94 protein-coding genes, 2 tRNA genes and 2 rRNA genes (1 of these 98 cut by a window edge) are annotated in these 92,544 nt (G+C 69.3%); 53 read left to right on the top strand and 45 right to left on the bottom strand.

Translation table 11 applies throughout. From position 1 onward, the window contains the following. From BM360_RS15735 to BM360_RS15720, 4 genes are all read right to left on the bottom strand, one after another. Positions 1–579: ribosomal RNA gene (locus tag BM360_RS15735) — 23S ribosomal RNA — on the bottom strand; the annotation flags it as partial. Between the two features lie 271 nt (positions 580–850). Beyond that, a tRNA-Ala gene (locus BM360_RS15730) sits at positions 851–926 on the bottom strand. 9 nt (positions 927–935) lie between these two features. Beyond that, positions 936–1,012 (bottom strand) — tRNA-Ile (locus BM360_RS15725). Positions 1,013–1,190: 178 nt separating this feature from the next. Continuing rightward, positions 1,191–2,677: ribosomal RNA gene (locus BM360_RS15720) — 16S ribosomal RNA — on the bottom strand. Between the two features lie 420 nt (positions 2,678–3,097). Here BM360_RS15720 and BM360_RS15715 point away from each other — a divergent pair. Next, positions 3,098–4,621 (top strand): lipopolysaccharide biosynthesis protein, encoded by a 1,524-nt coding sequence (locus BM360_RS15715; protein WP_341350606.1) that lies wholly within the window; start codon positions 3,098–3,100, stop codon positions 4,619–4,621. A gap of 10 nt (positions 4,622–4,631) precedes the next feature. Here the strand turns inward: BM360_RS15715 and BM360_RS15710 are convergent, their stop codons facing one another. Further along, positions 4,632–5,060, bottom strand: coding sequence for a CBS domain-containing protein (locus tag BM360_RS15710; protein ID WP_093315956.1), 429 nt, complete (start codon positions 5,058–5,060; stop codon positions 4,632–4,634). A gap of 69 nt (positions 5,061–5,129) precedes the next feature. Between BM360_RS15710 and BM360_RS15705 the strand changes: the two genes are divergently transcribed. Both BM360_RS15705 and BM360_RS15700 read left to right on the top strand, forming a co-directional pair. Continuing rightward, the gene (locus tag BM360_RS15705; protein ID WP_341350605.1) at positions 5,130–5,408 is read left to right on the top strand and encodes a hypothetical protein; all 279 of its coding nucleotides are present in this window, start codon (positions 5,130–5,132) and stop codon (positions 5,406–5,408) included. After that, on the top strand, positions 5,405–5,788 hold the full coding sequence (locus tag BM360_RS15700) for an acyl-CoA thioesterase (protein WP_093315954.1): 384 nt from the start codon (positions 5,405–5,407) through the stop codon (positions 5,786–5,788). Before BM360_RS15705 ends, BM360_RS15700 begins: the two co-directional genes overlap by 4 nt. A gap of 71 nt (positions 5,789–5,859) precedes the next feature. Here BM360_RS15700 and BM360_RS15695 read toward each other — a convergent pair whose 3' ends face one another. The 5 genes from BM360_RS15695 to hisS form a co-directional block, all read right to left on the bottom strand. Next, positions 5,860–6,846: a DUF4167 domain-containing protein gene (locus BM360_RS15695; protein WP_093315953.1), complete on the bottom strand. Its 987-nt coding sequence runs from the start codon at positions 6,844–6,846 to the stop codon at positions 5,860–5,862. A gap of 301 nt (positions 6,847–7,147) precedes the next feature. Continuing rightward, the gene (gene prmC, locus BM360_RS15690) at positions 7,148–7,990 is read right to left on the bottom strand and encodes a peptide chain release factor N(5)-glutamine methyltransferase (protein ID WP_165611316.1); all 843 of its coding nucleotides are present in this window, start codon (positions 7,988–7,990) and stop codon (positions 7,148–7,150) included. Then, positions 7,987–8,319 carry a hypothetical protein gene (locus BM360_RS15685; RefSeq protein ID WP_093315952.1) on the bottom strand — a complete coding sequence of 111 codons (333 nt, stop codon included), beginning with the start codon at positions 8,317–8,319 and terminating at the stop codon, positions 7,987–7,989. Before BM360_RS15685 ends, prmC begins: the two co-directional genes overlap by 4 nt. Further along, a complete protein-coding gene (gene prfA, locus BM360_RS15680) occupies positions 8,316–9,389 on the bottom strand; it encodes a peptide chain release factor 1 (RefSeq protein ID WP_093315951.1) in 1,074 nt (357 codons plus the stop codon). The genes BM360_RS15685 and prfA overlap by 4 nt, the downstream gene beginning before the upstream one ends. Beyond that, positions 9,386–10,729: a histidine--tRNA ligase gene (hisS, locus tag BM360_RS15675; protein ID WP_242653522.1), complete on the bottom strand. Its 1,344-nt coding sequence runs from the start codon at positions 10,727–10,729 to the stop codon at positions 9,386–9,388. Before hisS ends, prfA begins: the two co-directional genes overlap by 4 nt. Before the next feature lie 90 nt (positions 10,730–10,819). On the opposite strand from hisS, the gene ppa reads away from it, so the two are divergent. Together ppa and BM360_RS15665 are read left to right on the top strand one after the other, a co-directional pair. Continuing rightward, entirely contained in the window at positions 10,820–11,389 is a 570-nt protein-coding gene (gene ppa / locus BM360_RS15670) for an inorganic diphosphatase (RefSeq protein WP_093315950.1), read from the top strand. Between the two features lie 236 nt (positions 11,390–11,625). After that, positions 11,626–13,551, top strand: a complete 1,926-nt coding sequence (locus BM360_RS15665) for a M61 family metallopeptidase (RefSeq protein ID WP_207544610.1) — start codon at positions 11,626–11,628, stop codon at positions 13,549–13,551. Positions 13,552–13,591: 40 nt separating this feature from the next. Here the strand turns inward: BM360_RS15665 and BM360_RS15660 are convergent, their stop codons facing one another. The 6 genes from BM360_RS15660 to ispG all read right to left on the bottom strand — a co-directional run bounded on the left by BM360_RS15660 (position 13,592) and on the right by ispG (position 17,464). Continuing rightward, positions 13,592–13,906 carry a DMT family transporter gene (locus BM360_RS15660; protein WP_093316091.1) on the bottom strand — a complete coding sequence of 105 codons (315 nt, stop codon included), beginning with the start codon at positions 13,904–13,906 and terminating at the stop codon, positions 13,592–13,594. Then, on the bottom strand, positions 13,906–14,295 hold the full coding sequence (locus BM360_RS15655; RefSeq protein ID WP_093315949.1) for a VOC family protein: 390 nt from the start codon (positions 14,293–14,295) through the stop codon (positions 13,906–13,908). The genes BM360_RS15660 and BM360_RS15655 overlap by 1 nt, the downstream gene beginning before the upstream one ends. Before the next feature lie 12 nt (positions 14,296–14,307). Further along, positions 14,308–14,778: a GNAT family N-acetyltransferase gene (locus BM360_RS15650; protein WP_093315948.1), complete on the bottom strand. Its 471-nt coding sequence runs from the start codon at positions 14,776–14,778 to the stop codon at positions 14,308–14,310. Beyond that, positions 14,775–15,746, bottom strand: coding sequence for a DMT family transporter (locus tag BM360_RS15645; protein ID WP_093315947.1), 972 nt, complete (start codon positions 15,744–15,746; stop codon positions 14,775–14,777). The genes BM360_RS15650 and BM360_RS15645 overlap by 4 nt, the downstream gene beginning before the upstream one ends. An 80-nt stretch (positions 15,747–15,826) precedes the next feature. Next, entirely contained in the window at positions 15,827–16,294 is a 468-nt protein-coding gene (locus tag BM360_RS15640; RefSeq protein ID WP_093315946.1) for a retropepsin-like aspartic protease family protein, read from the bottom strand. 36 nt (positions 16,295–16,330) lie between these two features. Further along, entirely contained in the window at positions 16,331–17,464 is a 1,134-nt protein-coding gene (gene ispG / locus BM360_RS15635) for a flavodoxin-dependent (E)-4-hydroxy-3-methylbut-2-enyl-diphosphate synthase (RefSeq protein WP_093315945.1), read from the bottom strand. A gap of 124 nt (positions 17,465–17,588) precedes the next feature. Between ispG and BM360_RS15630 the strand changes: the two genes are divergently transcribed. Together BM360_RS15630 and BM360_RS15625 are read left to right on the top strand one after the other, a co-directional pair. Beyond that, positions 17,589–18,509: an isoaspartyl peptidase/L-asparaginase family protein gene (locus BM360_RS15630; protein ID WP_093315944.1), complete on the top strand. Its 921-nt coding sequence runs from the start codon at positions 17,589–17,591 to the stop codon at positions 18,507–18,509. Positions 18,510–18,553: 44 nt separating this feature from the next. After that, positions 18,554–19,417: a S1/P1 nuclease gene (locus BM360_RS15625; RefSeq protein ID WP_093315943.1), complete on the top strand. Its 864-nt coding sequence runs from the start codon at positions 18,554–18,556 to the stop codon at positions 19,415–19,417. Positions 19,418–19,430: 13 nt separating this feature from the next. Here BM360_RS15625 and BM360_RS15620 read toward each other — a convergent pair whose 3' ends face one another. The 4 genes from BM360_RS15620 to thrS form a co-directional block, all read right to left on the bottom strand. Continuing rightward, positions 19,431–19,622 carry a hypothetical protein gene (locus BM360_RS15620; RefSeq protein ID WP_093315942.1) on the bottom strand — a complete coding sequence of 64 codons (192 nt, stop codon included), beginning with the start codon at positions 19,620–19,622 and terminating at the stop codon, positions 19,431–19,433. A 105-nt stretch (positions 19,623–19,727) separates the two neighbouring features. Continuing rightward, on the bottom strand, positions 19,728–21,041 hold the full coding sequence (locus BM360_RS15615; protein WP_093315941.1) for a dicarboxylate/amino acid:cation symporter: 1,314 nt from the start codon (positions 21,039–21,041) through the stop codon (positions 19,728–19,730). A gap of 118 nt (positions 21,042–21,159) precedes the next feature. Continuing rightward, positions 21,160–21,630 (bottom strand): Cys-tRNA(Pro) deacylase, encoded by a 471-nt coding sequence (ybaK, locus tag BM360_RS15610; protein ID WP_093315940.1) that lies wholly within the window; start codon positions 21,628–21,630, stop codon positions 21,160–21,162. A 104-nt stretch (positions 21,631–21,734) separates the two neighbouring features. Further along, on the bottom strand, positions 21,735–23,738 hold the full coding sequence (gene thrS, locus BM360_RS15605) for a threonine--tRNA ligase (protein ID WP_093315939.1): 2,004 nt from the start codon (positions 23,736–23,738) through the stop codon (positions 21,735–21,737). A 150-nt stretch (positions 23,739–23,888) separates the two neighbouring features. On the opposite strand from thrS, the gene BM360_RS15600 reads away from it, so the two are divergent. The 5 genes from BM360_RS15600 (at position 23,889) to BM360_RS15580 (ending at position 28,617) form a co-directional block, all read left to right on the top strand. Beyond that, entirely contained in the window at positions 23,889–24,956 is a 1,068-nt protein-coding gene (locus BM360_RS15600; protein ID WP_093315938.1) for a GGDEF domain-containing protein, read from the top strand. A gap of 77 nt (positions 24,957–25,033) precedes the next feature. Then, positions 25,034–26,425, top strand: coding sequence for a glycosyl transferase family protein (locus BM360_RS15595; protein ID WP_093315937.1), 1,392 nt, complete (start codon positions 25,034–25,036; stop codon positions 26,423–26,425). 4 nt (positions 26,426–26,429) lie between these two features. Then, positions 26,430–27,440, top strand: a complete 1,011-nt coding sequence (locus BM360_RS15590) for a hypothetical protein (protein WP_093315936.1) — start codon at positions 26,430–26,432, stop codon at positions 27,438–27,440. 42 nt (positions 27,441–27,482) lie between these two features. After that, positions 27,483–28,235, top strand: a complete 753-nt coding sequence (locus tag BM360_RS15585) for a sterol desaturase family protein (protein ID WP_093315935.1) — start codon at positions 27,483–27,485, stop codon at positions 28,233–28,235. Next, on the top strand, positions 28,195–28,617 hold the full coding sequence (locus BM360_RS15580; protein WP_093315934.1) for a DUF2141 domain-containing protein: 423 nt from the start codon (positions 28,195–28,197) through the stop codon (positions 28,615–28,617). Before BM360_RS15585 ends, BM360_RS15580 begins: the two co-directional genes overlap by 41 nt. Position 28,618: 1 nt before the next feature. Here the strand turns inward: BM360_RS15580 and BM360_RS15575 are convergent, their stop codons facing one another. Beyond that, positions 28,619–29,185: an HNH endonuclease gene (locus BM360_RS15575; protein ID WP_093315933.1), complete on the bottom strand. Its 567-nt coding sequence runs from the start codon at positions 29,183–29,185 to the stop codon at positions 28,619–28,621. A 188-nt stretch (positions 29,186–29,373) separates the two neighbouring features. Here BM360_RS15575 and gluQRS point away from each other — a divergent pair, with 188 nt between their 5' ends. From gluQRS to BM360_RS15545, 6 genes are all read left to right on the top strand, one after another. Continuing rightward, positions 29,374–30,225 carry a tRNA glutamyl-Q(34) synthetase GluQRS gene (gene gluQRS / locus BM360_RS15570; protein ID WP_093315932.1) on the top strand — a complete coding sequence of 284 codons (852 nt, stop codon included), beginning with the start codon at positions 29,374–29,376 and terminating at the stop codon, positions 30,223–30,225. 6 nt (positions 30,226–30,231) lie between these two features. After that, positions 30,232–30,459, top strand: coding sequence for an HIG1 domain-containing protein (locus BM360_RS15565; RefSeq protein ID WP_093315931.1), 228 nt, complete (start codon positions 30,232–30,234; stop codon positions 30,457–30,459). A 4-nt stretch (positions 30,460–30,463) separates the two neighbouring features. Continuing rightward, positions 30,464–31,033, top strand: a complete 570-nt coding sequence (locus BM360_RS15560) for a cob(I)yrinic acid a,c-diamide adenosyltransferase (RefSeq protein ID WP_093315930.1) — start codon at positions 30,464–30,466, stop codon at positions 31,031–31,033. 63 nt (positions 31,034–31,096) lie between these two features. Then, positions 31,097–32,359, top strand: coding sequence for an ergothioneine biosynthesis protein EgtB (gene egtB / locus BM360_RS15555; RefSeq protein ID WP_093315929.1), 1,263 nt, complete (start codon positions 31,097–31,099; stop codon positions 32,357–32,359). Between the two features lie 22 nt (positions 32,360–32,381). Continuing rightward, positions 32,382–33,323, top strand: a complete 942-nt coding sequence (gene egtD, locus BM360_RS15550) for an L-histidine N(alpha)-methyltransferase (RefSeq protein ID WP_093315928.1) — start codon at positions 32,382–32,384, stop codon at positions 33,321–33,323. Between the two features lie 87 nt (positions 33,324–33,410). After that, a complete protein-coding gene (locus BM360_RS15545; RefSeq protein ID WP_131819278.1) occupies positions 33,411–34,571 on the top strand; it encodes an acyltransferase family protein in 1,161 nt (386 codons plus the stop codon). Here BM360_RS15545 and BM360_RS15540 read toward each other — a convergent pair. Then, the gene (locus BM360_RS15540; protein WP_093315926.1) at positions 34,534–35,790 is read right to left on the bottom strand and encodes a NupC/NupG family nucleoside CNT transporter; all 1,257 of its coding nucleotides are present in this window, start codon (positions 35,788–35,790) and stop codon (positions 34,534–34,536) included. The genes BM360_RS15545 and BM360_RS15540 overlap by 38 nt on opposite strands. Positions 35,791–35,895: 105 nt before the next feature. Between BM360_RS15540 and BM360_RS15535 the strand changes: the two genes are divergently transcribed. From BM360_RS15535 to BM360_RS15505, 8 genes are all read left to right on the top strand, one after another. Further along, entirely contained in the window at positions 35,896–36,537 is a 642-nt protein-coding gene (locus BM360_RS15535) for a queuosine precursor transporter (RefSeq protein WP_093315925.1), read from the top strand. Between the two features lie 41 nt (positions 36,538–36,578). Further along, the gene (gene argB / locus BM360_RS15530) at positions 36,579–37,451 is read left to right on the top strand and encodes an acetylglutamate kinase (protein WP_093315924.1); all 873 of its coding nucleotides are present in this window, start codon (positions 36,579–36,581) and stop codon (positions 37,449–37,451) included. An 83-nt stretch (positions 37,452–37,534) separates the two neighbouring features. Beyond that, complete coding sequence (locus BM360_RS15525) at positions 37,535–37,834, top strand: YggT family protein (RefSeq protein ID WP_423228918.1); 300 nt, start codon at positions 37,535–37,537, stop codon at positions 37,832–37,834. Continuing rightward, positions 37,831–38,703: a bifunctional methylenetetrahydrofolate dehydrogenase/methenyltetrahydrofolate cyclohydrolase FolD gene (folD, locus tag BM360_RS15520; protein WP_093315923.1), complete on the top strand. Its 873-nt coding sequence runs from the start codon at positions 37,831–37,833 to the stop codon at positions 38,701–38,703. The genes BM360_RS15525 and folD overlap by 4 nt, the downstream gene beginning before the upstream one ends. Then, entirely contained in the window at positions 38,703–39,086 is a 384-nt protein-coding gene (locus BM360_RS19215) for a hypothetical protein (protein ID WP_106407395.1), read from the top strand. The genes folD and BM360_RS19215 overlap by 1 nt, the downstream gene beginning before the upstream one ends. Positions 39,087–39,133: 47 nt before the next feature. Further along, complete coding sequence (locus tag BM360_RS19210) at positions 39,134–39,313, top strand: hypothetical protein (protein ID WP_106407394.1); 180 nt, start codon at positions 39,134–39,136, stop codon at positions 39,311–39,313. Next, entirely contained in the window at positions 39,310–39,951 is a 642-nt protein-coding gene (locus BM360_RS15510) for a MarC family protein (protein WP_093315922.1), read from the top strand. Before BM360_RS19210 ends, BM360_RS15510 begins: the two co-directional genes overlap by 4 nt. Positions 39,952–40,000: 49 nt before the next feature. Then, positions 40,001–40,327 carry an Mpo1-like protein gene (locus tag BM360_RS15505; RefSeq protein WP_093315921.1) on the top strand — a complete coding sequence of 109 codons (327 nt, stop codon included), beginning with the start codon at positions 40,001–40,003 and terminating at the stop codon, positions 40,325–40,327. 7 nt (positions 40,328–40,334) lie between these two features. On the opposite strand, the gene BM360_RS15500 is transcribed toward BM360_RS15505, so the two are convergent. After that, positions 40,335–40,961, bottom strand: coding sequence for a YbhB/YbcL family Raf kinase inhibitor-like protein (locus tag BM360_RS15500; protein ID WP_093316089.1), 627 nt, complete (start codon positions 40,959–40,961; stop codon positions 40,335–40,337). A gap of 103 nt (positions 40,962–41,064) precedes the next feature. Between BM360_RS15500 and BM360_RS15495 the strand changes: the two genes are divergently transcribed. Continuing rightward, positions 41,065–41,496: a pyridoxamine 5'-phosphate oxidase family protein gene (locus tag BM360_RS15495; protein WP_093315920.1), complete on the top strand. Its 432-nt coding sequence runs from the start codon at positions 41,065–41,067 to the stop codon at positions 41,494–41,496. 46 nt (positions 41,497–41,542) lie between these two features. On the opposite strand, the gene BM360_RS15490 is transcribed toward BM360_RS15495, so the two are convergent. The 8 genes from BM360_RS15490 to BM360_RS15455 form a co-directional block, all read right to left on the bottom strand. Continuing rightward, positions 41,543–42,394, bottom strand: a complete 852-nt coding sequence (locus tag BM360_RS15490; protein ID WP_093315919.1) for a TorF family putative porin — start codon at positions 42,392–42,394, stop codon at positions 41,543–41,545. Between the two features lie 286 nt (positions 42,395–42,680). Continuing rightward, complete coding sequence (locus BM360_RS15485; protein WP_093315918.1) at positions 42,681–44,231, bottom strand: SulP family inorganic anion transporter; 1,551 nt, start codon at positions 44,229–44,231, stop codon at positions 42,681–42,683. Further along, positions 44,228–44,920, bottom strand: coding sequence for a carbonic anhydrase (locus BM360_RS15480; RefSeq protein WP_093315917.1), 693 nt, complete (start codon positions 44,918–44,920; stop codon positions 44,228–44,230). The genes BM360_RS15485 and BM360_RS15480 overlap by 4 nt, the downstream gene beginning before the upstream one ends. Before the next feature lie 105 nt (positions 44,921–45,025). Further along, positions 45,026–46,357, bottom strand: a complete 1,332-nt coding sequence (locus BM360_RS15475) for an ATP-binding protein (protein ID WP_242653501.1) — start codon at positions 46,355–46,357, stop codon at positions 45,026–45,028. 13 nt (positions 46,358–46,370) lie between these two features. Then, positions 46,371–47,081 carry a response regulator transcription factor gene (locus tag BM360_RS15470; RefSeq protein ID WP_093315916.1) on the bottom strand — a complete coding sequence of 237 codons (711 nt, stop codon included), beginning with the start codon at positions 47,079–47,081 and terminating at the stop codon, positions 46,371–46,373. 114 nt (positions 47,082–47,195) lie between these two features. Next, the gene (locus BM360_RS15465) at positions 47,196–47,516 is read right to left on the bottom strand and encodes a hypothetical protein (RefSeq protein WP_093315915.1); all 321 of its coding nucleotides are present in this window, start codon (positions 47,514–47,516) and stop codon (positions 47,196–47,198) included. Positions 47,517–47,587: 71 nt separating this feature from the next. Further along, a complete protein-coding gene (locus BM360_RS15460; protein WP_093316087.1) occupies positions 47,588–48,925 on the bottom strand; it encodes a cystathionine gamma-synthase family protein in 1,338 nt (445 codons plus the stop codon). 132 nt (positions 48,926–49,057) lie between these two features. Next, positions 49,058–49,768, bottom strand: coding sequence for a hypothetical protein (locus tag BM360_RS15455; RefSeq protein WP_093315914.1), 711 nt, complete (start codon positions 49,766–49,768; stop codon positions 49,058–49,060). Between the two features lie 80 nt (positions 49,769–49,848). On the opposite strand from BM360_RS15455, the gene recF reads away from it, so the two are divergent. The 3 genes from recF to BM360_RS15440 all read left to right on the top strand — a co-directional run bounded on the left by recF (position 49,849) and on the right by BM360_RS15440 (position 52,471). Next, complete coding sequence (gene recF, locus BM360_RS15450; protein ID WP_093315913.1) at positions 49,849–50,943, top strand: DNA replication/repair protein RecF; 1,095 nt, start codon at positions 49,849–49,851, stop codon at positions 50,941–50,943. Next, positions 50,940–51,695: a ZIP family metal transporter gene (locus tag BM360_RS15445; protein WP_093315912.1), complete on the top strand. Its 756-nt coding sequence runs from the start codon at positions 50,940–50,942 to the stop codon at positions 51,693–51,695. Before recF ends, BM360_RS15445 begins: the two co-directional genes overlap by 4 nt. 89 nt (positions 51,696–51,784) lie before the next feature. After that, positions 51,785–52,471: an HPP family protein gene (locus BM360_RS15440; protein WP_093315911.1), complete on the top strand. Its 687-nt coding sequence runs from the start codon at positions 51,785–51,787 to the stop codon at positions 52,469–52,471. 12 nt (positions 52,472–52,483) lie between these two features. Here BM360_RS15440 and BM360_RS15435 read toward each other — a convergent pair whose 3' ends face one another. After that, positions 52,484–52,990 carry a GNAT family N-acetyltransferase gene (locus tag BM360_RS15435; RefSeq protein WP_093315910.1) on the bottom strand — a complete coding sequence of 169 codons (507 nt, stop codon included), beginning with the start codon at positions 52,988–52,990 and terminating at the stop codon, positions 52,484–52,486. A 43-nt stretch (positions 52,991–53,033) separates the two neighbouring features. Beyond that, positions 53,034–55,424 (bottom strand): DNA translocase FtsK, encoded by a 2,391-nt coding sequence (locus BM360_RS15430; RefSeq protein ID WP_093315909.1) that lies wholly within the window; start codon positions 55,422–55,424, stop codon positions 53,034–53,036. Between the two features lie 128 nt (positions 55,425–55,552). On the opposite strand from BM360_RS15430, the gene BM360_RS15425 reads away from it, so the two are divergent. Then, positions 55,553–56,782: a UbiH/UbiF/VisC/COQ6 family ubiquinone biosynthesis hydroxylase gene (locus BM360_RS15425; protein ID WP_093315908.1), complete on the top strand. Its 1,230-nt coding sequence runs from the start codon at positions 55,553–55,555 to the stop codon at positions 56,780–56,782. A gap of 9 nt (positions 56,783–56,791) precedes the next feature. On the opposite strand, the gene BM360_RS15420 is transcribed toward BM360_RS15425, so the two are convergent. Together BM360_RS15420 and BM360_RS15415 are read right to left on the bottom strand one after the other, a co-directional pair. After that, positions 56,792–57,157 (bottom strand): ribose-phosphate pyrophosphokinase, encoded by a 366-nt coding sequence (locus BM360_RS15420; protein WP_093315907.1) that lies wholly within the window; start codon positions 57,155–57,157, stop codon positions 56,792–56,794. 13 nt (positions 57,158–57,170) lie between these two features. Next, positions 57,171–57,395, bottom strand: coding sequence for a hypothetical protein (locus BM360_RS15415; RefSeq protein WP_093315906.1), 225 nt, complete (start codon positions 57,393–57,395; stop codon positions 57,171–57,173). 107 nt (positions 57,396–57,502) lie between these two features. On the opposite strand from BM360_RS15415, the gene BM360_RS15410 reads away from it, so the two are divergent. Both BM360_RS15410 and BM360_RS15405 read left to right on the top strand, forming a co-directional pair. Further along, positions 57,503–59,317 carry an ABCB family ABC transporter ATP-binding protein/permease gene (locus tag BM360_RS15410; RefSeq protein WP_093315905.1) on the top strand — a complete coding sequence of 605 codons (1,815 nt, stop codon included), beginning with the start codon at positions 57,503–57,505 and terminating at the stop codon, positions 59,315–59,317. A 17-nt stretch (positions 59,318–59,334) separates the two neighbouring features. Further along, entirely contained in the window at positions 59,335–60,453 is a 1,119-nt protein-coding gene (locus BM360_RS15405; protein ID WP_093315904.1) for an NADH:flavin oxidoreductase/NADH oxidase, read from the top strand. A gap of 46 nt (positions 60,454–60,499) precedes the next feature. On the opposite strand, the gene BM360_RS15400 is transcribed toward BM360_RS15405, so the two are convergent. The 4 genes from BM360_RS15400 to BM360_RS15385 form a co-directional block, all read right to left on the bottom strand. Next, positions 60,500–62,815, bottom strand: a complete 2,316-nt coding sequence (locus BM360_RS15400) for a TonB-dependent receptor (RefSeq protein WP_242653500.1) — start codon at positions 62,813–62,815, stop codon at positions 60,500–60,502. Between the two features lie 193 nt (positions 62,816–63,008). Further along, positions 63,009–64,763: an AMP-dependent synthetase/ligase gene (locus BM360_RS15395; protein WP_093315902.1), complete on the bottom strand. Its 1,755-nt coding sequence runs from the start codon at positions 64,761–64,763 to the stop codon at positions 63,009–63,011. Positions 64,764–64,874: 111 nt separating this feature from the next. Continuing rightward, positions 64,875–66,602 (bottom strand): gamma-glutamyltransferase, encoded by a 1,728-nt coding sequence (gene ggt, locus BM360_RS15390; protein WP_093315901.1) that lies wholly within the window; start codon positions 66,600–66,602, stop codon positions 64,875–64,877. A gap of 46 nt (positions 66,603–66,648) precedes the next feature. Next, complete coding sequence (locus BM360_RS15385) at positions 66,649–67,668, bottom strand: quinone-dependent dihydroorotate dehydrogenase (RefSeq protein ID WP_093315900.1); 1,020 nt, start codon at positions 67,666–67,668, stop codon at positions 66,649–66,651. Positions 67,669–67,750: 82 nt separating this feature from the next. Here BM360_RS15385 and BM360_RS15380 point away from each other — a divergent pair, with 82 nt between their 5' ends. Genes BM360_RS15380 through BM360_RS15350 form a run of 7 tightly spaced genes read left to right on the top strand, consistent with a single transcriptional unit; the run spans position 67,751 to position 73,593 of the window. Then, positions 67,751–68,206: an SUF system Fe-S cluster assembly regulator gene (locus BM360_RS15380; RefSeq protein WP_093315899.1), complete on the top strand. Its 456-nt coding sequence runs from the start codon at positions 67,751–67,753 to the stop codon at positions 68,204–68,206. Next, positions 68,203–69,696 (top strand): Fe-S cluster assembly protein SufB, encoded by a 1,494-nt coding sequence (gene sufB / locus BM360_RS15375; RefSeq protein ID WP_093315898.1) that lies wholly within the window; start codon positions 68,203–68,205, stop codon positions 69,694–69,696. The genes BM360_RS15380 and sufB overlap by 4 nt, the downstream gene beginning before the upstream one ends. Positions 69,697–69,751: 55 nt before the next feature. Beyond that, a complete protein-coding gene (gene sufC, locus BM360_RS15370; RefSeq protein WP_093316086.1) occupies positions 69,752–70,495 on the top strand; it encodes a Fe-S cluster assembly ATPase SufC in 744 nt (247 codons plus the stop codon). Continuing rightward, positions 70,492–71,574 (top strand): SufB/SufD family protein, encoded by a 1,083-nt coding sequence (locus tag BM360_RS15365; protein WP_093315897.1) that lies wholly within the window; start codon positions 70,492–70,494, stop codon positions 71,572–71,574. The genes sufC and BM360_RS15365 overlap by 4 nt, the downstream gene beginning before the upstream one ends. Further along, positions 71,571–72,785 (top strand): cysteine desulfurase, encoded by a 1,215-nt coding sequence (locus BM360_RS15360; protein ID WP_093315896.1) that lies wholly within the window; start codon positions 71,571–71,573, stop codon positions 72,783–72,785. The genes BM360_RS15365 and BM360_RS15360 overlap by 4 nt, the downstream gene beginning before the upstream one ends. After that, positions 72,782–73,240: an SUF system Fe-S cluster assembly protein gene (locus tag BM360_RS15355; RefSeq protein ID WP_093315895.1), complete on the top strand. Its 459-nt coding sequence runs from the start codon at positions 72,782–72,784 to the stop codon at positions 73,238–73,240. The genes BM360_RS15360 and BM360_RS15355 overlap by 4 nt, the downstream gene beginning before the upstream one ends. Beyond that, positions 73,240–73,593: a HesB/IscA family protein gene (locus tag BM360_RS15350; RefSeq protein WP_093315894.1), complete on the top strand. Its 354-nt coding sequence runs from the start codon at positions 73,240–73,242 to the stop codon at positions 73,591–73,593. Before BM360_RS15355 ends, BM360_RS15350 begins: the two co-directional genes overlap by 1 nt. A 141-nt stretch (positions 73,594–73,734) precedes the next feature. On the opposite strand, the gene BM360_RS15345 is transcribed toward BM360_RS15350, so the two are convergent. Continuing rightward, positions 73,735–75,891: an AsmA family protein gene (locus BM360_RS15345; RefSeq protein ID WP_093315893.1), complete on the bottom strand. Its 2,157-nt coding sequence runs from the start codon at positions 75,889–75,891 to the stop codon at positions 73,735–73,737. Positions 75,892–76,094: 203 nt separating this feature from the next. Between BM360_RS15345 and BM360_RS15340 the strand changes: the two genes are divergently transcribed. After that, positions 76,095–77,123, top strand: coding sequence for an adenylate/guanylate cyclase domain-containing protein (locus BM360_RS15340; protein ID WP_093315892.1), 1,029 nt, complete (start codon positions 76,095–76,097; stop codon positions 77,121–77,123). Positions 77,124–77,136: 13 nt separating this feature from the next. On the opposite strand, the gene BM360_RS15335 is transcribed toward BM360_RS15340, so the two are convergent. Beyond that, positions 77,137–77,874: a PP2C family protein-serine/threonine phosphatase gene (locus BM360_RS15335; protein WP_165611315.1), complete on the bottom strand. Its 738-nt coding sequence runs from the start codon at positions 77,872–77,874 to the stop codon at positions 77,137–77,139. 203 nt (positions 77,875–78,077) lie between these two features. On the opposite strand from BM360_RS15335, the gene rpmI reads away from it, so the two are divergent. From rpmI to pheT, 4 genes are all read left to right on the top strand, one after another. After that, positions 78,078–78,281: a 50S ribosomal protein L35 gene (gene rpmI, locus BM360_RS15330; protein ID WP_093315890.1), complete on the top strand. Its 204-nt coding sequence runs from the start codon at positions 78,078–78,080 to the stop codon at positions 78,279–78,281. A gap of 12 nt (positions 78,282–78,293) precedes the next feature. Next, positions 78,294–78,671 (top strand): 50S ribosomal protein L20, encoded by a 378-nt coding sequence (gene rplT, locus BM360_RS15325; RefSeq protein WP_093315889.1) that lies wholly within the window; start codon positions 78,294–78,296, stop codon positions 78,669–78,671. Between the two features lie 203 nt (positions 78,672–78,874). Further along, the gene (gene pheS, locus BM360_RS15320) at positions 78,875–79,963 is read left to right on the top strand and encodes a phenylalanine--tRNA ligase subunit alpha (RefSeq protein ID WP_093315888.1); all 1,089 of its coding nucleotides are present in this window, start codon (positions 78,875–78,877) and stop codon (positions 79,961–79,963) included. Next, positions 79,960–82,329: a phenylalanine--tRNA ligase subunit beta gene (gene pheT, locus BM360_RS15315; protein ID WP_093315887.1), complete on the top strand. Its 2,370-nt coding sequence runs from the start codon at positions 79,960–79,962 to the stop codon at positions 82,327–82,329. Before pheS ends, pheT begins: the two co-directional genes overlap by 4 nt. A 24-nt stretch (positions 82,330–82,353) precedes the next feature. Here the strand turns inward: pheT and hisN are convergent, their stop codons facing one another. After that, positions 82,354–83,118, bottom strand: a complete 765-nt coding sequence (gene hisN, locus BM360_RS15310; protein WP_093315886.1) for a histidinol-phosphatase — start codon at positions 83,116–83,118, stop codon at positions 82,354–82,356. A gap of 4 nt (positions 83,119–83,122) precedes the next feature. Beyond that, on the bottom strand, positions 83,123–84,058 hold the full coding sequence (locus BM360_RS15305) for a ribose-phosphate pyrophosphokinase (protein WP_093315885.1): 936 nt from the start codon (positions 84,056–84,058) through the stop codon (positions 83,123–83,125). Between the two features lie 153 nt (positions 84,059–84,211). Between BM360_RS15305 and gltX the strand changes: the two genes are divergently transcribed. The 7 genes from gltX to ribH all read left to right on the top strand — a co-directional run bounded on the left by gltX (position 84,212) and on the right by ribH (position 89,773). Next, positions 84,212–85,540, top strand: coding sequence for a glutamate--tRNA ligase (gene gltX / locus BM360_RS15300; protein ID WP_093315884.1), 1,329 nt, complete (start codon positions 84,212–84,214; stop codon positions 85,538–85,540). 79 nt (positions 85,541–85,619) lie between these two features. After that, on the top strand, positions 85,620–86,276 hold the full coding sequence (locus tag BM360_RS15295; RefSeq protein WP_093315883.1) for an energy transducer TonB: 657 nt from the start codon (positions 85,620–85,622) through the stop codon (positions 86,274–86,276). Between the two features lie 41 nt (positions 86,277–86,317). Further along, positions 86,318–86,638 (top strand): hypothetical protein, encoded by a 321-nt coding sequence (locus tag BM360_RS15290; RefSeq protein WP_093315882.1) that lies wholly within the window; start codon positions 86,318–86,320, stop codon positions 86,636–86,638. Positions 86,639–86,648: 10 nt separating this feature from the next. Continuing rightward, positions 86,649–87,584 (top strand): bifunctional diaminohydroxyphosphoribosylaminopyrimidine deaminase/5-amino-6-(5-phosphoribosylamino)uracil reductase RibD, encoded by a 936-nt coding sequence (ribD, locus tag BM360_RS15285; protein ID WP_093315881.1) that lies wholly within the window; start codon positions 86,649–86,651, stop codon positions 87,582–87,584. Beyond that, entirely contained in the window at positions 87,584–88,189 is a 606-nt protein-coding gene (locus BM360_RS15280; protein ID WP_093315880.1) for a riboflavin synthase, read from the top strand. The genes ribD and BM360_RS15280 overlap by 1 nt, the downstream gene beginning before the upstream one ends. Further along, positions 88,179–89,348, top strand: a complete 1,170-nt coding sequence (ribB, locus tag BM360_RS15275) for a 3,4-dihydroxy-2-butanone-4-phosphate synthase (protein WP_093315879.1) — start codon at positions 88,179–88,181, stop codon at positions 89,346–89,348. The genes BM360_RS15280 and ribB overlap by 11 nt, the downstream gene beginning before the upstream one ends. Continuing rightward, complete coding sequence (ribH, locus tag BM360_RS15270; protein ID WP_093315878.1) at positions 89,348–89,773, top strand: 6,7-dimethyl-8-ribityllumazine synthase; 426 nt, start codon at positions 89,348–89,350, stop codon at positions 89,771–89,773. Before ribB ends, ribH begins: the two co-directional genes overlap by 1 nt. A gap of 45 nt (positions 89,774–89,818) precedes the next feature. On the opposite strand, the gene BM360_RS15265 is transcribed toward ribH, so the two are convergent. Then, the gene (locus BM360_RS15265; RefSeq protein ID WP_093315877.1) at positions 89,819–90,907 is read right to left on the bottom strand and encodes an alkene reductase; all 1,089 of its coding nucleotides are present in this window, start codon (positions 90,905–90,907) and stop codon (positions 89,819–89,821) included. Between the two features lie 127 nt (positions 90,908–91,034). Here BM360_RS15265 and BM360_RS15260 point away from each other — a divergent pair, with 127 nt between their 5' ends. Continuing rightward, positions 91,035–91,907, top strand: a complete 873-nt coding sequence (locus BM360_RS15260; RefSeq protein ID WP_242653499.1) for a DMT family transporter — start codon at positions 91,035–91,037, stop codon at positions 91,905–91,907. A 10-nt stretch (positions 91,908–91,917) separates the two neighbouring features. Here the strand turns inward: BM360_RS15260 and BM360_RS15255 are convergent, their stop codons facing one another. Beyond that, positions 91,918–92,544, bottom strand: the 3' portion of a protein-coding gene (locus BM360_RS15255) for an esterase-like activity of phytase family protein (protein WP_093315875.1). It continues 405 nt past the right edge of the window; only the last 627 of its 1,032 coding nucleotides appear in the window; its start codon lies off the right edge, out of view; it ends in the stop codon at positions 91,918–91,920.

Below are 92,544 nucleotides of genomic sequence, written 5' to 3'. Positions count from 1 at the left end.
CCTAAAGATCCTCTGACTGCTTGTAGGCATTCGGTTTCAGGTACTGTTTCACTCCCCTCATCGGGGTGCTTTTCACCTTTCCCTCACGGTACTTGTTCGCTATCGGTCGCATACGAGTATTTAGGCTTAGAGGGTGGTCCCCCTATGTTCAGACAGGATTACACGTGTCCCGCCCTACTCAAGTCCTGACACATCAGTTTCGCATACGGGACTGTCACCCGCTATGGTCGGCCTTTCCAAACCGTTCTGCTACTTGAATGTCAGGCACTGGCCTGGTCCGCTTTCGCTCGCCACTACTTACGGAATCTCGGTTGATGTCTTTTCCTCCAGCTACTGAGATGTTTCAGTTCGCCGGGTTCGCTTCACCAAAGCCTATGTATTCAGCTTAGTGATAACCTCGCCCAATTACCGACACCCAGATCTCTCTGGATGGTGATAATTGGTGAAGCTGGGTTTCCCCATTCGGAAATCCCGGGGTCAAAGGTTGCTCACACCTAACCCGGGCTTATCGCAGCGTGCCACGTCCTTCATCGCCTGTATGCGCCAAGGCATCCACCAAATGCCCTTACCTCACGCTTGAGAGTCCACACCACCAACGACAAGGCTAACCCCGTCATCGGCCGCATGGCTTACTTCGCTCAGCATCGTTGTTCATGAAACGGCATCATCAGCCCCTCGCCACCACCAGCGTTGCCGCCAGTGCGCACGAAGAAGCCAATGCCGTCCACGGCATCGATTTCTAGAACCCATTCACAATGTCAAAGAGCAAGGCACCTAAGTCAGGTACCTCTACCGGCATAAGCCGGATCTGATGATCTTCATCTCTGGATCTGATGCAGCACACACAAAGTGGTGGAGCTTGTCGGGATCGAACCGACGACCTGATGCTTGCAAAGCAACCGCTCTCCCAGCTGAGCTAAAGCCCCGTCACTGAATGGTGGGCCGAGTAGGAGTTGAACCTACGACCTCACGCTTATCAGGCGTGCGCTCTAACCACCTGAGCTACCGGCCCCCACCGCATCCCGGCTGGCCCACAAGGGCCGCCGCGACGGCGCAAGCCAGCTCAGGCATACCGCTCCCAAAAGAGCGGATCCAGAAGATGAAGGGACATGAGGACGGCGGCTAATGTTCTTTAGAAAGCGGCGACGCACCTCCGGGGCATGCCCGGCGCAGTACGCTGCGATCCTTAGAAAGGAGGTGATCCAGCCGCAGGTTCCCCTACGGCTACCTTGTTACGACTTCACCCCAGTCGCTAAACCCACCGTGGTCGCCTGCCTCCCTTGCGGGTTAGCGCAGCGCCTTCGGGTGAATCCAACTCCCATGGTGTGACGGGCGGTGTGTACAAGGCCTGGGAACGTATTCACCGCGGCATGCTGATCCGCGATTACTAGCGATTCCGCCTTCATGCACTCGAGTTGCAGAGTGCAATCCGAACTGAGACGGCTTTTGGAGATTAGCTCACCCTCGCGAGTTTGCTGCCCACTGTCACCGCCATTGTAGCACGTGTGTAGCCCAACGCGTAAGGGCCATGAGGACTTGACGTCATCCCCACCTTCCTCCGGCTTATCACCGGCGGTTCCTTTAGAGTGCCCAACTTAATGATGGCAACTAAAGGCGAGGGTTGCGCTCGTTGCGGGACTTAACCCAACATCTCACGACACGAGCTGACGACAGCCATGCAGCACCTGTGTCCCAGTCCCCGAAGGGAAGAAATCCATCTCTGGAAGTCGTCCGGGCATGTCAAACGTTGGTAAGGTTCTGCGCGTTGCTTCGAATTAAACCACATGCTCCACCGCTTGTGCAGGCCCCCGTCAATTTCTTTGAGTTTTAACCTTGCGGCCGTACTCCCCAGGCGGAGAACTTAATGCGTTAGCTGCGCCACCCAAGCACCAAGTGCCCGGACAGCTAGTTCTCATCGTTTACGGCGTGGACTACCAGGGTATCTAATCCTGTTTGCTCCCCACGCTTTCGCACCTCAGCGTCAATACATGTCCAGTCAGCCGCCTTCGCCACTGGTGTTCTTCCGAATATCTACGAATTTCACCTCTACACTCGGAATTCCACTGACCTCTCCATGATTCAAGCGATGCAGTCTCAAAGGCAGTTCTGGAGTTGAGCTCCAGGCTTTCACCCCTGACTTACAAAGCCGCCTACGTGCGCTTTACGCCCAGTAATTCCGAACAACGCTAGCCCCCTCCGTATTACCGCGGCTGCTGGCACGGAGTTAGCCGGGGCTTATTCTCCCGGTACAGTCATTATCTTCCCGGGTAAAAGAGCTTTACAACCCTAAGGCCTTCATCACTCACGCGGCATTGCTGGATCAGGCTTTCGCCCATTGTCCAATATTCCCCACTGCTGCCTCCCGTAGGAGTCTGGGCCGTGTCTCAGTCCCAGTGTGGCTGATCATCCTCTCAGACCAGCTAAGGATCGTCGCCTTGGTAGGCCTTTACCCCACCAACTAGCTAATCCTACGCGGGCTCATCCAAAGGCGATAAATCTTTGGTCTTGCGACATCATACGGTATTAGCACCCCTTTCGAGGAGTTATTCCGTACCTTTGGGCAGATTCCCACGCGTTACGCACCCGTGCGCCACTAAGGCCGAAGCCTTCGTTCGACTTGCATGTGTTAGGCATGCCGCCAGCGTTCGTTCTGAGCCAGAATCAAACTCTCAAGTTTATGACCGACATGCACGGGGGAATACCCACGCACGCCAGCATCTCCAGGAGCCGCTCCTGCACAAATACATGGTGTGTATAAGGACATAAGGAACGGCTTGAATTTAACCGACCTTCAGACACCCAGAGGTTGCCCAAGACCGGAGCCGCCGCCCACATGTCCCTTCATCAATCCAACAATGAGAAAGAACCGACGCCCCTCCATCCCCGCTTCTCTCGATGCGAGGAGATCGTCTAGCGATCCGGAAGAGCGCAGCAGAAACTCGGTCGAAACCGCGTCACCGCCGCCGGTGAAAACGCATTTAGGTGAGGCTCACGCACCCGTCAACACCATTTTGCATTTTTGTGGCAGTCGCCGCGAAATGCCGCGGAAAACCGCCTTTTTACCGCTTCTGCACCCCATAACCGCTAGGGGCGACTCATGAAGCCCGAGACGATTTCTCCCGCCGATCCGTCAGATCGTGATTCGACGCCGCCGCCGCAAGCCGACGAGGCCGCCGGCGAGGGCATGGCTGCGCGCGTCCGCTCGGCCGTCCTGTGGCGCTCGGGCAGTCAGATCGTGGCCCAGCTCGTCATGTGGTCGTCCACCTTCATCGTCATCCGCCTGCTCGCCCCGTCCGATTACGGCCTGTTCGCGATGACGCAGCTGGTGCTCAGCCTCATGAGCCTGCTCAACGGCTACAGCTTCACCGCCAGCCTCGTGCAGGGCGCCGAGATGGACCGCACCCGCGTCGCGCAGGTGTTCGGCATGATGATCCTGCTCAATTTCGGCCTGGCCGCGATCCAGGTCGCACTCGCGCCCGCGGCGGCCAGCTATTTTCGCGAGCCGATGGTGGCGCAGCTGCTCCGCGTGCAGGCGCTGCTGCACCTGACGACGCCCTTCATCATGGTGCCGCAGGCGCTGCTCAGCCGGCAGATCGACTTCCGCACGCAGGCACGCGTCAACATCGCCGCCGCCGCGCTCGCCGCCATCGTCGCGCCGACCTGCGCCTATGCGGGTCTCGGCGTCTGGACGCTGGTGGCGGCGCCGTTCACCCTGTTCAGCGCGCGGGCAGTGGGGATGCTGATCGTCGGGCGCTGGTGGATCTGGCCGAGCTTCCGCTGGCGCGGCGCCGGTGCGACGATCGGCTTCGGCTCGGCGATGCTGGTGTCTGACCTGCTGTGGTTCGTGCAGACGCAGGCGGACGTGTTCATCGCCGGCCGGCGGCTGGAGCCGCACGCACTCGGCCTCTACACGACGGGGCTGTTCCTCAGCCAGATCCTCGTCAACAAGTTCGTGCCCGCGATCAACGAGGTCGCCTTCCCCACCTATGCGCGGCTCCAGCACGATCCGCAGGCGATCGCGCGCGGCTTCCTGCGGGCGGTGCGGCTGGTGATGCTGGCGGCAATCCCCTTCTATCTCGGGCTTGCCGCGACGGCGGAGCCGCTGGTGCTGACGGTGCTCGGGGATCACTGGGCGGGCGCGGTGCCGGTGGTCCGGCTGCTGGCGCTGGCCATGCCCTGCGTCACGCTGCAGATCCTCTATGCGCCGGCGACCAACGCGCTCGGCCGGCCGGGCATCGCCGCGCGCGTCTCGGGCGCGGGCGCGATCATCATGCCGATCGCCTTCCTGATCGGTGTCGGTCATGGCCCGGTCGGCATGGCTGCCGCGTGGTTGGGCGGCTTCCCGCTGCTGCTGATCGCGGCGACCGCCTTGTCGCTTCCCGTCATCGGCCTTCGCGCGCGCGATCTGCTCACCGCCGTGACGCCGCCATTGGCGGCAGGGCTGGGCATGGCCGCGGGGGTGCTCGCGCTCGACTTCGCTTTGCCGCCCCTCCCCGTCATCGCGCGGCTGGCGGCGCTCGTCGCGATGGGGGCGATCCTCTATCCGGCCCTGCTGCTCGTCGTCGCCCGGGGCACGCTGACAGAGGCGATCGCGCTGGCACGGGGGCGCACGCCCGCCTGATCGCGCAGGCTCAGGCCGTCTGGATATAATCCCTCAGCGCCCGGGCCTCCGCCTCCGCCCGGTCGATCCGCGCCTTGACCAGATCGCCGATCGACACGAACCCGACCAGCCGCTCGCCATCCAGTACGGGCAGGTGGCGGATGCGGCGCCGCGTCATCAGCCCGAGGGCGGCCAGGATCGGCGTCTCCCGCGTGGTGCCGATCGCCGGCGCGGTCATCACGTCGCGCACCGCATGCTGGAGCAGGGCCGGACCATGTTCGGCCAGCCCGTAGAGGATGTCGCGCTCCGACAGGATGCCGGCGACACGCTCCGCCTCCACCACCGGCAGCGCGCCGATCCGCCGCTCGGCCAGCAGCCGCACCGCCTCCGCCACCGGCGCGTCAGGTGCCACCGTCACCACATCATCGCCCTTGGCCGCCAGGATCGTCGCGATCGTCATGTCGCCGCTCCTCTCTCATCGCCCACCGCGCGGCTTGATGATCCCATGGTTCCGGCCCAAGGGGAAGCCGTGGCGGAAGAGCGCAACCGATTGTCCGATCCGGATTATGCCGCCTTCGCATGGGGCCGCTTTCGCCGGCTGATGCGATGGATGGCGCTGGTGGCGGCGCTCGCGGCGGTGCTGGCGCTCGCCTATCTGTGGAATGCGGGCAGTCCGTTCACGGTGGCGCTGGTGATCGCGACGATCGCGGGCGTCGCGGGCAGCGTGCTGCTCGGCACCGCGCTCATGGGGCTCGTCTTCCTGAGTTCGGGGACGGGCCATGATTCGGATGTGGGGACAGGCGAATGAGCGACGAACTGCCGATGGGCGAGCCGATCCTGCGGGTGGTGCCGGGCCCCGGTGACATCAACGCGAACGGCAACATCTTCGGCGGCTGGGTGCTCAGCCAGATGGACATTGCCGGCGGCATCGTCGCCAACCAGGCGGCGGAAGGCCCCGTCGCCACCGTCGCGATCGAGTCCATGGCGTTCATCGCGCCGGTCAATCTGCACGATGTCGTCTCGGTCTATGCCAAGGTCGAGCGGCGCGGCCGCACCTCGCTCGGCATCCGGATCGAGGTGTTCGCCAGCCGCCGGCGCGGTCAGCAGCGCGTGCGGGTGACCGAAGGCCTGTTCACCTTCGTCGCGATCGACGAGGACGGCCGGACGCGCCCGCTGCCGCCCGCCTGACCCGTCCAGCATGAAAAAGGCTTCCGCACCATGCAGCGCGGGAGCCTTCCGGTTTTCAGCAGTCGGACCGATCAGGCGGCGACGTCGCCGCTCGCATCATTCTCGCCCGTGGTCGCCACGCGTGGACGGCGGGTGCGACGCGGCCGCGCCGGTGCGGCTTCCGCTTCGCCCTCGGCAGCCGGTGCAGGCGCGATGGAGGGCGGCAGCACCGCCATGTCGAACTGCGGCTCGGCCTCGACGGCGGCGGCACGCGGCGGCCGGCCACGGCGGGGGCGCGGGGCAGGCACGGCATCGGCGGCGACGGCAGGCTCGGCCGCCGGCATCGGCGCCTCGGCCGGCGCATCGAGCGTCACCGGCTCGGCACGCGGCGCACGGTCGATCCGCTCGGGCCGTTCCGCCCGCTCTGGACGCTCGGCGCGGTCCGGCCGCTCGCGGCGCTCCTGCCGGTCGAACCGGCGCTCGCCCTCGGCACGGGGTTCGTCGCGGCGGCTGTCCTGGCGGCGGGGCTCATCGCGGCGGCCATCCTCGCGCCGGTTCTCGTCCTGGCGATACTCCTCGCGGCGGCCATCCTCCCGACGGCCCTCGCCCCGGCCACCTTCCTCCCGGCGGCCTTCATCCCGGCGACCGTCGTCACGCCGGCCTTCATCGCGCCGGCCTTCATCGCGACGGCCATCGTCCCGGCGCCCGTCCTCGCGGCGCGGCGTCTGGCGCGGCTCGTCGAAGCCGTCCGCCTCGCCCTCGTCGCCGTCGAAATCGTCCTGATAGCCGTCGCGCCCCTCATTCTGGCGCTGCGGGCGGCTGTCCTCGAACCGGGCGCGGCTCTCGCTCAGCACCCGGAAATAATGGTCCGCGAACTGGAGATAATATTCGGTCAGCACGCGATCGCCCGCCATCTGCGCATCGCGGGCCAGCGTCTTGTATTTCTCGTGCAGCTGATTGGCGTTGCCACGAGCCCGATTGTCGATGCGATTGCCCTGTTCGGGGCGCGGCGCGCCGCCCTGCGGGCGCGCACCATTCCGGCCACGGCCACGGCGGCCGTTCTGGCGATTGTTGATCAACGCATTGTCCTCATTCGTCCAGGATCATGGTCGTGGGAATCTCTCACCACTCCGCTCGTCGCAGGCCCTTCGCCCGCGGCTTCGCCTCAGTTCGGGAATCGTCCCGGTCACTCGGTGCGGGTTCCCCCGGCCAGCGGTGCCAGGCACCGGGCCGCGGCCATGATCCATAAACCACCGATCGTCCGGCGGCGCTGGCCCGGGATCCGCATGAGGGGTTCCGCTGCGCGGCGTCCCTGCCGGCGGCGTCGTCCCCCTCTTCCTGATGTCGATTTAAGCAAGCCTGACGCGAAAACCAAGTGCCCTATGTGAAATCAGCACTTTTTCGCTTGTGTGTGACGACGAGGCAACGATCGCGCCCGCCGAGATCGCGCCGAACGACAACGTCGAAGCCCTCCGCCTCGAACAGCGCGCCCGCAGTCATGGCCTGTGTGCACCCGATCTCGATGCACGCCACCCCGCCCGGCGCCAGCTGCGGCGCAAGCACCGGCGCGATGGCGCGATAATCGTCCAGCCCGTCCGCACCGGCGAACAGCGCGCTGGCCGGCTCCCACGCCGCCACGTCGCGCGGCAGCGTCTCGCCCGTGCCGATATAAGGCGGGTTGCACAGGATCAGGTCGAACCGCTCGCCCGTACCGGTCCAGCCGCCGTCGCATATCTCCGCGCGGGCCGCCATGCCCAGCGCCTCGGCGTTGCGCGCCGCCCAGGATCGCGCCGCGGGCGAGGCGTCGATCCCGATCCCGCTCGCGCCCGGCCACTCGTCGAGGGCGGCGAGCAGCAGCGCACCCGAGCCCGTGCCGAGATCGAGGATCCGCGTCGGCCCCGGCCCACCCGCAAAATGCGCTGCCGCCGCCTCGATCAGCGTCTCCGAATCCGGTCGCGGCACCAGCGCGCCCGGGCCGACCGCCAGTTCGATCGTCCAGAATCCGCGCGTGCCGGTGATGTAGGCGATCGGCTCATGCGCCAGCCGACGCTCGACCAGCGCACCGAAATCCTCAGGCGCCGGCGCCGCGAGGCCGCCGAGCAGCAGCGCCTCGCGGGTCACGCCCAGCGCGTGCGCCATCAGCAGTTCGGCATCCAGCCGCGGTGTCGCGCTGAGCCCTGCCAGGCGCTCCGTCGCGGCGGCGAGCGCCTGCCCCCGCGTCACTCGCGCCGGCCGGTCAGCCGGCTGCGCGTGCGGGCGTCGATCCGCTCATCCTCGTCGCGCGGCTGCGGCGTGGGCGCCGTCTGCCCGTCGCCGACCGTCACGGTGATCGCCGGCCCGTTGGTCACGACGCGCGGCTTCTCCAGCTTCTGCAGCCGCCGGCCCGATCCTTCCGCATAGCCGCGATCGCGCGAGCAGACGGCCACCGTGCCGTCGGTCGCCACCGGGCAGTTGCGGATCGCATCCACGATCGACTTCTTCAGCGCCGCCTTGCCCTCCGCCAGCGGATCGCCCGCCGCCGCCTGCAGCAGCAAGGCGAGGATCAGGCTCACCCCTCCAGCGCTCCCAGCCGCGCCGCCTCGTCCTCCGCCACCAGCGCGCCGATCAGCTCGTCCAGCTGGCCTTCCATGATCTCGGGCAGGCGGTGCAGCGTCAGGTTGATGCGGTGGTCGGTCACGCGGCCCTGCGGGTAATTGTAGGTGCGGATACGTTCGCTCCGGTCACCTGAACCGACCATTGACTTGCGCGCGCCCGCGCGCGCGCTGTCCAGCTTGTCGCGCTCCAGCTCGTAGAGGCGCGTGCGCAGCACCTTCAGCGCCTTGGCCTTGTTCTTGTGCTGCGATTTCTCGTCCTGCTGGATGACGACGAGGCCGCTCGGCAGATGGGTGATGCGCACAGCGGAATCGGTCGTGTTGACCGACTGGCCGCCCGGCCCTGACGAGCGATAGACGTCGATCCGCAGATCCTTGTCCTCGATCTGCACGTCCACCTCCTCCGCCTCGGGCAGCACCGCGACGGTGGCGGCGGAGGTGTGGATGCGCCCACCGCTCTCCGTCGCGGGCACGCGCTGGACGCGGTGGACGCCGCTCTCGAACTTCAGCTTGGCAAACACGCCCTGCCCCGTGACGGACGCGACGACCTCCTTGTAGCCACCCAGCTCGGCCGCCGAGGCGGAGATCAGCTCGACGCGCCAGCCCTGCGTCTCGGCCCAGCGCTGATACATGCGGAACAGGTCGCCCGCGAACAGGGCCGCCTCGTCGCCGCCCGTGCCTGCGCGGATCTCCAGCATGGCCGCACGCTCGTCCGCCGCATCGCGCGGCAACAGCTTGAGCGCCAGCGCACGTTCCGCCGCGGGCAGCGCCGCCTCGATCTCGGTCAGCTCCTCCGCCGCCATCTCGCGCAGCTCGGGATCGCCGCCGCGCGTCATCTCGATCAGATTGGCATGTTCCGCCCGCAGCCGCCGCACCTCGCCCGCGGCCTGCGCCACCGGCTCGATCTCGGCATAATCCTTGGACAGGCGGACGAACTCCGCCGCGGGCAGATCGCCCCGTGCCATCTGGCCGGACAATTCGTCACGCCGCGCCTCGATCTGTCGGATGCGGTCGGCAGGGATGGAGATCATGCCTTACCGGGAATCAGAGTTACTTGGCCTCCACGCGCAACCAACTCCTCGAAGGTCTGACGTGAAACCGAAAATTGATTCTCCATCAGGCCGCCTAATGATCTAACTATCGAGCCTCTAGTGTTATATCGATCATGTATTTGCCTTTTGATGCGAAGGGCACCCACAGCGTCGAACTCGGATGACCCTTGAAGGCTAAGAATGTAGTCCGGAGACCATTTTTGAGCCTTCTCGAACCGCTTTCGGACTGGGCCTGTGTCCACGATCTGAGTCGGCATGCCCGTCTTGCGAAGACTGTTCAACATGAGCTTGCCAATGCTCAGTAGCGCGACTTCATTGCTTTCCACAACAATCGCGGCGGTCCGAAGCGGCGGCTTGAAGCCGGGCATAAGCATCGCCAACCGCTCGATCCCCGCGGCCCAGCCGACCGCGGGCGTATGCGAGCCGCCCAAACTCTCGATTAACCCGTCATAGCGGCCGCCACCTAGCACAGTCCCCTGCGCGCCCAGCCGGTCGGTGACGAACTCGAACGCGGTATGGCGGTAATAATCCAGCCCGCGCACCAGCCGCGCATTGCGCGTCCACTTGACGCCCGCCGCGTCGAGCCCCTTCGTCACCGCCTCGAAGAAGGCGCCAGCCTCCGCGCTCATGAACGAATCGATGTCGGGCGCGGCATCCGCCACCGGCCGGTCGCGCGGATCCTTGCTGTCGAGGATACGCAGCGGGTTCTTCGCCAGCCGTGCAACCGAGTCCTCGCTAAGTGCATCGCGCGCACCTTCGAAGTGCGCGACTAGCGCCCGGCGCCACGCATCGCGCGTCGCCGAGTCGCCAAGCGTGTTGAGCTGCAGCGTGACGCCATCCGACACACCTAGCTCGCGCAAGAGCCTGTCCGCGAAGACAAGCAGTTCGACATCCATTTCGGGCTCGGCCGCGCCGATCACCTCGGCGTCGAGCTGGTGGAACTGGCGGAAGCGCCCCTTCTGCGGCCGTTCGTAGCGGAACAGCGGCCCGTGCGTCGCCAGCTTCAGCGTGCCGTGCTGCTGCCAGCCGTTGGTCAGATAAGCGCGCGCGATCCCCGCGGTGAATTCGGGCCGGAGCGTCAGCGAATCGCCGCCGCGATCCTCGAACGAATACATCTCCTTCGACACGACATCGGTCGTCTCGCCGAGCGAGCGGGCGAACACCGCCGTCGCCTCGAACACCGGCACCTCGATCCGGCCGAAGCCGTAGAGCCGGCGCACCCGGTCGAACGTCGCCACCACATGGTGGAAGCGCTCGGCCTGCTCGAAGATCATGTCCTGGGTGCCGCGGATCGCCTGCGGGGTCGTCGGTTTCGCCATTTGGCGGGCCAATAATGCCCCACGCGCGCGCAGGGAAGTAAGCATCATCGCGGCTTGACCCGTAACATACGCACTCTATTGCGCCGCACCATGAACATCGACCTCATCCCCGCCGGCGCCAACCCGCCGCACGAGCTCAACGTCATCATCGAGGTGCCCGTCGGCGGCGAGCCGGTGAAGTATGAGTTCGACAAGAAGTCGGGCGCGCTGTTCGTCGATCGCATCCTGCACACGCCGATGCGCTATCCCGCCAATTACGGCTTCGTGCCGCACACGCTGTCGCCCGACGGCGATCCGCTCGACGCGCTGGTCATCGCGCGCTCGCCCTTCGTGCCGGGCTGCGTCGTCCGCGCCCGCCCGCTGGCGGTGCTGAACCTCGAGGACGAGGCCGGCGGCGACGAGAAGCTGGTCTGCGTGCCGGTCGACGCGACCTTCCCTTACTACAGCAAGATGACCGAGAAGGACGATCTGCCCGAGATCGTCATGCAGCAGATCGAGCACTTCTTCACCCACTACAAGGATCTGGAAAAGAAGAAGTGGGTGCGCGTCGGCACCTGGGGCGATGCCGAGGAAGCGCGCCGCGTGATCCTCGACGCACTGGCCCTCGCCGAGAAGAAGCGCATCGAGGAAGGCACCGACGCGGGCGCGAAGAAGCTCTGAGCGGCGGTCGGAGGGCGCCGCACCGCCCTTCCTTCCTCGTCATGCTGAACTCGTTTCAGCATCCACGGTGACGCGCATCCTGCGGCCTCTGGCTTGAGTCTCCCGGTGGACCCTGAAACAAGTTCAGGGTGACGGGGTGTGGGACTGGCCTGCGAAGCCCCGCCCCTTTACCCCGCCGCGCCTTCCGGGCATCCGTCGAGCCATAGCAACGGCTTGCCCGAAGGATGCCCGCCGCAATGATCACCCGTTTCGCGGCCGTCGCCGCGCTCCTGCTCGCCACCGCCGCGCCCGCCACCCCGCCGCCGGGCAACAGCCTGCCGCAGCCGGTACTGCCGACCGACACCATCCCCGCGCCGAAGGACGTGCCCTATCCCGGCGGCACGATGCGACTCGATGTGGACGCCACCGACACCGCGCGCGGCATCTTCCGCGTGAAGCAGTCGATCCCCGTCGCCGCCGATGCGGGCCACATGGTCCTGCTCTATCCCGAATGGCTCCAGGGCAATCACGCGCCGCGCGGCGCGATCTCGCAGCTGGCGGGCGTGAAGTTCAGCGCGGGTGGCCGTCCGCTCACCTGGTCGCGCGATCCGGTCGACGTCTACGCCTTCCACCTCGACGTGCCCGCGGGCGCCAAGGCGATCGAGGCGGAGTTCCAGTTCCTCTCGCCGACCAGGTCGGATCAGGGCCGCGTGGTCATGACGCCCGCCATGCTCAACCTCCAGTGGAATGCGGTGGCGCTCTATCCGGCCGGCTGGTTCACCCGCCGCATCGACGTGCAGGCGGACGTCACCTACCCGAAGGGCTGGGTCGCGGCGACGGCGCTGAAAGGCAGCAAGTCCGGCGACACGGTCCGCTACGAGACGGTCGATTTCGACACCCTGCTCGACAGCCCCGTCTTCGCCGGCCGCAACTATCGCGGCGAACAGCTCGCCCCCGGCGTCCGCCTCAACATCTTCGCCGATCGTCCCGGCCAGCTCGCCGCCACGCAGCCGCAGATCGACAAGCACAAGGCGCTCGTCACCCAGGCGGTCAAGCTGTTCGGCGCGCAGCATTACGACCGCTACGAATTCCTCTTCGCGCTGTCGGACATGCAGTCGGGCATCGGCCTCGAACATCACCGCTCGTCCGAAAACGGCGTCGGCCCCGATTATTTCACCGATTGGGATGGCGCGGCGGGGGACCGCGATCTGCTGCCGCACGAATATACCCATAGCTGGAACGGCAAGTTCCGCCGCGGCGCGGACCTGTGGACCCCCGATTACCGCACGCCGATGCGCAACTCGCTGCTCTGGGTCTATGAGGGCCAGACGCAATTCTGGGGCACGATCCTGGCCGCGCGCTCGGGCCTCCTCAGCCGCGACGAGGCGCTGGGCAGCCTCGCCTACGATGCCGCCGTCTACGATACGCGCGCGGGCCGCACATGGCGGCCGGTGGTCGACACCACCAACGATCCGATCATGTCCGCGCGCCGGCCGAAGGGCTGGACCAGCTGGCAGCGCAGCGAGGATTATTACGTCGAGGGCATGCTCGTCTGGATCGAGGCGGATTCGATCATCCGTCAGCGCTCGGGCGGCAGGCGCAGCCTCGACGATTTCGCCCGCGCCTTCTTCGGCCTGCGCGACCGGGATTGGGGCGAGGTGACCTACACCGTCGAGGATGTCGCTGCCGAGCTGAACAAGGTCCAGCCCTATGACTGGGGCACCTTCCTCAAGACGCGCATCTACGACGTACGGCCGACGGGCGTGCTCCAGGGCTTCACCAACGGCGGCTACAAGCTGGTCTATACCGACACGCCGACCGGCTATCTGAAGGCGATCGAAAAGGCATCGAAAGGCACCAACCTGTCCTTCTCCGGCGGGCTGACGCTGAACGGCGAGGGCACGATCACCGGCGTGATGTGGGATTCGCCCGCTTTCGCCGCCGGCCTCTCCGTCGGCCAGAAGATCGTCGGCATCGACGGCATGACCTGGTCGGCCGAAACGCTGAAGGACGCGATCCGCGCGGCCGCCACCAGCAAGGCGCCGATCCCGCTCACCGTCCAGTCGGGCGACCGGCTGCGCACCGTCCAGCTCAACTATACGGGCGGCCTCCGCTATCCGCGGCTGGAGCGGAGCACGTCGGGCGCCAGCACGCTGGATGCGCTGCTGACCCCGCTGAAATAAGCCTGCCGATGCCGTGCCCGGTTTTCCGCCGGGCACGGCATCACCCCAGCGCCTTCAGCCCCAGCACGCAGCCGACCAGCCCGGCGATCAGCGCCAGACGCGCCGCGCTCAGCGGCTCGCCGAACGCGGCGATGCCGACGATCACCGTGCCCAGCGCGCCGATCCCGCCCCACACCGCATAGGCGGTGCCCATCGGGATCGTCCGCGCCGCCAACTCCAGCAGCCCCATCGATGCGGTGACGGACGCGAGGAAGCCCGCCGTCCAGCCGACATTCCGGAATCCATCGACGAAGCGCAGGCAGGTGGTGAAGCCCACCTCGCACAGCCCGCCCAGCACCAGCCACAGCCACGCCATCAGGCCGCCGCCTCCGGTGCCTGCCACAACTCGATCGGGTTGCCCTCCGGATCGTGGATGCGCGCGAAGCGGCCCGTCTGCGGATCGTCCCATTCGGCCTTGGTCGTCACCTCGATGCCGGCGGCGCGGAAGCGCTCGATCATCGCACCAAGCCCCGTCACGCGCAGGTTCAGCATATAGGCCCGGTCCGCAGCGAAATAGTCGCTGTCCGCCTTGAACGGCGCGAACACCACCGGCCCGCCTTGCGTGGCCCAGGTCCACGCATCCGCGTCGCTTGTGCCCTCCGCCGCGCAGCCCGCGCCGATGCCGAGATGCTCGCGATACCATGCGGTCAGCGCATCGGGATCACGCGCCCGGAAGAACAATCCGCCAATGCCGAGAACGCCCATCGCCCTGCTCCCCTATTCCGCCAGCGCGGCCAGCGCATCGCCGTCGATCCGCCACGGCTCCCACCCCGCCTGGTGGCGCGCGCCGAGGGCGCGATAGGCGGCCTTGGCATCCTCGTTCCAGTCGAGCACCTGCCAGTCGAGCCGCGCACAGCCGCGCCGCACCGCCTCCCGCGCGAGTGCGCGGAACAGCGCCCGGGCGATCCCGCGGCCGCGGGCCTCGGTCTCGACGAACAGATCCTCGAGATAGACGCCGTGCCGCCCCGTCCAGGTCGAGAAGTTGAGGAACCAGACCGCGATCCCGACGACGCGCCCGTCCAGCTCCGCGACGAACGCCCATACGGCAGGCACCGGCGCGAACAGCCGCTCCGCCAGCATCGCCTCGGTCGCCTCGACCGCGTCCGGCTCGCGCTCATACTCCGCCAGCGCGCGGATCAGCCGCAGGATGTCAGGCACGTCGGCCGCCTCCGCCATCCGCACGATCATAACGCCGCCTCCGTCTGCACCGCGGGCGCGCGCTTGCCCCGTGTCGCCAGCACGCACCCTGCGACGATCAGCGCCGCGCCCGCCACGGTGCCGAGCGCGAGCGGCTCGCGATAGACGATCCAGCCGAGCAGGGCCGCCCACAGGAAGGCGCTATATTCCGTCACCGCCAGCGTCTGCGCCTCGGCATGGGCGTAAGCGCGTGACAGCAGCATGGACGAGGTGATCTGCAACGCCGCCGCCAGCGCCAGCCATCCCCATCCCGCCCCGACCGGCCAGCGGAAGGCGAGCGAGCGGATCCACGCCAGCCCGTCGCGCGCCACCTCCGCCAGCGCGTCGTCGCCGACCGGCAAGGGCACCTTCGCCGCCAGCGCGGCCAGCAGCGCGACGGCGGTGAAGCTCGCCAGCATGACGAGGTTGGTGAACAGGGTGATCTCGACCGGATCGGCCGCCTGGGCGGATCGCCGCAGCAGCACCAGATTATAGGCGTAGAGCAGGGATGCGATCAGGATCGCCGCTGCGCCGCGATAATCGGGCGGCATCGTCTCCGCCGCCTGCTCCTTCGCCGCCAGCATCACGCCGACACCCGCCAGCGCGAGCAGCGAGCCGCCGATCGCACCCGGGCGCAGCCGCTCCCCCAGCAGCAGCGCCGCCAGGAACGCCGCGGCGAGCGGCGCGAGAAAGGTCAGCGCCACCGCCTCCGCCATCGGCGTGCGCGCCAGCCCCCAGAAGAACAGCAGGATCGATGCCGCCGCCGCCAGCGATCGCTTCACGTGCAGCACGATCCGCGCGCGCGGCGGCCAGCGGCGCCGCTGACCCGCGAACAAGGCCGCCGTGCCGGCAAGTCCATAGACCGAGCGCCACAGCAGAGCCGCCAGCGCGCCCAGCGCAATGCTCTGCCCCTTCATCACCGCATCCATGCAGGCGAACAGCGCGATGCCGAGAAGGGCGGTGAGGACGGGTGCGCGCATGGGCGACGCGCTAGCGGCAGGCACGCATCGCCGTCCACCCCGCACGACGGAGGCGGTCCTTGACGCGACGGAGCAGCGCGTCAGCGCAGCGTCATCTCGTCGCCGCGTATCTCGACCGAGCGCATGTGCCGCAGATAGGATTGCCCCAGCAGCGACACGCCGAGGCCGTCCGCCACCATCGCGGACAGGCCTTCAACCTTGCGTCCGTCGAGATCCACCGTCTTCAGCGGCAGCATCTGCCCGCGCACCGCCCCCGATGCGCCGCGGCCGACCACCTCGAACCGGTCGGGATTGACCTTGAGGCCGATCAGCCGCGCGTCCGCCATGCTGAGCGCGATGCCCGTGGCACCGGTGTCGACCATGAACTTGATCGGCGTGCCGCCCACCTCGGCAACGGCATAGAAATGGCCGTTGTCGGCGCGTTGCAGCACCGTCGGCGCCAGCTCTGCCGGGGCCGCCGGCGCCGCGCGCGGGGCGGGCCGGCGCTGCGGCACCATCAGGCCGATCGCGGCACCGCAGACCATCGTGGCGAGGACCATGTTGCGCATGGTCCCACAGCCTGACGCAGCCGGATTAAGGTTGTCCTACTCGGCGGCCTGCGCCGTCGCGGCGGCATCCTGCGCCGCCTCGATCTCCGCCGCCTTGGCCTCGACCAGCCGGACGATATGCTCGATCATGCCCTCGTCGCGCACGGTGTGGTCGGTCACGCCCGCCAGATAGACCATGTGCTTGCCATTGCCGCCGCCGGTCAGGCCGATGTCGGTCTCGCGCGCCTCGCCGGGGCCGTTCACGACGCAGCCGAGCACCGACAGGCTCATCGGCGTGCGGATATGCTGCAGCCGCTCCTCCAGCGTCTGCACCGTGCGGATCACGTCGAAGCCCTGCCGCGCGCAGCTCGGGCAGCTGACCACGCGCACGCCGCGATTGCGGATGCCGAGCGCCTTCAGCATCTCGAAGCCGACGCGGATCTCCTCCTCCGGCTCGGCCGAGAGGCTGACGCGGATCGTGTCGCCGATCCCCGCCCACAGCAGATTGCCCATGCCGATGGCGGATTTCACCGTGCCGCCGATCAGCCCGCCCGCCTCGGTGATGCCGAGGTGCAGCGGGCAATCCACCGCATCCGCCAGTTGCGTGTAGGCGGCGACCGCCAGGAACACGTCCGACGCCTTCACTGCCACCTTATATTCGTGGAAGTCGTGATCCTGCAGCAGCTTGATATGGTCGAGCGCGCTTTCCACCAGCGCCTCGGGGCAGGGCTCGCCATATTTCTCCAGCAGGTCGCGCTCGAGGCTGCCGGCATTCACGCCGATGCGGATCGAGCAGCCATTCGCCTTGGCCGCGCGCACCACCTCGGCCACCCGCTCGGACGAGCCGATATTGCCAGGATTGATCCGGAGGCACGCCGCCCCCGCATCCGCCGCCTCCAGCGCGCGCTGATAGTGGAAATGGATGTCGGCGACGAGCGGCACGCGCGATGCGCGGGCGATCTGCTTGAACGCCGCGGTCGATTCGACGTCGGGGCAGGAGACGCGGATGATGTCCGCCCCCGCTTCCTCGCAGCGGCGGATCTGGTCGATCGTCGCGCGCGCGTCGGAGGTGGGCGTGTTGGTCATCGTCTGAACGGTGACGGGCGCGCCGCCGCCGACGGGCACGTTGCCCACCATGATCTGACGGGACGGGCGCCGCGCGATATCGCGCCAGGGACGGATGGAGGACATGGCCGCTGATATACGATGCCCGCGTGACGCCGCCAAGGCAGGCCGCCCGCTTGCCCGGAACCACCGCACTGCCTAGGCGTCCCGCGCAGATGCTTGACCGACCCTCTTCCCGCAGGACCGCCGCATGAGCTGGGCGCTCGCCATCCACGGTGGCTCGGGCTCGATGCGCCGCGGCCATTTGTCCCAAGCCGATGACGAGGCGGGCCGCGCCGGCCTCGCCGCCGCGCTGGAGGCGGGCGCCGCGGTGCTGCGCCGCGGCGGCAGCGCGCTGGATGCGGCGCAGGCCGCGGTCGAGGTGCTGGAGGATGATCCGCACTTCAATGCCGGCCGCGGCTCCGTCTTCACCGCCGAGGGGCGGATCGAGTGCGATGCCGCGATCATGGCTGGCAGCGATCTCGCCGCCGGCGCGGTCGCGGGCCTGCGCACCACGCGCCACCCGGTCGCCGCCGCCCGCGCGGTGATGGAGCGCTCGCCCCACGTCTTCCTCGCCGGTGCCGGGGCGGATGCCTTCGCCCACGCGCACGACATCGAGGCGGCGGATCCGGCCTGGTTCGAGACGGCCGAGCGCCGCCGCCAGCTCGACGAGATCCTCGCCCGCCCCGATGGCCGGTTCGACAGCGACATGAAATACGGCACCGTCGGCGCGGTTGCGCGCGACATGGCAGGCCGGATGGCCGCGGCCACATCGACCGGCGGGCTGACCGGCAAGAAGTGGGGACGCGTCGGCGATTCGCCGCTGATCGGGGCCGGCACCTATGCCGACGATCGCGCCGCCGCCGTCTCCTGCACGGGCGCCGGCGAATATTTCATCCGCCTCGGCATCGCGCACGAACTGTGCGCGCGCGTGCGGCTGGCGGGCGATCTGCCGTCGGCGGCCGGCGAGGCGATGATCGGCGAACTCGGCACGATGGGCGGCAAGGGCGGGCTGATCCACGTCGGCCGCGACGGGCCCGGTGGCTGGGCGTTCAACACGCCCGGCATGTACCGTGCCCGCGCCGCCGCCGATGCCGCACCCGAAATCGCCATCTACGGCGACGAGGCATAAGCGAAGCGGTTGATTCGTCACGCAACTGGCCTAGCGGCAGGCGAATGACCCGCCTTCGCCTGATCCTCGCCTGCCTTCTCGCGCTCCTGCCCGCCTCGCCGGCCTTGGCCTGGTGGGAATATGGCCACGCCACCGTCGCCGAGATCGCCTATGCCGCGGCCAAGCCCGAGACGCGCCGCCAGATCGACGCGCTGCTCCGCCAGTCCGCGCTGCTGGACACGCCCACCTGCCCGGCGCGGACGGTGGCGCAGGCGTCCTACTGGCCCGATTGCGTCAAGGAGCTGAAGGACCGCTTCAGCTACGCCTATAGCTGGCACTATCAGAATGCCGACATCTGCAAGCCGTTCGACCTCGCGGTGCCGTGCAAGGACGGCAATTGCGTGTCCAAGCAGATCGAGCGCAACGCCCGGCTGCTGGCGGACCAAGCGGTGCCGGTGCGCGAGCGGATCATGGCGCTCAACTTCCTGCTCCACTTCGTCGGCGATCTGCACCAGCCGCTGCACGCGGGCGATCACGCCGATCTCGGCGGCAATCAGGTGAAGGCGGCCTATGGCCGGATCGAGGGCAAGCGCGTGAACCTGCACGCCGTGTGGGACGGCTATCTCGCCGACCGGGCGCTCTCGACGCCGCCGGCCGACGCGCCCGGCATCCTGTCACAGGTCACGCCGGCCGAGCGCGCCGCGTGGGCGCAGGGCAGCGTCGAGGATTGGTCGCGTGAGGAATGGCAGGTCGCACGCGACGCGGCCTATGCCAGCGCCGTCGCCGATCCGTGCGGACCGAAGTCGGATAGGGTAGCCCGGCTCGACGAGGCGACGATCGCGAAGCTGGTGCCGGTGCTGCGCGAGCAGGTCGCCAAGGGCGGGATCAGACTGGCGCGCCTGCTCGACGAGGCGCTCGGCCCGCGCTGAGCGGGCCGGCGCGTCAGCCGATCAGCCGGCTCCACGCCGCCCAGCCGCCCAGCAGCACGCTGAGCGTCAGCGACAGCGCCATCAGCAGCCGGCCGAAGAATTCGAGCTGGCGCGCATGCGGCCGCTGCTGGCGGCGATTCCGTTCGGCAGAGGCCAGCACGAAGCTGGCGATAAACGTGTAGGTGACGGCAACGGCTTCGAGCACAAAGATCCCCCCGGATCAGGACTTGCCGGGACAGGCTAGGCAAAGCGCGGTTAACGAGTCCACTCCACCGGCGCTGCACTGCGGCGAAATGCGCCGCTGGTGCGATCAAATCGTGGAACTTTCCCGCTCCAGCCCGCGAGCACCATGATGCGGCGTGTTCGCCGGCGCGTGCGGCGGCTCCACCGCGATCGGCTCCTCGGGCTCGAGCATGCCCTCCCACTTGGTGATGACGCTGGTCGCCACCGCATTGCCGAGCACGTTGGTGCAGGTGCGCCCCATGTCGAGGAACTGGTCGATCGCCAGCACGAAGGCGACGCCCTCCACCGGCAGGTCGAACTGCGTCAGCGTCGCCGCGACGACGACGAGGCTCGCCCGCGGCACCGCGGCAATGCCCTTGGAGGTGATCATCAGCACCAGCAGGATCACGATCTGCGTCGAGAGCGGCAGGCTGATGCCATAAGCCTGCGCGATGAAGATCGTCGCGAAGGACGCATACATCATCGATCCGTCGAGATTGAACGAATAGCCGAGCGGCAGCACGAAGGACGAGATGCGCCGCGGCACGCCGAACCGGTCGAGCTGCTCCAGCAGCTTCGGATAGGCGCTCTCCGACGAGGCGGTGGAGAAAGCGAGCAGCAGCGGCTCGCGGATATAGCCCATCAGCCGCAGCACGCGCTTGCCGAGGAAGATGGACGCCACGCCCAACAGCACCACCCAGAAGGTGGCAAGCGCGAGGTAGAATTCGCCCAGCAGCTGCCCGAAGGTGACGAGCACCTCCAGCCCCCGCACCGTCACCACCGCCGCCAGCGCCCCGAACACCGCGACCGGCGCGAACCGCATCACATAAGCGGTCACCTGCAGCATCAGCTCGACCAGCGCCTCGACGACGACGAGGATCGGCTTTCCCCGCTCGCCGATGGCGGTCAGCGCCACGCCGACGAACAGCGAGAAGACGACGATCTGGAGGATCTGGTTCTCCGCCATCGCCTGCACCATCGATGTCGGAAAGATGTGCAGCACGAAATCGGTGAAGTTCAGCGCCTTGGCATCCACCCCGCTGTCCGCCGCGGTGCGGACGAGGTTCAGGCCCACGCCCGGCTCGAAGAGGTTGACGAAGATCAGCCCCATCGACAGCGAGACGAGGCTCGCCAGGATGAACCAGGCCAGCGCGCGCCCGCCGATCCGGCCGAGCGCCGCCGTATCGCCCATGTGCGCGATGCCCGTCACCAGCGTGGAGAAGACGAGCGGCGCGATGATCATCTTGATCAGGTGGAGGAAGATGTCGGCCAGCAGGTGGAGATAGCCCGACACCTGCTTGGCCTGCGCCTCGTTCGCGCCGATCGCGGCATTCAGCACGGCGCCGACGACGATGCCCAGCACCATGCCGATCAGGATGTAGAGGGTCAGGCGCTTGGCCAAGGCAGGCTCCGGTGATTTGATGCGATGGTTGGAAAGGAATGGGGCGGGAGCGTCAAGCTCGGCGCTAAAGCCGTCCGTCGTCCGCCCGGGAACAAGTCCGGCATAACGGGCAGAGAGGTTACGCCACGATCTCCCCCGCCTTCGCGCCGAGCAGGTCCACCAGCACTGCCGGCGCGATCTCCAGCTGGAGGCCGCGCTGCCCGCCATTGACGAACACGCGCGCGTGGCCGAGCGCCGCCGCCTCGACCAGCACCGGCACGCGTTTCAGCTGACCGAACGGGCTGATCCCGCCCACCTTGTACCCGGTCATCCGCTCGGCGTCCGCCGGCGGCATCATCTTCGCCGCCTTGGCGCCGAGCAGTGCGGCCGCCCGCTTCATCGACAGCGAAGCGTCCGACGGCAGCACCGCACAGGCAGGCTTGCCGTCCGCCAGCAGCATCAGCGTCTTCAGCATGCGCGCCGGCTCGATCCCGAGCGCCGCCGCCGCCGCCAGCCCGACCGAGTCGGCGGCGGGATCATAGTCGTAGCGGTGCAGCGTGTAGCCCACGCCCGCCGCTTCGAGCGCAGCAATGGCGCGCGTCGCCGCCATTTACTGGCCCCGTTCGTGCTGAGCTTGTCGAAGCACCGCTCTCCCCCTTCGCAAGGAGAAGAACAGCCCTTCGACAAGCTCAGGGCGAACGGCGCGGCCCGAAATCACCCCAGCAGGTCCGGCGCCAGTCCCTCATCCCTCAGCAGCGCCACCGCTTCATCCAGCGTCACCACCTCCTGCGCCTGGCTGCCCAGCCGGCGGAGCGCAACCTTGCCCTCTTCCGCCTCGCGCTTGCCGACCACCAGCAGCACCGGCACCTTGGCCAGCGAGTGCTCGCGCACCTTGTAGTTGATCTTCTCGTTCCTGAGATCCGTCTCCACGCGCACGCCCGCTGCCGCCAGCCGCCGCTCCACCTCGCGGGCATAATCGTCCGCGTCCGAGACGATGGTGGCGACCACCGCCTGCACCGGCGCCAGCCACATCGGCAGCTTGCCCGCGAAATGCTCGATCAGGATGCCGATGAAACGCTCGTACGAGCCGAAGATCGCGCGGTGGAGCATGATCGGCCGGTGGCGCGCGCCATCCTCGGCGACGTAAGCAGCATCCAGCCGCTCGGGCAGCACCCGGTCGGACTGGATCGTGCCCACCTGCCACGTCCGCCCGATCGCGTCGGTCAGGTGCCATTCGAGCTTCGGCGCATAGAAGGCGCCCTCGCCCGGCAGCTCCTCCCAGCCATATTCGGGCGTCGCGAGGCCCGCCGCCGCCACCGCATCGCGCAGCTCCGCCTCGGCCTGGTCCCACATTTCGTCGCTGCCGAACCGCTTCTCGGGCCTGAGCGCCAGCTTGATCGCGTAGGTGAAGCCGAAATCCTTGTAGATCCGGTCCGCCAGCGCGCAGAACGCCTTCACCTCGTCGACGATCTGGTCTTCGCGGCAGAAGATGTGCGCATCGTCCTGCGTGAACTGGCGCACGCGCATCAGCCCGTGCAGCGCGCCGTGCGGCTCGTTCCGGTGGCAGCAGCCATTTTCGTAGAGCCGCATCGGCAGGTCGCGATAGCTCTTGATGCCCTGGCGGAAGATCAGCACGTGCGCCGGGCAGTTCATCGGCTTCAGCGCCATCCAGTCGGCCTCGCCGCTGATGACCGGGCCTTCATCCTCGACGTTCGGCACCTCGTCGGGGATGACGAACATGTTCTCGCGATACTTGCCCCAGTGGCCGCTCGCCTCCCACTGGCGCGCATCCATGATCTGCGGCGTCTTCACCTCGCGGTAGCCGGCGCCATCGATCGCGCGGCGCATATAGGCCTCCAGCTCGCGCCAGATGCGGAAGCCCTTGGGGTGCCAGAAGACGGAGCCGTGCGCCTCCGCCTGCAGGTGGAACAGGTCCATCTCCTGTCCCAGCCGGCGATGGTCGCGCTTGGCCGCCTCCTCCAGCCGCGTCAGATGCTGGTCGAGCTGCTTCTTGTTGAGCCAGCCGGTGCCGTAGACGCGGCTCAGCATCGCATTCTTCTGGTCGCCGCGCCAATAGGCGCCGGAGACGCGCGTCAGCTTGAACGCCTGCGGGTCGAGCTTGCCGGTGGAGGGCAGATGCGGCCCGCGGCACATGTCGAGCCACGCATCCTCACCGCGGCCGGCGCGGTAGACGGTCAACTCCTCCGCGTCGGGCAGCTCGGCCGCCCACTCGGCCTTGAACGTCTCGCCTTCCCTTTGCCAGCGCGCGATCAGGTCGGCGCGGCTCCACACCTCGCGGATCAGCGGCTCGTCCTTCGCGATGATGCGGCGCATCTCCGCCTCGATCGCGGGCAGGTCCTCCTCGGTGAAGGGCCGGTCCTTCGGCGCGAAGTCGTAATAGAAGCCGTCGTCCGTCGCCGGGCCGAAGGTGATCTGCGTGCCCGGAAACAGGTGCTGCACCGCCTCCGCCAGCACGTGCGCGTAATCGTGGCGCGCCAGCTCCAGCGCGTCCGCCTCGTCGCGCGCCGTCACCAGCGCCAGCTGCGCATCGCCGTCGAACGGACGGTTGAGGTCGCGCAGCTCGCCGTCGACACGCGCGGCCAGCGCCGCCTTGGCGAGCCCCGGCCCGATCGCCGCCGCCACGTCCGCCGGGGTGGTGCCGGGCGCCACTTCGCGCACGGAACCGTCGGGCAGGCTGATCTTGAAGGGCGCGGACATGGAGACGCTCGGTTTTCCGGGATGTTGGAAGAAGGCGCGCTTATGCCCCCGGCCGACACGGACAGGCAACCCCGCGCCCGAACGCCATCAACGGCGCCTTAACCCAGCTTCGCCTAGCGTCCTTGCCGGGGGAAGAAGAGCGGGGCGGAAGTGCTGAAGACGATGCGATCACCGGGGCGGCTTGCCGGCCTGTTCGGGGCAACTGCGCCTGTTCCGGCCATGTCGGCGGACCGGGACATCTATTACCGCGCGGGCGTGCTGCTGTTCGATCACGATCTGCGGCCGAGCCCCGGCAATTATGCGCTGGCCCACGCCTATGTGGAGCGCGACCCGCGCATCGTCGCGGCGGTCGATGCCGCGCTTGCCGGCGGCGCGGGGCTGACGCAGCAGGATGCCGACACGATCATGGCGATCCCCGACACCGGCGGCTCCGCCCCGGTCTCGCCCGCCGCGCTGGCACAGATGATCGGCGAGGCGCAGGCCCGGTTCGACAGCTTCTCCGGCCTGGTCGACAGCTCGCGCGACGATGCGGCCCGCTTCGGCGATGCGCTGGAACAAGGGGCCGCGGGGATCGCCGCTGCCGATGCGCTCGATCTCGAGGCGGTGGCGGCGCTGCTCGACATCACCCGCACGATGATCGATACGACCCGGCAGGCCGAGGAACGGCTGCGCGCGACGGGTGCCGAAATGGCGGAGCTGCGCGCCAGCCTCGCCGCTGCGCGGGCCGATGCGGAGACCGACCCGCTGACCGCTCTGCCCAATCGCCGCGCCTTCGCCGCGCGCTTTGCCGAGGCACGCGAAACGGCGATCGCCGAGGCGCGTCCGCTTGCCGTCGCCCTGATCGACATCGACCGGTTCAAGGCGGTCAACGACGTTCACGGGCATGAGGTGGGCGACCGCGTGATCCAGCTCGTCGGCAAGGAGCTGCTGCGCGGTTGCACGGGCCACCTCGTCGGCCGCCACGGCGGCGAGGAGTTCATCATCCTGTTCGACGGCACTCCGCTGCCCGCCGCGCGCGCGCTGCTCGACGCCACCCGCGCCGATCTCGCCGGGCGGACGCTTAAGGTGGCGGGCACCGGACGCGAACTCGGCACGCTCACCTTCTCCGCCGGCCTCGTCGCCCTGAAGGGCGCGGAAAGCTGCGCCGCCGCGATCCGCCGCGCCGACACCCTGCTCTACCGGGCCAAGCAGGCCGGGCGGAACCGCATCGAGGCTTAAAGGCCCGCTAACCGAAAGTCCTTGCCCCCAACCGATCCGTTTCGGATGAATGACCCGCCGAATCGGAGGGGGCACCGATGACGGAGTTGATCTGGCTGACGGACGCGCTCGCGCGCGAACTGCTGTTGTTCGCCGCCGCCGGTCTGCTGATCGGCGGGGTGGACGACCTTGCCGTCGACCTGATCTTCTTCGCACGGCGGGGCTGGAAGCAGATCCGCGTCAACTGGCCGGGCAGGCGCGCGCATGTCGGCACGCTGACGCTGCCGGACGTGGCACCGCACATCGCCATCTTCGTCGGCGCGTGGGACGAAGCGGGCGTCATCGGCAAGATGGTGAAGCACGCCCGGCGGCGCTGGGGCGATGCCGACTACCGCCTCTACATCGGTGTCTATCCCAATGATTACGCGACCTTGTGGGAGCTGCACGCAGACTTCGCCCTCGATCCGAAGGTGCGCATCGTGCATGGCGACCGGAACGGGCCGACCAGCAAGTCCGAAGCGCTCAACCGCTGTTATGCCGCGATGCTGGAGGAAGAGGCGCGGGGTGGCCCCGTCGCCAGCATCGTCGCGATCCACGACGCCGAGGATCAGGTCCACCGGGACGAACTGACCGTCTTCTCCGCGCTGGTCGGCCGGTTCGATATCGTCCAGCTGCCGGTGCTGCCGCTCTCCGGCGCCAGCTGGGTCAGCCGCCACTATGCCGATGAATTCGGCGAATCGCACACCAAGACGCTGCTTGTGCGCGAGCTCGTCGGCGCAGGCGTCCCACTCGCCGGCACCGGCTGTGCGCTTTCGCGCGCCGCGCTGGACGAGATGGCGCGGCTTCACGGCGGCTCCCCGTTCGATGAAGGCAGCGTCACCGAGGATTATGAACTCGGGCTGCGCATGGGCGATCTCGGTGCGCGCGCCGCCTTTGTCCGCATGCTGGTCAGGCCGGAAGACCGGAAACACCGCAACGAAGACAATTTCGTTGCGGTGCGCGCGCATTTCCCCGCGACCTTCGGCGAAGCGGTGCGGCAGAAGGCGCGCTGGATCGACGGGATCGCGTTCGCCGGCTGGGATCGGCTCGGCTGGGCCGGCGGCCCGGCGGAGGCGTGGATGCGGCTGCGGGATCGGCGCGCGCCGCTCGCCGCGCTGGTGCTGACGGCCGGCTATGCGGGCGCGCTCATGGGCCTGCTCGCCACCTTGCTGCGCCTCGCCGCGGGTGAGCCCGCAATCATGCTGTGGCGGCCCGATGCGCTCGGCATCGCGCTCACGCTGCTGCTCGGCTGGCGGGTCGGCATGCGCGTGCTGTTCGTCAGCCGCATCTACGGTGCGAAGGAAGGGCTCTGGTCGATGCCGCGGCTGGTGGTCGCCAATTTCGTGCTGATCGCCAGCTCGTGGCGGGCGCTGCGCCGCTATCTGTCGCCGCACCCGCCGCAGTGGGACAAGACGGCGCACGTCTTCCCCGCCACGCTGCCGGCCGAATAACCTCATGCCGATCCGCCGTCCGCCGCTGCGCTTCCTCGCGCTCGTCATCGCCAGCTGGGCGGGTGCGCGCGGGGCCTGGCTGGTGCCGTGGACGCCGGTGCAGGCCGCTTTGTCGGAGTGGCACATCCCCTTGGCCGAGCCCACGCCGTTCGAGCGCCGGATCGCCGCTCTGTCCGATCCGGTCGCCAGCTCGGCGGACCTTGTCCCGGCCCGCGCCGCGCCCTTCATGCCGCCCGCCGTGGCGGCTGCCGGCGCGAACACGCCTCCGCCGCTCGCATCCGGCGCGGCAGACCTCGAACGCCGCCTGTCCATGGCCGTCCTGCTCGCCTCCGCCACGCAGCCGATCCGCTGGACGCAACCCGCCGGCCCGGTGCCGCGGCTCGATCCGGCCGAGCGTGCCGCCCGCTTCCGCGCCTCGGCCTGGCTGTTTGCGCGGAGCGGCAGCGGCCGGGCCGGGCTTGCCCCCGGCGGCCAGCTCGGCGGATCGCAGGCGGGCCTGCGCGTCGCCCGCAGCATCGGCAGCGGCTTCGCCGTCGCCGCACGCGTCTCCGCCCCGCTGCACGATCGTCGCGGGCTGGAAGCGGCGGTTGGGCTGGACTGGCAGCCGGCGGAACAGGTCGCCGTCCGACTCTCGGCGGAACGGCGCATCGCGCTCGGCGCGCACGCCCGCAATGCGTGGAGCCTCTACGCGGCGGGCGGCGCCTGGCGGCAGGTGAACGGCATCGATCTCGACGCCTACGCGCAGGCGGGCCTGGTCGGCGCCCGTGCGGGCGATCTGTTCGCCGACGGCGCGATCCGGGCCGGGCGCCGCGTCGCAGGGCCGCTGTCGCTCGGCGCCGGCGCCTGGGGCGCGGCGCAGCCCGGCGTCGCCAGGCTCGATGTCGGCCCGCGCGCCGCCGTCACGCTGCCGCTCGCCGACGCGCCCGCCACGCTGGCGCTCGAAGGACGGCTGCGCGTCGCCGGCCGGGCGGCACCGGGGTCGGGCGTGGCGCTCACGCTCGCCACCGATTTCTGAGCGGGTTCCGCCCGGCCGCCCGCGCGCTTATGCTGGCCGGCAATGCCCGCCCTCATCCTCTCCGCGCTTGCGATGATCGCGATCGTCGCCGTGCGCTACGTCATCGTCTCGGGCGTGTTCGCGCTCGTCACCGCACGGCGCCTGCCCGGCCTTTATGCCGACCGCGGCGCGCAGATCGGGCGCGAGATCGGCTGGAGCTTCGCCGCCGCCGCAATCTACGGCCTGCCCGCCGGCATCGTCGCATGGGGCTGGCAGGCGCATGGCTGGACGCGCATCTACGCCGATGTGAACGCGATGCCGCTCTGGTGGCTGCCCGCCTCGGTGCTGCTCTACCTGCTGGCGCACGACGCATGGTTCTACTGGACCCACCGGCTGATGCACGATCCCCGGCTGTTCCGCCGCATGCACGCGGTCCACCACCAGAGCCGCCCGCCGACCGCCTGGACGGCGATGAGCTTTCACCCCTGGGAGTCGCTGACCGGCGCCGTGGTAATTCCGACACTGGTGTTCGTCATTCCGATCCACGTCGCCGCACTTGGCATTGTGCTGTCGGTCATGACCTTTATGGGCGTGACCAACCATATGGGCTGGGAAATCTTCCCGGACCGTCTGGTCAAGGGCGCCGGGGGGCGCTGGCTGATCACCGCGAGCCACCACCAGCGGCACCATGTCGATTACAGGTGCAATTATGGCCTCTATTTTCGGTTCTGGGATCGTCTCTGCGGCACGGACAAGGGGCTCGGCAGCTTTGCCGATGCGCCTCGCGGGCCTGGGCGCGCTCGCCGCAGCGCTTAGCGGCGCCAGCCCGACCGCGGGTGTCGAGGTGCCGCTCTCCGGCCTGCGCTCGACCAAGGGTGAAATTCGCGCCTGCCTCACCGCCAATCCGGGCAAGTTCCCCGATTGCCAGACCGATCCTGCGGCCAGGCGGCTGAGCGTGCCGGCGGACGGCCGCGCGCTCCGCTTCGACGGGCTCGCGTCCGGCAATTACGCCGTCGCGCTGATCCACGACGAGAATGGCAATCGCAAGCTGGATACCTTCGCCGGCCTGCCGCGCGAAGGCTTCGGCTTTTCGCGCAACCCCGCGATCCGCTTCGGCCCGCCGCGCTTCGATGCCGCGCGCTTCACGCTCGACAACCGCATGATCGCCGAGCCGGTGACGGTACGCTACCTGCTGTAGCTCACGCGTCCAGCTCGACATCCCAGTAGAGCCAGTCGCGCCAGCTCTGGTGCAGATAGTGCGGCGGGAAACTGCGGCCATTTTCCTGCAACTGCCAGCTGGTCGGCCGGAACGGCACCTGGAACAGCGCCAGCCCGGCTTGGCGTGGCGTGCGCCCGCCCTTCTTCAGGTTGCACGGCGCGCAGGCGGTGGCGACATTCTCCCACGTCGTGCGCCCGCCCTGCGCCCGCGGCACGACATGATCGAACGTCAGCTCGCTGCGTGATCCGCAATATTGGCACTCGAACCGGTCCCGCAGGAACAGGTTGAACCGGGTGAAGGCAGGGTGCTGCGACGGCTTCACATATTGCCTGAGCGCGATCACCGACGGCAGCCGGATCGACTGGCTGGGCGAATGCACCTCCCGGTCATATTCGCGAACGATGTCGACGCGCTCCAGGAACACCGCCTTCACCGCGGTTTGCCACGGCCACAGGCTCAGCGGATAATAGCTGAGCGGCGTATAGTCCGCATTCAGCACCAGGGTCGGGCACGCGTCGGGATGCTTGAGGATGTCGGGATGATACATGGAACGGCCGGCCCTCCGCTTCTCGTCGCGGAGCTGCCAGCGAAGCCCGTCTCACCGTCGCACGCGGGGAGAGCGGGTTTGCCCGCGCTCCGTCGTCGTCCCGCCCTTTAGCGCATCGGGCGTGACGCGGCCATGACATATCCTTGGCGAAGCGCGGTCAAGGGCTCCGCGCTCGGTTATCCACAGCGATGATCGTCACCCGCTTCGCTCCAAGCCCCACCGGCCGGCTGCATCTCGGCCACGCTTTTTCGGCGATGCGCGCCCATGATTTCGCGCGCGACCGCGGCGGCCGCTTCCTCCTCAGGATCGAGGATATCGACCCCGGCCGCACGCGCGAGGCGTTCGTCGACGGGATCGGGGAGGATCTGCGCTGGCTCGGCCTGTCGTGGGACGGCCCCGTGCTGCGCCAGTCCGCGCGCCTCGGCCTCTATGCCGATGCTCTGGCCGGGCTGAAGGCGCGCGGCCTCGTCTATCCCTGTTTCTGCACCCGGCGCGATATCGCCGCCAGCACCTCCGCCCCGCATGGGCCCGAGGGCGCCATCTATCCCGGCACCTGCCGCGCACTCGCGCCCGACATCGCCGCCACGCGCATCGCGGCCGGGGAGCCGCACGCCTGGCGGCTGGACATGGCCGCCGCCGCCGCGCTGGCGGGGACGCTCCGGTGGGAGGATCATGGCTGCGCCATCACGGCAGCGCCCGAACGGTTCGGCGATGTCGTCCTCGCCCGCAAGGATGCGCCCGCTTCCTACCACCTCGCCGTCGTCATCGACGATGCGGCGCAGGGCGTGACCGATATCGTCCGTGGCGCCGACCTGTTCGATGCGACGCACGTCCACCGCCTGCTCCAGGCGCTGCTCGGCCTGCCGACCCCGCGCTACCATCACCATCCGCTGCTCACCGGCCCCGACGGTCGCCGCCTTGCCAAGCGCGATGGCGCGCCCCCGCTTGCGGACCTGCGCGCGGCAGGCGCGGACCCCGCGGAAATCCTCGGCAATCTGCGCGCACGCGGCTTTCCCGAAGGCCTCACGCACCCTACATAGGGCGCCATGCAGACCTTTCTCTTCATCCTCATCCTGCTGTTCGCGCTCGGCGCGCTGGCGGCACTGGTGCGCGGCATCGTGATCTTCCTGAAGACCACCGAGGCCGACCTGAAAGGCACCGGGCCCAGCCGCTCCGGCCTCGCGCAGAACAAGATGATGTGGCGGCGCATCCAGTTCCAGGCGGCGGCGGTGGTCGTCGCCATGCTGTTCCTGATGATGGCGCGGCCGGGCTGAGGCGATGGTCAAGCTCAACCGCATCTACACGCGCACCGGTGACGCGGGCACGACGGGCCTCGTCGACGGATCGCGCATCGCCAAGTCGCACCCGCGCATGGCGCTGATCGGCGACGTGGACGAGGCGAACAGCGCGATCGGCGTCGCCGCGGCGCAGCTGCCCGCGGGGCCCGAGCGGTCGATGCTCGCCCGCATCCAGAACGAACTGTTCGATCTCGGCGCGGACGTGGCGACGCCGGGTGAGGATTTCGCCCCGTCGGAGATGACGCTGCGCATCGTGCCCGCCCAGGTCGAGCGGCTCGAGGCCGAGATCGACGCGATGACCGACCGGCTGGAGCCGCTGCGCAGCTTCATCCTGCCCGGCGGCAGCCCGGCCGCCGCGGCGCTGCACCTCGCCCGTGCAACGGCGCGGCGGGCGGAGCGGACCGGTGTCGCCGCGGCGGCCGAAGTATCGCTCAACCCCGCGGCGCTGACCTATCTCAACCGTCTGTCCGATCACCTGTTCGTGCTGGCGCGTGTGGTCAATCTCGGGGCTGGCGGCGACGTGCTGTGGCAACCTGGCGCGACACGCTGAGCAGGATTTCGTTTCGCAACCAATCCGCATTGACCTGGGTTATAACCGGCTCGGGAGGGCGGATTGGCGACAAGGGTTGAGGATCAGGCGGGCGCGCTGGCGCAGCGTTTCGCCGCCACCCGCGCGCTCAGCCTCGCGCTGGTCGATCCGCTGTCGGATGCGGATGCCACCGTCCAGTCCATGCCGGATGCGTCGCCCGCCAAATGGCACCTCGCGCACACCACCTGGTTCTTCGAGACGTTCGTGCTGCGCGATCATGTCGCCGGCTACGAAGCGTTCGATCCGCGCTTCGCCTTCCTGTTCAACAGCTATTACGAGGCGGAGGGCGCCCGCCACGCGCGCGATCGCCGCGGCCTGCTGACCCGGCCGACGCTGGACGGGGTGCGCGCGTGGCGCGCCGCGGTGGACGCCGCCCTCGCCCGCGCGCTGCCGCGCCTTCCCGCCGACGCCGTCGCCTTGGTCGAGCTCGGTATCCACCATGAGCAGCAGCACCAGGAATTGCTGCTGACCGACATCCTTCACCTGTTCGGCGAAAATCCCCTGGCGCCTGCCATCTGGGATCGCCCCCGCCCCGCGCCTGCGGTCCATCCCGGGCCGATCCGCTGGATCGAGGGCCGGCAGGGCATCGTCGAGATCGGCCATGACGGCGGCGGCTTCGCCTTCGACTGCGAAGGGCCGCGCCACGCCGCTTTGCTCCACCCGCACGCGCTGGCGGATCGGCCGGTCACCAATGCCGAATGGCAGTCCTTCGTCGACGACGGGGGCTACACCCGGCCGGATCACTGGCTGAGCGACGGCTGGGCCTGGGTCCGCGCCGAGGGCATTTCCGCGCCGCTCCACTGGCGGCAGGTCAACGGGCGCTGGCATCAGTTCGCGCTGGACGGGATGCATCCGCTCCACCCCGCCGCGCCGGTCACGCATATCAGCTATTACGAGGCGGAGGCCTTTGCCCGCTGGGCCGGCGCGCGCCTGCCGACCGAGGCGGAGTGGGAGGCGAGTGCCGCGGGGATGGATCCGACGGCGGGCAACCAGCTCGACGCCGCCGGCCCCGTCCGCCCGCGCGCGGCCCCGGTGGGTGACGGGCTGCGCCAGATGTTCGGCGATGTGTGGGAATGGACCGGCTCGGCCTTCCTCCCCTATCCCGGCTTCCGCCCCGCGGCGGGTGCGGTCGGCGAGTATAACGGCAAGTTCATGTCGGCCCAGTTCGTGCTGAAGGGCGCGAGCTGCGCGACGCCGCGGGGCCATTCGCGCGCGTCCTATCGCAACTTCTTCCACCCGCATCAGCGCTGGCAGTTCACCGGCGTGCGTCTGGCGCGCGATCTCTGACGATCCGCCACGGAGCTCCCCGATGACCGATCCCGCCTTCCGCGCCGACGTGCTCGCCGGCCTGCGCGCCGACCCGCCGGCCATCCCCGCACGATGGTTCTACGATCGGCGCGGCTCCGAGCTGTTCGAGCGGATCACCGACCTGCCCGAATATTACCCCACGCGGGTCGAGACCGCTTTGCTCGCCGAATATGGCCCCGCCATTGCGGAAGCCGCCGGGCGTGGCCGCGCGGTGATCGAGTTCGGCTCGGGCTCCTCCGCCAAGACGCCGCACCTGCTGCGCGCCGTCGCCCCCGCCGCTTATGTGCCGATCGACATATCGGGCGATTTCCTGCGCGACAGCGCGGCGGCGCTCGGGCGCGACTTTCCCGGCCTCGCCGTCCTGCCGCTCGAGGCCGATTTCACCCGCCCGCTGGCGCTGCCGGCGGAGGTCGCCGATCTGCCGCGGCTCGGCTTCTTTCCCGGCTCCACCATCGGCAATCTCGATGCCGCGGCGGCGGTCGATCTGCTGCGGGCCATGGCAGGCACGCTGGGTGACGGCGCGATGCTGCTGATCGGGATGGACCGGGTGAAGTCCCCCGCAATCCTGATCCCCGCCTATGACGACGCCGCAGGCGTCACCGCCGCGTTCAACCTCAACCTGCTCCACCGGATCAACCGCGAGCTTGAGGCCGACGTACCCGTCGACGCCTTCGCCCACGAAGCCCGCTGGAACGACGCCGCCGCGCGGATCGAGATGCATCTCGTCGCCCGCCGCGATGTGGCCTTCACCGTCGCCGGTCAGGACTTCCGCATCGCCGAAGGCGGCGGCATCCACACCGAGAACAGCCACAAATATGGCGCCCGCGACGCGCGCCTGCTGCTCCGCGCGGGCGGCTGGACGCCGGTTACCGAATGGACGGACGCGGCGGACCAGTTCGCGCTGATCCTCGCCGAAGCGCGGCCGCGGCCGATCGCGCCGTGATTGCCTTGTCGGAGATCGCGATATAACCGTTGATCCGGTGATCGCCCCAAGCGCTTGCGCGGAATTCACGTCTTTGGTGCGACCTTCGTGACTTTCGGGTATCCTGATACCGGCCGCGCGCACCATCTCGATGTCGCCCGCGCGGTGCTGATGCTGCTCGGCATCCCCTATCACGCCGCCATGCCCTATCGGCTCGGCCAGCCCTGGATCAACGGGCCGGTGCCCGGCGCCCCCGGCTTCGCCACGCTGGCGGAAGCGATCCACATGATGCGGATGCCCGCTTTCTTCGTCGTCGCGGGCTGGTTCGCCGCCCTGCTGCTCGCGCGGAACAGTGCGGCGACATGGTGGCGTGGGCGGCTGGTTCGGCTGGGGGTGCCGCTGCTCGCGTCGCTGGTCACGCTGGTGCCGCTGCTCAACCTCGCCTGCGAATGGCCGCAGCGGCCGTGGCCCGCCGCGCTCGCCTCCTTCGCGCACGAATATGCCACCTCGCCCGGCTATTGGGTGCGGCACCTGTGGTTCCTGATCGTGCTGCTCCAGCTCTCCAGCCTGTGCGTGCTGGCCTGCCTCGCCCGCCCGCACCTGCGCACCGCGACGCTGCCCGACCGGCTGGATGCGGCGCTCGCCCGCCGGCCGGGCCTGTGGCTGGCAGCAGCCGCGCTCGTCATCGCGGCATGCGAAGCGGGCACGATCGAGGCCTTCTACGCGCTCGGGCTCGCGGGGGCCGTGTGGCAACAGGCGCTCAGGCTCGACGATCTGCTCGCCGCGCTGCCCTTCTTCACGCTGGGCCTGCTCCTCGCCCGCGCCCCCCGGGCGATGGCCGCGTTCGAGCGGCCGGGCATCGCCATGGCCGCCGTCGCGCTCGGCGCCGCCGCGCTGCATCTGGCCCTGCTCAACCGGGTCCACCCCGCCCTCGGCCGCGCGCTTGCGGCCATCGCGGCGGTGACGGTCACACGCGTGCTGCTCGCCGCCTGCCGCCGCTGGTTCGATCGGCCGAGCCGCACGGTCGATGCGCTCGTCGCCGCCTCCTTCCCGATCTACCTCGTCCACCTCGGCGTCGTGGTCGCTTTGGTGTCGCTCTGCGATGCCGCGGGGGTCGGCGCGTGGGCGGCCTTCCCGCTCGTCTGCCTCGGCACGCTCGCGCTCAGCTGGGCGTTCGCGCGGCTGACCCTCCGCGTGCCGCTGCTGGCTTTGCTCTATGCCGGCCGTCCGTTCAGCCGATCAGCAGCCCCGCCAGCGCCGCGGACATGAGGTTGGCAAGGCTCGCCGCCACCAGCGCGCGGATGCCGAGCTTCGCGATCACCGGTCGCTGATTGGGCGCGAGGCTCCCGGTCACCGCCATCTGGATCGCGATGGAGGAGAAATTGGCGAAGCCGCACAGCGCGAAGGTGACCACCGCCACCGTCCGCTCGCTCAGGTTCGCTGCCTGCTGCCCCAGCGAGATGTACGACACGAACTCGTTCAGCACGATCTTCTGGCCGAACAGCCCGCCCGCCACCAGCGCCTCGCGCCACGGCACGTTGAGCAGCCACATGACCGGCGCGAAAACAAAGCCGAGCAGCCGCTCGAAGCTCAGGCCCGGCACGCCGACCATGTTGCCGAGGCCCGCAAGCAGCCCGTTTGCCAGCGCCACCAGCGCGACGAAGGCGAGCACCATCGCGCCCACCGCCACCGCCAGCCGCACGCCCGTCTGCGCGCCCTGCGCCGCCGCCATGATGATGTTCGCCGGCCGCTCCTCGTCATGCGTTGCCTCGGCCAGCACCAGCTCGGCCTCCTCGGTGTCGGTGCCGAGCGGCAGCTCGGGCTCGGGCGCCGGCATGTCGGGCATCATCAGCTTGGCCATCAGGATGCCGCCGGGTGCGGACATGAACGAGGCCGCCAGCAGATAATCGATGCGGATGCCCATCGAGGCATAGGCCGCGAGGATCGTGCCCGCGACGCCCGCCATGCCGCTCGTCATCACGGTGAACAGCTGCGGCGGCGTCAGCCCCGCCAGATAGGGCCGGATCACCAGCGGCGATTCGGATTGGCCGACGAAGATGTTGGCGGCAGCGCACAGCGATTCCACCTTGGACACGCCGATCACCTGCTCGATCGCGCCGCCGATCCAGCGGACGATCTGCTGCATCACGCCCAGATGGTAGAGGATGGAGACGAGGGCGGCGAAGAAGATGATCACCGGCAGCGCTTGAATGGCGAAGTTCTTGCCCAGCGGGTCGGCCGCCAGCTGCCCGAAAAGGAAGCTGGTGCCCGCATTGGCATAGCCGAGCAGGTTGGCGACTCCGCCCGCCATCCATTGCAGCGCCGTCCGACCGGCCGGCATGTAGAGCACGATCACCGCGATCGCGGCCTGGAGCGCGAACGCCGCGCCCACCACGCGCAGCCGGATCGCGCGCCGGTTCGCCGACAGCAGCACCGCCAGCCCCAAAATCAGGAGGATACCGGCAAGGCCGATCAGATAATGCTGCATGAAGGTCCGGCTTGCCCACGCTTCTGGTTGCGGCGCGACACTACACGCGCCCGCCCACGTCACCAGCCGCTTTTCGCAAGCCTTCAATGCGGATAGCAAGGGGTGATGGACGCTCCCCGCCCCTCGATCCCGCCCTCCCTGTTCGCCTTTGCCATCTTCTACGGCGGCATGGTCTGCATCGCCGGCGTGCTCGGCAACAAGCAGGTGTCGCTGGGCGGCGGCCTGTCGGTGGAGGCGGGGATCTTCGCCTTCCTGCTGCTCGTCGTCACCTCCAGCGCGGTGGCGGAGCTGCACGGCCCGCACATCGCCAACCGCCTGGTGCGGATCGGCTTCGTGCCGCTGCTCGTGTCGCTGGCGCTGGCCATCCTTGTCCTGGCGGTGCCGGCCAGCCCCGAAATGGCACCCGATCGCCTTGCCGCCTTCCAGCTGATGATGTCGGGCACGCCGCGCATCTGGCTGGGCGGTATCATCGCCTACGGCGTGTCGCAGACGCTCAACGTCACGATCTTCTCGTGGCTGAAGGGGCGGGAGGGCGCGGCGCTGCTGTGGCTGCGCGCCGGCATCGCCTCGGTCGCCAGCCAGCTGGTCGATACCTTGCTGTTCGTCACCATCGCTTTCTGGGGCGTGTTCCCGATCGGCGGGCTGCTGCTCGGCCAGGGAATCGCCAAGGTGCTGCTGTCGGCGCTGCTGGTGCCGTGGGCGATCTATCTGTTCGTCGCGCTCGGCCGGCGGCTGGATCGCGCCTGATCGCTCGCAAATCGCCGCGGAAGCCGCTAAGCGCCCGCGCGATGGACGCCCACGCCCCCGATCCCGCGCTGCTCGCCAAGGCCGAAACGCTGACCGAGGCGCTGCCCTATCTCCAGCGTTATGCCGGCGCGACATTCGTCGTGAAATATGGCGGCCATGCCATGGGCGATCCCGAGGCCGCGGAGGATTTCGCGCAGGACGTGGTGCTCTTGAAGGCGGTCGGCATCAATCCGGTCGTCGTCCATGGCGGCGGCCCACAGATCGGCCGCATGCTGAAGACGATGGGCGTCGAATCGACCTTCGTCGATGGCCTCCGCGTCACCGACCGGCAGACCGCCAACGCGGCCGAAATGGTCCTGTCCGGCCAGATCAACAAGGAGATCGTCGGCTGGATCGGCCGCGCCGGCGGCCGTGCGGTCGGCATTTCGGGCAAGGATGGCGGCGCCGTGCTGGTCGAGAAGGTCAAGCACCCGACCGCCGATCTCGGCTTCGTCGGGGAGCCGGTGGAGATTGACCGGCGCCTGTTCGACACGATCGGCAAGGCGGGCATGATCCCGGTGATCGCGCCCATCGCGGTTGGCCCGGACGGCGAGACCTACAACGTCAATGCCGACACGATGGCCGGCGCGCTCGCCATCGCTCTCGGCGCCGAGCGGCTGTTCCTGCTGACCGATGTGGCGGGCGTGCTCGACAAGGAAAAGCGCCTGCTCACCGATCTCACCCCGGCCGAGATCGCGCTCTTGGAGGCGGACGGCACGATCAGCGGCGGCATGATCCCGAAGCTGCGCACCTGCACCGATGCGGTGCAGGGCGGCGTCGATGCCGCGGTCATCCTCGACGGTCGCGTGCCGCATGCCATGCTGATAGAGGTGTTCACGAGGCGAGGCGCCGGCACGCTGGTGCGGCTGGGCTGAGGCCGGCCGCTCGTTACGCCTGACGACAGCGGCGTCGCAATCCGCTAAGCCCCCGCCAATCTCCGGAGGCCGCCTTGTTCATCATTGAAATCCTCTATCAGATCATCCAGTTCCTGCTGCAGATCCTGTCCTGGATCATCATCGTGCAGGCGATCCTGTCGTGGCTGGTGGCGTTCAACGTCATCAACACCTCCAACCAGTTCGTCCGCCAGCTGCTCTACGCGCTCGACCGGATCACCGAGCCGCTCTATCGGCCGATCCGCCGCATCCTGCCCGATTTCGGCGCGCTTGATCTGGCGCCGCTCGTCGTGCTGCTGATCATCCAGATCCTCTCGGGCATCGTGCTGCCGCGGCTGATGCAGGCCGCTCTGGTCGGCGCATGAGCGCGGCGCTGATCGACGGCAAGGCCGTCGCCGCTTCGCTCAGGGAGCGGATCGCCGACGACGTGGCCGATTTCGCCGCAAGCGCCGGCCGCGTGCCGGGCCTCGCCGTCGTCCTCGTCGGCGACGATGCGGCAAGCGCCGTCTATGTCCGCAACAAGGCCGCTGCCTGCGCCGCCGCCGGCATTGCCGGCCATGAGCACCGCCTGCCCGCCGACACGAGCGAGGAGGCGCTGCTCGCAGTCGTCCTGGGGCTCAATGCCGATCCGTCGGTCGACGGTATCCTCGTCCAGTTGCCGCTGCCGCCGCAGATCGATGCTTCCCGCATCCTCGCCGCCATCTCGGCGGACAAGGATGTCGACGGCTTCCACGCGACCAATGCCGGGCGCCTCGCCACCGGCCTGCCCGGCTTCGTCCCCTGCACGCCGCTCGGCTGCCTCCACCTGATCCGCTCGGTCGGACCGGACCTGCGCGGTGCCGAGGCGGTGGTGATCGGCCGCTCCAACATCGTCGGCAAGCCGATGGCGGCGCTGCTGCTGGGCGCCGACTGCACCGTCACCATCGCCCATTCGCGCACGCGCGATCTGCCGGAGGTGGCGCGTCGCGCCGACATCCTCGTCGCGGCGGTCGGCCGGCCCGAAATGGTGCGCGGCGACTGGGTAAAGCCTGGCGCGATCGTCATCGATGTGGGCATCAATCGCATCGCATCGACGCCCGGTCGAACGAAGCTGGTCGGTGACGTCCACTTTGCCGAGGCATCGGCCGTGGCGCGGGCCATCACGCCCGTGCCCGGAGGAGTCGGGCCGATGACGATCGCGATGCTGCTTGCCAACACGCTGGAGGCCGCGCGGCGCCACGCCGGGCTCGCCTGATGCTGGCGCTCCTCCTCGCCGCGGCGGTGCCCGCGCCGACGACCGCAATCGACGCCGAGCGCGCCTTTGCGGCAATGGCGCAGGCCAAGGGCCAGTGGACCGCCTTCCGCCACTATGCCGCGCCCGAGGGCATGATGTTCGTGCCGGAGCCGGTGAAGGCGCAGGAGTGGCTGAAGGACCGCAAGGATCCGCCACAGGCGCTCCGCTGGAGCCCGACTGCCAACTTCGTGTCCTGTGATGGCAGCTTCGCGGTCAACACCGGAGAGTGGCGCGGCGGCAAGGCCGCGGGCTACTTCACGACTCTCTGGCAGCGCAAGGCCGTTGGCGGCTGGCACTGGCTGATCGACGCTGGTGATACGCTTGCCACACCCCGCAGCCGATGAGCAAGCCTTTGGTCCGCAGAGCGGCTTGCAAAGGCAAACCCAGTTGGATGCCGGGCACAGCGTTTCGGCACAGTCCCGCTTATTGGAAGCGCGGCGCGTCTGCAGATGGCACGCTGGCTTACGAATGGTATGCTCAACGCGACCATTCCCGCGTGGTGCAGGCATGGCTGTGGACCGGCAGCACCTGGGACAAGGTGATCGACGATCACGTCGCTGCCCCGAAATGACCGAGCTGTTCCTCTCCGCCTTCGTCACCTTCTTCGTGGTGATCGATCCGCCCGGCTGTGCGCCGATCTTCGCCAGCCTGACGGCGGGCTCGTCGGGCGCACACCGGCGCGCCATGGCGATCCGCTCGGTCGTCGTCGCCGCCGCGATCCTGCTGGTCTTCGCGCTGGTCGGTGAGCCGTTGCTCCGGACGCTCGGCATCAGCCTCGACGCTTTCCGCACCGCGGGCGGCATCATGCTGTTCCTGATCGCGCTGGAGATGGTGTTCGAGAAGCGCACGCAGCGGCGGGAGGAGCGCGCGGACGAGATCACCCGCACCGCCGAGGCGGAGCACCGCCCGCTGGAGGCGGAGGATATCTCCGTCTTCCCCATGGCGATCCCGATGATCGCGGGGCCGGGCTCGATCGCCACCACCATGCTGCTGATGAGCCGGGCGCATGGCCTGGCCTCGAGCTTCGTCGTGTTCGGCGCCCTGCTGGCGACGCTCGCCCTCATGCTGCTGTCGCTGCTTGCCGCCGGGCCGCTGATGAAGGTGCTCGGCCCCAAGCTGGAAGCGATGATCACCCGCGTCCTCGGCGTGATCCTCGCCGCCCTCGCCGCGCAATTCGTCATCGACGGCCTGAAGGCGAGCTTCGCCTGAGCAGCGCAGCCACTGGCAGGCTGCGGCCAGACGCCCTATCCTGCCGGGCATGACCCGCCCGCGCAGCTTCGTCGAATTCTGGCCGACCTATCTGCGCGACCATGCGCGGCCCGGCACGCGCGCACTGCACTTTGCCGGCACCAGCCTCGTCGTCGCCATCGCCTTGTGGCTGGCAGTCAGCGGGCGCTGGTCGCTGTGGTGGCTGCTGCCGCTTGCGGGCTACGGCTTCGCCTGGGCCGCGCACATGCTGGTGGAGCGCAACCGCCCCGCCACCTTTCGCCACCCGCTCTGGTCGCTTGCGGCGGATTTCCGGATGTGGGGCCTGTGGATCACCGGCCGCCTCGGGCCCGAGCTGAAGCGCGCCGGGATCGGCTGAGCAGGGTTCAGCCGAGCGCGGGCGCCGCCGCCCCGACCGGCCCCACCGGCGCATCCTCGCCGCGCGAATAGGTGCCCGTCAGCAACCCCGCGGCCAGCACCTTGCCCGCCATCGCGCGCACCAGGGCGCTGCGCCCCGGCGTCTCTCCCGCATCGATCGGCTCGGACAACGCGAAGAGCTGGAAGGCATAAGCGTGGGCGCCATGTCCGGTCGGCGGGTCGGGCGGCAGCCATCCCTCCCGGCCGAAGCTGTTGCGCCCGACATCGCGGCCATCGGGCCCGCCCGCGCCATCGCGCCGGATCGCGCCTTCCTCCAGCCGGTGGAGGTCGGCCGGCAGGTTCCAGACGATGGCGTGGACGAGCGGCGTCGGCGCGGGTGCGTCGGCATCCTCGACGATCAGCGCCAATCCCGCCGTACCCTCCGGCAACGGTCCCCATACAAGCGGCGGCGACACGCCCTCCCCATCCGCGGTGAATCGGGGCGGCAGGCGCGCGCCATCGGCGAAGGCGGGCGATTGCAGATCGATCCGCGGCAGATCGTGGCCGAGTTGCGCGCTGCCGATGGTCAGCTTGTCGGCTCCGGCCCGCAGGGGGCGGAAAGCGGCACCCAGCCAGCGCGGCACATGCTCCAGCATCATCACTCCTTCGTTGGCCGAAGCGTGAACGAGCCGGCCTGCCATCGGCTCCGCGGAGCCGGAGGCGTCCACGCGCGTTGGTCATTGCAGAGGAGAAACGACGATGGCCAAGACCCTGCCTGAACTCGCCAAAGCGATGCGCTCGATCGACTTCGCCATGCTGGCGACGCACAGCCGCAACGGCACCATCGCGATGCGCCCGATGAGCAACAATCGCGACGTCGATTATGACGGCGACAGCTATTTCTTCACCGACGCGGCGACGCTGACGGTGGAGGATATCGAGCATAACCCGCAGGTCTCGCTCAGCTACCTCGGCTCGTCGGGCCTGCTCGGCCAGCGGCCCTTCTTCGTCGCGGTCGAGGGCAAGGCGACGCTGATCCGCGATCGCGGCGCCTTCTCCGCGCATTGGACCAGCGATCTCGACCGCTGGTTCCCGCAGGGGATTGATACGCCCAGCCTTGTCCTGATCCACGTCCGCGCCAGCCGCATCCATTATTGGGACGGCGAGAAGGAAGGCGAGCTGCTGGTCTAGGCTCCTGCGTCCACCGCCCCGGACAGGCCGGGGCGGCGGCGCCCGATCAGAAGGCGGCGGTGATCGAGAACAGGACTGCTGAATCGGCGATGCTGCCGACACCGTCCTGCCCCTTGCTGAAGCTCGGCTGGAGATAGGCGGCATCGCGCTTGGTGATGTCGGTGTCGACATAGGCGACCCCCAGTGTCACCGGCCCCAGCGTATAATCCGCGCCCACCAGCCAGTCGAAATACTCGCCCGTCGGTGCAACGGAGGTGGCGAACGGCCCGAGACCCTTATTGCCGTTGGAATAGCCGATATGGCCTTTCAGCGTCAGCCCTGTGTCGGGAATGGCGGTGGAAACGTCGCCCCACAGGTACAGATTGTCATTCTTGTCGTTGGGATCATCATACGGCCCGTTGACCGGATCGGCTGCAATCGCGCCCGTCGACGACCATGCGCCCAGCGCCTGCTGCTTCGGCGCGTAGGCGACACCCGCCAGCAGGTTGACCGGCCCGGCGGTGCCCGACAGCTTGACGTAGGGCTCGAAGAAGTCGGTGTTATTGAAGCCGCCCGGGTACATGTAATAGGTCACGCCCACGTCCACCGTGGCACCTTCGGCCACCGGCGCCTTGAAGCCGGCGATCAGGTCCAGCTCCATGTTCGAGCCGCCGAACGTGCCCCAGCCCGCCAGGTTGGATCCCCAGAAGCCGCCATACAGGCCGCTCTCATGCGTCACGGTGACGCCGCCTTGCACCGCCGGATCCTTGTCCGACTGCGAAACGCCGCGGAAGCGATATTCGGAGACGAGGCCGATGCTGCCGTTGACGGTGAACGGCTTGGGCGGGGCGGTGTCCTGCGCAACGGCGGGCGCCGCGAAGGCGAGCGCCGCAGCGGCGGCGAGGAGACGATACTTCATGGAACATTCCCCTTTTTCTTTGGGACTGAATGTTCCGCCTGCACCCTCGTCGCGCGCCCATCTCGGCTTCAGGGCGAAGCGGAGGCACGTCGAACCGGGTGTGCAGGAAATAACGCTGCTCTTTCGGGCGAGTCCATGGCTATTCGGTCGCGGTCGGTGGCGTGAGCGCTGCTAGCGTCGCAGTGTTGCACTGCGGCAACCCTGACAAAAGCAGTGTGGCGACCCTCCCAGGGGAGAGCCGCCACAGCTTGTTCGACAGGGATCGGCGTCGCGGCGACGCCCGGCGTCACACGGCCAGGGCGCGCAATCGGCCCGTCGCCCCGGTCAGCTGGACGCTGCCGCCGCGCGCACGGCGGCGCTGCAGCCAGTCGATCAGCATTTCCGAAGTGGTGTGGTCCACCGCATCCACCCGGCGCATATCGAGCTTGACCGCACCGGTCGAGGGCAGGCCTTCCAGCACGCGGGTCAGCTTGGGGAGCGTGACGAAGGTCGCGCCACCGGCGAGGACGACGCGATGCTCGCCAGCTTCTTCGGTCGCCTTGACGTTCAGCCCGAGGCGGCGGCGATGCGGCACCAGCTCCAGCAGCGACAGGCCGAGACCGACGAGCACGCCCGTCAGCAGGTCGGTCGCGATCACCATCACGAACGTCGCTGCCCAGATCGCCGCGGGCAGCACGCCGTACCGGTGGAACAGGTGCTTGACATGGCTGAGGCTGACCAGCCGCCAGCCGGTGACGACAAGGATGCCGCCGAGCGCCGCCATCGGGATCTCGCGCAGCAGCCAGGGCAGCAGCGCGACGAAGCCGAGGATCCACAAGCCATGCATGATGGTCGACGCGCGCGACGTGGCGCCCGCCTGCACGTTGGCCGAGGAGCGGACGATCACGCCCGTCATCGGCAGCGCGCCGGCGACACCGCACAGCAGGTTGCCGACGCCCTGCGCGCGCAGTTCCTTGTCGTAGTTGGTCCGCACGCCGTCATGCATGCGGTCCACCGCCGCGGCCGACAGCAGCGTCTCGGCAGAGGCGATGAAGGCAATGGCCAGCGCCGTCGTCCACACCGCGGGCGCGGCGAAACGGCCGAGGAAGGTCGCATCCGGCAGCGTCACCGCCGCCACCAGCGATTCGGGTACGGTCACACGCGCCACGTCGAAGCCGGCGAGATAGGCAAGCAGCGTGCCCAGCACAACGCCCACCAGCGCACCCGGCACCAGCTTCAGCGACGCCGGCCGCAGCTTCTCCCACAACAGCATCGACGCGATGGTCAGCCCACCCACCAGCAGCGCCAGCTCGGTCGCCTGGATGCTGGAGAAGTCGACGCCCAGCACGCGGCCTGGCATCGCCGCCAGATTGTCGAGGCCGTGGCCCATCGGCTTGTGATCGAACAGCACATGGAACTGGCCGATGACGATCAGCGCGCCGATGCCTGCCAGCATGCCGTGGACGACCGCGGGCGAGATGGCGCGGAACCAGCCGCCCAGCTTGAACACGCCGGCGGCAAACTGGATCACGCCGGCGATCACCAGGATCGGTGCGAGCGCGATCAGGCCCTGATCGCGCACGATCTCGAACACGATTACCGCGAGGCCCGCGGCAGGGCCGCTCACCTGCAGCGGCGATCCTGCCAGCATGCCGACGACGATGCCGCCGATGATGCCGGTGATCAGGCCCTTCTCCGCCGGCACGCCGGAGGCGACCGCAATGCCCATGCACAGCGGCATGGCGACGAGAAACACGACGATGGATGCGGTGAAATCCCGCACCCACGTATTGCCGGCGGGAGCCGCCTCCCCAGCCGACGGGGCCGTCGGGGCGGCCACTGTGTCGGCGGCACTCATTCCGCGGCTTCCATCACCGGCTCACCCGCGAAGCGGCGCGCGGCGGCGTGGGCGACGGGCAGCGGCTTGTCTTCGCGCAGCGGCGTGAAGCGGCCGGTCTGGCCATCGAGGCCGAGGATCTGGCCGGCATGGATGTCGACGAACCAGCCGTGCAGCGCGATCTCGCCGCGCGCGATGCCGGCGGCCACCGACGGGTGCGTGCGCAGGTGGTTCAGCTGCGCCACGACATTCTCGAGGCTGATGGCGCGCACGCGGCCGCCATCGTCCAGATCCTTGTAACCCTCGGTCACGACACGCTCGGCCGCCACGCTGTGCTTCAGCCAGGCGGCGACGTTCGGCATCGCGTCGAGCCCGGCCGGGTTCGCCACCGCCTTCATCGCGCCGCAGTCGGAGTGGCCGCAGACGATGATGTCGCGGATGCCCAGCGCCATCACGGCATATTCGACGGTGGAGGTCACGCCGCCATTCTGCGTCGCATAAGGCGGCACGATGTTGCCCGCATTGCGGCAGACGAACAGATCGCCGGGCTGCGCCTGCATGATCTGCTCGGGCACGATGCGGCTGTCCGCGCAGCTGATCATCAGCGCCTTGGGGCTCTGCCCCTCGCTGGTCAGCTTGGCGAATAACGTGCTCTGGTTGGGGAAGGTGGACTTCTCGAAGGAGAAGACGCGGCCGATCAGCTCGTTCACTTCGCGGTGCTCCGGATCTCTGGCACCGCCCATGTTCAGGCGGGCGCTCTAAGCGAGTCTGGTTAGCGACCGTCGCTTTCTGCAAAGCAGCAGGGTCGTAAGGAATTATGTCCGAGGCAGGATGATCTCGGCGCGCAGGCCCCCGTTCGGGCGGTTGGACAGGCGCAATGCGCCGCTCTCCCGCCGTGCCGCGCGCTGAACGATGGCAAGGCCGAGGCCGAGCCCCTTGGTGTCCCGCGCACGTGCCTCGTTCAGCCGGACGAACGGCCGCACAACCTCCGTCAGCCGCTCGGCCGGGATACCCGGGCCATCATCCTCGACCGCCAGGCGCACCTCGTCCGCGCCGACATCCAGCCGGATGGTGGCGCGGCTGCCGTGGCGCAGCGCATTGTCGACGAGGTTGGTCAGCGCCCGCTTGATGGCGCTGCGCCGCAGCCGGTGATCGAGATTGTCCGGGCCGACATAATCCACCTCCCGGCCAGCATCGGCATAATCGTCCGCGCAGGTGGCGGCGAGAACGGCAAGATCGGTCAGCACCGCCGGCTCCGGATCATCTTCCCCGGCGAGGAAGGCGAGCAGCGAACTCACCATCTCCTCCATCTCGTCGATGTCGGGCCCGAGCGTCCGCTCCGCCGCCTCGTCGCCGAGTGACTCCAGCCGCAGCCGCAGGCGGGAGATCGGCGTGCGCAGATCGTGGCCGACCGCGGCCAGCGCCTGCGTGCGATCTTCGATCAGGCGGTGGATGCGGCGCTGCATGGTGTTGAAGGCGCGGATCAGGTGGCGCACCTCCTCCGTGCCCGCCTCAGGCATCGACACCTGCTGACCGAGACCGACCGTCTCGGTCGCATGAGCGAGGCGGCGCAAGGGGCTGAGCGTGCGGCGGATCAGCAGTCCGCCGACCAGCAGCAGCGCGAATGCGGGCACCAGCGCCTGCGCGATCCGGCCGAGCGCCAGATCCCAGCGCAACACCTTTTGCCGCGTCGCGAAATGCAGCCAGCTCGCGTCCGGCAGCGCCAGTTCGCCCATGACGGTCGAGTCGCGGCCCGGCGAGGCGAGCCGCAGCGTCAGGTTGCTGCGCGCCAGTTCCGGCTCCCAGGCGAGGATCTGGCGGCGCATCTCCTCAAGCTCGGGGGCGATGCGCGGCGCAGGCGGGCGGGTCGGCTGCCAATGGACGAGATAGCGGCCGGTGGTCAGTTCGTCCGCCATGTCGGGCCGCTCCCGCCATGGCCGCTCCGCCACCAGCTTGCGCGCGATGACGAGATGCTCTGCCAGCCGCCGCGCCTCGTCCTCGCGCACCAGCGTGCCCGATGCGCGCTCGTACAGCACGGTCGATACGCCGAACTCGATCACCACCGTCAGCAGCAGGATGGCGAGGATGCGGCCGAGCAGGCCGAGATGCCCGTGCAGCAACCGACCGAGCGGCCCGTTCTCGGTCACGCGGCCCGAGGCGTCACGCGCGCTCCACCTCGGTATTCAGCATGTAGCCGATGCCGCGCACCGTCGTGATCGGCGCGGGCTGCCCGGCGGCGGACAGCTTGCGCCGCAGCCGGCTGACCAGCACGTCGACCGACCGGTCCGACGAGTCGCCCAGCCGCGTGCGCGACAGCTCGATCAGCCGTTCGCGCGCGATCACGCGGCCGGGATGGCTGAGGAAGCTCGCCAGCAGGTCGAACTCGGCACCCGTCAGCTCGACCAGCGCACCGCTCGGGGACTTCAGCTCGCGCCGCGGGAAGCTCACCACCCAGCCGTCGAAATGGGCCTCGCGCTCGCGCGGTTCGCTCGGACCCCGCTCCAGCCCGCCGCGGCGCAGCACTGCACGCACCCGCGCGATCAGCTCGCGCGTGCCGAACGGCTTGGCGAGATAATCGTCCGCGCCGAGTTCCAGCCCCAGCACGCGATCCGCCTCGCTGCCCTTGGCCGAGATGAAGATGATCGGCACGTCCGACTTGCGCCGGATCTCGCGGCACAGATCGATGCCGTTGGTGCCGGGCAGCATGATGTCGAGCAGCACGAGATCGACCGGCCCGTTGTCGAACGCGATCCACATCTCGGCACCCGTCGCCGCGGGCCGCACCGTATAGCCATGCTCCTGCAACGCGCGGGCGGTGAGGGTGCGGAGCGGCGGGTCGTCCTCGACCAGCAGGATCGTGGGAGCAGTCATGCGGATTGAGCTAGGTTTAGCGCGGGAAAGGGTCAACCGCGGACCGATATTTCTGCACTGCAGCACGCGGGAGCAACGGTTCGTAACCGCAGGGACGCAGACGGGGCGCGCTGCTCAGGCCGACACCGCTCGCACGACGCTGCCGATCAGCGTGCGCAGCAGCACGCCGACGCCGAGCAGTGCGGCCAGCGCGAACGGCACCGCCAGCAGCAGCATGAAGATTATCGCGCCGGCGCAATCGCCACCCGAGCAGCCGGTGCCCGATGCCGCCCGATAGAGCGCGAGCCAGATCGCCGGCGGCAGCAGGGTGAGCGCGCCGCCGATCAGCCAGCCGCGGCGGGCGGGACCGAAATGCGGCGCGACGAAGAGGCCGGTGAGAAAGGCTGCGAGCGGCACCAGCAGTACGGCCACCTTCCAGCCGACATCGCTCCACATCGCTCGCCCCTCCCCGCCGGCCAAGCCGCCCCACCGTCATAAGGCAGTGCGGCTAAGCCGGGGTTAAGCGGTCAGATCGCGTCCAGCGCCTGCTTGAAATCGGCGATCAGGTCGTCCGCATCCTCCACGCCGATGGAGATGCGCACCAGATTGTCGCCGATCCCCAGCGCTGCCTTCCGCGCGTCGGGCACGGACAGGTGCGTCATCGCCGCGGGGTGGCTCGCCAGCGTCTCGGTGCCGCCGAGGCTGACGGCCAGCTTGGCGATCTTCAGCGCATCGAGGAAGCGGAAGCTCTCCGCCTCGCCGCCGCGCAGGATCAGCGAGAAGGTCGATCCCGCGCCCGTGCAGTGGCGGCGATAGATGTCGCCCTGGCTCGAGTCCGGATCGAGGAAGCCGAGATAGCCGACGCGTTCCACCTTCGGATGATCGCGCAGGAACGCGCACACCTTGGCCGCATTCTCGCCCGCGCGGCTCATCCGCAGCTCCAGCGTCTCCAGCGAGCGGAGCAGCATCCAGGCGGTGTTGGGATCGGTGATCGTGCCGATCGTGTTGCGCATCGCGCGCACCGGATCGATTACCGCTTTGGCGCCCACCGCGCCGCCCGCCACCAGATCCGAATGGCCGCCGGCATATTTGGTCAGGCTGTAGAGGACGAGGTCCGCGCCGTGCTTCAGCGGCTTCTGCCAGAGGGGCCCGAGGAAGGTGTTGTCGATCACGATCGGCGGCTTGTCGGCGCCGGTGAAGATCGCGTCGCGCGCGGCGGCCACCGCCTCCACGTCGACCAGCGCGTTGGTCGGGTTGGCGGGACTTTCGAGATAGATGAGCGCGACGCGGCCGGCATTGGCCTTGGCCAGCACCGCGTCGATCTCCGCCCGGCTGGCGCCCGCCGGAAAGTCCAGCCAGTGGACACCGAATCGGCCGAGCACCTTGCCGATCAGCGTCTCCGTCGCGGCATAGAGCGGGGCGGAGTGGACGATCGTGTCGCCCGGCCGCACATGCGCCAGCAGCACCGTCGCGATCGCGGCCATGCCGGACGAGAAGGTGAGCGCGTCCTCCGCATCCTCCCAGATGCCGAGCCGGTCTTCCAAGATCTCCTGGTTGGGACCGTTGAAGCGCGAATAGACGAGCCCCTCCGCCCCGCCCGGCCGCTTGCCCGTCACGCCCTCGAAATGGCGTTTGCCGGCCGCTGCATTCTCGAACACGAAGGTGGAGGTGAGGAAGATGGGCGGCTTAAGGCTGCCCTCCGACAGCGTCGGATCATAGCCGTGCCCCATCATCAGCGTGGCGGGGGAGAGGCGGCGGCCGCCAATCTCCATCACCTCGGGCTTGGGCCGGCGGCGCTGCGTCGGCGCGGCCACCGCGGTCAGGTCCGCCTCGGTGCCGGCGGTTCCCGGCGTTTCGTCGCTCATCATCGTCTCCATCTCGGGGCGCTCTCTGCGCCATACTGGGGCCGAGCCTATCGACGATTATCGTGACGCATAAGGGCGTGCGTGGCGGACCTGGCGCATCGCAGACCGGCCCCGTCGCACGCCGGGCGCGATCTAGCGCGGAGAAGCTCCGATCAGGCCTGCCCGCAGGTCCGCCTCAAGCGTCTCCAGCGATATGGGCGGCGCGGGCAGGCGCACCCGCTCGGCCGGAACGTCAACCGTGTCGACCGCGGTCAGCGTCAGCCCGTCCGGTGTCTCCAGCGGCGTTCCCAGCGCGAACATCGCCTGTATGTCCCGCGTCGTCGTGGCCGCCGCGGGGCCGAGCAGCACCGCCATCGGCAGCAGCGCCGCGGTGGAGAAGCCCTCCAAGGCCGCACCAACGGGTTTGAGCGCCGGATCGTCGCTCACCACCAGCCGGTCTTGCCCCGCAGGACGGGGCGAGACGCGGAAGCGCCGCCCTGGCCGGCCCGCCACGTCCGCGATCCCATCCGGCTCGATCTTCTGTGCGGGCGTCTGGGCAGGCGACGAGGGGCGGCGCGCGAAGATCGGCGGCACCACCCGCCCGATCGCGGTCGCCACGTCCTCCGCCCGTGCCACCGTCAGACGGCCGTCGCGCAGGCCCACGACGTGGAACCGCCCGCCGACCAGCAGCCCATAATCCTCCGCACCCGGCGTCCCGACGCGCGCGTCGCCATTGTCCGCCACCTCAACGATCACGCGCCCGCCATCCTGCCCGACATAGGTCGCCCGCGTTCCCGCCAAAGCCGGCGCGGCGAGAGACAGCAGGAGCGGCAACAGCCGAACGGAGGTGCGGAACGGCGACATGGACGCCAGCCTAGCCGCGCTCGCTTGCGCTCCGCAACGTCGTGCTGCCCCCGCGCGCGCTGCTGCGTTAAGGGCCCGTCATGGCCGTTCGCCGCTTGCTCCTCACCGATTTCCGCTCCTACGCCACCGCCGCGCTCGATGCCGGACCAGGCATCGTCGTGCTGACCGGGGAGAATGGCGCGGGCAAGACCAATGTGCTGGAAGCGCTGTCGCTGCTTGCCCCAGGGCGCGGCCTGCGCGGCGCCGCATTGTCGGAGATGGCGCGCAGCGAAGGTCCGGGCAATTTCGCCGTCGCCGCAGAGCTCGGCGGTGGGGATCGCATCGGCACCGGTACGCTCGCCGCCGCGCCCGAGCGTCGACAGGTGCGCGTCAACGGCGCGACCGCCTCGGCCGCTGCGCTGGCGGAGCGGCTCGCTCTGCTCTGGCTCACCCCCGCCATGGACCGGCTGTTCACCGAAAGCCCGGGCGGCCGACGCCGCTTTCTCGACCGGCTGGTGCTGGCGCTCGATCCCGCCCACGGCACCCACGCCGCGCGCTACGAGGCCGCCATGCGTGCGCGCAATCGCCTGCTCGCCGAACCCGAGGGCGCCGATCCCGACTGGCTCGCCGCGCTGGAGGCGGGAATGGCCGAGCATGGCACCGCGCTGCACGCCGCACGCGTCGCCACCGTGTCGCGCTTGGCCGAACGCCTCGCCGCCGCGCCCGCCGGGCCCTTCGCGCGGGCCGGCCTTGCGCTGGAGGGCTGGGACGGCGCCGATCTCGCCCGCACGCTGCGCGCCTCACGCGGGCGCGACGTTGCGGCCGGCCGCGCGCTCGCCGGGCCGCACCGCGTGGACCTGCTCGTCACGCACCTCGACAAGCCCGCCGGCGGCGCGGGCAGCGCGGGCCAGCCCGCCGCACGCTGCTCCACCGGCGAGCAGAAGGCGCTGCTGGTCGGCCTCGTCCTCGCCCATGCCGACCTCGTCGCCGATGCGCGCGGCACCCGCCCGATTCTGCTGCTCGACGAGGTTGCCGCGCATCTCGATCCTGCCCGCCGTGCCGCCTTGTTCGCCCGGCTGGAAGGATCGGGCGGGCAGGTCTGGCTGACCGGCACCGAGCCCGAACCCTTCGCGGCGCTCGGGAGCCATGCCTGCCGTCTGACGGTTGAGCATGGAGTGATCGGAGCGACGGCATGAGCATGGCACTTGCGGCAGGTTTCTGGGGGCTGGTCGGCGGATCGGCGCTGCTGATCGGCGCGGCCATCGGCTGGTTTGCCAGGCTGCCGCAGCGGGCCATCGCCTATGTCATGGCGGTCGGCGCGGGCGTGCTGATCTCGGCAGTCGCGTTCGACCTGATGGACGAGGCCTACAGGCAGGGCGGCTTTGGCCCCTCCGCACTCGGCGCTCTGGGCGGTGCCGCCCTCTATACGGTCGCCAACATCATCGTCTCGCGCAACGGCGCGCGGCATCGCAAGCGCTCGGGTGCGGACAAGGATCAGGCCCCCGCCGGGCAGGAGGCGGGCACCGCCATCGCTATCGGCGCGCTGCTGGATGGCATCCCCGAATCGGTGGTGATCGGCGTCAGCCTGCTGGGCGGCGGCGCGGTCAGCTGGGTGACGGTGATCGCCGTCTTCCTGTCCAACGTGCCCGAAGGCCTGTCGAGCGCGGCGGGCCTCAAGGCGTCGGGCCACCGGGTCGGCTATGTCTTCGCCTTGTGGGGTGGGATCGCGCTCGTCTCCGGGCTGGCCGCGCTGATCGGCAATGTCGCGCTGGCGGGCGCGGCGCCGGTGACGGTGGCGGCGATCACCAGCGTCGCGGCGGGCGCGATCCTTGCCATGCTGATCGACACCATGATCCCCGAGGCGGCCTCCGAATCGCATGAAGCGTCGGGCCTGATCGCCGTGGCCGGTTTCCTCGGCGCCTTCCTTCTCTCCAAGCTGGGCGGCTGAGCCCCGCTATCGAGGCCCGCAGAGAAACTCGCATGACCGCGCGCCGGGGACGCGGCACGGCGCTTTCGTGAACGCGCGGGGGAAGCGGCATGCCAGTCAAACTGTTCAGACCCATCCTCGCCGGCGCGACCTTGGGCGAGCGGCTTGCCACGGCAGCAGGCGCGGCGCTCGGGCTGGCTGTCACCTACGCGCTGTGCGCGCACCTGCCTTGGGGCGCACGGCTGCCGGCGATCGTCGCTCCGCTCGGCGCATCCGCCGTGCTCGCCTTCGCCGTCCCGGCCAGCCCGCTGGCACAACCCTGGTCGGTGATCGGCGGCAACACCGTCTCTGCGCTGGTCGGCGTTGCCGTTTATCGGACGATTCCGGACGCGGGCATCGCCGCGGGCGTGGCGGTTGGGGCGGCGATCGTCGCCATGTCGCTGCTGCGCTGCCTCCACCCCCCCGGCGGCGCGGCGGCGCTGACGGCGGTGATCGGCGGCGCACCGATCCACGCCGCAGGCTTCGGTTTCGCCTTTGCCCCGGTCGGGATCAACTCGCTGCTGCTCGTCCTGCTCGCCGTGGCGTTCCACCGGCTGCGCGGACACAGCTATCCGCACCGCCCCGCCGCCCCCGCGGTCGTCGCCGCGGCGGAACGCGCCGCGGGCTTCGCGCCGGAGGATCTCGATCTCGCTCTGGCCGACATGCACGAAAGTTTCGACATCGATCGCGCCGATCTCGACCTGCTGCTCGCCACCGCAGAGACGCACGCGAGGCGCCGTCGCGCAGGCACGCGCTGACCCCGCCGATCATTACGGCTCGATCCGGCGGCCGAATTCGATCCGACGGTGGCGCCGCCGCTTGAAGGTGTCCGGCCCGACGCGCCGGATCTCGGCAAAACCGCGCGCGCACCAGAAGCGCGCGCCGGCCGTATTGTCCTCCAGAACCGCCAGCCGAATCTCGCTCGCGCCGGCACGCGCCGCCCGATCCTCGACCGCGGCATAGAGCGCGCAGCCCACCCCGCGACCCCGTGCTGCCTCATCCACAATCAGGAAGCCCAGATACCAGACGCCCGTATCGGGATAGTCGCGCAGGATCTCCGCCACCCCGAGCAGGTCGCAGCCGGCCCAGCAGCCCAGCACCATCTTCTCGCGCGCATCGTGGCCGGGCGGCACGTCGGTGAACACTGCATGAGCGTCCGCCATGCCCGCCGGCTCGCCATCCTGGAGGAGAAAGTATCTGGCACAGCGGCCGAACAGCTTTGCGACTGCGGCGGCATCCGCTTGGGTCAACGCCACAACGGTGGGAAGGAAGGACATCAAGCGGTCGCCGCATTGTCCGCCGCCCGTAGAGGGGACCTCCTCAGTTGACGTAGCGCGACACCTCTTCGGGCTCGATCATCACCTCGCGCCGGCCGACATGGTCGGGCGACGAGATGATCGAATCTTTCTCCATCCGCTCGATCAGCCGCGCCGCGCTGTTGTAGCCGACGCGCAGCTGGCGCTGCAGCCAGCTGGTCGACGCCTTCTTGTTGTCGACCACCAGCTGCACCGCACGGCGATAGGTCGCCGTCTCGGGATCGTCGGGGCCGGAGGGCGCGCCTTCCATCGCCCAGCCGCCATCCTCCGGCTCCTCGGTGACGGAGGAGATATAGTCGGGCTGCCCTTGCGCGCGCCAATGGTCCGCCACGCCGCGCACCTCGTCGTCGGACACGAACGGCCCGTGGACGCGCGCGATCTGCTTGCCGCCGGGCATGTAGAGCATGTCGCCCTTGCCCAGCAGCTGCTCTGCACCCTGCTCGCCCAGGATGGTGCGCGAATCGATCTTGGAGGTGACGTGGAAGCTGATCCGCGTCGGCAGGTTCGCCTTGATGACGCCGGTGATGACGTCGACCGACGGCCGCTGCGTCGCCATGATCAGGTGGATGCCCGCCGCGCGCGCCTTCTGCGCCAGCCGCTGGATGAGGAATTCCACCTCCTTGCCGGCGGTCATCATCAGGTCGGCCAGCTCGTCCACCACCACCACGATCTGCGGCAGCACCTCGTAGGCGAGCGTCTCCTCCTCGTAGATGGGCTGGCCCGTCTCGCCGTCATAGCCGGTCTGCACGCGGCGGCCGAGCTGCTGGCCACGTGCCTTGGCCGCGCGCACCTTCTCGTTGAACGAGGCGAGGCTGCGGACGGAGACGCTCGCCATCATGCGATAGCGCTCCTCCATCTGCTCCACCGCCCATTTCAGCGCGCGGATCGCCTTCTGCGGCTCGGTGACGACGGGCGACAGGAGGTGGGGGATGTCATCGTAGATGCTGAGTTCCAGCATCTTCGGATCGATCATGATCATGCGGCACTGCGCCGGCGTCAGCTTGTAGAGCAGCGACAGGATCATGCAGTTGAGGCCGACCGACTTGCCCGAGCCGGTGGTGCCCGCGACCAGCAGGTGCGGCATGGGCGCCAGATCCGCGATCACCGCATCGCCGGCGATATTCTTGCCGAGGATGATCGGCAGCGCGCCGCCATGCTCGGCGAAGCCGTCGCTCGCCACCAGTTCGTGCAGCACCACCGCCTCGCGCTTAACGTTGGGCAGCTCGATGCCGATCACGGTGCGCCCCGGGATCGTCGCGATGCGGGCGGACAAGGCCGACATGTTGCGCGCGATGTCGTCTGCCAGCGCGACGACGCGGCTCGCCTTGATGCCCGCCTCCGGCTCCAGTTCGTACATGGTGACGACGGGACCGGGGCGGATCTCGACGATCCGGCCCTTCACCTTGAAGTCCTCCAGCACGCTTTCCAGCAGCCGGGCGTTCCGCTCCAGTGCGGCACGGTCGATCGTGTGGCCGGTCGATGGCGGCGCCTCCGCCAGCAGGTCGAGCGGGGGCAGCTGATAGCGGTCGCCGAGATCGAGGCTGGGCTGGGCCGGGCCAGCGGGGCGCTTGGCCGTGCTCGGTGCGGGAGCGGGCGTTACGATGGTCGGCGGATCGCGCGGCTCCACCGGCGCGACGGCGGCGCGCGGCGCAGGGTGCATCGCCCGCTCCACCGCACGCTCCTCGGCAAGTGCGGCGTCCTCCTCCGCGTCGAACGGCAGGTCGTCATGCTCGTCGTCGCCGGCGGCCAGCAGATCGGCGGCAGCGCGGCGACGGCGGGGCCGCAGCGCCGCGATCTTGGCCCGCTCGGTCGCATCGAGGCCGAGGCCCCACAGCCACAAGGCCGGCCCGCCTGCCAGCAGCAGCGCCATGCCGCTTAAGCGCGCCCAGCGCACGCTCTCGCCGGGGGCCAGCGCCGACAGCGCCTCGACACCCCAGCCGATGGCGATGCCGGTGACGCCGCCCCAGCCCGCCGGCAGCGCGCCCGCGCGCGGCCCCTGCAGCAGCGACAGGCCGCCCGCCAGCAGCATCGCCGCCACAACCACGATCAGCAGCCGCCGCTTCCACCGGATCACCCGGCCGTCGCGCCACAGCCGTGCCGCCGCCAGCAGCGCGAAGGGCGGCAGCAGCACCGCACCGAGCCCGAGCGTGCTCAGCAGCAGGTCCGCAATCCACGCGCCGGCGTGGCCGAACACGTTCTGCGGTGCGCCGCCCGCGGCCGTGTTGATCGCCGGATCGGCCGCCGAATAGCTCGCCAGCGCGAAGCCGAGCGCCAGCGTCAGCACGATCAGCGCAGCGGCGCCGGCCAGCGCCCGCGTCCGCGCGGCGATCACGCCTGCACTGTCCTTGAGGGTCGGCCGCACGATCGCCGTGCCCGCCGCTGCCTTGCTCGCCATGCCTGTGCTGCCTTGCCCCGCGGCCCCTGCCGGTCCGCATCCGTTCCGCCGAAAATGCCGCTGCGGGGGCGTCTCGGTCAAGCCGGGTCGGGTTTCGGCGCGGCGGATTTGCGCCTAAGGCATGCGCCATGGACACAGAAGAGCTGCGCGCCGACGTCGTGATCCTTGGCGCAGGCCTGGTCGGCCTCACCCTCGCGCTTGCGCTCGACGCGCACGGGCTTTCGGCGATCGTGATCGACCCGGCGGATCCCGCCTCGCTGCACGCACCGGGGCATGACGGGCGCGCCTCCGCCGTCGCCAGCGCCTCGTGGCGGTTCCTGGAGGCGATCGGCGTCGCCCCGCGGCTGGAAGGAGCCGGCTGCGCCATCCGCACCATCGCCGTGCGTGACGGGCTCGAGCCGCGGCCGCTGCGCTTCGATGCGGATCAGGGCGATCCGCTCGGCATCATGGTCGAGAATCGCACGCTGCGCCGCACGCTGCACGATGCGGCCGCCGGCGCGGCGAACGTCCGCCTGCTCCAGCCCGCCCGTCCGGTCGCGACGGAGCGGAGCGTGCATGGCGTGACCGTGACGCTCGCCGACGGCCGCATTGCGCGGGGTGCGCTGCTGGTTGCGGCCGAGGGGCGTCAATCGCCGACGCGCGAGGCGGCGGGCATCCGCATTGCCCGGTGGAGCTACGATCATGCCGCGATCGTCACCATGCTCGGTCATGAGCGACCGCACGGCCATGTCGCGCACGAAATCTTCTATCCCGCCGGTCCCTTCGCGCTGCTGCCGCTGATCGACGATGCGGAGGGCAGGCATCGCTCGGCTCTGGTCTGGTCGGTCGCGGCGGCGGACGCGCCGGGCCTGCTCGGTCTCGGCCCGCGCGGCTTTGCCGATGCGGCGCTGAAAGCAATGGGCGGGCTGCTGGGATCGGTCGAGCTGATCGCCGCGCGCTCGACCTATCCGCTCGGCTTCCATCATGCCGCGACGATGACGGCGGAGCGGCTGGCGCTGATCGGCGATGCCGGCCACGGCATCCACCCGATTGCCGGCCAGGGCCTCAATCTCGGCTTCCGCGATGCAGCGGCGCTCGCCCAGGTGCTGGTGGAAGGCGCCCGCCTCGGTCTCGATCCGGGCGATGCCCAGCTGCTCGCCCGTTATGATCGCTGGCGCGGGCTCGACACGCTGTCCGTCGCTGCCGCCACCGACGGGCTGACCCGCCTGTTCGGCCTGCCCGGCGCTGTGCCGCGCGCCGTGCGCCGCTTCGGCCTCGGCGTGGTGGAGCGCGTCGGCCCGCTGAAGGACATGTTCATGGCGGAGGCGCGCGGCGAATCGGGTGAGCTGCCGACACTGCTCAGGGGCGAACTGGTCTAGCGCGAGCCGCTATCGCCCGCGCCACCAGTCGAACGCCACGCCCTGCAGCTCGCGCACCAGCGCGTGCGCCTCGGGTCCATACCAGTCCGCCTCGTCGAGCAGCAGGCCCGGCCCGCTCGTCCACCAGCCCTGCCCGGGCAGCCGATCCGATTCGCGCACCACCAGCACCGCCAGCGCGGGCTCGCCCGCAGCCGCGCCGTCCCGGTCCACCGCGTCGAGCGTCTTGCACAAGGCACGCATTTTCGGGCGGGTAAAGCGGTGGCCGAGCAGCGCCAGCAGCTCCGAATAGCTGACGCTGCGTTCCTCCCGCGCCGCCTCGACCAGCAGCGCACGGACGCGGCCGACGTCCGCGATCGAACCCGGCCCTTCGCTCATGGGAGAGACGCGCTCAGCCGCGCGGGCGGGGCGTCATCGCGGCAAGCGCGGTCGCAGGCCGGCATTCCGCCTGCACGACGGGGAAGTCGAGATCGGCCTGCGTCGCCAGCACGGTGGCGCTCGCCGCGCTGCACGCTGCGGCCGTGGCATAGGCCCTGTCGATCCGGCGCACTTCGCGACACGCCGCCTCGCTGTCGCCGCATCCCAGGATCGCAATCACGTAAAGCGCCGGGCCCATGGCTGCCTCCCCAACCTTCCACGACGAAACGTGCCATGTTCGGGCCGGTTGCATTGTGATCGGTCCCACATTGGCGCAGGCGCTCCGCCTCCCTATCTCGGGCCGCGATGCCACCCGAACGCCCGACCGAGACCGCCGCCCCCGAACGCGGTCTGCACACGCTGCGCCGTTTCCTGCCCTATCTCTGGCCGGCGGATGCGCCTGCGCTGCGTGCGCGCGTCGCCGCCGCGATGGCTCTCGTGCTCGCCGCCAAGGGTGCGGTGCTGCTGATGCCGTTCGCCTACAAGGCGGCGATCGACCGGATGACGCCTGGGCTGGAGCCGGGCGTCGGCCTCGCCATCGCGCTGGTCGCGGCCTATGCCGCCGCGCGCTTCGGCGGCGTGCTGTTCGACAACCTGCGCAACGCCATCTTCGAGCGGGTCGGCCAGGACGCCGCGCGCCGCCTGTCGGTGGAGGTGTTCGGCCATCTCCACGGCCTGTCGCTCCGCTACCATCTGGAACGCCGCACCGGCGCCGTCACCAAGGTGGTCGAGCGCGGCACCAAGAGCATCGACACGATGCTCTATTTCCTGCTGTTCAACATCGGCCCGACGGTGCTGGAGCTGGTCGCCGTTTCGCTGATCTTCTTCGTCAAATTTGGCATCGGGCTGGTCGCCGCCACGCTGGCGATGGTCGCGGCCTATATCGTCTATACCCGCGTCGTCACCGAATGGCGCACCAAGATGCGCCGCGCGATGGTGGAGCATGATACCCGCGCCGTCGCGCGTGCGGTCGATTCGCTGCTGAATTACGAGACGGTCAAATATTTCAACGCCGAGGGTGTCGAGACGCGCCGCTACGGTGAGGCGGTGCAGGCCTATGCCAATGCCGCGACCAAGAATGAAGGCTCGCTCGCCGCGCTCAACATCGGTCAGGCGCTGATTACCAACCTGATGATGGCGGGCGCGATGGGCTTCACCATCTGGGGATGGAGCCAAGGCCGCTTCACCACGGGCGACGTGGTGCTGGTCAACACCCTGCTCGCGCAGCTTTTCCGCCCGCTCGACATGCTCGGCATGGTCTATCGCGAGATCCGCCAGGGCCTGATCGACATGGAGGCGATGTTCCGCCTGATCGACACGCCGCCCGAGGTGACGGATGCGGCAGACGCCAAGCCGCTTGTCGTGCTGGGCGGCACGGTGCGGTTCGAGCATGTCGATTTCCGCTACGACAAGGATCGCCCGATCCTCCACGGCATCGACCTGACGGTGCCGGCCGGCCACACGCTTGCCGTCGTCGGCCCCTCGGGGGCAGGCAAGTCGACTCTCGCGCGCCTGCTCTACCGCTTCTACGATCCGAGCGAGGGCCGCATCACCATCGACGGGCAGGATATCTCGGCAGTCAGCCAGGCGACTTTGCGCCGCTCGATCGGCATCGTCCCGCAGGATACGGTGCTGTTCAACGACACGATCGGCTACAATATCGGCTATGGCCGGGATGGCTCGACGCAGGACGAGATCGTCGCCGCGGCGAAGGGCGCGGCGATCCACGATTTCATCATGGGCCTGCCGCAAGGGTATGACACGCCCGTCGGTGAGCGCGGTCTGAAGCTGTCGGGCGGCGAGAAGCAGCGCGTCGCCATTGCGCGCACCCTGCTCAAGAACCCGCCCATCCTGATCCTCGACGAAGCGACCAGCGCGCTCGACAGCCGGACGGAGGCGGACATCCAGGCGACGCTCGCCCGCGTGTCGGCGAGGCGGACCACCATCGTCGTCGCGCACCGCCTGTCCACCGTGGTCGATGCCGACGAGATTGCGGTAGTCGAGGCGGGCCGCGTCGTGGAGCGCGGCACGCATGCCCGCCTGCTCGCCAAGGACGGCCTTTATGCCGAAATGTGGCGGCGCCAGCAGGCCGAGCGCGAGACCGCGCTGGAAGCCGCCTGATCCCCAAGGAGACCCGGATGACGCCCAAGCTGTTCCAGCCGCTCGACGTGGGTGGCCTCACCCTTGCCAATCGCATCGTCATCGCGCCGATGTGCCAATATTCGGCCGAGGATGGCCGGATGACCGACTGGCACCAGATCCATCTCGGCCAGCTTGCGCTGTCGGGCGCGGCGCTGCTGACGATCGAGGCGACCGCGGTCGAGCCCGAGGGGCGCATCAGCTATGCCGATGTCGGCCTGTGGGACGATGCGACCGAGGCGGCGATGGCGCGGGTGCTGGAGAGCATACGCCGCTGGTCGGACATGCCGATCGCCATCCAGCTCGGCCATGCCGGCCGCAAGGCCTCGACCGACCTGCCGTGGAAGGGCGGCGGCCAGATCGCGCCCAGCCATGCCAACGGCTGGCAGACGGTGGCTCCCTCCGCCCTGCCCTTCGGCACGCAGGATAATGCGCCCACCGCGCTCGACCGCGACGGCCTCGCCCGCATCCGCGATGCCTTCGCCGCTGCTGCTGCGCGCGCGGCGCGGCTGGGGATCGATGCCATCCAGCTGCACGGGGCGCACGGCTATCTGCTGCACCAGTTCCTCTCGCCGCTCTCGAACCGGCGCGACGATGATTATGGCGGCAGCCTCGAGAACCGCCTGCGCTTCCCGCTGGAGGTGCATGATGCGGTCCGTGCCGCCTTCCCCGCGGACAGGCCGGTGACGATGCGCCTCTCCGGCACCGACTGGGTCGAGGGCGGCTGGGACATCGAGCAGACCGTCGCCTTCGCGCAGGCGCTGGAGGCGCGTGGTGCCGCGGCGATCCACGTCTCGTCGGGCGGGCTCGATCCGCGGCAGGATATCCCGGTCGGCCCCGGCTATCAGGTGCCGCTGGCGCGCGCGGTGAAGCAGGCGGTGTCGATCCCCGTCGTCGCGGTCGGCCTGATCACCGACCCCGATCATGCCGAGGCGATCGTCGGCACCGGCGATGCGGACATGGTCGCGCTCGCCCGCACCATCCTCTACGATCCGCGCTGGCCGTGGCATGCCGCGGCGCATCTCGGCGGCCGGGTGCGTGCGCCCGACCAGTATCTCCGCTCGCAGCCGCGCCAGTATCGCCACCTGTTCGACGTGGGCGGCAGCGCGGAGAATTGAGGCCGTCCGTCGCCCCGGCATGTGGCCGAGGCGACGGCCTGACCGCTTACGGCCGCAGGCGGCCGGAGAGCGAGATGCCGATGATCCGCGGCTCGTTATACACCGCGGCCATGTAATTCTCGATCACGCCCTTCAGGTTCTTCTCCTTTGTAATGTTGCGCGCGAACGCCGACACCTCCCAGGCGCCGTTGCCGCCGGCATAGCCGATGCGCAGGCCGCCCTCCAAATTGCCCTTCGAGTAGAATTCCTCGGTCTTGTAGAGGACGAGGTTCGTATAGCCCTGCACGTTCCAGTCGGTGCTGATGAACAGGCGGCCATCGTCGCTGACCGGCAGGTCGTAGCGCGCTGCGATGTTGAAGTTATATTCCGGCGCGTTCGGCAGCGGATTGCCGTCGATCGACGCAAAATAGGTGCGGCCCGTGCCCGTGCCGCGGGTGAAGAACGGATCGTTGACCGTGCACACCTGCACCCCGTTCAGCCCGCACGTCTGCGCGAACACGTCCGGATCCTTGATCTCGCTGTGCAGCCAGCTGGCGCCCGCGGTGATCGACAGGTTCGGCACGGGCCGCAGTTCCAAATCCGCCTCGAGACCATAGGCCTCCGCCTTGTCGGCATTGAACAGCACGCCGTTGCCGTTCGAATCGTTGCCGTTCAGCTGGATGTCCTTGACGCGGTAGGCAAAACCCGTCGCGTTGAGGCGCAGCTTGCCGTCCAGCAGCACGCTCTTGAAGCCTGCCTCGCCCGACAGGATCGTCTCGGAGTTCGCCGTCGTGAAGTCGGCGTTGAACACGGCCGAGCGGCCCTGGATCGTCGGTCCGCGGAAACCGCGCGCCACGCGGGCATAGACGCTGAAGTTCGGGTTGACTTCATAAAGCGCGGAGACGTCCCAGCTCGGCTCCTTGTCCGACAGGCGGACGTTGGTGCGACCAGTATAGGTGACGACGTTCGCCGCAGTGTTGGCGGTCTTCAGCAACCGCGTCTTCTTGGTGTCCTTGGTCCAGCGCGCACCACCCGTCAGCGTCAGCTGGTCGGTCAGCTGGTAGCTCACCTGGCCGAACAGCGCGTAGCTGGTGTTCTTGTTGCGCAGGCGCACCCAGTTGTTCGGATTGCGGGCGGCGCCCGTCAGGAAGAAGGCGCGCTGATAGAAATCGGTGATGTCGCGGCTGTCGAAATAATAACCGCCCACCTGCCACTTAAGCGCCTGATCGCCATCGCTCGCCAGCCGCAGCTCCTGCGTCCACTGGTCGAGATCGCGGACGTTGCCGCGGCTCTGGCCAAAGCCGTTGGCGACGCCATTGAACGGAAAGTTCGCCGCCGCACCACCGTCCGTGTCGCCGCGGCTCTGCCCCTGCGTCCGCTCATAAGCGGTGATCGAGGTCAGCGTGACGCCGCCGAAATCCCACGCCGCATTGGCCGAGGCGCCGGCCGTGCTGTAATCCTGCTGGTTGTTGTCCGCCTCGTCGAACGCGACGACGTTGCGCAGCGCGATCGGATCGTTCGATCCCTTCACCAGGCCGCCACGCAGGAACAGCGTCGACGTGCCCTCATATTCGCGGACATGGCCGTTCAGCAGCAGCGAGAAGCGCTCGGTGGGCGTCAGCAGCAGCTGGAGGCGGGCGTTCTTGTCGTCGAAGCCGCCCATGGCGTTCTTCTTCGGCGAGACGGTGCCGTCGGCGCTGGGGCCGACATAGACGTTGTCCACATAATCGTCGCGGTGCTGGTAGAGCGCGGAGACGCGCATCGCGATCTTGTCCTGCACCAGCGGCCCGCCGACGCCCATGTCGAGGTTGATGCTGTTGTAGGTGCCGTAGCTCGCCTGGATCTGACCGCTCAGCTCCTGGCTGGGGCGCACCGTGTCGAACTTGATGATACCGGCGGTCGTGTTGCGGCCGAACAGCGTGCCCTGCGGCCCGCGCAGCACCTCGACCTGCGCCACGTCGTAGACGGGGTTGGACTTGAGCACGACATGCTCCAGCACCACGTCGTCCTGGATGATCTCCACCGGCTGCGATGCGCCGAGATAGAAATCGATATTGCCGAGGCCGCGAATGTAGAAGCGCGGGAAGATGCGGCCCGTGGTCGTCTCGACATACAGGCTCGGCACGCGGCCGGCGAGCGACAGCAAGGTATCGTCGCCACCCTGCGTGAAGCTGCGCAGCTGCTCGCCCGAGACGACGCCGACCGAGACCGGCGTGTCGATCAGGCTCTCCTGCCGCCGCTCGGCGGTGACGATGATCTCACCCACGCCATCGGCGGAGGCGAGCGCATCGTCCGCGGGCTGGGCGGCGGCCATGGCCGGCCATGCGGTGGCCGCGGCAAAAGCCGCAAGGATGACGGACGAGCGCGAACGGAACGAAGACACGTATTTTCCCCCTGGATGGCCAGGGCGCGCGGGGATGATCGTGCAGCGCGGGTCTTCCCGCCGTCCGCCACGGGCCGCGTCGCCCTTCAGCCCGGCCGGTAGAAGCGAAAGATGGTATTCGTGTGACAAAGCGTTGCCGAAGCGCCACACGCACGCCGGATCTTGGGCGTGATGCGGGCGGCTCCGCCCCCGCCTACTTCTTGTACAGCCCCTCCAACCGCTCGCCATAGCGGGCGCGCAGCACGTGGCGGCGGATCTTCATCGACGGGGTCAGCTCTTCGTTTTCGATCGCGAACGGCTCATCCGCGACGATGATGCGGCGCACCTTCTCGATCACCGACAGGCCGCCATTCACCCGGTCCACCGCCGCCTGCAGCGCGCGCGCCAGCCGCGGATCGTCCTTTCCGACGGGCTGGGCGATGCCCTCGCGCGCTGCCCAATCGGCCAGCCATTCGGGATCGGGCACGACGAGGCCGACGAGGTAGGGTCGTCTGTCGCCATGCACCATCGCCTGGAGGATCTCCGGCTCCAGCGTCAGCATCCCCTCGACCCGCTGCGGCGCGACATTGTCGCCCTTGTCGTTGATCAGCAGGTCCTTCTTGCGATCGGTGATGACGATGCGGCCGCGCGCATCGATGTGGCCGACATCGCCCGTGTAGAGCCAGCCATCCTTCAGGACGCGTGCCGTTTCCTGATCGTTGCGCCAGTAGCCGTGCATCACCTGTTCGCCGCGGACCAGGATTTCGCCATCCTCGGCGATGCGCACCTCGGTGTTGAGGAGCGGCGGGCCGACCGTCTCCATGCCGATCCCCGCTGCCGGGCGATTGCACGAGATGACGGGCCCGGATTCGGTCTGGCCATAGCCCTGCAGCAGGGTCAGCCCCATGGCGTGGAAGAAGCGGCCGACCTCGGGGTTGAGCGGCGCGCCGCCCGACACCATCGCCTTCATCCGCCCGCCGAACCGTGCCGCGATCTTGGGGCGGAGCGTGCGGCCGAGCAGCAGCTCCATCGGCGTGTCCATCAGCCTCGTCCAGCGGCTGCGCCCCGCCAAATCGCGCTCGGCAATGCCCTGCGCCTGATCGAGCAGGTAGGTGGCGAAGCGGCCCTGCTTCTCGATCTGCTTCAGGATGCGCGCGCGCAGCACCTCGAACAGGCGCGGCACCACCACCATGATCGTCGGCCGCGTCTCCTCGATGTTGGAGGCGAGCTTCTCCAGGCCTTCGGCATAATAGATCTGCCCGCCCAGCCCGATCGGCAGGAACTGGCCGCCGCTATGCTCATAGGCGTGGCTGAGCGGCAGGAAGGAGAGGAACACCTCCTCGCCCCAGAAGAAATCCTCCGAGATGATGTCGATGCAGCCCGCCACATTGTGCAGGATCGCGCCATGGTGCTGGCGCACCCCGCGCGGCGCGCCGCCCGTGCCCGACGTGTAGATGATGCAGGCGAGGTCGTCCCGCGCCAGCGTCAGCGCAGCCGCGGCGGTCGCGGCGAGGTCGGCGGGGTGCGCCTCGATCAGGCCGGCCCAGTCATGCGTCTGCACGCCCTGCGCGCCGCGCATCGGCTCGATCCCGATCAGATGGTCGCACGCGGTCGAGCGCAGCACGGCCGGCAGCAGGGTGCGCGCCAGCTTCGCGCTGGAGACGATCACCGCCCGCGCGCCGCTATTCTCCAGGATGTGCGCATGATCGCGCTCGGTGTTGGTGGTGTAGGTCGGCACGGTGACGCAGCCAGCCGCCATGATGGCAAGATCGGCCAGGCACCATTCCGGCCGGTTCTCGGAGACCAGCATCACCCGATCGCCGCGCTGCAATCCCAGCGCCTTCAGCCCTTCGGATAGGCTGGACACGATCTCGGCGGCGCGTGCCCAACTTGTCGGCTGCCACGCGCCGTCCTGCTTGGCCCAAAGGAACGGCGCGTCCCCGTTCGTCTGCGCGCGATCGAGGAACATCGCGACGAGGTTGGGGAAATGTTCCAGCTGCCGTGCCAAGCGTCTCTCCCTTGCCGGTTGGGTCCGGCTTGGGCCCGCTTCTAGACGCTACGGCAAGGCGATGAAACTGCCCTACTCCTGCGGTCCTTTCGGGTTCAGCCGCACGCGCGAGAAAGCGCCGAGCGGCTTGCCGTCCTCACCCAGCACCACGCCCTCGCTGCGCGGGTCCGCGCCGCCCGCCCAGGTGCCGTTCACGCGCTCGATGCCGTTCATCTTGAGGCCGAGCGGCGCCACCTGCACCGTCTCGCCCAAGGCTTTAAGCGCCGGCGCCATCGCCTCCAGCGGCGTGCCTGCCTCCAGGACCGCGGTCTTGCCCGGCGCGTAGATCAGCGGCAGCGCGATCGCGTCCTGCACGGAAAGACCCCAGTCGAGCGTGCCGATCAGCGCCTTGGCCACCTGCGCGATGATGGTGGAGCCGCCCGCTGCACCGATCGCCACGCGGACCTGCCCGTCCGGGCCATAAGCGATCAGCGGCGCCATCGAGGAACGCGGCCGCTTGCCGCCCTCCACCCGGTTGGCGACGAGATAGCCGTCCTTCACCGGCGCCAGATCGAAATCGGTCAGCTCGTTGTTGAGGAAGAAGCCGTCCACCGTCAGGCCCGAGCCGAACGGGCTTTCGATCGTCGTCGTCACCGTCGCGACATTGCCCTGGCGGTCGGCAGCGGCAAGGCTGGTCGTGCCGTGCACCTCCTGCGGCTCGGCCCGCACGCGCGGCGGCGCGCCCGCCGGCTCGCCCGCGCGCACCTCCGCCATCGTCCGGTCGGGCGCGATCAGCGCGGATCGTCGGGCGAGGTAAGCGGGGTCGAGCAGACCTGCGACAGGCACCGACACGAAGTCGGGATCGCCGACGAACATGTCGCGATCCGCATAGGCCAGCCGCTCGCTCTCCGCGATCAGGTGCCATGCGGTGGGCGAGTCCTTGCCCAGCGCCTTCAGGTCGAAGCGTTCGAGTTGCTTGAGGATCAGCAGCACCGCCACGACACCGGACGACGGCGGCGCGATGCCGCAAACCCGATAGGCGCGGTAGGTCTGGCAGACGGGCGTCCGCTCCTTCGCGTCATAGCTGGCGAGATCGCCCGGCGTCATCTTGGACGGGTTGCGCGTGGCGCCGTTCACCGTGGCGGCGATCCGCTGCGCCTGCGGGCCGACATAGAAGCTGTCGGCACCCTGTGCCGCGACCCGCCGCAGCGTCGCGGCGAAGTCGGCATTGACGATGCGCGTGCCGACCGGCTTCGGCGTTCCGTCCGGCTGGTAGAAGACGCCGTGGACCCACGCATTGTCGCGCAGCAGGTTCGCCTGCTGGGTAAGACTCCGGTTGAGCCGCGGTGAAACGTCGAACCCCTGTGCCAGCCGGATGGCGGGCTGGAACAGCCGCGCCCACGGCAGCTTGCCGAAGCGGCGATGCGCCATCGCCATCGCGCGCAGCGTCCCCGGCACGCCGACCGAGCGCCCGCCGGGGATCGCCTGCCCTTTCGGCAGCGGCTGACCGTCCGGCCCGAAGAACCAGCGCATGTCCGCCGCCGCCGGCGCCGCCTCGCGCCCGTCGATGGTGACGATCCGCTTGGTCTTCGCCTCGTGGAAGACGATGAACGCGCCGCCGCCAATGCCCGCCGATTGCGGCTCGACGACGTTCAGCGCCAGCATCGTCGCGATCGCCGCATCCGCCGCGCTGCCGCCCGCACGCAGGATCTCGGCCCCCGCTGCTGCCGCACGCGGATCCGCGGCGGAGACGATGCCGCCCTTGGCAAGGGCCGGGGCCGGCAACAGGGCGAGGAGAAGGATGAGGAAGCGGCGCGCCATGGCCGCGGGTCTAACCCTCCGCCCCGCGCGCGTCATCCCCGCACCGTCACTCCGCGCCGACCGCCTCGGCCACGGTCGCGAAGCCGTCGCGCGCCAGCAGCGCTTTCAGCTCGCGCGCGATCCGCCGCGGCAGGCCCGGCCCCTCATAGACCAAAGCCGAATAGAGCTGCACCAGCGACGCGCCCGCGCGGATGCGGGCATAAGCGTCCGCCCCGCTGGCGATCCCGCCGACGCCGATCAGCGGCATTGCCGCACCCGCCGCGCGGAAGTCGCGCAGCCGCTGCAACGCCATGTCGCGCAGCGGCGCACCCGACAGGCCTCCCACCTCGCCTGCATGGCGACTGGCGAGCGGCGGGCGTGCCACCGTCGTGTTGCTGACGATCAGCGCATCCACCTTGCCGCTCGCCGCCGCGACGATCGCGTCGATCTCGGCAGGCTCGAGGTCCGGCGCCACTTTCAGGAAGACCGGCGGGCCGCTCGCCCCCCGCGCCTCGGCCACCGCCGTGAGCAGTTCCGCCAGCGCCGCCCCCGTCTGCAACGCGCGCAAGCCCGGCGTATTGGGAGAGGAAATGTTGATCGTGAGGTAGTCGGCATGTGGCGCCATCTGCCGCACGCCCGCAGCATAATCGGCGACGCGATCAGCCGCATCTTTGTTGGCGCCGACATTGATGCCGAGGATGCCGCGCCGTGTCCGCGCCTTCAGCCGCGCCAGCGCCGCCGCCTGCCCGCCATTGTTGAAGCCCATGCGGTTGATCACCGCGCGATCCTCCACCAGCCGGAACAGCCGCGGCCTGGGATTGCCCGCCTGCGCCAGCGGCGTCAGCGTGCCCACCTCGACCGAGCCGAAGCCCATGCGCAGCAGCGCGTCAGGCGCCACCGCATCCTTGTCGAACCCCGCTGCCAGCCCGATCGGATTGGGGAAGTCGAGCCCCGCCACACGCGTCGCCAGCACCGGATCGCGTGCCGCCACGCCGCCCGGCGCGGCCTTCAGCGCGGCGAGGGTCAGCCCATGGGCGCGCTCCGGATCGAGCGCGAACAGGGCCGGGCGGGCGAGGCGATAGAGCATGAGCCGCGCCTAGCCGCTTCCGCAGCGTCGAGCCAACACCGCCCTTCCAATCCGACCAACTTGATCTTATTTGAGCGCTGCCATGCGCCTCTCCAGCCTTGCCGACTATGCTGTCGTGATCCTCACCGCCGCTGCGCGCGGGCCCGTCGGCGCGCGCCTGTCGGCGACGGCGCTGGCGGAGGAGACGGGCGTGCCGCTGCCCACCGCGCAGAAGCTGATGGGCCGCCTCGCCGGCGCCGGTCTGCTCGTCTCGGCGCGCGGCAGCGGCGGCGGCTTCGCGCTCGCCCGCAGCCCGCAGGCGATCAGCCTCGCCGAGATCGTCGAGGCGGTCGAAGGCCCGATCGCCATGACCAGCTGCGTCGATGGCCACCGCCACGATTGCGCGCTGGAGGAGGCGTGCCGCGTGCGCCCGCACTGGGCGGCGGTGAACGGTGCGATCCGCGGCGCGCTGGCGGGCGTCAGCCTCGAAACCCTGTCCCGCGCCCCGGCGCCGGACCAGCAGGCGGCGGCGCTCACGCTCGCCGGGGAAGCTATATGACCACCACGGTAGACACTGGCGTGAAGAATCGCGAGGCGCTGGACGCCGCGAACAAGAAATATGAGTGGGGCTTCTCGACCGAGCTCGAGACCGAGTTCGCGCCCAAGGGCCTGTCCGAGGCCACCGTCCGCTTCATCTCCGCCAAGAAGGAGGAGCCGGAGTGGATGCTGGAGTGGCGCCTGAAGGCCTATCGCCGCTGGCTCGAGATGGAATCGCCCGACTGGGCGAAGCTCGACATCGCGCCGATCGATTATCAGGACGCCTTCTACTACGCCGCACCCAAGGCCAAGCCGACGCTTGCCTCGCTGGACGAGCTCGACCCCGAGATCCGCCGCACCTACGAGAAGCTTGGCATCCCGATCGAGGAGCAGAAGGTGCTCGCCGGTGTCGAGGGCGCCGGCCTGCCCGCGCGCAAGATCGCGGTCGATGCGGTGTTCGACAGCGTCTCCGTCGCCACCACCTTCCGCGCCGAGCTGGAGCGGGCGGGCGTGATCTTCCGCTCGATCTCGGAGGCGGTGCGCGAATTCCCAGATCTCGTGCGCAAGTGGCTCGGCAAGGTCGTGCCCGCGCACGACAATTACTTCGCCGCGCTGAACGCCGCGGTCTTCTCCGACGGCACCTTCGTCTATGTGCCGGAGGGCGTGCGCTGCCCCATGGAGCTGTCCACCTATTTCCGCATCAATGCGGCCAATACCGGCCAGTTCGAGCGCACGCTGATCGTCGCGGACAAGGGCGCCTACGTCTCCTATCTCGAAGGCTGCACCGCCCCCCAGCGCGACGAGAACCAGCTCCACGCCGCAGTGGTCGAGCTGGTCGCGCTCGACGATGCCGAGATCAAATATTCGACGGTGCAGAACTGGTATCCCGGCGACGAGCAGGGCTTGGGCGGCATCTACAATTTCGTCACCAAGCGCGCGCTCTGCCAGGGCGCGCGCAGCAAGGTGTCGTGGACGCAGGTTGAGACGGGATCCGCCGTCACGTGGAAATATCCGTCCTGCGTGCTGAACGGCGAGGACTCCGTCGGCGAATTCTATTCGGTCGCCGTCACCAACAATCGCCAGCAGGCCGATACCGGCACCAAGATGATCCACAACGGCCGTGGATCGCGCTCGACCATCGTTTCGAAGGGCATTTCCGCCGGCCGCTCGGACAACACCTATCGCGGCCTCGTCCGCGTCGGCCCCAATGCGGAGAATGTCCGCAACTTCACCCAGTGCGATTCGCTGCTGCTCGGCGATCAGTGCGGCGCGCACACCGTCCCCTATATCGAGGTGCGCAACCCCACCGCCACGATCGAGCATGAGGCGACCACCAGCAAGATCAGCGACGATCAGCTGTTCTACGCCCAGCAGCGCGGGCTGGATCGCGAATCGGCCGTGGCGCTGATCGTCAACGGCTTCGCCAAGGAAGTGCTGCAACAGCTGCCCATGGAGTTTGCGGTCGAGGCGCAGAAGCTGCTGGGCATCTCGCTCGAAGGATCGGTCGGGTGATCGCCGCCCCTGTTCCCTACCTCCCGCGCACTTTCACGCTTCCGACGGAATGACGATGCTCCAGATTACCGACCTTCACGCCGAGACCGCCGGCAAGACGATTCTCCAGGGCCTCTCGCTCCAGATCAATGCGGGCGAGGTGCATGCGATCATGGGCCCGAACGGCGCGGGCAAGTCGACGCTGGCCTATACGCTCGGCGGGCGGCCCGGCTATGAGGTAACGGCGGGCTCCGCTACGTTCGACGGCGCGGACCTGCTCGCGCTGGAGCCGCATGAGCGCGCCGCCGCGGGCCTGTTCCTCGGCTTCCAATATCCGGTCGAGATCCCCGGCGTCTCCAACCTCCAGTTCCTCCGCACCGCGCTCAACGCGCAGAAGCGCGCGCGCGGCGAGGCGGAGCTCTCGGGTGGTGAGTTCATCAAGCTTGCCCGCGCGCAGGCGAATGCGCTCGGGCTCGATCCCGAGATGCTCAAGCGCCCGGTCAATGTCGGTTTCTCCGGCGGTGAGAAGAAGCGCGCCGAGATGGTCCAGATGGGCATCCTCGCGCCGAAGCTCGCCATCCTCGACGAGACTGACTCCGGCCTCGACATCGATGCGCTGCGCGTCGTCGGACAGGGCATCAACACGATCATGCGCGCGCCAGACAAGGCGGTGCTGCTCATCACCCACTACCAACGCCTGCTCGACTATGTGCGGCCCGATTTCGTCCACGTGCTGGCGGGCGGCCGCATCGTCCGCTCGGGCGGGCCCGAACTCGCGCTCGAGCTGGAGCGTGAGGGCTATGCCGAGGTGGCGGCTTGAGCCTGCCGCTCCCCTCCCCGCGCGACGAGGCGTGGCGCTGGTCCGATCTGTCGGGCCTGCCCGCGCTGGCCGAGGCGCGCCCGCGCGGCGGGGTGATCGATACGTCGGGCCTGTGGCTCGGCTGCGGTGGTCCGCGGCTGCTGTTCGTCGACGGCGTGCTTGATGAGGCGCTGAGCGAGCCCGGTCCGCTTGGCGCCGGCGCGGTCGAGGTCGACAGCGATCACCCGCTCGGCCGCCTTGCGCGTGGTGCGGGCTGGACGCTGGATCTCGGCAAAGGCCACTCTCCCGACGCCACGATCGAGATCGTCCATGTCGCGACCGGCGGCGCGAGCCACGTTCCCGCACGGATCACGCTCGCATCCGAGGCGCAGGCGAGCATCGTCGAGACGTTCGTCGGCGATGGCTGGGCCAATCGGCTGACGCAGGTCGATCTGGGCGACGGCGCCCGCCTGATGCACGCCGCACGGCTGCGTCAGGCATCGGGTTTCACCTCGCTTCGGATCGAGGGGCAGGTCGGCACCGGTGCCAGCCTCGTCTCGACCATCCTCGCGGCGGGCGGGGCCGGCACGCGCATCGACGCCGCCGTAAAGCTCGCCGCGCCCGGTGCGTTCGCGGAGGTGGGCGGTGCGCTGCTCGCGCGTGGCGGCCAGCGCCACGATGCCGCCGTCACGCTCCGCCACGAGGCGCCCGAGGGGATGAGCCGACAGACGTGGCGCGCGGTGGCGGACGACCATGCCACCGCCAGCCTCGCCGCCCGCGTCGAGGTCGCGCGCCATGCCCAGCAGACCGACGGCGAACAGTCGCTCCGCGGCCTGCTGCTGCGCCGCACCGCAACGGTGAACCTCAAGCCCGAGCTGGAGATTTTCGCCGACGATGTGAAGTGCGCGCACGGCGCCACAGTTGGCGAACTGGACCGCAACGCCCTCTTCTATCTCGCCTCGCGCGGTTTGCCGCCGCTGGAGGCGCAGGCGCTGCTCACGCGTGCCTTCGTCGCCGATGCGCTCGGCCGGATCGGCGAGGCCGCCGTGCGCGAGGCGTTCGAGGCGGATGCCGACGCCTGGCTCGGAGCCAATCCATGACCGTGCTGACCGATGCCCGCCCGCTCGACCGCGTGGCCGATTTCCCGGCCATTCCCGCCGGCTGGGCCTATCTCGACACCGCCGCGACCGCGCAGAAGCCGCAGGTGGTCGTCGACGCGATCACCCGCGCCTACGACACGACCTACGCGACGGTGCACCGCGGCGTGTATCAGCGCTCGGCCGACATGACGGTCGCCTACGAGGCGGCGCGTGCCGCCGCCGCGCGCTTCATCGGCGCTGCTTCGGCTGACGAGATCGTCTTCGTCCGCGGCGCCACCGAGGCGATCAACCTCGTGGCAGCGAGCTGGGGCACGACGCACCTCAAGGCGGGCGACCGCATCCTGCTCAGCCAGCTCGAGCATCACAGCAACATCGTGCCGTGGCAGCTGTTGGCCGACCGCCTGGGCCTCGCCATCGATGTATGCCCGCTGACGGCCGATGGCCGGATCGACCTCGATGCGGCGGAGCGGATGCTCACGCCCGCGCACAAGCTGGTCTCGCTCGCCCACGTCTCCAACGTGCTCGGCTCGATCCTCGACGCACGGCGCGCCGCCGATCTGGCACACAAGGTCGGCGCGAAGCTGCTGCTCGACGGCTGCCAGGCGGTGCCTCGCCTGCCGGTCGATGTGGCGGCGCTCGGGTGCGACTTCTACGTCTTCTCCGCGCACAAGCTCTACGGGCCGACCGGCCTCGGCTGCCTCTGGGCCTCGGCAGAGACGCTCGATTCGATGCCGCCGTGGCAGGGCGGCGGCGCGATGATCGACCGCGTGTCGTTCGCGCGCACCACCTATGCCCCCGCACCCGCGCGGTTCGAGGCGGGCACGCCGCATATCGTCGGCGCGCTCGGGCTTCATGCCGCGATCGATTATGTCGAGGGGATCGGCCTTGAGGCGATCCACGCGCATGAGGCCGCGCTCGTCGTCCGCGCGCGGGAGGCGTTGTCGCGGATCAACAGCGTGCGGCTGTTCGGGCCGGAGGACTCCGCCGGCATCGTCTCCTTCGCGATCGACGGGGTGCATCCGCACGATGTCGGCACCATATTGGATGAGGCGCATGTGGCGATCCGCGCGGGGCACCACTGCGCGCAGCCGCTGATGGAGGCGCTGGGCGTGCCTGCCACCGCGCGCGCCAGCTTCGGCGTCTATAACGGGGCGGCGGACGTGGACGCACTGGCGGCAGGGATCGAGCGAGTGACGAGGATCTTCGGATGAGCGACAAGATCGAGATTGAGGAGGTGGCGGATGTCAGCACGCCGCCCCGCGCGCGCGTTGAAGATGCGGCCGAGCCGTTCCGCCGTCCGGTCGACTACCTGTCCGGCTTCCTTGCCGAACAACCTGCGCAGCTTTCACCGGGAGAGCCCGGTACGCCCATCTATGACGGCGTGATCGAGGCGCTGAAGGACATCTACGACCCCGAAATCCCGGTCAACATCTACGATCTCGGCCTGATCTACGGGGTCGACGTGGCGGAAGGCGGCCATGTCGCGGTGACGATGACGCTGACGACGCCGCACTGCCCCGTCGCCGAATCGATGCCGGGCGAGGTGGAGCTGCGCGTCGGCAATGTCGCGGGTGTCGCCACGGCCGAGGTCAACCTCGTCTGGGATCCGCCGTGGGATCCGCAGAAGATGTCGGACGAGGCGAAGCTCGAACTGGGGATGCTGTGATGGCCACCACCACCCGCGCGCGCCCCGCCGCGCTGAACCTCACGCCTGCGGCCGAGCAGCGCATCGCCGACCTGATGGCAGCCGCGCCGGAGGGCGTCGTCGGCGTCAAGCTGTCGACCCCGCGACGCGGCTGCTCCGGCCTCGCTTACTCGGTCGATTACGTCACCGCCGCCGATCCGATGGACGAGAAGATCGCCACGCCCGGCGGCGACCTCTATGTCGATGCCGGCTCGATCCTCTATTTGATCGGCAGCCGGATGGACTGGGTGGAGGACGATTTCGCCGCCGGGTTCGTCTTTCAGAATCCCAACGCCAAGGGCGCGTGCGGCTGCGGCGAGAGCTTCACGGTCTGATCTCTCCGGCCGAACCACGCCTCTGACAAACCGTCATCCCAGCGCAAGCTGGGATCTCGTGCGGCGCAGGTCCTTACCTCGCAAGACCCCAGCCTTTGCTGGGGCGACGGCTATCTGCTGCAGGCCGGCGTGCAACGCTCCTCAGAAGATGCCGAGGAACTTCTTTTCCTTCTTCGGCTCGCCGCCCTTGGCTTTTTCGCGATTTTCCGTGCGGGTGCCGACGTCCTTGCGCGCTTCGCCATCCTTGGTCCGCTGCGCGCTCGCCCGCGCGCCCGACAGGACCGGGCCGCATGCCGCTGCCTTCGCGTCACCGAAATCGACGAAGGCCAGCACCGCCGCCAGAGGGTTCACCGCCGCGCCGATCGCCACGCCCGCACCGCCCCGCGCCAGCAGTTCCGGGCTGATGATCTGGATCGAGGGTGCGGCGAAATAGCCCTTGATGCCGACTGGCGACTGGCCGGAGAACAGGCTGAACTTCTTGGCGTCCGCGCGGAAGCCGAGATCGAGCGACTCGTCGCGGAAGCTGAAGCCGCCCTTCGCCGTCATCACGTTCTTCTGCGTGTCGATCAGGATCGGGTCCGCCGCCGCCACGCCGTTGCGGACGGAGAAGGCGATCAGGCCGCAATTGACCTGCACCGGCTCCTTCAGCTTCTTCTCGAACATCTTCTGCACGAACGTGCCGACATCGAACTCGCTGAGCTGGGTATAGCTCGTCCAGAAGGTGCCGCGCGGCAGGATCACCGCGATGCGCCCGTCGGACGAAGCGAGCGACTCGCGCAGCGTGTCGCCCTCACCCGTCATCTGCACACGTGCCTTGATCGTGCCCGTCGTGCCCGCCTGATCGACGCCGAAGCCCTTCAGCAGCCGCCCCATCGGCGTCGGCGACAGGCGAATGTCGTAAGCGGTCTCCACCGGCTTGCCGCGCGCGTTGATCGAGATATCCGAATCGAGATGCCCGCCGGCCACGTCGAACGACAGCGGCGACAGCTTCATCAAGCTGCGATCCAGATCGAAGGTCAGCGCGATGTTGGACACGGGGATGAAGGGCTGCTTGATGTCGCGCACCTTGTAGTCGACGTGCGCGTCGAAATTGCGGATCGCCTCGATGCGCAGCGGCGCGTCGGGCAGGATGCGGGGGGTGCCGCCCGTCTGCTTCACCGCCGCGGTCGCACCCTTGGAGGCGAGCGCCGCGGGTTCGTAGCCGATGAACGGCCCAATATCGACGATGTCTACGCTGCGCGACTCGATCGTGGCGACCAGCTTCGGCCGCTCGTCGGGCACCGATATGGTCATCCGACCCGCGAGATCGCTGTTGCCGAATGCGCCGGACAGCCGGGTGAAGCGCCATTCGTCGCCCGCCTTGGTCAGCGCCGAACGGAAGCCGTACGCCCGCGTATCGGGCGTCGTCATGCCGAGCAGGGCGAACAGGTCGGCCAGGTTCCGGCCGCGCACCCGCAGCGCAAGGTCCGACCCCTCGATCTGTGTGGCGCCCGGCAGCGTGCCGGCGAGGTCTAGGCGGTCGCTGCCCGAGCGTGCATGCAGCTCGAACCGGTTGCGCCCTCCGGTGAGCAGCTGGTTCGGCGTCGTCTGCTGCCCCCACATGGTGAAGGGCTTGGCGCGCAGCGTGCCCGCGCCGGTGAAGCGGACATTGTTGGCGATGTTGGCGCCCGCGGCATTGCCCGATGCCTGGATCGGATCGATCCGGGCATCCAGCATGAGCTGCATGCGCGGATCGCGGTAACGCACGTTGGTGCCGCTGACGATCGCGCGGGCGATATCGGGGAACTGGAAGGGCTCGCCCTTCGCGTTCGGATCACCGAAGGTCCACGTGTTGCGCTTGCCGTCAGGATGCCATTCGGCATCGATGTTGGCGTCGCGCAGCTCCAGCCAGTCCACCCGCCGCTTGCCGAAGATCAGCGGGATCGTCTTCAGCCGAGTGTCGATCAGCTTGGCGTCGAAGAAGTTGCGCTTCGACGCCCACGGCTGGTTGGCGACGCTCAGCCCCTCAGCGAGGAACTTCACGTCGATCGGCGCGAAATAGAGCTGGAAATCGCCCGCCACGCGCACCGGACGCCCGGCGGCGCGGCTGGCATATTTCTCGAATGTGGGCTTCAGGAAGCGGCCCTTGGTGATGAACAGCACCACCCAGACGAGAACGAGCAGGCCGACGATCGTCGCCACCACGCCGACGCCTGCGGCGATCGCCGTGCTGGCGGGATCGCGATGACGGGCAGGATGATTGGGCGTCTGGCCCGACACATCGACCTCGGTCGTGGCGGAGGCGGTCCGATCGGGCATGGGAAACGAAACCGCTTGGCATCCATCCGGTTCCGTGTCAGTCCGCGCCTGCCCACCGCCGGGCTCGTCGCACGCACCGCGGCGTAGGTCGCGGCGTCCCTTGTATCGCGGCGGGCCGGTCTCGATGCTTTTGGCGAGGCCGCCGGTGCAGCGGCCCGCCACCGGAACAGCCGGGGCGGCCTAACAGGCTGGGGGCGGCCGGGATGTCGAGTGCGGATCCGTTTGTCGAATTCGAGACGGCTGGGCATGGCCATGCCGTGGCGATCGACGCGCTGGGCGTCTGCCGCATCGGCCGCAGCGAACATAACAATGTGGTCCTGTCGGACGAGATGGCGTCGCGCGAACATGCGATGATCCGGCGCGATGCGTCGGGCTGCTGCTACCTGTCCGATTCCGGCAGCCGCAACGGCACGCTACTGAACGGCCGGCAGGTGATCCGCCCGGTGCCGCTCAGCAACGGTGACGTGATCCAGATCGGCAAGCAGCGGCTGCGCTTCCGGACGCTTGAGGTCGCAGCGCCGCGCATGGCCCCGCCCGTCGCCGCGGCGACGATGTTCATGGCGGCGCAAAGCCTGATCACCGTCCTCGTCACCGACATACGCGGCTTCACGCCGCTCTCGCGCGAGCTTGGCGAGGCGCGCATCTCCACGCTGATGGCGGAGATCTTCCGCACCGCCGGCCAGCTGCTCGACGGTGCCGGCGCCTGGTCGCAGAAGTTCATCGGCGATGCGATCATGGGCGTGTGGAAGCATGAGGGCACCGCTTTGCCCGCCGACACGCTCAACCAGATCCTTGGCGTGGTGATCGATCTCGAGTCGCTGTTCGATGGCCTGCCCGCGCGCTACGGGCTGAACCGGCCGGTACGGTTCGGCGCGGCGCTGAACACCGGCTATGCCAGCCTCGGCAACATGGGTTCGGCCGCCAGTGCCGATTTCACCGCGCTTGGCGATGCGGTCAACAAGGCGTTCCGGCTGGAAACCGCCTCCAAGGATCTCGGCTGCGATCTCGTCGTCGGCCGCTCGACCGTCGATTTCCTGATGCCGCCGCTGCCGCCGCAGCAGCTGCCGCCCGCGGCGGATGCGACGATGAAGGGCTATGACGGGGTGGAGCGTGTCCACATGCTCCAGTTCCGCGATGTCGCCTGGTTCGCCCGGCTGGTCACGGCGGAGCGCCCGCAGGGGACGTTGCTCCACGCCATCCCGCCGGGCACGCGACCGCTGCAGAACTTCTGAGCGGCCCGCCGCCTCAGTGGGCGGTCGCCGCCACCTCGACCACCACGACGCTGACATTGTCCGGCGCGCCCATCGCCAGCGCATCCTCCAGCAGCGCATCGGCTGCCGGCTCGGGCGCCAGCGTGCCCAGACGCGCCTCGATCAGCGCGGCCGGAAGCACGCGGCTGAGACCATCGCTGCACAGCAGGAAGCGGTCGCCCGGGCAGGCCGCCTCGGCGAAGCGCCCCGGCGCAGCGCCCATCCCCATGCCGACTGCGCGGCTGAGGAGGTGCGCCATCGGGTGGCGGTCGGCATCGTCCGCCGCCACCGCCCCGCGATCGACCAGATCCTGCACGACGCTGTGATCGCGGCTGATCTGGTGCAGCCGCCCGTCGCGCCAGCGATAGATGCGGCTGTCACCCACCCAGCGCCCCGTCACGCTCATGCCGTCGAACGACAGCGCGGCGACGGTCGAGCCCATGGTCACCGACAGCGTGGCCGCCGCGGCGGCGATCTCGGCATGTCCGGCTTCGAGCCCGGCATCCAGGCGGCGGCCGGCATCGGCCGCATCCTCCGCCGCGCGCACCAGCGCCTCTACGGCCGTGGCCGAAGCCCAGCGCCCGCCGGTCTCGCCGCCCATGCCGTCGGCCACCGCCCACAGCGCCAGGTCGTCACGGGCGACGATCGCATCCTCGTTCAGCCGGCGCACCCGTCCCGGATGCGTCCGCGCGCCCGAGTTGATCGCCACATGCTGCATCGCCGCTCTGCCCATTGCCCGTCCCGTCGTCGGCGATAAGCCGGTGGATGTTAGAGCCGGCCCAACGCACATGCTTTCCAAGCGGTTGCCAGGCCGCGCGCTTGATTTTCCGTGGCCCCTCCCGTAAGGGCCGCGGCTTCCCGCAAGTTCAGGAGGGATGGTCCGGCCAGTGTGGGCTGCCGCGGCGATCCGAGAACTCGCCTATACGGAGTGAGAAAATGCCCAAGCTCAAGACGAAGAGCGGCGTGAAGAAGCGCTTCAAGCTTACCGCCACCGGCAAGGTGAAGCATGGCGTCGCTGGCAAGCGCCACCGGCTGATCAGCCACAACAGCAAGTATATCCGCACCAACCGCGGCACCACCGTGCTCGCCGAGGCGGACACCCAGCGCGTGAAGCTCTGGGCTCCCTACGGCCTGAACTGAGGAGGCTGACAGATGGCACGCGTCAAGCGCGGCGTAACCACGCGCGCAAAGCACAAGCGGATCCTGGAACAGGCGAAGGGCTATTATGGCCGTCGCAAGAACACGATCCGTATCGCCCGTCAGGCGGTCGAGAAGGCCGGCCAGTACGCCTATCGCGACCGCAAGGTTAAGAAGCGCTCGTTCCGTGCGCTCTGGATCCAGCGCATCAACGCCGCGGTCCGCGCCGAGGGTCTCACCTACGGCGTGTTCATGCACGGCCTGAAGCTCGCCGGCATCCAGCTCGACCGCAAGGTGCTGGCCGACATGGCGATGCACGAGGGTGCGGCGTTCAGCGCGGTGATCGCGCAGGCGAAGTCGGCCCTGCCGGAAGGCGCGCGCGTCGCGGCCTGAGCCACGTCGCACGACAGATTGCGGGGGCGCGGACGGCGATGAGCGGTCCGCGCCCTTTGTCTATGTTGAACTCGCCGGATCGGGTGCCAATTCCGGCGATGCCGTAGAATCCGGAATGGCTTGATCTTGGCGGCGGCTTGCGCTTCCAGCCGTCAGAACAGCGGAGCAGGATCCTTGGCCTTGAGCCCGGGGATGGGGACAGCGTGAGCGAAACTGACGATCTGAACGAGCGGCTGCTGGCCGACATCGCGAGCGCCGAGACGCTTCCCGCGCTGGAGACAGTGCGTATCGCCGCGCTCGGCAAGCAGGGCAGCGTCTCCGCTCTGCTGAAGACGCTCGGCGGCATGAGCCCCGAGCAGCGGCAGGTCGAAGGGCCGCGCATCAACGGCCTGCGCGAGTCGGTCTCGGCCGCCATCGCCGCGCGCAAGGCGGCGCTGGAAGGTGCGGCGCTCGACGCGCGTCTCGCCTCCGAGCGGGTCGACGTGTCGCTGCCGGTCGATGCCGGTGCGCAAGGGTCCGTCCACCCGGTCGCGCAGGTGATGGACGAGCTGGCGGAAATCTTCGCCGACATGGGCTTCGCCGTCGCCACCGGCCCCGAGATCGAGGACGACTGGCATAATTTTACCGCGCTCAACATCCCCGAGACGCACCCCGCGCGGGCGATGCACGATACGTTCTACTTCGACGAGCGCGACGCCAACGGGCATCGCATGCTGCTGCGCACGCACACCAGCCCCGTGCAGATCCGCACCATGCTGGGCCAGCAGCCGCCGATCCGCATCATCGCGCCCGGCCGGACCTATCGCTCCGACTCGGACGCCACGCACACGCCGATGTTCCACCAGGTCGAGGGCCTCGTCATCGACAAGGGCGTGACGCTCGGCCACCTCAAGTGGACGTTGGAGACGTTTGTCCGCGCTTTCTTCGAGCGGGACGACATCGTGCTGCGCCTGCGCCCCTCCTACTTCCCCTTCACCGAGCCTTCGGCCGAGGTCGATGTCGGCTACACCCGCGACAAGGAAGGCCGCCGCGTCATTGGCGGGGCGGAGCCGGACGGGTGGATGGAGATCCTCGGCTCAGGGATGGTCCACCCCAAGGTGATCGCCGCCTGCGGGCTCGATCCCGCCGAGTGGCAGGGTTTCGCCTTCGGCTGCGGCATCGATCGGCTGGCGATGCTCAAATACGGGATGGACGATCTGCGCGCTTTCTTCGACGGCGATCTGCGCTGGCTCAGGCATTATGGCTTTGCAGCACTCGACGTGCCCACTTTGTCGGGGGGAGTCGGCGCATGAAGCTGACGCTCGGCTGGCTCAAGGAGCATCTGGAGACCAGCGCCACGCTGGACGAGGTGGTGGTCGCCCTCACCCGCATCGGCCTCGAGGTCGAAGGGGTGGACGATCCCGCCGCGCGCCTCGCGCCCTTCACCGTCGCGCGCGTGCTGACGGCCGAACGCCACCCGCAGGCGGACAAGCTGCAGGTGCTGTCGGTCGACACTGGCAAGGGAGCGCCCGTGCAGGTCGTCTGCGGTGCGCCCAATGCGCGCGCAGGGCTGGTCGGCGTGTTCGGCGCGCCGGGCACCTATGTTCCGGGGTCGGACATCACGCTCAAGGTCGCGGCGATCCGCGGAGTCGAGTCGCGCGGCATGATGTGCTCGATGCGCGAGCTGCAGCTGTCGGACGAGCATGACGGCATCATCGAGCTGCCCGCCGACACGCCCGTTGGCGCGCGCTTCGCCGATGTGGCGGGCCTCGCCGATCCGGTGATCGACCTGTCGATCACGCCCAACCGGCAGGATTGCATGGGCGTGCGCGGCATCGCCCGCGATCTCGCCGCGGCGGGCCTCGGCACGCTCAAGTCGCTCAACGTGCCTGCGATCAAGGCCAGCGGCCCCTGCCCGATTGACATCGCGATCGAGGACGAGGAGGGCTGCCCCGCTTTCTACGGTCGCGTGGTGCGCGACGTGGCGAACGGCGCCTCGCCCGAATGGATGCAGGCAAGGCTGCGCGCGGTTGGCCAGCGGCCCATCTCCGCTTTGGTCGACATCACCAACTATGTGATGCTCGATCTCGGCCGCCCCTTGCACGTCTATGATGTGGCAAAGCTGTCCGGCGGCATCGTCGCGCGCCGCGGCCGTGCGGGCGAAAGCTTCGTCGCGCTGAACGGCAAGAGCTATGCGCCGACCGAGGACATGACCGTCATTGCCGACGCCAGCGGTCCGCTGGGTCTCGGCGGCATCATCGGCGGCGAGGCGTCGGGCGTGTCGGAGACGACCACCGACGTGCTGATCGAATGCGCCTGGTTCACGCCCGAGCGGATCGCGCGGACAGGACAAGCGCTTGGCCTCTCCACCGACGCGCGCCAGCGGTTCGAGCGCGGCGTCGATCCCGCCTCGCTCGACGACGGCCTCGCCATCGCCACCCGTCTGATCAAGGAGCTGTGCGGCGGCCAGCCGTCCGAGCCGGTCCGCGCGGGCGAACCGCCGCTCAGCACGCCGATCATCGATTATGACGTGCATGCCGTCGAGGTGCTCGGCGGCCTCAAGGTCGCGCCCGACCGGCAGCGCCAGATCCTGCGCGAGCTCGGCTTCGGTGTCGATGGCGCGTGGAACGTGCGCGTGCCGACGTGGCGGCGCGACGTGGACGGCATCGCCGATCTGGTCGAGGAGATCGTCCGCATCGAGGGCATCGATAAGGTGCCGTCGACGCCGCTGCCCCGTGCGGCCGGCGTCGCCCATCCCACCGCCACGCCGGCACAGCGCATGGAGCGCCGCGTCCGCCGCGCCGCCGCCGCGCGCGGGCTGAACGAGGCGGTGACGTGGAGCTTCATCTCCGAGGCCGAGGCCGCCGCGGTCGGCGGCGGGCGCTGGACGCTCGCCAATCCGATCAGCGAAGACCTGAAGGTCATGCGCCCGTCACTGCTGCCGGGGCTCCTCGCCGCCGCCGCGCGCAACCTTGCCCGGGGCGCGCAGAGCGTCCGGCTGTTCGAAGTCGGCCGCCGCTACCTGGCCGATGGCGAGCGGCCGACGCTCGGCCTCGTCCTCGTCGGCCAGCGTGCGTCGCGGGACTGGCGCGCGGGCAAGCCGCAGCCGTTCGACCTGTTCGATGCCAAGGCCGAGGCGCTGGCGCTGCTCGCACAGGCCGGCGCGCCTGCCGACCGCCTGCAGGCCATGCCGCCGATCAGCGAGGTCTACCATCCCGGCCGCGCTGGCACGCTGCGCCTCGGGCCGAAGTCGGTGCTGGCCGAATTCGGGGAACTGCACCCGAACATGCTGCGCGCCTTCGGCATCGATGCGCCAGTCGCAGTCGCGGAGATCCACCTCGATGCGATCCCCGCCGCGCGTGCGGGTGGCCGCATGCGCGACGCCTACCGGCCGCCGCTGCTGCAGCCGGTGACGCGCGACTTCGCCTTCCTCGTGGCGGCGGACGTGACCGCCGACGCGCTGGTCCGTGCGGTGCGCGGGGCGGACAAGACTGCCATCGTCGCGGCCCGCCTGTTCGACCGGTTCGAGGGTGCGGGCGTTCCGCAAGGTCAGGTCAGCCTCGCGGTCGAGGTTACGCTCCAGCCCGCGGCCAAGAGCTTCACCGATGCGGAGATCGCCGCGGTGAGCGACAAGGTGGTGGCGGCGGCGGCAAAGGTCGGTGCGACGCTGCGGGGGTGATCTTGCCCCGTTAAGCGGGCTTGCTCACCCCAGCCGCGCCAGCACCTCGTCCAGCAAGCGCACGTCGCCGAGCGCGATCACCCGCCCGTCGCTCGCCTGGCCGAGCGGCGCGCCGGTCCAGTCGCACATGCCGCCGCCCGCACCCTCGACCACGGGCACCAGAGCGGCGAAGTCGTGCAGCTTCAGCCCCGCCTCGACCACGAGGTCGATGTGGCCGCTCGCCAGCAGCCCGTAATTGTAGCAGTCGCCCGCATACATCGTCTCGCGCGCGCCTGCCGATACCCGCTCGAACGCCACAAGGCCTGCCGCATCGAAGTAGGACGGCCCCGTCGTCGCTAGCAGCGCGCGGTCGAGCGTGGGACAGGCGCGGACCTTCGCGGGCACGTCGTTCAGCGTCGTCGGCCGGCCATGCGCGCCGATCCAGCGCTCCGCCCCGATCGGCTGGTCGATCACGCCCAGCACCGGGCGCGCTTCCTCCAGCAAGGCGATCAGCGTGCCGAAGATCGGCCGCCCGGCGATGAAGCTGCGCGTGCCGTCGATCGGATCGAGCACCCAGACGCGCGCCGCATCCGGCCGGTCGGCGCCATATTCCTCACCGATCACGCCGTCGCCCGGCCGCTTGACGGCGAGGATGGCGCGCATCGCCGCCTCTGCCGCGCGGTCCGCCTGCGTCACCGGCGAGGCATCGGCCTTGTCCTCGACATCCAGCCGCGTGCGGAAGAAGGGGCGGATCGCATCGCCCGCCGCATCGGCGAGGACGTTCGCCAGATCGATGTCGTCGTCGGTCACCGGATCAGTCGAACAGCGACGAAACGCTGCTTTCGTCGGCGATGCGGCGGATCGCCTCGGCCAGAAGCGGCGCGATCGGCAGGATGCGCACCTTGCTCGCCGCCTCGACCGCGTCGGGCGGCAGGATCGAATCGGTGATGACGAGTTCCGCCAGCGCCGATCCCTCGACCCGCGCCACAGCGCCGCCCGACAGCACGCCGTGCGTGACATAGGCGACGACCTGCTCGGCCCCTGCCTCCTTCAGCGCGGCGGCGGCGTTGCACAGGGTGCCCGCCGAGTCGACGATGTCGTCGATCAGCACGCAGAAGCGCCCGCGCACGTCGCCGATGATGTTCATCACCTCCGACTCGCCCGGCCGCTCGCGACGCTTGTCGACGATGGCGAGCGGCGCATTGTCGAGCCGCTTGGCCAGCTGCCGGGCACGCACCACGCCGCCGACGTCGGGCGACACGACGGTGAGGTTGCCCTTCGGAAAGCGCGCGAGAATATCCGCCGACATCACCGGCGCGCCGTAGAGGTTGTCGGTCGGGATATCGAAGAAGCCCTGGATCTGCCCGGCGTGGAGATCGACGGAGAGCACCCGGTCCGCGCCCGCCACCGTGATCAGGTTGGCGACCAGCTTGGCCGAGATGGGCGTGCGGGGGCCGGGCTTCCGATCCTGCCGGGCATAACCGAAATAAGGGATGACGGCGGTGATCCGCTTGGCCGACGCCCGCTTCAGCGCGTCGATGCAGATCAGCAGCTCCATCAGATTGTCGTTCGCCGGAAAGCCGGTCGATTGCAGGACGAACACGTCCTCGCCGCGCACATTCTCCTGGATCTCGACGAAGATCTCCTCGTCGGCGAAGCGGCGCACGCTGGCCTGCGTCAGCGGCACTTCCAGATAGCTGGCGATCTCACGGGCGAGAGGCATGTTGGCGTTGCCGGACATGAGCTTCATCGGCATCGGGCGCCTCCTTCCCTCGGTTTCGAGGGGCGCCTTAGCGGCGGCGGCGGCGAGGGGGAAGCAGCAACGACGGGCTTGCCGGCATCCGACGCCTCTTGCCCTGAGTGCGGGATGACGCCCGGCCGCCAAGCGCCTAGACGCCCCGCCATGATCGTCACGCGCTTCGCCCCAAGCCCCACCGGCCGGCTCCATGTCGGCAATATCCGCACCGCGCTCGTCAACTGGCTGCTCGCGCGCGGCGGTGGGGGCCGCTTCCTGCTGCGGCTCGACGATACGGATGCGGCGCGCTCCACCGCCGCCTTCGCCGAGGCGATCGAGGCGGATCTCGCCTGGCTCGGCCTCAATCCCGACGATCGCGTCCGCCAATCGGACCGCGCGGACCTTTACGAGGCGGAGTTCGCCCGGCTGATCGCCGCCGGCCGCGTCTATCCGGCCTACGAGTCGCCCGAGGAGCTGGAGCTCAAGCGCAAGCTGCGCGCCGCGCGCGGCCTGCCGCCGCTCTACGATCGCGCCGCGCTGGCGCTTACGGCGGAGGAGCGTGCCGCCAAGGAGGCGGAGGGCACCCCGTCGCACTGGCGCTTCCGGCTCGATCATGGCTCGCCGATCACGTGGGATGACCAGGTGCGCGGCGAACAGCGCTTCGATCCCGCCTTGCTGTCCGATCCGGTCGTCCGCCGCGCGGATGGCAGCTGGCTCTATCTGCTGCCGAGCGTGATCGACGATATCGACATGGGCATCACCCACGTCGTCCGCGGCGAAGATCATGTCTCCAACACCGCGGCGCAGATCCAGATGTTCGAGGCGCTCGGCGCCGCCCCGCCCGTCTTCGCCCATCTCGCGCTGCTGACGGGGAGCGAGGGCGCCCTGTCCAAGCGGCTCGGCTCGCTCGGCGTCGATGCGCTGCGCGACGAGGGGATCGAGGCGGTGTCGCTCGCCGCCCTGCTCGCCCGCATCGGCACGCGCCGCCCGGTCGAACCGGTCGACTCGGTCGAGGCGCTCGCCAAGGGCTTCGACCTTGCCGATTTCGGGCGCGCGCCTGCCCGCTTCGACATGGCGGAGCTTGAGGCGCTGAATACCCGTATCCTTCACGCGCTGCCGTTCGACGCGGTTGCCGCGCGCCTGCCCGATGGCATGGACGCGGCGGCATGGAAAGCAATCCGGCCCAACCTCACCCGGCTGAGCGAGGCGGCGGACTGGTGGGCAGTCGTCACCACCGATCCGGCGCTGCCCGAACTCACGGCGGAAGACCGCGCCTTTCTCGCCCGTGCCGCCGATCTCGTGGCGGCAGGCGCCAGCGACTGGGCCGGCCTCACCGCCGCGCTCAAGGCGGAGACGGGGCGCAAGGGCCGAGGCCTGTTCCTGCCGCTGCGACTCGCGCTGACCGGCCGCGATCATGGGCCGGACATGGCCGCGCTGCTGCCGCTGATCGGACAGGATCGCGCACTTGCGCGCCTGAAAGCCGCCGCAAAAGAATGATATAGCGTAACGCTAAGTTACAGTATAACCTCTCTCGTCTGGAGCAGCTGCAAAGGCTGCCTGGGACAGGAGAGTGAACATGGTCGAACAAGGCTATCTTCAGGCACGTCCGAACCGCCCGGCCACGCTGGGCCTCGTCATTCTCGGCCACGTCGCCGCGCTCGCCGCGGTGGTGCTGATCAAGGGGCCGGAGGTGATCCCGCTGCCGACGGTGCTGAAAACCTACACCGTCCCGCCAGACATCACGCCCCCGCCCGAACCCGTGCCGCCGCAGCCCAAGGCGCAGCAGCCGAAGAGCCGCATCGACACGCCAATCCGCGAGATTCAGCTGCCGCAGCTGCCGGACACGACCGTGATCGAGACGCCGCGCCTGCCTCCGCTGCCGCCCATGCCGCCGCTGCCGCCCTCAGGCGGCGAGATCGCGCCGCGCCCGGCTGATCCACCCGCGCCCCCCGCCCTCGTCGATGCCGCGCCCGATCCGCGCGCGCAGTTCCAGCCGGCCTATCCGGCGGCGCTGCAGCGGGCGGAGGTGGAAGGCCGCGCCACCGTCCGCGTCCTCATCGGCAGCGACGGCCGCGTCCATGCGGTCGAGATCGTCAGCGCCGACGATCCCGCCTTTGCCGAGGCGACGAGAAAGCAGGCGCTGCGCAGCTGGCGGTTCAAGCCGGCCACGCGAGACGGCGTGCCGGTGGAAAGCTGGCGGACGATGACGGTCCACTTCCGCATGAACGCCTGACGCACTGGCAAGCGGGCCGGGGAGCGACTATTTTGCACGTCATGGCCGTCCTCCCCCGCCCCTCCAGTCCGCGTGCTGTCTGGCGTGACATCCGTGCCTTCCTGGCCACGGGCAATCGCCACAAGCTGCTGTTCGGCACGTTGTCCGTCGCCATTCCGACGCTGCTGATGCTCGGCTTCCTGCACGATTCGAAGATCGAGAAGCCGAAGCCGGAGATGTGGTTCGTCCCCAGCTGGCCCGCCGACCGGCCCGACTCGGTCATCATCGCGCAGCAGAAGATCGACCAGGCCAAGAAGGACAAGATGCTCGCGGAGAAGCGGGCGTCGTACCAGCGGCTGGCCAAGCGGCTGGGCATTGACTGACGCGAGGTGGATGGCGGCCGCGCTCGCCCTCGCCGAGCGCGGCCGCGGTCGCACCTTCCCGAACCCCAATGTCGGCTGCGTCATCGTCAAGGCGGGCCGCGTCATCGGCCGCGGCTGGACGCAGGCTGGCGGACGCCCCCATGCCGAGGCGATGGCGCTGGACGCGGCGGGCGCTTCAGCCGCCGGCGCCGACCTCTACGCCACTCTCGAACCCTGCGCGCACGAGTCGCCGCGCGGGCCCGCCTGCGCCGACCTGATCGTCGCCGCGCGCCCCGCCCGCGTCATCGTCGCCTACCCCGATCCCGATCCGCGCACCGATGGTCGCGGCATCGCCTGCCTGCGCGCCGCGGGGATCGAGGTGATCGAGGGCGTCGCCCGCGCGGAGGCCGCGCGCAGCATGGCGGGCTTCCTCACGCGCCGCCGTCTCGGCCGCCCGCACGTCACGCTGAAGCTGGCGCTCTCGCTCGACGGCGCCGCCGCCCTTGGCGATGGCCGCAGCCAGTGGATCACCGGGCCGGAGGCGCGCGCCCACACACATCTCGAGCGCAGCCGCCACGAGGCGATCCTCGTCGGTCGAGGCACGCTGGAGGCGGACGCTCCCCGGCTCGACGTGCGTTTGCCCGGTCTTGAGGATCGCTCGCCCACCCGCGTGCTTCTCTCCGCGACGCCGCAGGCGGGCTGGCTGACCATCGCCTCGCCCGAGGCCATCGCCAGTCTGCCCTGCGATCACCTGTTCGTCGAAGGCGGCGCGCGCACCGCCGCCGCTTTCCTCGCCGCCGATCTGGTCGATCGCCTGTTGCTCTACCGCGCGCCGATCCTCGTCGGCGGCGGGCGCACGCTGCCGGATTTCGGCATCGCTGACCTCACGCAAGCGCATGGCCGGTGGCGGCTGGAGGATGCGCGGGCGCTTGGCAGCGACCGGCTGGAGGTCTACGCGCGCAGCTGATGTTTACCGGGATCATCACCGACGTCGGCCGCATCCTCGAAGTCGAGGATCGGGGCGACATGCGCATCCGCATCGGCTGCGGCTATGACATGGCCGGCGTCGATCTCGGCGCCTCCATCGCCTGCTCGGGCGTCTGCCTGACGGTAGTGGACAAAGGGCCGGACTGGTTCGCCGTCGATGTGTCGGGCGAGACGGTGGCGCGGACGGGTGCACAATGGACGGCGGGCACCCCGCTCAATCTCGAACGCGCGTTGAAGGTGGGCGACGAGCTCGGCGGCCACATCGTCACCGGCCATGTCGACGGGGTCGGGGAGGTGGTGGACACCGCATCGGACGGCGCCTCGACCCGCGTGGTGATCCGCGCGCCCGCGCCGCTCGCCCCCTATCTCGCGGCCAAGGGCTCGATCACCGTCGACGGCGTGTCGCTGACCGTCAACGAGGTGAGTGACACCGCCGACGGCACGCGCTTCACGCTCAACATCATCCCGCACACGGCGGCGGTGACGACGCTCGGCCAGCGTCGCCCCGGCGACCGCGTGAACCTCGAGATCGACGTTCTCGCCCGCTATCTCGGCCGCATGGAGGCCTATCGTCATGTCCAGTGAGCCGGCCCGCGCCGAACCCACCCGCCTGCGCCACGCCTTCCTCTCCTCGCCCGAGGAGATCATCGACGAGGCGCGCAACGGCCGCATGTTCATCCTCGTCGACGATGAGGACCGGGAGAATGAGGGCGATCTCGTCATTCCCGCGCAGATGGCCACGCCCGCGGCGATCAACTTCATGGCGACGCACGGCCGCGGCCTGATCTGCCTCGCCCTGTCCAAGCAGCGCGTCGACCAGCTCGGCCTCGGGCTGATGAGCCGCAACAACGGCACGCGCCACGAAACCGCCTTCACCGTTTCGATCGAGGCACGCGACGGCGTGACGACGGGCATCTCCGCGGCGGATCGCGCGCGCACCGTCGCCGTCGCGATCGACGCCTCCAAGGGGCCGGACGAGATCGTCACCCCCGGCCACGTCTTCCCGCTCGTCGCCAAGCCGGGGGGCGTGCTGGTCCGCGCCGGCCATACGGAGGCCGCGGTCGACGTGTCGCGGCTTGCCGGCCTCAACCCGTCCGGCGTGATCTGCGAGATCATGAAGGACGACGGCACGATGGCGCGCCTCGACGATCTCGTCACCTTCGCCCAGTATCACGGCCTCAAGATCGGTACGATCCGCGACCTGATCGCCTATCGCCGCCGCTACGACCATGATGTCGAGAAGGCCGCGGAGACGGTGTTCGACAGCCAGTTCGGCACCGGCTGGCGCGTGATCGCCTATCGCCACAAGGCGACAGGCTCGGAAACGCTGGCGCTGGTCAAGGGCCGCATCGATCCGGCCAAGCCGACGCTCGTCCGGATGCACCAGCTGACCCTGTTCAACGACACGCTGGGCGCGCTCGACGGGCGGTCCGGCCTGCTCCAGTCGGCGATGCGCGAGATCGACCGCGAGGGCACAGGCGTCGTCGTCATCATCAACCGGCAGAGCACGAACTTCTTCAGCCGCATCATCGCCGCGCACGATCGCAGCCGCAGCGGCAGCGCTCCGAGCGACGAGGACATGAACGAGCTGCGCGATTACGGCATGGGTGCGCAGGTGCTCGCCGAACTGGGCGTACACGACATGATCCTGCTCACCAACACGCAGCACACGCTCGTCGCCTTGGCCGGCTACGGCCTCAACATCGTCGGCGAACGGCCGTTTTCCGCAGAGGACACGCATTGATGGCGCACGTGCTGATCGTCGAAGCGCGCTTCTACGCCCACCTGAACGACCTGCTGCTGGAGGGCGCGCGCGCTGCGATCGAGGCCGCCGGCCACAGCCATGAGACGCTGACCGTACCCGGCGCGCTCGAAGTGCCCGGTGCCATCGCGTTTGCCGCCGAGACGGGCCAGTATGACGCATATGTCGGCCTCGGCATCGTCATCCGCGGCGAGACCTATCACTTCGAGATCGTCTCCAACGAAAGCGCGCGGGGGCTGATGGCGCTGACGCTCGACGGGCTCGCCGTCGGCAACGGCATCCTGACGGTGGAGAATGAGGCGCAGGCGCTCGCCCGCGTCCGCCCAACCGAGAAGGACAAGGGCGGCGAGGCGGCGAAGGCGGCTCTCGCCATGCTCGACCTGAAGGAACGCTTCGGCGTCAAGTGAACGACGGCGGCCGACACCGCCGTCACCCGGCCAGATGCAGGCCCGTTACGCTGCCACCGCCTCCGCGGTCGGGTAATCAAGATAGCCCTCGGCGCCTTGCGAATACCACGTCCGCATATCGTCCTTGGCCAGCGGCACGCCCCCGGCGATCCGCTCCACCAGGTCGGGGTTCGCGATATACGGCCGCCCGAACGCGATCGCATCCGCCTCGCCCGCCGCTATGACCGCCGCTGCGCGCTCGGGCGTGTAATCGGAGTTCAGCACCAGCGGCCCGTTGAACGCGGCGCGGATCGCGGGCGCCACGGCATGCGTATCGGGCTTGCCGAACGTGCCCTCGGGCTCCGGCTCGCGCAGCTCGAGATAGGCGATGCCGATCTCTGACAAGGCTGCCGCCGCCGCCGGGAACAGATCGTGCGGCGCACTGTCGTTGACGCCCTGCATCTCGCCATTGGGCGACAGCCGCACGCCAACCCGGTCCGCGCCCACCGTCGCTGCGAGCCGCTCGACCACCTCGCGCAGCAAACGGATGCGGTTGTCGATGCTGCCGCCATAAGCGTCGTCGCGCAGGTTGACGTTGTCGCGCAGGAATTGATCGATCAGATACCCGTTGGCGGCGTGCAGCTGCACCCCGTCGAAGCCTGCCGCCAGCGCATTGTCCGCCGCGCGTGCATAATCGTCCAGCAGCCGCGGCAGCTCGGCCCGCCCCAGCGGGCGCGCCTCGACGAACGGGGCCTTGCCGCCATAGATGTGCGCCTTGCCCGGCGCGGTCGTTGCCGAGGATGAAACGGGCGCGGCGCCGCCGAGATAGCTCGGGTGGACGATCCGGCCCATGTGCCACAGCTGCGCGGCGATCCGCCCGCCCGCATCATGCACCGCCGCCGTCACCGGCTTCCACGCCTCCGTCTGCGCGTCGCTCCACAGGCCCGGCGCGAACGGCCAGCCCAGCCCCTCCTGGCTGATGCCGATCGCCTCCGACAGGATCAGGCCGGCGCTCGCGCGCTGCGCATAATAATCCGCCATCATCGACGTCGGCACGTGATCGCGCGTGGCGCGGGCACGCGTCATCGGCGCCATGACGATGCGGTTGGGCGCGGCGATGGCACCGAGGCGGATGGGATCGAACAGGCCGGTCATGGCAAGGCTCCGGAACACGGAAGGAAGTGGCACGCCGCAGAGAGGGCGACCGCGCATGATGTAGGCGCTAGATGGCGCGATGCAGCAGCGCACCACCCCAAGCAAATCTAGCCCGCGGCCAAGCGGCATGCGCGATCTTGTCGCCCTGCTCGTCGGCAATGCAGTGCTGGCGCTCGGCCCCTGGCTGGTGCGGCTGGCCGACGTCGGGCCGGTCGCGGCGGGCTTCTGGCGGCTGGCCCTGGCGCTGCCCGTACTCGCCGTGCTGGCGCTGCGCAGCCGCCGCGCCGCGGCGGTCCAGGCGGTGCCGCCGACGCTGTGGGGCGCATTGGCGATAGGCGGCCTGTTCTTCGCCGCCGACCTCGCTTTATGGCATGCCGGCATCCACCAGACGCGGCTGGCCAACGCCACCCTGTTCGGCAACGTGACGAGCTTCACCTATCCGCTCTACGCCTTCCTGATCGCCCGCGCCTGGCCGGGGCCGAACCAGCGGCGCGCGCTGCTGCTGGCGGGCGCCGGCGTGCTGCTGCTGCTCGGCCGCTCCTACGAAGTGTCGGCGAAGACCTTTGCCGGCGATCTGCTCTGCATCGGCGCAGGGCTCTGCTACACCGGCTATCTCGTCGCCATCGCCCGCAACGACGGACGCGTTTCGTCCATGGCCGCGCTGGCCGTATCGACTGCTGCTGGCGTGCTGCCGCTGCTTGGTGTCGCGCTTTGGCTGAAGGAGGCGGTGTGGCCGCAGGATTGGCTACCCCTGCTGGCGCTGGCGGGCGGCAGCCAGCTGCTCGGCCAGGGGCTGATCGTCTATTCGGTGGGGCGGCTGCCGCCCGCGGTGGTCGGCATCTCGCTGCTGGTGCAGCCGGTCGTCGCCGCGACGATCGGCTGGGTCGGCTATGGCGAACGGCTGGGCCTGCTCGATCTGGTCGGCGCTGTGGCGATCGCCGTCGCGCTGGTGCTGGTGCGCCGCCCCGATCGCCCCGTCGCGGCCGTGCCGACCGGCTGAGCGCCGGCGCTCAGCCGACCAGCTCCCACTTCATCAGCAAGGTGCGCTGCGTCTTCGAGAAATTGTCGTCGGAGATCATGTAGAGCATCGTCCGCCTGCCTTCGCGGCGGATGGCGAGGCCCTCCATATTGTCGCTGGTGAAGGGCGGCCCCGACGTCGCCAGCGTCTCCACCGGCCCGACGCTCCAGTGCCCGTCCCCGCCCCTGGCCAACGCGAAGCGTGCCGTGCGCGTCCACGTGCCTCGTCCCTTGGCGTAATTGCGCTGGAGCAGCAGGAAGCGATGAGCGCTGGCATCCAGCAGCACGAGGTCGGTCGGCACGAACACGCCGCCCAGCCGGAGGCTCAGCCGCTGCTCGCCTGCCTCCGTCACCAGCAGCGCGGAGGCGCCGCCATCGGCCTCGCGCATCTCCTCCGACACCATCAGGCGAAAGCCCGGACCCGCGGCGTGCGCCTCCACCCCGCCATTGGTGCGCGATTGCCGCGCGCGCCATGCCGCGCCCTCGGTAAGCGCCTCGGGTATGCCGCCGGGCAGCCCGCCGATCATCCGGTAGCGCCACAGGCTCGAATCCGTCTCCAGCGAGACGATGGCGTGCGTCGCCGGGCACGTGCCGCGGCAGGCAGGATCGGACACCAGCTC

It is taken from the genome of Sphingomonas jatrophae, from assembly GCF_900113315.1.
GTDB classification, from domain to species: domain Bacteria; phylum Pseudomonadota; class Alphaproteobacteria; order Sphingomonadales; family Sphingomonadaceae; genus Sphingomonas_P; species Sphingomonas_P jatrophae.
Note: the sequence above shows the minus strand (reverse complement) of the source record. Positions and strands in the feature narration are given on the sequence as shown.

Excerpts from the sequence above, each read along its gene's own strand:
- BM360_RS15380 (WP_093315899.1), top strand. The coding sequence starts at position 67,751 with ATGCGCCTCTCCAGCCTTGCCGACTATGCTGTCGTGATCCTCACCGCC.
- BM360_RS15640 (WP_093315946.1), bottom strand. The coding sequence starts at position 16,294 with ATGCGCAACATGGTCCTCGCCACGATGGTCTGCGGTGCCGCGATCGGC.
- ybaK (WP_093315940.1), bottom strand. The coding sequence starts at position 21,630 with ATGGCGGCGACGCGCGCCATTGCTGCGCTCGAAGCGGCGGGCGTGGGC.
- gltX (WP_093315884.1), top strand. The coding sequence starts at position 84,212 with ATGATCGTCACGCGCTTCGCCCCAAGCCCCACCGGCCGGCTCCATGTC.
- BM360_RS15590 (WP_093315936.1), top strand. The coding sequence starts at position 26,430 with ATGCCGATCCGCCGTCCGCCGCTGCGCTTCCTCGCGCTCGTCATCGCC.
- BM360_RS15340 (WP_093315892.1), top strand. The coding sequence starts at position 76,095 with ATGTCGAGTGCGGATCCGTTTGTCGAATTCGAGACGGCTGGGCATGGC.
- gluQRS (WP_093315932.1), top strand. The coding sequence starts at position 29,374 with ATGATCGTCACCCGCTTCGCTCCAAGCCCCACCGGCCGGCTGCATCTC.
- egtD (WP_093315928.1), top strand. The coding sequence starts at position 32,382 with ATGACCGATCCCGCCTTCCGCGCCGACGTGCTCGCCGGCCTGCGCGCC.
- BM360_RS15585 (WP_093315935.1), top strand. The coding sequence starts at position 27,483 with ATGCCCGCCCTCATCCTCTCCGCGCTTGCGATGATCGCGATCGTCGCC.
- BM360_RS15425 (WP_093315908.1), top strand. The coding sequence starts at position 55,553 with ATGGACACAGAAGAGCTGCGCGCCGACGTCGTGATCCTTGGCGCAGGC.
- BM360_RS15290 (WP_093315882.1), top strand. The coding sequence starts at position 86,318 with ATGGCCGTCCTCCCCCGCCCCTCCAGTCCGCGTGCTGTCTGGCGTGAC.
- BM360_RS15435 (WP_093315910.1), bottom strand. The coding sequence starts at position 52,990 with ATGTCCTTCCTTCCCACCGTTGTGGCGTTGACCCAAGCGGATGCCGCC.
- BM360_RS15665 (WP_207544610.1), top strand. The coding sequence starts at position 11,626 with ATGATCACCCGTTTCGCGGCCGTCGCCGCGCTCCTGCTCGCCACCGCC.
- BM360_RS15645 (WP_093315947.1), bottom strand. The coding sequence starts at position 15,746 with ATGCGCGCACCCGTCCTCACCGCCCTTCTCGGCATCGCGCTGTTCGCC.
- BM360_RS15465 (WP_093315915.1), bottom strand. The coding sequence starts at position 47,516 with ATGTGGAGCGATGTCGGCTGGAAGGTGGCCGTACTGCTGGTGCCGCTC.
- BM360_RS15415 (WP_093315906.1), bottom strand. The coding sequence starts at position 57,395 with ATGGGCCCGGCGCTTTACGTGATTGCGATCCTGGGATGCGGCGACAGC.
- ggt (WP_093315901.1), bottom strand. The coding sequence starts at position 66,602 with ATGGCGCGCCGCTTCCTCATCCTTCTCCTCGCCCTGTTGCCGGCCCCG.
- BM360_RS15490 (WP_093315919.1), bottom strand. The coding sequence starts at position 42,394 with ATGAAGTATCGTCTCCTCGCCGCCGCTGCGGCGCTCGCCTTCGCGGCG.
- BM360_RS15460 (WP_093316087.1), bottom strand. The coding sequence starts at position 48,925 with ATGAGCGACGAAACGCCGGGAACCGCCGGCACCGAGGCGGACCTGACC.
- BM360_RS15405 (WP_093315904.1), top strand. The coding sequence starts at position 59,335 with ATGACGCCCAAGCTGTTCCAGCCGCTCGACGTGGGTGGCCTCACCCTT.
- BM360_RS15495 (WP_093315920.1), top strand. The coding sequence starts at position 41,065 with ATGGCCAAGACCCTGCCTGAACTCGCCAAAGCGATGCGCTCGATCGAC.
- ppa (WP_093315950.1), top strand. The coding sequence starts at position 10,820 with ATGAACATCGACCTCATCCCCGCCGGCGCCAACCCGCCGCACGAGCTC.
- BM360_RS15470 (WP_093315916.1), bottom strand. The coding sequence starts at position 47,081 with ATGACTGCTCCCACGATCCTGCTGGTCGAGGACGACCCGCCGCTCCGC.
- BM360_RS19210 (WP_106407394.1), top strand. The coding sequence starts at position 39,134 with ATGCCGGGCACAGCGTTTCGGCACAGTCCCGCTTATTGGAAGCGCGGC.
- BM360_RS15595 (WP_093315937.1), top strand. The coding sequence starts at position 25,034 with ATGACGGAGTTGATCTGGCTGACGGACGCGCTCGCGCGCGAACTGCTG.
- rplT (WP_093315889.1), top strand. The coding sequence starts at position 78,294 with ATGGCACGCGTCAAGCGCGGCGTAACCACGCGCGCAAAGCACAAGCGG.
- BM360_RS15335 (WP_165611315.1), bottom strand. The coding sequence starts at position 77,874 with ATGGGCAGAGCGGCGATGCAGCATGTGGCGATCAACTCGGGCGCGCGG.
- BM360_RS15455 (WP_093315914.1), bottom strand. The coding sequence starts at position 49,768 with ATGTCGCCGTTCCGCACCTCCGTTCGGCTGTTGCCGCTCCTGCTGTCT.
- folD (WP_093315923.1), top strand. The coding sequence starts at position 37,831 with ATGAGCGCGGCGCTGATCGACGGCAAGGCCGTCGCCGCTTCGCTCAGG.
- BM360_RS15505 (WP_093315921.1), top strand. The coding sequence starts at position 40,001 with ATGACCCGCCCGCGCAGCTTCGTCGAATTCTGGCCGACCTATCTGCGC.
- BM360_RS15420 (WP_093315907.1), bottom strand. The coding sequence starts at position 57,157 with ATGAGCGAAGGGCCGGGTTCGATCGCGGACGTCGGCCGCGTCCGTGCG.
- ribD (WP_093315881.1), top strand. The coding sequence starts at position 86,649 with ATGGCGGCCGCGCTCGCCCTCGCCGAGCGCGGCCGCGGTCGCACCTTC.
- BM360_RS15295 (WP_093315883.1), top strand. The coding sequence starts at position 85,620 with ATGGTCGAACAAGGCTATCTTCAGGCACGTCCGAACCGCCCGGCCACG.
- prfA (WP_093315951.1), bottom strand. The coding sequence starts at position 9,389 with ATGATCTCCATCCCTGCCGACCGCATCCGACAGATCGAGGCGCGGCGT.
- BM360_RS15540 (WP_093315926.1), bottom strand. The coding sequence starts at position 35,790 with ATGCAGCATTATCTGATCGGCCTTGCCGGTATCCTCCTGATTTTGGGG.
- BM360_RS15580 (WP_093315934.1), top strand. The coding sequence starts at position 28,195 with ATGCGCCTCGCGGGCCTGGGCGCGCTCGCCGCAGCGCTTAGCGGCGCC.
- BM360_RS15355 (WP_093315895.1), top strand. The coding sequence starts at position 72,782 with ATGAGCGACAAGATCGAGATTGAGGAGGTGGCGGATGTCAGCACGCCG.
- BM360_RS15385 (WP_093315900.1), bottom strand. The coding sequence starts at position 67,668 with ATGCTCTATCGCCTCGCCCGCCCGGCCCTGTTCGCGCTCGATCCGGAG.
- BM360_RS15650 (WP_093315948.1), bottom strand. The coding sequence starts at position 14,778 with ATGATCGTGCGGATGGCGGAGGCGGCCGACGTGCCTGACATCCTGCGG.
- recF (WP_093315913.1), top strand. The coding sequence starts at position 49,849 with ATGGCCGTTCGCCGCTTGCTCCTCACCGATTTCCGCTCCTACGCCACC.
- BM360_RS15625 (WP_093315943.1), top strand. The coding sequence starts at position 18,554 with ATGACCCGCCTTCGCCTGATCCTCGCCTGCCTTCTCGCGCTCCTGCCC.
- hisS (WP_242653522.1), bottom strand. The coding sequence starts at position 10,729 with ATGGCGAAACCGACGACCCCGCAGGCGATCCGCGGCACCCAGGACATG.
- BM360_RS15395 (WP_093315902.1), bottom strand. The coding sequence starts at position 64,763 with ATGTTCCTCGATCGCGCGCAGACGAACGGGGACGCGCCGTTCCTTTGG.
- BM360_RS15700 (WP_093315954.1), top strand. The coding sequence starts at position 5,405 with ATGAGCGACGAACTGCCGATGGGCGAGCCGATCCTGCGGGTGGTGCCG.
- BM360_RS15715 (WP_341350606.1), top strand. The coding sequence starts at position 3,098 with ATGAAGCCCGAGACGATTTCTCCCGCCGATCCGTCAGATCGTGATTCG.
- BM360_RS15265 (WP_093315877.1), bottom strand. The coding sequence starts at position 90,907 with ATGACCGGCCTGTTCGATCCCATCCGCCTCGGTGCCATCGCCGCGCCC.
- BM360_RS15535 (WP_093315925.1), top strand. The coding sequence starts at position 35,896 with ATGGACGCTCCCCGCCCCTCGATCCCGCCCTCCCTGTTCGCCTTTGCC.
- BM360_RS15445 (WP_093315912.1), top strand. The coding sequence starts at position 50,940 with ATGAGCATGGCACTTGCGGCAGGTTTCTGGGGGCTGGTCGGCGGATCG.
- BM360_RS15360 (WP_093315896.1), top strand. The coding sequence starts at position 71,571 with ATGACCGTGCTGACCGATGCCCGCCCGCTCGACCGCGTGGCCGATTTC.
- BM360_RS15655 (WP_093315949.1), bottom strand. The coding sequence starts at position 14,295 with ATGGGCGTTCTCGGCATTGGCGGATTGTTCTTCCGGGCGCGTGATCCC.
- BM360_RS19215 (WP_106407395.1), top strand. The coding sequence starts at position 38,703 with ATGCTGGCGCTCCTCCTCGCCGCGGCGGTGCCCGCGCCGACGACCGCA.
- BM360_RS15410 (WP_093315905.1), top strand. The coding sequence starts at position 57,503 with ATGCCACCCGAACGCCCGACCGAGACCGCCGCCCCCGAACGCGGTCTG.
- ribH (WP_093315878.1), top strand. The coding sequence starts at position 89,348 with ATGGCGCACGTGCTGATCGTCGAAGCGCGCTTCTACGCCCACCTGAAC.
- BM360_RS15500 (WP_093316089.1), bottom strand. The coding sequence starts at position 40,961 with ATGCTGGAGCATGTGCCGCGCTGGCTGGGTGCCGCTTTCCGCCCCCTG.
- BM360_RS15345 (WP_093315893.1), bottom strand. The coding sequence starts at position 75,891 with ATGCCCGATCGGACCGCCTCCGCCACGACCGAGGTCGATGTGTCGGGC.
- BM360_RS15350 (WP_093315894.1), top strand. The coding sequence starts at position 73,240 with ATGGCCACCACCACCCGCGCGCGCCCCGCCGCGCTGAACCTCACGCCT.
- BM360_RS15575 (WP_093315933.1), bottom strand. The coding sequence starts at position 29,185 with ATGTATCATCCCGACATCCTCAAGCATCCCGACGCGTGCCCGACCCTG.
- pheT (WP_093315887.1), top strand. The coding sequence starts at position 79,960 with ATGAAGCTGACGCTCGGCTGGCTCAAGGAGCATCTGGAGACCAGCGCC.
- thrS (WP_093315939.1), bottom strand. The coding sequence starts at position 23,738 with ATGTCCGCGCCCTTCAAGATCAGCCTGCCCGACGGTTCCGTGCGCGAA.
- ispG (WP_093315945.1), bottom strand. The coding sequence starts at position 17,464 with ATGTCCTCCATCCGTCCCTGGCGCGATATCGCGCGGCGCCCGTCCCGT.
- BM360_RS15260 (WP_242653499.1), top strand. The coding sequence starts at position 91,035 with ATGCGCGATCTTGTCGCCCTGCTCGTCGGCAATGCAGTGCTGGCGCTC.
- BM360_RS15710 (WP_093315956.1), bottom strand. The coding sequence starts at position 5,060 with ATGACGATCGCGACGATCCTGGCGGCCAAGGGCGATGATGTGGTGACG.
- argB (WP_093315924.1), top strand. The coding sequence starts at position 36,579 with ATGGACGCCCACGCCCCCGATCCCGCGCTGCTCGCCAAGGCCGAAACG.
- ribB (WP_093315879.1), top strand. The coding sequence starts at position 88,179 with ATGTCCAGTGAGCCGGCCCGCGCCGAACCCACCCGCCTGCGCCACGCC.
- sufB (WP_093315898.1), top strand. The coding sequence starts at position 68,203 with ATGACCACCACGGTAGACACTGGCGTGAAGAATCGCGAGGCGCTGGAC.
- sufC (WP_093316086.1), top strand. The coding sequence starts at position 69,752 with ATGCTCCAGATTACCGACCTTCACGCCGAGACCGCCGGCAAGACGATT.
- BM360_RS15485 (WP_093315918.1), bottom strand. The coding sequence starts at position 44,231 with ATGAGTGCCGCCGACACAGTGGCCGCCCCGACGGCCCCGTCGGCTGGG.
- BM360_RS15630 (WP_093315944.1), top strand. The coding sequence starts at position 17,589 with ATGAGCTGGGCGCTCGCCATCCACGGTGGCTCGGGCTCGATGCGCCGC.
- BM360_RS15660 (WP_093316091.1), bottom strand. The coding sequence starts at position 13,906 with ATGGCGTGGCTGTGGCTGGTGCTGGGCGGGCTGTGCGAGGTGGGCTTC.
- BM360_RS15305 (WP_093315885.1), bottom strand. The coding sequence starts at position 84,058 with ATGAAGCTCATGTCCGGCAACGCCAACATGCCTCTCGCCCGTGAGATC.
- BM360_RS15560 (WP_093315930.1), top strand. The coding sequence starts at position 30,464 with ATGGTCAAGCTCAACCGCATCTACACGCGCACCGGTGACGCGGGCACG.
- BM360_RS15510 (WP_093315922.1), top strand. The coding sequence starts at position 39,310 with ATGACCGAGCTGTTCCTCTCCGCCTTCGTCACCTTCTTCGTGGTGATC.
- rpmI (WP_093315890.1), top strand. The coding sequence starts at position 78,078 with ATGCCCAAGCTCAAGACGAAGAGCGGCGTGAAGAAGCGCTTCAAGCTT.
- BM360_RS15565 (WP_093315931.1), top strand. The coding sequence starts at position 30,232 with ATGCAGACCTTTCTCTTCATCCTCATCCTGCTGTTCGCGCTCGGCGCG.
- BM360_RS15430 (WP_093315909.1), bottom strand. The coding sequence starts at position 55,424 with ATGGCGAGCAAGGCAGCGGCGGGCACGGCGATCGTGCGGCCGACCCTC.
- BM360_RS15280 (WP_093315880.1), top strand. The coding sequence starts at position 87,584 with ATGTTTACCGGGATCATCACCGACGTCGGCCGCATCCTCGAAGTCGAG.
- BM360_RS15440 (WP_093315911.1), top strand. The coding sequence starts at position 51,785 with ATGCCAGTCAAACTGTTCAGACCCATCCTCGCCGGCGCGACCTTGGGC.